General features: G+C 65.2%; 112 protein-coding genes, 2 pseudogenes and 1 riboswitch. Of the genes and pseudogenes, 57 read left to right on the plus strand and 57 right to left on the minus strand.

What is annotated here, in order from left to right; all coding sequences use genetic code 11:
- The 4 genes from BST47_RS22080 to BST47_RS22095 form a co-directional block, all read right to left on the minus strand.
- Positions 1 to 528 (minus strand): transglycosylase family protein (locus BST47_RS22080; protein ID WP_165799837.1); only part of this gene is annotated, 528 nt, incomplete at its 3' end.
- 10 nt (positions 529 to 538) lie between these two features.
- Positions 539 to 722: riboswitch (cyclic di-AMP (ydaO/yuaA leader) on the minus strand.
- Between the two features lie 250 nt (positions 723 to 972).
- The gene (locus tag BST47_RS22085; protein ID WP_083127923.1) at positions 973 to 1,221 is read right to left on the minus strand and encodes a MoaD/ThiS family protein; all 249 of its coding nucleotides are present in this window, start codon (positions 1,219 to 1,221) and stop codon (positions 973 to 975) included.
- A 38-nt stretch (positions 1,222 to 1,259) separates the two neighbouring features.
- Positions 1,260 to 2,309, minus strand: coding sequence for a GTP 3',8-cyclase MoaA (gene moaA / locus BST47_RS22090; RefSeq protein WP_083127804.1), 1,050 nt, complete (start codon positions 2,307 to 2,309; stop codon positions 1,260 to 1,262).
- A complete protein-coding gene (locus BST47_RS22095) occupies positions 2,306 to 2,710 on the minus strand; it encodes a YccF domain-containing protein (protein WP_083127805.1) in 405 nt (134 codons plus the stop codon). The genes moaA and BST47_RS22095 overlap by 4 nt, the downstream gene beginning before the upstream one ends.
- Positions 2,711 to 2,855: 145 nt before the next feature.
- Between BST47_RS22095 and BST47_RS22100 the strand changes: the two genes are divergently transcribed.
- Positions 2,856 to 3,266, plus strand: a complete 411-nt coding sequence (locus BST47_RS22100) for a cold-shock protein (protein ID WP_083127806.1) — start codon at positions 2,856 to 2,858, stop codon at positions 3,264 to 3,266.
- 29 nt (positions 3,267 to 3,295) lie between these two features.
- Positions 3,296 to 4,300, plus strand: coding sequence for a glutathione S-transferase family protein (locus tag BST47_RS22105; protein ID WP_083127807.1), 1,005 nt, complete (start codon positions 3,296 to 3,298; stop codon positions 4,298 to 4,300).
- Here the strand turns inward: BST47_RS22105 and BST47_RS22110 are convergent.
- Positions 4,285 to 4,779: a DUF2771 domain-containing protein gene (locus BST47_RS22110; protein ID WP_083127808.1), complete on the minus strand. Its 495-nt coding sequence runs from the start codon at positions 4,777 to 4,779 to the stop codon at positions 4,285 to 4,287. The two genes, BST47_RS22105 and BST47_RS22110, sit on opposite strands and share 16 nt — an antisense overlap.
- A complete protein-coding gene (locus tag BST47_RS22115) occupies positions 4,776 to 6,491 on the minus strand; it encodes an MFS transporter (protein ID WP_083127809.1) in 1,716 nt (571 codons plus the stop codon). The genes BST47_RS22110 and BST47_RS22115 overlap by 4 nt, the downstream gene beginning before the upstream one ends.
- 88 nt (positions 6,492 to 6,579) lie before the next feature.
- Here BST47_RS22115 and BST47_RS22120 point away from each other — a divergent pair, with 88 nt between their 5' ends.
- Positions 6,580 to 7,377 (plus strand): DUF3027 domain-containing protein, encoded by a 798-nt coding sequence (locus BST47_RS22120; RefSeq protein WP_083127810.1) that lies wholly within the window; start codon positions 6,580 to 6,582, stop codon positions 7,375 to 7,377.
- On the opposite strand, the gene BST47_RS22125 is transcribed toward BST47_RS22120, so the two are convergent.
- Positions 7,374 to 7,829: an SRPBCC family protein gene (locus tag BST47_RS22125; RefSeq protein ID WP_083127924.1), complete on the minus strand. Its 456-nt coding sequence runs from the start codon at positions 7,827 to 7,829 to the stop codon at positions 7,374 to 7,376. The genes BST47_RS22120 and BST47_RS22125 overlap by 4 nt on opposite strands.
- Before the next feature lie 27 nt (positions 7,830 to 7,856).
- On the minus strand, positions 7,857 to 8,096 hold the full coding sequence (locus tag BST47_RS22130) for a DUF2530 domain-containing protein (protein ID WP_083127811.1): 240 nt from the start codon (positions 8,094 to 8,096) through the stop codon (positions 7,857 to 7,859).
- Between the two features lie 60 nt (positions 8,097 to 8,156).
- Here BST47_RS22130 and BST47_RS22135 point away from each other — a divergent pair, with 60 nt between their 5' ends.
- The 3 genes from BST47_RS22135 to BST47_RS22145 are packed head-to-tail and all read left to right on the plus strand — an operon-like array spanning position 8,157 to position 9,709.
- Positions 8,157 to 8,588 carry an Rv0880 family HTH-type transcriptional regulator gene (locus tag BST47_RS22135; RefSeq protein WP_083127812.1) on the plus strand — a complete coding sequence of 144 codons (432 nt, stop codon included), beginning with the start codon at positions 8,157 to 8,159 and terminating at the stop codon, positions 8,586 to 8,588.
- A gap of 36 nt (positions 8,589 to 8,624) precedes the next feature.
- Positions 8,625 to 9,440, plus strand: coding sequence for a TrmH family RNA methyltransferase (locus BST47_RS22140; RefSeq protein WP_083127813.1), 816 nt, complete (start codon positions 8,625 to 8,627; stop codon positions 9,438 to 9,440).
- Positions 9,437 to 9,709 (plus strand): DUF2537 domain-containing protein, encoded by a 273-nt coding sequence (locus tag BST47_RS22145; protein ID WP_083127814.1) that lies wholly within the window; start codon positions 9,437 to 9,439, stop codon positions 9,707 to 9,709. The genes BST47_RS22140 and BST47_RS22145 overlap by 4 nt, the downstream gene beginning before the upstream one ends.
- 26 nt (positions 9,710 to 9,735) lie before the next feature.
- Here BST47_RS22145 and BST47_RS22150 read toward each other — a convergent pair whose 3' ends face one another.
- The 3 genes from BST47_RS22150 to serC form a co-directional block, all read right to left on the minus strand.
- Positions 9,736 to 10,548 carry a TIGR03620 family F420-dependent LLM class oxidoreductase gene (locus tag BST47_RS22150; RefSeq protein WP_083127925.1) on the minus strand — a complete coding sequence of 271 codons (813 nt, stop codon included), beginning with the start codon at positions 10,546 to 10,548 and terminating at the stop codon, positions 9,736 to 9,738.
- A gap of 40 nt (positions 10,549 to 10,588) precedes the next feature.
- On the minus strand, positions 10,589 to 11,380 hold the full coding sequence (sepH, locus tag BST47_RS22155; RefSeq protein WP_083127815.1) for a septation protein SepH: 792 nt from the start codon (positions 11,378 to 11,380) through the stop codon (positions 10,589 to 10,591).
- Between the two features lie 85 nt (positions 11,381 to 11,465).
- Positions 11,466 to 12,578, minus strand: a complete 1,113-nt coding sequence (gene serC / locus BST47_RS22160) for a phosphoserine transaminase (RefSeq protein ID WP_083127816.1) — start codon at positions 12,576 to 12,578, stop codon at positions 11,466 to 11,468.
- Between the two features lie 174 nt (positions 12,579 to 12,752).
- Here serC and BST47_RS22165 point away from each other — a divergent pair, with 174 nt between their 5' ends.
- The 3 genes from BST47_RS22165 to BST47_RS22175 all read left to right on the plus strand — a co-directional run bounded on the left by BST47_RS22165 (position 12,753) and on the right by BST47_RS22175 (position 16,195).
- Complete coding sequence (locus tag BST47_RS22165) at positions 12,753 to 13,214, plus strand: CAP domain-containing protein (protein ID WP_083127817.1); 462 nt, start codon at positions 12,753 to 12,755, stop codon at positions 13,212 to 13,214.
- Positions 13,215 to 13,467: 253 nt separating this feature from the next.
- Entirely contained in the window at positions 13,468 to 14,496 is a 1,029-nt protein-coding gene (locus BST47_RS22170) for an AurF N-oxygenase family protein (RefSeq protein ID WP_083127818.1), read from the plus strand.
- A 7-nt stretch (positions 14,497 to 14,503) separates the two neighbouring features.
- Positions 14,504 to 16,195 (plus strand): FAD-dependent oxidoreductase, encoded by a 1,692-nt coding sequence (locus tag BST47_RS22175; RefSeq protein ID WP_083127819.1) that lies wholly within the window; start codon positions 14,504 to 14,506, stop codon positions 16,193 to 16,195.
- 153 nt (positions 16,196 to 16,348) lie between these two features.
- Here the strand turns inward: BST47_RS22175 and BST47_RS22180 are convergent, their stop codons facing one another.
- Positions 16,349 to 16,804, minus strand: coding sequence for a VOC family protein (locus BST47_RS22180; protein WP_083127820.1), 456 nt, complete (start codon positions 16,802 to 16,804; stop codon positions 16,349 to 16,351).
- Between the two features lie 224 nt (positions 16,805 to 17,028).
- On the opposite strand from BST47_RS22180, the gene BST47_RS22185 reads away from it, so the two are divergent.
- Positions 17,029 to 18,525, plus strand: coding sequence for a glycosyltransferase family 39 protein (locus BST47_RS22185; RefSeq protein WP_083127821.1), 1,497 nt, complete (start codon positions 17,029 to 17,031; stop codon positions 18,523 to 18,525).
- A 1-nt stretch (position 18,526) separates the two neighbouring features.
- On the opposite strand, the gene BST47_RS22190 is transcribed toward BST47_RS22185, so the two are convergent.
- From BST47_RS22190 to BST47_RS22200, 3 genes are all read right to left on the minus strand, one after another.
- The gene (locus BST47_RS22190) at positions 18,527 to 19,372 is read right to left on the minus strand and encodes a glycoside hydrolase family 16 protein (protein ID WP_083127926.1); all 846 of its coding nucleotides are present in this window, start codon (positions 19,370 to 19,372) and stop codon (positions 18,527 to 18,529) included.
- A gap of 85 nt (positions 19,373 to 19,457) precedes the next feature.
- Positions 19,458 to 20,063 carry a maleylpyruvate isomerase N-terminal domain-containing protein gene (locus tag BST47_RS22195; protein WP_420094059.1) on the minus strand — a complete coding sequence of 202 codons (606 nt, stop codon included), beginning with the start codon at positions 20,061 to 20,063 and terminating at the stop codon, positions 19,458 to 19,460.
- Positions 20,064 to 20,065: 2 nt separating this feature from the next.
- Positions 20,066 to 21,184: a citrate synthase 2 gene (locus tag BST47_RS22200; protein ID WP_107529057.1), complete on the minus strand. Its 1,119-nt coding sequence runs from the start codon at positions 21,182 to 21,184 to the stop codon at positions 20,066 to 20,068.
- A 126-nt stretch (positions 21,185 to 21,310) separates the two neighbouring features.
- Between BST47_RS22200 and pdxH the strand changes: the two genes are divergently transcribed.
- The 5 genes from pdxH (at position 21,311) to BST47_RS22225 (ending at position 26,177) form a co-directional block, all read left to right on the plus strand.
- Positions 21,311 to 21,970, plus strand: coding sequence for a pyridoxamine 5'-phosphate oxidase (gene pdxH, locus BST47_RS22205; protein WP_083127927.1), 660 nt, complete (start codon positions 21,311 to 21,313; stop codon positions 21,968 to 21,970).
- Positions 21,971 to 22,104: 134 nt separating this feature from the next.
- Complete coding sequence (locus BST47_RS22210) at positions 22,105 to 22,755, plus strand: TetR family transcriptional regulator (RefSeq protein ID WP_083127824.1); 651 nt, start codon at positions 22,105 to 22,107, stop codon at positions 22,753 to 22,755.
- Between the two features lie 105 nt (positions 22,756 to 22,860).
- Positions 22,861 to 24,156: a citrate synthase gene (locus tag BST47_RS22215; protein WP_083127825.1), complete on the plus strand. Its 1,296-nt coding sequence runs from the start codon at positions 22,861 to 22,863 to the stop codon at positions 24,154 to 24,156.
- Positions 24,157 to 24,298: 142 nt separating this feature from the next.
- Positions 24,299 to 25,759 carry an MFS transporter gene (locus BST47_RS22220; protein WP_083127826.1) on the plus strand — a complete coding sequence of 487 codons (1,461 nt, stop codon included), beginning with the start codon at positions 24,299 to 24,301 and terminating at the stop codon, positions 25,757 to 25,759.
- On the plus strand, positions 25,749 to 26,177 hold the full coding sequence (locus tag BST47_RS22225; protein ID WP_083127827.1) for a MarR family winged helix-turn-helix transcriptional regulator: 429 nt from the start codon (positions 25,749 to 25,751) through the stop codon (positions 26,175 to 26,177). The genes BST47_RS22220 and BST47_RS22225 overlap by 11 nt, the downstream gene beginning before the upstream one ends.
- A gap of 10 nt (positions 26,178 to 26,187) precedes the next feature.
- Here the strand turns inward: BST47_RS22225 and BST47_RS22230 are convergent, their stop codons facing one another.
- Both BST47_RS22230 and BST47_RS22235 read right to left on the minus strand, forming a co-directional pair.
- The gene (locus tag BST47_RS22230) at positions 26,188 to 27,750 is read right to left on the minus strand and encodes a phytoene desaturase family protein (protein WP_083127828.1); all 1,563 of its coding nucleotides are present in this window, start codon (positions 27,748 to 27,750) and stop codon (positions 26,188 to 26,190) included.
- The gene (locus BST47_RS22235; RefSeq protein ID WP_083127829.1) at positions 27,747 to 27,995 is read right to left on the minus strand and encodes a DUF2630 family protein; all 249 of its coding nucleotides are present in this window, start codon (positions 27,993 to 27,995) and stop codon (positions 27,747 to 27,749) included. The genes BST47_RS22230 and BST47_RS22235 overlap by 4 nt, the downstream gene beginning before the upstream one ends.
- 22 nt (positions 27,996 to 28,017) lie before the next feature.
- On the opposite strand from BST47_RS22235, the gene BST47_RS22240 reads away from it, so the two are divergent.
- The gene (locus BST47_RS22240; RefSeq protein WP_207568664.1) at positions 28,018 to 28,401 is read left to right on the plus strand and encodes an FKBP-type peptidyl-prolyl cis-trans isomerase; all 384 of its coding nucleotides are present in this window, start codon (positions 28,018 to 28,020) and stop codon (positions 28,399 to 28,401) included.
- Between the two features lie 49 nt (positions 28,402 to 28,450).
- On the opposite strand, the gene BST47_RS22245 is transcribed toward BST47_RS22240, so the two are convergent.
- The gene (locus tag BST47_RS22245; protein WP_083127831.1) at positions 28,451 to 29,791 is read right to left on the minus strand and encodes a sensor histidine kinase; all 1,341 of its coding nucleotides are present in this window, start codon (positions 29,789 to 29,791) and stop codon (positions 28,451 to 28,453) included.
- Between the two features lie 4 nt (positions 29,792 to 29,795).
- The gene (prrA, locus tag BST47_RS22250; protein ID WP_163737715.1) at positions 29,796 to 30,506 is read right to left on the minus strand and encodes a two-component system response regulator PrrA; all 711 of its coding nucleotides are present in this window, start codon (positions 30,504 to 30,506) and stop codon (positions 29,796 to 29,798) included.
- Positions 30,507 to 30,735: 229 nt separating this feature from the next.
- Here prrA and BST47_RS22255 point away from each other — a divergent pair, with 229 nt between their 5' ends.
- The 3 genes from BST47_RS22255 to BST47_RS22265 all read left to right on the plus strand — a co-directional run bounded on the left by BST47_RS22255 (position 30,736) and on the right by BST47_RS22265 (position 35,650).
- Positions 30,736 to 31,614, plus strand: coding sequence for an ion transporter (locus BST47_RS22255; RefSeq protein ID WP_083127832.1), 879 nt, complete (start codon positions 30,736 to 30,738; stop codon positions 31,612 to 31,614).
- A gap of 260 nt (positions 31,615 to 31,874) precedes the next feature.
- Positions 31,875 to 33,830, plus strand: coding sequence for an ABC transporter ATP-binding protein (locus tag BST47_RS22260; protein ID WP_083127833.1), 1,956 nt, complete (start codon positions 31,875 to 31,877; stop codon positions 33,828 to 33,830).
- Positions 33,827 to 35,650: an ABC transporter ATP-binding protein gene (locus BST47_RS22265; protein WP_083127834.1), complete on the plus strand. Its 1,824-nt coding sequence runs from the start codon at positions 33,827 to 33,829 to the stop codon at positions 35,648 to 35,650. The genes BST47_RS22260 and BST47_RS22265 overlap by 4 nt, the downstream gene beginning before the upstream one ends.
- On the opposite strand, the gene BST47_RS22270 is transcribed toward BST47_RS22265, so the two are convergent.
- Together BST47_RS22270 and BST47_RS22275 are read right to left on the minus strand one after the other, a co-directional pair.
- Positions 35,647 to 37,038 carry an NAD(P)-binding protein gene (locus BST47_RS22270; RefSeq protein WP_083127835.1) on the minus strand — a complete coding sequence of 464 codons (1,392 nt, stop codon included), beginning with the start codon at positions 37,036 to 37,038 and terminating at the stop codon, positions 35,647 to 35,649. The two genes, BST47_RS22265 and BST47_RS22270, sit on opposite strands and share 4 nt — an antisense overlap.
- Positions 37,039 to 37,046: 8 nt before the next feature.
- Positions 37,047 to 38,144 carry an epoxide hydrolase family protein gene (locus BST47_RS22275; protein ID WP_083127836.1) on the minus strand — a complete coding sequence of 366 codons (1,098 nt, stop codon included), beginning with the start codon at positions 38,142 to 38,144 and terminating at the stop codon, positions 37,047 to 37,049.
- 35 nt (positions 38,145 to 38,179) lie between these two features.
- Here BST47_RS22275 and BST47_RS22280 point away from each other — a divergent pair, with 35 nt between their 5' ends.
- Together BST47_RS22280 and BST47_RS22285 are read left to right on the plus strand one after the other, a co-directional pair.
- Positions 38,180 to 39,805 carry an AMP-binding protein gene (locus tag BST47_RS22280; RefSeq protein ID WP_083127837.1) on the plus strand — a complete coding sequence of 542 codons (1,626 nt, stop codon included), beginning with the start codon at positions 38,180 to 38,182 and terminating at the stop codon, positions 39,803 to 39,805.
- A 30-nt stretch (positions 39,806 to 39,835) separates the two neighbouring features.
- Positions 39,836 to 40,237: a hypothetical protein gene (locus BST47_RS22285; protein ID WP_083127838.1), complete on the plus strand. Its 402-nt coding sequence runs from the start codon at positions 39,836 to 39,838 to the stop codon at positions 40,235 to 40,237.
- Here BST47_RS22285 and BST47_RS22290 read toward each other — a convergent pair.
- Entirely contained in the window at positions 40,215 to 41,351 is a 1,137-nt protein-coding gene (locus BST47_RS22290; protein ID WP_083127839.1) for an FAD-dependent oxidoreductase, read from the minus strand. The two genes, BST47_RS22285 and BST47_RS22290, sit on opposite strands and share 23 nt — an antisense overlap.
- A gap of 101 nt (positions 41,352 to 41,452) precedes the next feature.
- Here BST47_RS22290 and BST47_RS22295 point away from each other — a divergent pair, with 101 nt between their 5' ends.
- Both BST47_RS22295 and BST47_RS22300 read left to right on the plus strand, forming a co-directional pair.
- Positions 41,453 to 41,998 carry a TetR/AcrR family transcriptional regulator gene (locus tag BST47_RS22295; protein WP_083127840.1) on the plus strand — a complete coding sequence of 182 codons (546 nt, stop codon included), beginning with the start codon at positions 41,453 to 41,455 and terminating at the stop codon, positions 41,996 to 41,998.
- Between the two features lie 9 nt (positions 41,999 to 42,007).
- Positions 42,008 to 42,454 (plus strand): hypothetical protein, encoded by a 447-nt coding sequence (locus BST47_RS22300; protein ID WP_083127841.1) that lies wholly within the window; start codon positions 42,008 to 42,010, stop codon positions 42,452 to 42,454.
- A 5-nt stretch (positions 42,455 to 42,459) separates the two neighbouring features.
- On the opposite strand, the gene BST47_RS22305 is transcribed toward BST47_RS22300, so the two are convergent.
- Positions 42,460 to 43,152: a hypothetical protein gene (locus tag BST47_RS22305; protein WP_083127842.1), complete on the minus strand. Its 693-nt coding sequence runs from the start codon at positions 43,150 to 43,152 to the stop codon at positions 42,460 to 42,462.
- Positions 43,153 to 43,245: 93 nt separating this feature from the next.
- Here BST47_RS22305 and BST47_RS31235 point away from each other — a divergent pair, with 93 nt between their 5' ends.
- Positions 43,246 to 43,647 carry a hypothetical protein gene (locus tag BST47_RS31235; protein ID WP_420094055.1) on the plus strand — a complete coding sequence of 134 codons (402 nt, stop codon included), beginning with the start codon at positions 43,246 to 43,248 and terminating at the stop codon, positions 43,645 to 43,647.
- 391 nt (positions 43,648 to 44,038) lie between these two features.
- The gene (locus BST47_RS22315) at positions 44,039 to 49,042 is read left to right on the plus strand and encodes a cadherin-like domain-containing protein (protein WP_083127843.1); all 5,004 of its coding nucleotides are present in this window, start codon (positions 44,039 to 44,041) and stop codon (positions 49,040 to 49,042) included.
- Positions 49,043 to 49,054: 12 nt separating this feature from the next.
- Here BST47_RS22315 and BST47_RS22320 read toward each other — a convergent pair whose 3' ends face one another.
- Positions 49,055 to 50,524, minus strand: a complete 1,470-nt coding sequence (locus tag BST47_RS22320; RefSeq protein ID WP_083127844.1) for an acetyl-coenzyme A carboxylase carboxyl transferase subunits beta/alpha — start codon at positions 50,522 to 50,524, stop codon at positions 49,055 to 49,057.
- 26 nt (positions 50,525 to 50,550) lie between these two features.
- On the opposite strand from BST47_RS22320, the gene BST47_RS22325 reads away from it, so the two are divergent.
- From BST47_RS22325 to BST47_RS22355, 7 genes are read left to right on the plus strand one after another with little or no spacing between them, the layout of a single operon-like run.
- Entirely contained in the window at positions 50,551 to 51,285 is a 735-nt protein-coding gene (locus tag BST47_RS22325) for an enoyl-CoA hydratase (RefSeq protein ID WP_083127845.1), read from the plus strand.
- On the plus strand, positions 51,285 to 52,394 hold the full coding sequence (locus BST47_RS22330) for an MBL fold metallo-hydrolase (protein WP_083127846.1): 1,110 nt from the start codon (positions 51,285 to 51,287) through the stop codon (positions 52,392 to 52,394). The genes BST47_RS22325 and BST47_RS22330 overlap by 1 nt, the downstream gene beginning before the upstream one ends.
- 26 nt (positions 52,395 to 52,420) lie before the next feature.
- On the plus strand, positions 52,421 to 54,007 hold the full coding sequence (locus BST47_RS22335) for a serine hydrolase (RefSeq protein WP_083127847.1): 1,587 nt from the start codon (positions 52,421 to 52,423) through the stop codon (positions 54,005 to 54,007).
- A 28-nt stretch (positions 54,008 to 54,035) separates the two neighbouring features.
- Positions 54,036 to 56,423: a cation-translocating P-type ATPase gene (locus tag BST47_RS22340; RefSeq protein ID WP_083127848.1), complete on the plus strand. Its 2,388-nt coding sequence runs from the start codon at positions 54,036 to 54,038 to the stop codon at positions 56,421 to 56,423.
- A 9-nt stretch (positions 56,424 to 56,432) separates the two neighbouring features.
- Positions 56,433 to 56,714, plus strand: a complete 282-nt coding sequence (locus BST47_RS22345) for an antitoxin (RefSeq protein ID WP_083127849.1) — start codon at positions 56,433 to 56,435, stop codon at positions 56,712 to 56,714.
- Between the two features lie 5 nt (positions 56,715 to 56,719).
- The gene (locus BST47_RS22350; protein ID WP_083127850.1) at positions 56,720 to 57,166 is read left to right on the plus strand and encodes a type II toxin-antitoxin system Rv0910 family toxin; all 447 of its coding nucleotides are present in this window, start codon (positions 56,720 to 56,722) and stop codon (positions 57,164 to 57,166) included.
- Between the two features lie 4 nt (positions 57,167 to 57,170).
- Positions 57,171 to 57,536: a glyoxalase superfamily protein gene (locus BST47_RS22355; protein ID WP_083127851.1), complete on the plus strand. Its 366-nt coding sequence runs from the start codon at positions 57,171 to 57,173 to the stop codon at positions 57,534 to 57,536.
- Between the two features lie 72 nt (positions 57,537 to 57,608).
- On the opposite strand, the gene BST47_RS22360 is transcribed toward BST47_RS22355, so the two are convergent.
- The 14 genes from BST47_RS22360 to BST47_RS22420 all read right to left on the minus strand — a co-directional run bounded on the left by BST47_RS22360 (position 57,609) and on the right by BST47_RS22420 (position 68,017).
- Entirely contained in the window at positions 57,609 to 58,175 is a 567-nt protein-coding gene (locus BST47_RS22360) for an isomerase (RefSeq protein ID WP_083127852.1), read from the minus strand.
- A complete protein-coding gene (locus tag BST47_RS22365; RefSeq protein WP_234809816.1) occupies positions 58,175 to 59,380 on the minus strand; it encodes a cytochrome P450 in 1,206 nt (401 codons plus the stop codon). Before BST47_RS22365 ends, BST47_RS22360 begins: the two co-directional genes overlap by 1 nt.
- A complete protein-coding gene (locus BST47_RS22370; protein WP_083127854.1) occupies positions 59,377 to 59,790 on the minus strand; it encodes a hypothetical protein in 414 nt (137 codons plus the stop codon). Before BST47_RS22370 ends, BST47_RS22365 begins: the two co-directional genes overlap by 4 nt.
- Positions 59,787 to 60,845, minus strand: coding sequence for an NAD(P)H-dependent amine dehydrogenase family protein (locus tag BST47_RS22375; RefSeq protein WP_083127855.1), 1,059 nt, complete (start codon positions 60,843 to 60,845; stop codon positions 59,787 to 59,789). The genes BST47_RS22370 and BST47_RS22375 overlap by 4 nt, the downstream gene beginning before the upstream one ends.
- A complete protein-coding gene (locus BST47_RS22380; RefSeq protein WP_083127856.1) occupies positions 60,838 to 61,887 on the minus strand; it encodes an NAD(P)H-dependent amine dehydrogenase family protein in 1,050 nt (349 codons plus the stop codon). The genes BST47_RS22375 and BST47_RS22380 overlap by 8 nt, the downstream gene beginning before the upstream one ends.
- A complete protein-coding gene (locus BST47_RS30920; protein WP_207568665.1) occupies positions 61,884 to 62,198 on the minus strand; it encodes a hypothetical protein in 315 nt (104 codons plus the stop codon). The genes BST47_RS22380 and BST47_RS30920 overlap by 4 nt, the downstream gene beginning before the upstream one ends.
- A complete protein-coding gene (locus BST47_RS22390; protein WP_083127857.1) occupies positions 62,195 to 62,620 on the minus strand; it encodes a hypothetical protein in 426 nt (141 codons plus the stop codon). Before BST47_RS22390 ends, BST47_RS30920 begins: the two co-directional genes overlap by 4 nt.
- A 21-nt stretch (positions 62,621 to 62,641) precedes the next feature.
- Positions 62,642 to 63,370 carry a hypothetical protein gene (locus BST47_RS22395; RefSeq protein WP_083127858.1) on the minus strand — a complete coding sequence of 243 codons (729 nt, stop codon included), beginning with the start codon at positions 63,368 to 63,370 and terminating at the stop codon, positions 62,642 to 62,644.
- Positions 63,367 to 63,495, minus strand: a complete 129-nt coding sequence (locus BST47_RS31475; RefSeq protein WP_272937646.1) for a hypothetical protein — start codon at positions 63,493 to 63,495, stop codon at positions 63,367 to 63,369. The genes BST47_RS22395 and BST47_RS31475 overlap by 4 nt, the downstream gene beginning before the upstream one ends.
- A gap of 16 nt (positions 63,496 to 63,511) precedes the next feature.
- Positions 63,512 to 64,315, minus strand: coding sequence for a CbbQ/NirQ/NorQ/GpvN family protein (locus BST47_RS22400; protein ID WP_083127859.1), 804 nt, complete (start codon positions 64,313 to 64,315; stop codon positions 63,512 to 63,514).
- A 22-nt stretch (positions 64,316 to 64,337) separates the two neighbouring features.
- Positions 64,338 to 65,870, minus strand: a complete 1,533-nt coding sequence (locus tag BST47_RS22405; protein WP_083127860.1) for a nitric oxide reductase activation protein NorD — start codon at positions 65,868 to 65,870, stop codon at positions 64,338 to 64,340.
- A gap of 113 nt (positions 65,871 to 65,983) precedes the next feature.
- Positions 65,984 to 66,589, minus strand: coding sequence for a TetR/AcrR family transcriptional regulator (locus BST47_RS22410; protein ID WP_083127861.1), 606 nt, complete (start codon positions 66,587 to 66,589; stop codon positions 65,984 to 65,986).
- A 56-nt stretch (positions 66,590 to 66,645) separates the two neighbouring features.
- Positions 66,646 to 67,293: a hypothetical protein gene (locus BST47_RS22415; protein ID WP_207568669.1), complete on the minus strand. Its 648-nt coding sequence runs from the start codon at positions 67,291 to 67,293 to the stop codon at positions 66,646 to 66,648.
- 124 nt (positions 67,294 to 67,417) lie between these two features.
- Positions 67,418 to 68,017, minus strand: coding sequence for a TetR family transcriptional regulator (locus BST47_RS22420; protein WP_083127863.1), 600 nt, complete (start codon positions 68,015 to 68,017; stop codon positions 67,418 to 67,420).
- 102 nt (positions 68,018 to 68,119) lie between these two features.
- Between BST47_RS22420 and BST47_RS22425 the strand changes: the two genes are divergently transcribed.
- Together BST47_RS22425 and BST47_RS22430 are read left to right on the plus strand one after the other, a co-directional pair.
- Entirely contained in the window at positions 68,120 to 68,908 is a 789-nt protein-coding gene (locus tag BST47_RS22425) for an SDR family NAD(P)-dependent oxidoreductase (protein WP_083127864.1), read from the plus strand.
- Between the two features lie 14 nt (positions 68,909 to 68,922).
- Positions 68,923 to 69,996 (plus strand): NAD(P)H-dependent amine dehydrogenase family protein, encoded by a 1,074-nt coding sequence (locus BST47_RS22430; RefSeq protein ID WP_083127865.1) that lies wholly within the window; start codon positions 68,923 to 68,925, stop codon positions 69,994 to 69,996.
- 81 nt (positions 69,997 to 70,077) lie between these two features.
- Here BST47_RS22430 and BST47_RS22435 read toward each other — a convergent pair whose 3' ends face one another.
- The 6 genes from BST47_RS22435 to BST47_RS22460 all read right to left on the minus strand — a co-directional run bounded on the left by BST47_RS22435 (position 70,078) and on the right by BST47_RS22460 (position 76,961).
- Positions 70,078 to 70,743: an SDR family oxidoreductase gene (locus tag BST47_RS22435; RefSeq protein WP_083127866.1), complete on the minus strand. Its 666-nt coding sequence runs from the start codon at positions 70,741 to 70,743 to the stop codon at positions 70,078 to 70,080.
- 91 nt (positions 70,744 to 70,834) lie between these two features.
- On the minus strand, positions 70,835 to 72,301 hold the full coding sequence (locus BST47_RS22440; protein ID WP_083127867.1) for an acyl-CoA synthetase: 1,467 nt from the start codon (positions 72,299 to 72,301) through the stop codon (positions 70,835 to 70,837).
- On the minus strand, positions 72,298 to 73,068 hold the full coding sequence (locus BST47_RS22445) for an SDR family NAD(P)-dependent oxidoreductase (RefSeq protein ID WP_083127868.1): 771 nt from the start codon (positions 73,066 to 73,068) through the stop codon (positions 72,298 to 72,300). The genes BST47_RS22440 and BST47_RS22445 overlap by 4 nt, the downstream gene beginning before the upstream one ends.
- A 1-nt stretch (position 73,069) precedes the next feature.
- A complete protein-coding gene (locus BST47_RS22450) occupies positions 73,070 to 74,617 on the minus strand; it encodes an AMP-binding protein (protein ID WP_083127869.1) in 1,548 nt (515 codons plus the stop codon).
- Positions 74,614 to 75,360, minus strand: a complete 747-nt coding sequence (locus BST47_RS22455) for a GntR family transcriptional regulator (protein ID WP_083127870.1) — start codon at positions 75,358 to 75,360, stop codon at positions 74,614 to 74,616. The genes BST47_RS22450 and BST47_RS22455 overlap by 4 nt, the downstream gene beginning before the upstream one ends.
- Positions 75,357 to 76,961, minus strand: coding sequence for an NHL repeat-containing protein (locus BST47_RS22460; RefSeq protein WP_083127871.1), 1,605 nt, complete (start codon positions 76,959 to 76,961; stop codon positions 75,357 to 75,359). The genes BST47_RS22455 and BST47_RS22460 overlap by 4 nt, the downstream gene beginning before the upstream one ends.
- A gap of 137 nt (positions 76,962 to 77,098) precedes the next feature.
- Between BST47_RS22460 and BST47_RS22465 the strand changes: the two genes are divergently transcribed.
- From BST47_RS22465 to BST47_RS22520, 12 genes are all read left to right on the plus strand, one after another.
- Entirely contained in the window at positions 77,099 to 77,944 is an 846-nt protein-coding gene (locus tag BST47_RS22465) for an SDR family NAD(P)-dependent oxidoreductase (RefSeq protein ID WP_083127872.1), read from the plus strand.
- A gap of 12 nt (positions 77,945 to 77,956) precedes the next feature.
- A complete protein-coding gene (locus BST47_RS22470) occupies positions 77,957 to 79,381 on the plus strand; it encodes an aromatic ring-hydroxylating oxygenase subunit alpha (protein ID WP_083127873.1) in 1,425 nt (474 codons plus the stop codon).
- A 67-nt stretch (positions 79,382 to 79,448) separates the two neighbouring features.
- Positions 79,449 to 81,308, plus strand: a complete 1,860-nt coding sequence (locus BST47_RS22475) for a flavin-containing monooxygenase (RefSeq protein ID WP_083127874.1) — start codon at positions 79,449 to 79,451, stop codon at positions 81,306 to 81,308.
- Positions 81,301 to 82,251 carry an SDR family NAD(P)-dependent oxidoreductase gene (locus BST47_RS22480; RefSeq protein WP_083127928.1) on the plus strand — a complete coding sequence of 317 codons (951 nt, stop codon included), beginning with the start codon at positions 81,301 to 81,303 and terminating at the stop codon, positions 82,249 to 82,251. Before BST47_RS22475 ends, BST47_RS22480 begins: the two co-directional genes overlap by 8 nt.
- Positions 82,244 to 83,404, plus strand: coding sequence for a CaiB/BaiF CoA transferase family protein (locus BST47_RS22485; RefSeq protein WP_083127875.1), 1,161 nt, complete (start codon positions 82,244 to 82,246; stop codon positions 83,402 to 83,404). The genes BST47_RS22480 and BST47_RS22485 overlap by 8 nt, the downstream gene beginning before the upstream one ends.
- A gap of 3 nt (positions 83,405 to 83,407) precedes the next feature.
- Positions 83,408 to 84,559 carry an acyl-CoA dehydrogenase family protein gene (locus BST47_RS22490; protein ID WP_083127876.1) on the plus strand — a complete coding sequence of 384 codons (1,152 nt, stop codon included), beginning with the start codon at positions 83,408 to 83,410 and terminating at the stop codon, positions 84,557 to 84,559.
- Positions 84,560 to 84,564: 5 nt separating this feature from the next.
- On the plus strand, positions 84,565 to 85,482 hold the full coding sequence (locus BST47_RS22495; RefSeq protein ID WP_083127929.1) for an acyl-CoA dehydrogenase family protein: 918 nt from the start codon (positions 84,565 to 84,567) through the stop codon (positions 85,480 to 85,482).
- Positions 85,479 to 86,399 carry a Gfo/Idh/MocA family protein gene (locus tag BST47_RS22500; protein WP_083127877.1) on the plus strand — a complete coding sequence of 307 codons (921 nt, stop codon included), beginning with the start codon at positions 85,479 to 85,481 and terminating at the stop codon, positions 86,397 to 86,399. The genes BST47_RS22495 and BST47_RS22500 overlap by 4 nt, the downstream gene beginning before the upstream one ends.
- Complete coding sequence (locus BST47_RS22505) at positions 86,396 to 87,577, plus strand: acyl-CoA dehydrogenase family protein (RefSeq protein WP_083127878.1); 1,182 nt, start codon at positions 86,396 to 86,398, stop codon at positions 87,575 to 87,577. Before BST47_RS22500 ends, BST47_RS22505 begins: the two co-directional genes overlap by 4 nt.
- Complete coding sequence (locus BST47_RS22510) at positions 87,577 to 88,524, plus strand: acyl-CoA dehydrogenase family protein (protein WP_234809817.1); 948 nt, start codon at positions 87,577 to 87,579, stop codon at positions 88,522 to 88,524. Before BST47_RS22505 ends, BST47_RS22510 begins: the two co-directional genes overlap by 1 nt.
- Before the next feature lie 19 nt (positions 88,525 to 88,543).
- Entirely contained in the window at positions 88,544 to 90,256 is a 1,713-nt protein-coding gene (locus BST47_RS22515; protein ID WP_083127880.1) for a thiamine pyrophosphate-binding protein, read from the plus strand.
- 28 nt (positions 90,257 to 90,284) lie between these two features.
- Positions 90,285 to 91,709: an aldehyde dehydrogenase family protein gene (locus BST47_RS22520; protein ID WP_083127881.1), complete on the plus strand. Its 1,425-nt coding sequence runs from the start codon at positions 90,285 to 90,287 to the stop codon at positions 91,707 to 91,709.
- Positions 91,710 to 91,764: 55 nt separating this feature from the next.
- On the opposite strand, the gene BST47_RS22525 is transcribed toward BST47_RS22520, so the two are convergent.
- The gene (locus BST47_RS22525; protein WP_107529054.1) at positions 91,765 to 92,088 is read right to left on the minus strand and encodes a DUF1330 domain-containing protein; all 324 of its coding nucleotides are present in this window, start codon (positions 92,086 to 92,088) and stop codon (positions 91,765 to 91,767) included.
- A gap of 4 nt (positions 92,089 to 92,092) precedes the next feature.
- On the opposite strand from BST47_RS22525, the gene BST47_RS22530 reads away from it, so the two are divergent.
- Entirely contained in the window at positions 92,093 to 92,992 is a 900-nt protein-coding gene (locus BST47_RS22530) for an amidohydrolase family protein (protein ID WP_083127882.1), read from the plus strand.
- Between the two features lie 36 nt (positions 92,993 to 93,028).
- Here BST47_RS22530 and BST47_RS22535 read toward each other — a convergent pair whose 3' ends face one another.
- A complete protein-coding gene (locus BST47_RS22535; protein WP_083127883.1) occupies positions 93,029 to 93,685 on the minus strand; it encodes an SDR family oxidoreductase in 657 nt (218 codons plus the stop codon).
- Positions 93,686 to 94,421: 736 nt separating this feature from the next.
- Between BST47_RS22535 and BST47_RS22540 the strand changes: the two genes are divergently transcribed.
- The 4 genes from BST47_RS22540 (at position 94,422) to BST47_RS22555 (ending at position 99,640) form a co-directional block, all read left to right on the plus strand.
- Positions 94,422 to 95,582: a hypothetical protein gene (locus tag BST47_RS22540; protein ID WP_133056235.1), complete on the plus strand. Its 1,161-nt coding sequence runs from the start codon at positions 94,422 to 94,424 to the stop codon at positions 95,580 to 95,582.
- 184 nt (positions 95,583 to 95,766) lie between these two features.
- Positions 95,767 to 96,441 (plus strand): TnsA-like heteromeric transposase endonuclease subunit, encoded by a 675-nt coding sequence (locus tag BST47_RS22545; RefSeq protein WP_234809829.1) that lies wholly within the window; start codon positions 95,767 to 95,769, stop codon positions 96,439 to 96,441.
- A gap of 17 nt (positions 96,442 to 96,458) precedes the next feature.
- Positions 96,459 to 98,630: a DDE-type integrase/transposase/recombinase gene (locus BST47_RS22550; RefSeq protein ID WP_083127886.1), complete on the plus strand. Its 2,172-nt coding sequence runs from the start codon at positions 96,459 to 96,461 to the stop codon at positions 98,628 to 98,630.
- A 2-nt stretch (positions 98,631 to 98,632) separates the two neighbouring features.
- On the plus strand, positions 98,633 to 99,640 hold the full coding sequence (locus BST47_RS22555) for a TniB family NTP-binding protein (protein WP_083127887.1): 1,008 nt from the start codon (positions 98,633 to 98,635) through the stop codon (positions 99,638 to 99,640).
- Between the two features lie 14 nt (positions 99,641 to 99,654).
- Here BST47_RS22555 and BST47_RS31240 read toward each other — a convergent pair whose 3' ends face one another.
- Positions 99,655 to 100,650, minus strand: coding sequence for a hypothetical protein (locus tag BST47_RS31240; protein ID WP_234809818.1), 996 nt, complete (start codon positions 100,648 to 100,650; stop codon positions 99,655 to 99,657).
- A gap of 12 nt (positions 100,651 to 100,662) precedes the next feature.
- Between BST47_RS31240 and BST47_RS31245 the strand changes: the two genes are divergently transcribed.
- Positions 100,663 to 100,803, plus strand: a complete 141-nt coding sequence (locus tag BST47_RS31245) for a hypothetical protein (protein ID WP_234809819.1) — start codon at positions 100,663 to 100,665, stop codon at positions 100,801 to 100,803.
- An 84-nt stretch (positions 100,804 to 100,887) separates the two neighbouring features.
- Here the strand turns inward: BST47_RS31245 and BST47_RS31680 are convergent.
- Positions 100,888 to 101,346 (minus strand): annotated as a pseudogene (locus BST47_RS31680) (TniQ family protein); the annotation flags it as partial.
- A gap of 204 nt (positions 101,347 to 101,550) precedes the next feature.
- Between BST47_RS31680 and BST47_RS22565 the strand changes: the two are divergent.
- The 4 genes from BST47_RS22565 (at position 101,551) to BST47_RS22585 (ending at position 104,020) form a co-directional block, all read left to right on the plus strand.
- A complete protein-coding gene (locus tag BST47_RS22565; protein ID WP_083127889.1) occupies positions 101,551 to 101,811 on the plus strand; it encodes a helix-turn-helix domain-containing protein in 261 nt (86 codons plus the stop codon).
- A gap of 261 nt (positions 101,812 to 102,072) precedes the next feature.
- Positions 102,073 to 102,249, plus strand: a complete 177-nt coding sequence (locus BST47_RS30775; RefSeq protein WP_014211125.1) for a hypothetical protein — start codon at positions 102,073 to 102,075, stop codon at positions 102,247 to 102,249.
- 879 nt (positions 102,250 to 103,128) lie between these two features.
- Entirely contained in the window at positions 103,129 to 103,359 is a 231-nt protein-coding gene (locus BST47_RS22580; RefSeq protein ID WP_083127891.1) for a hypothetical protein, read from the plus strand.
- Between the two features lie 73 nt (positions 103,360 to 103,432).
- A complete protein-coding gene (locus tag BST47_RS22585; RefSeq protein WP_083127892.1) occupies positions 103,433 to 104,020 on the plus strand; it encodes a hypothetical protein in 588 nt (195 codons plus the stop codon).
- A gap of 196 nt (positions 104,021 to 104,216) precedes the next feature.
- On the opposite strand, the gene BST47_RS22590 is transcribed toward BST47_RS22585, so the two are convergent.
- A complete protein-coding gene (locus BST47_RS22590; protein WP_234809820.1) occupies positions 104,217 to 105,041 on the minus strand; it encodes a hypothetical protein in 825 nt (274 codons plus the stop codon).
- Positions 105,042 to 106,107: 1,066 nt separating this feature from the next.
- Between BST47_RS22590 and BST47_RS22595 the strand changes: the two genes are divergently transcribed.
- Positions 106,108 to 106,365, plus strand: coding sequence for a hypothetical protein (locus tag BST47_RS22595; protein ID WP_133056236.1), 258 nt, complete (start codon positions 106,108 to 106,110; stop codon positions 106,363 to 106,365).
- A gap of 229 nt (positions 106,366 to 106,594) precedes the next feature.
- On the opposite strand, the gene BST47_RS22600 is transcribed toward BST47_RS22595, so the two are convergent.
- From BST47_RS22600 to BST47_RS22635, 8 genes and pseudogenes are all read right to left on the minus strand, one after another.
- On the minus strand, positions 106,595 to 106,894 hold the full coding sequence (locus BST47_RS22600; RefSeq protein ID WP_083127894.1) for a hypothetical protein: 300 nt from the start codon (positions 106,892 to 106,894) through the stop codon (positions 106,595 to 106,597).
- A gap of 137 nt (positions 106,895 to 107,031) precedes the next feature.
- Positions 107,032 to 107,309, minus strand: a pseudogene (locus tag BST47_RS22605) (FAD-dependent oxidoreductase); the annotation flags it as partial.
- 129 nt (positions 107,310 to 107,438) lie between these two features.
- On the minus strand, positions 107,439 to 109,724 hold the full coding sequence (locus BST47_RS22610) for a heavy metal translocating P-type ATPase (RefSeq protein ID WP_083127895.1): 2,286 nt from the start codon (positions 109,722 to 109,724) through the stop codon (positions 107,439 to 107,441).
- Between the two features lie 49 nt (positions 109,725 to 109,773).
- Positions 109,774 to 110,787, minus strand: a complete 1,014-nt coding sequence (locus BST47_RS22615) for a DUF8832 domain-containing protein (protein ID WP_083127896.1) — start codon at positions 110,785 to 110,787, stop codon at positions 109,774 to 109,776.
- The gene (locus tag BST47_RS22620) at positions 110,784 to 110,984 is read right to left on the minus strand and encodes a heavy-metal-associated domain-containing protein (protein WP_083127932.1); all 201 of its coding nucleotides are present in this window, start codon (positions 110,982 to 110,984) and stop codon (positions 110,784 to 110,786) included. Before BST47_RS22620 ends, BST47_RS22615 begins: the two co-directional genes overlap by 4 nt.
- Before the next feature lie 661 nt (positions 110,985 to 111,645).
- Positions 111,646 to 113,016, minus strand: coding sequence for a hypothetical protein (locus BST47_RS22625; protein ID WP_083127897.1), 1,371 nt, complete (start codon positions 113,014 to 113,016; stop codon positions 111,646 to 111,648).
- Positions 113,013 to 113,246, minus strand: coding sequence for a hypothetical protein (locus BST47_RS31250; RefSeq protein ID WP_234809821.1), 234 nt, complete (start codon positions 113,244 to 113,246; stop codon positions 113,013 to 113,015). Before BST47_RS31250 ends, BST47_RS22625 begins: the two co-directional genes overlap by 4 nt.
- A gap of 295 nt (positions 113,247 to 113,541) precedes the next feature.
- Positions 113,542 to 114,258, minus strand: coding sequence for a YcnI family copper-binding membrane protein (locus BST47_RS22635; RefSeq protein WP_083127899.1), 717 nt, complete (start codon positions 114,256 to 114,258; stop codon positions 113,542 to 113,544).
- Positions 114,259 to 115,099 lie beyond the last annotated feature (841 nt).

Consider the following 115,099-nt stretch of genomic DNA (forward strand, 5'->3'; position numbering starts at 1 on the left):
AGGCAGTGGTGCACCCGGGGGTGGCGGCGGCGGAACGGGTGCGGCCAACGCGTCGAACGGCGCGGGTGGCGGCGGAGGCGGCGGGGGAGCGAACGGATTCGGCGGCGGAGGCGGCAGCAGGTTGTTCAGGTTGTCGATCGCGTCGTCGACCACATTGCGCGGTGTGGGGCCAGACAGCGGACCACCACACGACGGCCATGCGCCCTTGCCCTGACCGGCGAGCACACGCTCGGCGACGGCAATCTGCTCTTCCTTGCTGGCCAGGTACGCGGCAGGCGCGAACTCGCCGCCGCCGTGGCCCGACCAGGTGCTCGGGGAGAACTGGAGTCCACCGTGGTATCCGTTGCCGGTGTTGATCGCCCAGTTGCCACCAGATTCACACCTGGCGACCTGATCCCATTCGCCGTCGGTGGCGGCGTTGGCCTGTCCGGCGAGGGCAAGGCCCCCGGTGCCGATGACAGCGCCTGTGAAGGCGATCTTCGCGACGTTTACGGCCGATGCAGTGGGCTTACGATGCCGTCCACTCATAGGTGCGTTGGTGTCCTCTCTTTAAGCGCCCGCGAGGTCAGCTGTCGGGTTCGGGCTGGAGAGGTTGCCCGGCCGGCGGCGTCGAGACGACGCCGGCTTCACCCCAAGGAGCCGAAATCTGCTCCAGGTCCTTCCGTTTCGGTGGACCGGTGGGTCCCCCGCCTCCGTCCAAAGTTGTTCGTCGTTGACTGGGTCCCGACTGGACGGAGCTCGGCGCGATCGGGGCACAGCGGGTCACCCGATTGAGGTCGAGGGACTTGGGAGTTGACGGTAATGCGTATGCCCGTGAGCGTCATCTTTTGCAGATAACGGCGTTTTCGCCTTGGGCAAATCCTAAAGGAGCTCTAAACCCGCAGGAAATTTTGGCGTTCTTGCAGGTGCTTCCGGCGCTCCACCTGTCCGTAGCCAGTCTGTGATCATTTCGTTATGTGATGCAAATCACCATCATCCGCCGGCGAAGGGCGGAAGAACGTCGATCGTAGCGGCGTTCGTCAACGCCACGTCGGCGTCGCGCACGGCCACGCCGTCGCGCAGAAACGAGCAGCGCATCAATACTTTCGCGAGATTCTGGTCGCGCGCGCCGAGTTGCGCGACCAACTCGGTGAGCGTCGTGCGCGGACGAAGCCGGATCGTCTCCACTTCGTTACCCGCGGCGGCCCTCGCGGCGGCGAAGAACCGAACAGTCACCTCGATATCAATGGAACTCGTGGTCCTGGAAGTAGAGGTCACGCCTACCCGCCGATTGCGCTCATCGGACGATCCGGCTGGACGAAGCCAGGGTCATTGATGCCGTGTCCGGCGGCTTTGGCCCACATCGCGGCGCGCCAGGCGGCTGCCAGGCCGTCGTCGTCGGCGCCTGTCCGCATCAGGTGACGCAGATCCGTCTCCTGTTGCGCGAACAGACAGTTGCGAACCTGGCCGTCAGCGGTCAGGCGGGTGCGGTCGCACGCCGAGCAGAACGCGTGCGAGACCGAGGCGATGACGCCCACCAAGCCGCGGTCACCGTCGACCCGCCACAGTTCGGCGGGCGCCGAACCCCGCGGCTCCGTGTTCGGCGTGAGATCGAAATGGCGGCGCAACGCGGCGAGGATGTCATCCGCACTCACCGCCCTACCGCGCTGCCACTGATGGTCCGCGTCGAGCGGCATCTGCTCGATGATGCGCAGCTGGTATCCGTGGTCGATACAGAACCGCAGCAGTTGCACGGCGTCGTCCAGACCCGTCTCCGGGTCGAGAACCGCGTTCACCTTGACCGGGTCGAGCCCGGCGGCTTTGGCGGCCGCGAGGCCTTCGAGCACGTCGCTGAGCCGGTCGCGGCGGGTGATCCGGCTGAACCGCGCGGCGTCCACGGTGTCCAGTGACACGTTGATCCGGTCCAGCCCGGCGTCCTTCAGCTTCGCGGCGCGCCGGGCAAGCCCAATACCGTTGGTGGTCAACGTGATCTCGGGCCGCGGCCGTAGTGCGGCGGTGGCGGCGACGATGTCATCGAGATTCTTGGCGACCAACGGCTCGCCGCCGGTGAAGCGCACGCTGGTGATGCCCAGCCGCGTCACGGCGATGCGTAGCAGGCGGATCAGCTCCGCCGGTGCCAGCAGCTGATCGCCCGGCAGCCAGTCCAGCCCATCGGCGGGCATGCAGTAGGTGCAGCGCAGGTTGCACCGGTCGGTCAGCGACACGCGCAGGTCGGTGGCGATCCGCCCGAAGGTGTCGACGAGTGGACCATCGGTAGGCGCGGGATCGGCCGGGCCCAGCGAGGGCACACCCAGGTCGACGACCGTCATGCGGCGGCTCCGATCGGCGGGTTCACTTGGTCGACCGGGACGATCTCCTTGCCCAGCGGCAGCAACGAGACCGGGATCATCTTGAGGTTGGCCAGCGCCAGCGGAATGCCGACGATGGTGATCGCCATGGCGGCCGCACTGACGAGATGGCCGATGGCCAGCCAGATGCCGAACAGGATGACCCAGATGATGTTCCCGATCAGCGCACCCGGACGCGTCCCCGGCATGTCGACGACGGTTCGGCCGAACGGCCACAGCGCATAGGACGCAATGCGCAATGACGCGAAGCCGAACGGGATCGTGATGATGAGGATGAAGCAGATCAACGCTGCCAGCAGATAGCCCAACGCCAGCCAGAGACCGCCGAAGACCAACCATATGACGTTCAGGATCAGGCGCATCTTTTCCCTCCAGCGGTCGTTCCAGCCTACCGAGTAAAGGGGGTGAGGGCGGTTCGAGGTCCGAGTAGGATCACCCGAGACGCGTCCCTGCGCACGGGACGCTTTCCTTTTGTTGGGCTCTTCGGAAGACAAGCAGGTGAGACCAGTGCCGACCGGCCGGGTTAAGTGGTACGACGCCGAAAAGGGCTTCGGCTTTCTGTCGCAGGAGGAGGGCGAGGACGTCTACGTCCGCTCGTCCGCGCTGCCGTCCGGCGTCGAGGGGCTCAAGGCGGGACAAAAGGTCGAGTTCGGGATGGCCGCCGGCCGTCGCGGCCCGCAGGCGCTGAGCGTGAAGATCATTGACTCGCCGCCGAGCCTGACGCGCACCCGTCGTGAGGCGGCCGCCGCCGAGCACAAGCACACCCCGGACGAGCTGCACGGCATGGTCGAGGACATGATCACGCTGCTCGAGGGCGCGGTTCAGCCCGAGCTGCGCAAGGGTCGCTACCCCGATCGCAAGGTCGCGCGGCGGGTGTCCGAAGTGGTGCGCGCGGTCGCAAGCGAGCTCGACGCCTGAAACCTCGCGCTCGGGGGCATGCTGGAGACATGAGCTATGTCGCCAGCGGTGGCGATTTCAACCGCGACACGAACTACATCACCACGCGAATCACCGCCGACGGTCGCGACGGGTATCCCGTCGAGGCCGGCCGGTACCGATTGGTCGTCGCGCGGGCCTGCCCGTGGGCCAACCGCACGATCATCGTGCGGCGGCTGCTGGGGCTCGAAGACAGTCTCTCCATTGGCTTTTGCGGTCCCACCCACGACGAGGACAGCTGGACGTTCGACCTGGACCCCGGCGGCGTCGACCCGGTGCTGAAGATTCCGCGCCTCAAGGACGCCTTCCTCAAGCGGTTCCCCGACTACGAGAAGGGCATCACGGTGCCCTCGATCGTCGACGTGCCGACGGGGGAGGTGGTGACCAACGACTTCGCGCAGATAACGCTGGACTTCTCGACCGAGTGGACGAAGTTCCACCGCGAGGGCGCGCCGCAGTTGTATCCGGAACATCTGCGCGACGAGATCGACGAGGTCGCCAAGCGCGTCTACACCGAGGTGAACAACGGCGTGTACCGGTGCGGATTCGCCGGCTCCCAGGACGCGTACGACAAGGCCTACGACCGGCTGTTCACCGCGCTGGACTGGCTTTCCGAGCGGCTAGAGAATCAGCGATATCTGGTCGGCGACACCATCACTGAGGCCGATGTCCGGCTCTTCACGACGCTGGCCCGCTTCGACCCCGTCTATCACGGCCACTTCAAGTGCAACCGCAACAAGCTCTCCGAGTTGCCGGTGTTGTGGGCCTACGCCCGCGACCTTTTCCAGACCCCCGGCTTCGGCGACACCACCGATTTCGTGCAGATCAAGCAGCACTATTACATCGTGCACAAAGACATCAATCCCACGCAGGTCGTGCCGAAAGGCCCGGATCTGTCCAACTGGTTGACCCCACATGGACGGGAAGCGTTGGGCGGCAGTCCGTTTGGCGACGGCACTCCGCCGGGACCGACGCGCGACGGCGAACGTGTGCCCGCCGGTCATTCAGCGGGCTGAGGCCAGACGGTTCGCACCGACCACTCCGCATGCCATGCCGGCAACTCGTTACCGTCCTGGTCGACGACGATCGTGGGCAGCTGCACGACGAAGCCGGTGAGCTTTCCACGATGCGGGTCGACGGTCGGGATGGTGACCGCCAGCGTGCTGCCAGGCGTGAACTCCTCGAGCACGTCGGAGCCCTCGTACGTGCGGCCGAGCAGCCAGGGTGCGTCAGAGATCGCCGGCGGCACCGACAGTTGCACCGGGTGCCGCCCGTCGACAGCGAGTTCGCCTATCGTTTGCGCGTTTTCGCAGTCGTTGAGGTTCACGACGTCGCAATAGCTGTACGGCCCGATCCGTACGAGCTGTCCATCGGTGTAGGCGCTGATCTCCGGGTGCTCGGGCGGCGGATGCTGGGCCAGCCGCCAGATCAACACACCCGTGGCCGCGGACGCGATGACGACCACGACCGCCAGTATGGCGAGAACGCGTTTCACTCCGGTGCCACCGCCGCATTGTCCGGGCGCCGTCCGCCCTCCTGTTCGGCCAGGACGGGACGGTTACCGCCGAGGCCGGGGATCAGCGAGTCACCGCGATAGCTCACCACCGTCTGCGCGAGACCCAGGATCAGGACCGCGCTGACACCGGTGAAGCCAACCCACAACTGGGTGTAGATCAGTACGCCGATCGCGCCGCCGGCGACCCAGGCCAACTGCAACAACGACTCTGAACGACCGAAGGCCGACGCGCGGGACCGTTCGGGCAGGTCATCCTGCAACGACGCGTCGAGCGACGCCTTCGCGATCGCGCTCGCGCCCGAAGTGATCAGCGTGCCGATCGCAGCCACCAGCAGATTGCCTGCAATGGCGGTCGCCAGCGCGCTCGCGGTGACCGCGATGGTGCAGCGCACGACCATCTGTGCCGGGTGGCCGAGCTTCATCCGCGCGCTGGCCAGGTTGCCGATGAAGTTTCCGATAGCCGCTGCCGCACCGATCATGCCGAGGATGCGCAGCTGTTCCCAACCGCTGGCGTCATGCGATTTCGCGTAAAAGGCCGGGTAGAGGAAGAGGAAGCCCACCATCACCTTGATGGTGCAGTTACCCCACAGCGCGGTGATCGTGTTGCGGCCCAACGGTTGTCGTGCCGGGGCCGAGTTGTACGGTTCTGGCTCGCGGCGCAGCTCTCCGGTGCGACCGTGATAGCTCAGCGTCGCAGGCACCTCCCCCTCGGTCACCTCGACCCACTTCGGGATCCGCATCGACAGTGCCGCGCCCGCCACCGAGACGGCGACGACGACGTACAGCGCGCCGGGCAATTCCAGTACGCGGAAGAGATACTGGGCCGCCGCGGCAACCGCGCCGCCGACCATCGTTCCACCAAGCAAGCCGAACATCGTCAGCCGAGAGTTCACCCGGACCAGGTCGATGGTCGGCGGTAGCACCCGCGGAGTCACCGCGCTGCGCAACACGCTGAATGACTTGGACAGCACCATCATTCCCAATGCACACGGGTAGAGCACCCACGGCGGGAAGCTGCCGGTGGCACCGTCGAAGTTGGCGATCAACACCACCACAAGCCCGGTGCGCAGGATGAACGACGTCGCGAGTGCGAGCCGGCGGCCGTGCTGCAGCCGATCCAGGGCGGGTCCGATCAGGGGAGCGATGACGGCGAACGGCGCGATCGTGATGAGCAGGTACAGCGCCACCTTGCCCTTGCTCTCGCCGGAGGCCGCCGCGAAGAACAGCGTGTCGGCCAGTGCGACGGCCATCGCGGCGTCGACGGCGAAGTTGGCGACCACCGGCCACGTCAGCGCGGTCAGCCCGGACTTGTCGGCGCCGTCGGCCGTAGCAGCGCGGTGCACCAGGCCGTACATCTTGGAGCCCATTTCGCGGCTGCGCTGGGCGGCCGCTCTGGTCACCGTGATCCGTTCGCCGGCCCCGGCGCCGACGGAGCCGTGCGGGGGTCCGGATGCGCGTGACCGTGCCGAATCATCGAGCGGTGGCAGCCACCGGTTGGCGCTCGGCGTGGGATTCGGCCGCGCCCGGCGGTGGCCGCCGGCGCCGGGATTACTGGGGTAGTTGGCCATCCCCGGGTGTTCCTGGCCGCCGGCGGGCGGGCGCGGCGGGTAATAGCCGGGCGGGTTGGGCGGGAGACCGCCGGACTCACGCGAACCCGCCCGATCCCTGTCGTCACGACGCGGTCCGGTCACAGAAAAGATTGTCCCCCATCGAGGCCACAGCGCACGTGCAGGCGACCGGTGTGGCTACTTGCCGGCGGCTACGGCAAAATCAATACCGATGGACAGCGTGACGGAATTCGCCGAGAACGGCGTGGCCTCCCCTGGCGGGGATGCCGTGCCCCGGCCTGACCTGGAGACGGTGCTGCTGGGCTCCGTCGACGACGCGCGTGCCGCGATCGTCGAGTTCAGCGGTGAGGACACCGTCGGGGAGTATCTCGGCGCCGGTTTCGACGATCCGACCGCGGCCACCCACAGGTTCCTCGCCGACATGCCTGGTTATCGCGGCTGGCAGTGGGCCGTCGTCGTGGCCGCGTGCCCGGGCGCCGATCACGCCACCATCAGTGAGGTCGTGCTGGTGCCCGGTCCGACAGCGCTGCTCGCGCCGAAGTGGGTGCCCTGGAACGAGCGCGTCAAGCCCGGCGACCTCAGCCCCGGCGATCTGCTCTCTCCGCCCGCCGACGACCCCCGGCTCGTACCAGGCTTCATGTCCAGCGGGGATCCCGAGGTCGACGAGGTAGCCGCGGAAGTGGGCTTCGGCCGTAGGCAGGTGCTCGGCCCGTGGGGACGCGCCGACGCCGCGCAGCGCTGGCACGACGGCGAGTACGGCCCCGGTTCCGCGATGGCACGGTCGACGCGCCGCGTCTGCCGCGACTGTGGTTTCTATCTCCCGGTGTCAGGATCGCTCGGGTTGATGTTCGGAGTGTGCGCCAACGAGATGTCCGCCGACGGCCACGTGGTCGACGCTGAGTACGGCTGCGGTGCTCATTCGGATACGCCCCAGCCGCCGGGCAGCGGTTCACCGCTGTTCGATCCCTACGACGACGGAGTACTCGACCTGACCGAACCGGCCGATTAGCTTTCGGCGGCGGCCTTGATCCGCGACAACGATTCGTTCATCCCGTCGACGAGTTCGCGCTCGAAACTGGGCACTCCGCCCATCAGTGCATTGACCGACATGTTGGAGAACGCCGTCACCCCGTTCTCGGCATGTCGGCTTTCGGTCAACCGGGTGCCGGTCGCGGTCGGTTCGAGCTCGTAGCTCCAGACCGTCCCGTTCTCGTTGACGCGGAATGCGAGCTTCTGCTCCGGGATGAATTCAGTGATGCGGCTGGTGGTGGGCCACACCAGGTATTTGCGCCGGTTGAGGTTGATCGTTCGGCTTCCCTGGCGTACCGGGCCGCCGAGTGTCTTCATCAGCCGGCACTGCGGGCTCCACTGGGGCATCTTGCTCAGATCGGAAACCAGCGACCAGACCTTCGTCACCGGCGCGTTGATGTCGATTTGAGCTTGCAACAGCGGCTCTGCCATCGCTACCTCCTTGCGTGTCATGAGAATTCAGTCGAGTCCGCTCTGCGCGCCGCGCGACCCGCGGCGCACCGCCCGACGCTGCCACAGAAAGATCGATGTGCCAAGCACGCCGACGCCCAGCCCGGCGATCGCGAATGGCCGACAGCCGTGCAGTGCGGGCACCGTGAAGGCGAACAACGTGGCGATCAGCCAGCCCGTCGTGATCACAGCGATCACCGGCCACGGCTTCAGCAGGGCAGGCGGCAGGGCGGGTGGTTGCGGGGTCATCGATTGAAACCTAACCCATAACCCTCCTTTTCTTCAGCACTGCTATGTACTCTTTGCCTCGTGAAAGAACCCGACGGTCGCTTGGCGAGCGATCTGTCGCTCGCGGTCATCCGCCTGGCCCGCCAATTGCGCTTCCGACGACCGGATTCGCATGTATCGCTCTCTCAGCTGTCGGCGCTGTCGACCCTCGCCAAGGAGGGTCCGATGACGCCGGGCGTGTTAGCCGAGAAGGAACGCGTGCGTCCACCTTCGATGACTCGGGTGATCGGATCGCTGTGCGAACTAGGTCTCGTCGCGCGGATGGCGCATCCCGACGACCGGCGCCAGGTGCTGGTGTCGGTGTCACCGGCGGGTGTCGAGCTGATCGAGGCCGAGCGCCGCGCGAGCCAGGAGTGGCTGTCGCAACGGCTGGCCAAACTCGATCCCGAACAACGTGAGGCGCTCCTGACCGCCGCAGACCTGATGTCGGCGATAGTGGACGAAAGCGCGTGAGCGGTATCCGGCGGGCACGAGCGTAGCGAGCGGGGATTGTCAGAAGTAATCGACGTCGCCGACCCCGCAGATCCGCGGCTGGACGACTTTCGCGATCTCAACAGCGTGGACCGCAGACCTGACCTGCCGACCGGCAAGGGCCTGGTCATCGCCGAGGGTGTGCTGGTCGCGCAGCGCATGCTCGTATCACGGTTCACGCCGCGGGCCCTGCTCGGCACCGACCGGCGGCTGGCAGAACTGGCCGCCGACCTGGACGGAGTCGCGGCGCCGTACTACCGCGTGAGCGCCGACGTGATGGCCGACGTGGTGGGTTTTCATCTCAATCGCGGAGTGTTGGCATCGGCGTCGCGCCCACCCGAGCTGACGGTGTCGCAGGTGATCGAGACCGCCAGGACGATCGCCGTTCTCGAGGGCGTAAACGATCACGAGAACCTCGGATCGATCTTCCGCAATGCCGCCGGCCTCGACGTCGACGCCATCGTGTTTGGCATGGGATGCGCGGATCCTCTGTACCGGCGTGCCGTCCGCGTGTCGATGGGACACGCCCTGCTGGTGCCCTACGCATGGGCGGTTGATTGGCCGGGCGATCTGGAGATGTTGCGGGACAGCGGCTTTCGCCTGCTGGCGATGACACCCGACCCATCGGCGCGCACACTGTCTGAGGCGATGACCAGTATGGCCGATCATCGCGTAGCGGTGCTTGTCGGCGCGGAGGGACCGGGGTTGTCCGAACGTGCGATGCGGGCCAGTGACGTGCGGGTGCGCATCGCGATGTCGCGCGGCACCGACTCGCTCAACGTCGCCACCGCCGCAGCGCTGGCCTTCTATGAACGGGTTAGATTGAACCGGTGACCGACGATTCGACTCCGTGGGCGATGGGCCTGACGGTGTCCGCGTTCGTCGCCGCGGTCGTCGGTGCCGCCATCGTCGTACTGAGCGTGGGACTGATGAGGGTGCACCCGATGTTGGCCGTCGGCCTCAATCTGGTCGCCGTCGGCGGGCTGACGCCGACCGTGTGGGAATGGCGCAAGCGACCTGTCTGGCGCTGGTTCGTTCTGGGCGCCGCCGTCGGGGTGGCCTGCGCATGGGTCGCCGCCATCGCTATCGCCCTTGCGGGATAACGGGATTCACCTATTTGACTGCCGGCTCAGCCGGCGTGTATCAGCGCCTCAGCCAATCGCACCCGCCATGCCGCCAAATCGTCGACTCCGAGGATGCGTAGCACGACCTGATCGGCACCTTCCTCGCGATACTGGGCGACGCGCGACGCGATCGACTCGACGTCACCCCAGGCGGTGATGTTGTCCAACAGCTGATCGCTCACCTCGTCGATATCGGTCTCGGAGAACCCCAGCCGCAGCAGATTTCGTCGATAACCGCCGACCTTGGTCAGAAATCGCAGTGGCTCGGCGGCCGCGCTCCGCGCCTGCTCCCGGTCCGTGACCGGGATGACCATCAACAGCACGGCAAGGTGCCGGGCGTCACCCAGCATCTGGCGGGCGGCGGCGACGTACGACGGAGTCACGAGGAACGGGTATGCGCCTCCGGCGCGGTCGCGGGACAGCGCAAGCATTCGTGGTCCCAGCGCGGCGAGGATGCGTGAATCCGCGGGTATCCCCGCGCCGTCCAACTGATCGAGGTAGGCGCTCAGCGTCGCCAGGGGATGCGCATTGCGTGCGCCGCCGAGCCCGACGATGAAGCGCCCGGAATGATCCTCAGCCAGGGCGGTGTAGGTGGCGATGACATCGGCCGCGGGAACGACGGAGACCGGAATGATGCCCGTCGCAACAAGAATCGCGTCGGTTGCACGCACCGCGGCATCGACCATTGTCAGGTTTCCCGACCGCCACAAGGTGGAGAAGCCGAGACTTTCGGCGTGCCGCGCCTCGTCGGCCACCACGGTCGAATCGTCGGTATAGGGATAGCCGCTGGCAAGGCCGATGGGTCCGAGCGTGGTCATGGTCACACGCTAGGACCTCAACGAAAGTTCAGGTCAAGCGTCAGCGCTGGCCGCTGGACCGCACGCCGAGCAGCACGTCCTCCCACGCGGGCACTGCCGGCTTGCCCTTGCGTGCGCGTGGCTTGGGTGCGGCAGGCGGTGCCGGTTCGGGCTCGACCACAGGCTCAGGGAGCGGCTCCGGCTCGTCCTCCAGCGCGAAATGCGGGACCGCGGCAACCGGGCGCAGGGGGCGCGCGAAGTTCGGGTCGATGAGCTCGGACGCCGAGTCGTCGAGTGCCGTCACGGTGCCGCCATGAGCGCCGGGGGTGAACCGGAAGTGTGCGATGTTGTCCGACAGGCCCGCCTTCCACGCCATCTGGACGGTCCAGCGTCCGTCTTCGTTGCGCCAGGCGTCCCAGTTGGTGTCCTCGGCGCCCAGTCCGCGGGCGATCAGCGACGTCGTCACCGTCTCCAGGAGCGTCAGGATCGAGGGGCCGTCGGCCAATATGGGATGCGCCGCAGTTGCCAGCTCGGCCGCCCTCGAGCGTTCAAGCAGGACCGGATGAGCAAATCTCTCGACCCGTGCCAAGTCGACTCCCGAGGCCGCCGCAACCTGCTCGACGGATGCGCCCGCGCGGATTTTTGCCTGAATCTCTTTGGGACGCAGCACGTTTGGAACCTCGTCGTTGGTTTGAGATGCACTTCGCGAAGGAGTAGAACCGGTCTTGTCACCGCGCACTGCGGCCCGCAAGCGGTCGTCGGGGAACAGGATGAACTTCTCGCCGGAGCCGTCGGCCTCGCAGATAATTCGGTTGCCATCGATGTCCAGTCCGACGACTCTGAGTTCCCGCATCACGACCTCCTCCGGGCTGACACCAGGCCCGATTAGAGGACCCTACTGTGTTATCTGCCTGTTACCGGGTAGACACGCGGGCAGGTCAGAGGCGTTCTACGACCCAGTCGATGCAGGCGGTCAGGGCACTGACGTCATCGGGATCGACGGCGGGGAACATGCCGACGCGCAGCTGGTTGCGACCGAGTTTGCGATAGGGCTCGGTGTCGACGATTCCATTGGCTCGAAGTGCCTTGGCGATCGCCGCAGCATCTACGGAATCGGTGAAATCGACGGTGCCGACCACCTGCGACCGTAGCTCGGGGTCGGCGACGAAGGGCGTGGCCACCTTCGACGCCTCGGCCCAGCTGTACAGCCGCTGCGACGAGTCGGCGGTGCGCTTGACCGCCCAGTCCAGTCCGCCGTTGCCCAGCATCCATTCGAGCTGATCGGCGAACATGATCAACGTGCCGATCGCCGGGGTGTTGTAGGTCTGGTTTTTGAGGCTGTTCTCGATCGCGATCGGGAGCGACAGGAACTCGGGCACCCAGCGGTCCGACGCCGCGATGGCCTCCACGCGGGCGAGCGCGGCGGGGGAAAGGATCGCGATCCACAGGCCGCCGTCGCTGGCGAAGTTCTTCTGCGGTGCGAAGTAGTAGGCGTCGGCGTCGGCGATATCGACGGGCAGGCCACCGGCCGCCGAGGTGGCGTCGATGGCGATCAATGCGCCATCTGAGCCTTCTGGTCGCTGCACGGGAACCGCTACGCCCGTTGACGTTTCGTTGTGCGCCCACCCGATGAGGTCCACCGACGGATCCGATTGTGGTTTGGGTGCGCTGCCTGGATCGGCCTTGACGACGACCGGGTCCCCGACGAACGGATTCTTGGCCACCGCCGACGCGAACTTGGCGCTGAATTCGCCGTAGGTCAGGTGCAGTGAGCGCTTGTCGATCAATCCGAACGCGGCCGCGTCCCAGAACGCGGTGGTGCCGCCGTTGCCGAGGATGACCTCGTAGCCGTCGGGCACCGAGAAGAGTTGACGCAGCCCGTCACGCACTCGGCCGACGAGGTTCTTGACCGGCGCCTGCCGGTGCGACGTCCCGAATAGGTCGCCCGCGGCGGCGAGGGCCTGAAGTTGTTCGGGGCGCACCTTCGACGGTCCGCAGCCGAAACGGCCGTCGCGAGGTTTGAGGTCGGCGGGAATCGTCAGGTCGGCCATGGGGACAAGAGTAGTGACCCCGGCTGCGGGCCTTCCGCGGGGAGGGCATGCAGAAAATGGTGAAAAAGTGGGTAAAGAACACACAGTGGAACCATTTTGTATCCATAATGTGATCTGTCGGGGACTGAGCCCATTGGGGGGCACGTGATCAGTCATGGGAAAGTTTCGACCCTCATGCCGGTGTGTGCAGCGGCGATGGTGGTGTTCGGTTCGATAGCCGCTGCGGCGCCCACGCAGGCTTCCGGAGACGAGGGCGGCGCGGTGCTCAGCGAGATCAACGCGACGCGCGCGGCAAGTGGATGCGGTCCGGTGGCACCCAATCCGCAGCTGACTGCGTCGGCGGCACGGCACGCCAACGACATGCTCAGGAGCGGGGTCCAGGCGCACACCGGTTCGGACGGCTCCTCTGTTGTCCAGCGCGTCACCGACGCCGGCTATACGTCATTCGAGGATCTCGGCGAAATCGTGTTTTGGGCCAATGGCCCCGGCGGTTCGCCTGCTGCCGCGGTGAATTGGTGGATGAACAGTCCGGGCCACCGCGCGGTCATCACCGACTGTGGCATGACCGATGCGGGATTCTCGGCCGTCAGAAGCGGCAGCATGTTGACCGTTGCTGGCGACTTCGCGAAGAGGTAGACGCCCGGCCATTCTCAGTTGGTCAGGATGCGAGCCCCGTCGGGGGTGACCGCCACGGTGTGCGCGCTGTGCGCGGCGCGGCCATCGAATCGATCTCGTCTCGCGTTTCAGCTCGACCATGTGTGGTCTCCATCACAAAACGCGGCGTTCGGCCTGGTGTGCCACATGCCAGAAAGGGGTATTCACGGTATGCGATACCTGCGGTACCGTGTTTGACAATCAAGGCTCGTAGACCTCACCGAGGAGGTGTCGAATGGCAGTCAAGGAAGCCCGGACACGCATGGTCCGGCGCTGGCGGCGCAATATGGATGTCACCGATGACACTGCATACGTCGACATGCTCACCACATTGTCCGAGGGGTCGGTGCGACGCAACTTCAATCCGTACACCGACATCGACTGGGACTCCCCGGAGTTCAAGGTGGTTGAGAACGACGAGCGCTGGATCCTGCCCGCGACCGACCCGATCGGGAAGCACTCCTGGTATCAGTCGCAGTCGAGAGAGCGCCAGATCGAGATCGGCATGTGGCGCCAGGCCAATGTCGCGAAGGTCGGTCTGCACTTCGAGTCGATCCTGATCCGCGGGCTCATGGAGTACGCCTTCTGGACGCCCAACGGATCACCGGAGTACCGGTACTGCCTGCACGAGGCGGTAGAAGAGTGCAACCACACGATGATGTTCCAGGAGATGGTCAACCGCATCGGTGCCGATGTGCCCGGTATGCCGCGCATGCTGAAGTGGATTCAGCCAGCCATCCCGCTGGTCGCGGGGCCGCTGCCGATCCCGTTCTGGTTCGGCATTCTGGCCGGCGAGGAGCCCATCGATCACACCCAGAAAAACGTATTGCGCGAGGGCAAGACGCTGCATCCGATCATGGAGCGCGTGATGGCCATCCACGTGGCCGAAGAGGCGCGGCACATCTCGTTCGCGCACGAATACCTGCGTAAGCGGGTTCCTGACCTGCCGCGGCGGAAGCGGTTCTGGTTGTCGCTCTATGTTCCGGTCGTGATGCGCGTGCTGTGCTCGGCGATCATCGTGCCGCCGCGGGCGTTCTGGAAGGAATTCGATATCCCGCGGTCGGTCCGCAAGGAGATCTTCTTCAAGTCACCCGAGTCGCGGCAGATGTTGCGCGACATGTTCGGCGACGTCCGGATGCTCGCCCACGACACCGGTCTGATGAACCCGCTCGCGAAACTGATCTGGCGGATGTGTCGGATCAGCGGCCGGCCCAGCCGGTACCGCAGCGAGCCTGCCCGCCAGCATCTGGTGTCGGCCGCGTAGGGCGCCCATGCCTCACGTGATCACCCAGTCGTGTTGCAGCGACGGGTCCTGTGTCTACGCCTGTCCGGTGAACTGCATCCACCCGTCACCGGACGAGCCGGGCTTCGCCACCGCGGAGATGCTCCACATCGACCCGGTCGCGTGCGTCGACTGCGGCGCGTGTGTCTCGGCGTGCCCGGTCGGGGCCATCGCGCCCGATACCCGGCTCGAGCCCGCGCAGCTGCCGTTCATCGAGTTGAACGCGTCCTTTTATCCCAAACCCGAGGGCAAGCTGCCGCCGACGTCCAAGCTGGCGCCGGTGCTCGAGGCGCCGTTGGTCCGGCCACGCTCCGGTGGGCCGTTGACCGTCGCGATCGTCGGCTCCGGGCCGGCGGCCATGTACGCCGCCGACGAACTGCTGACGCAGCGCGGTGTGCGGGTCAACGTCTTCGAGCGGCTGCCGACCCCGTACGGTCTCGTGCGCGCCGGGGTGGCACCCGACCATCAGAGCACCAAGCGGGTGACAGCGCTGTTCGACAAGGTGACGAAGCTGCCGGGCTTCACGTTCTATCTGAACGTCGACGTGGGATCGGATGTCACGCACGCCGACCTGCTGGACCACCACCACGCGGTGCTCTACGCCGTCGGTGCGCCCAACGACCGCCGGCTCGACATCGCCGGGATCGGTCTGCCCGGCACGGGAACCGCCACCGAGATGGTCGCGTGGTTCAACGGCCACCCTGAATTCACCGATCTTCCAGTCGATTTGAGCCACGAGCGGGTGCTTGTCGTCGGCAACGGCAACGTGGCGTTCGATGTGGCCCGCATTCTGACCACCGACCCCGATGTGCTGGCGCGCACGGACATCTCCGACCACGCGCTGGCCGCGTTGCGCGGCTCGAAGGTCAACGAGGTCGTCGTCGCCGCCCGCCGGGGTCCGGTGCACTCGGCCTTCACACTTCCGGAACTGATCGGGCTGACCTCGGTGTGTGATGTGGTGCTGGACGGCGCCGACCATGATCGGGTCATCAGTGACCTCGCGACGGCCACAGATCCCTTGACGCGCAACAAGCTCGAGATCCTGTCGAAGCTCGGCGATGCTGGACCGTGCGGGCGGCCGCCCGCGCACAGGCCCCGCATCCGGTTGGCTTTTCAGTTGACGCCGGTACGCATCCTCGGTGAGCAGCGTGCGACGGGTGTCGAGTTCGCGGTGACCGGCACCGACGATGTTCACCGCATCGACGCCGGCCTTGTGCTGACCTCGATCGGCTACCGCGGCAAGGCGATTCGCGACCTTCCGTTCGATGACGAGGCTGCGGTGGTGCCCAATGACGGCGGCCGGGTCATCGATCCGGCGTCGGGTGAGGCCGTGCGCGGCAGCTACGTGGCGGGCTGGATCAAGCGTGGCCCCACCGGCTTCATCGGTACCAACAAATCGTGCGCCGGCGAGACGGTGCACAACCTGGTCGCCGATTACAACGCGGGGATGCTCGCGGATCCGGCCGGCAAGCCGGCCGCACTGGACAAGCTCGTGCGAAGCAGGCGGCCCGACGTGATCGACGTTGCGGGGTGGAAGGCCATCGACGACGCGGAGATCGCACGCGGCGGCGAGCATAGGCCCCGCGACAAGTTCACGACGATTGCCGACATGCTTGCCGCGGCGGCCGACGCACCCGCGCCGTCGATGCGCGAGCGCGTGCTCGCCGGCCTGCGTCGCTAGGTTCGCTAGCGACTTTGTCGCTGAAGTGTTGCGGCCCAGGGCTTGTCGGACCGGGCGCCACTTGCTGGCGCTACGCCGTGCGGCAGCCCGGCCGGGCGGCATACTCCCGCCTTCCGGGGGCCGCAGGTGCTGCCGGCGTTTTCTTCCGAGCCGTTACTGGTGCTGTTTGATGGCTTCGTCGATCTCGTCCTGACTGACCTCGCGTATCGGCTGGCCCATTGACCACAGATGACCGAACGGGTCACGCAGTTCGCCGTAGCGGTCACCCCAGAACATGTCGTCGAGTGGCATCACCACGGTCGCGCCGGCGTCGATCGCCTGCTGGAACTTGGCATCGACATCCGTGACGGTGAGATGAACGGTGACTGGTGATCCGCCCAGCGCCTCCGGCGTGACCGACTTGCCGTCGTTCATTTCGGGAAAGTCATCGTTGAGCATCACCAAGGCTCCGTTGATCCGCAGAGCGGCATGAAACAGCCTCTTGCCGTCGGGCCCTGGTACCCGGCCCAGTTCCTCGGCGTTGAACGCCTTGACGTAAAAATCGATGGCTGCCGCACCGTCACTGACGGTGAGCATTGGGGAAACTGCTGGTTGGACGTCGATTGCCATGAGCGAGCTCCTCGATTAGTGGTTTTCCCTCGCGGGCTACCAGTACGACTCGTCGGACGGGCCGAACTCATCGCACCGACTCGATGCAATCACCGGCCACCGACAACCCCATGCGATTTCGGCGCGTGTGGTCACTCAGGGTGACTGAGCACGCCGAAATCGCGAGCTGCGTCTGGCAACATAGCGGCGTGCTTGGGCGGGGAGTCCTGACGAGACCGAAGACCATGGTGTTCGATTCCCTCGTCGTCGGGGTGTTCGCCGCCGCGCTCAGCATCGTCGGCGCGGGCCGGCCGTCCTTCTGGTACGACGAGGCGGCGACGATCTCGGCGTCGTACAGTCGCTCGCTGGGTCAGCTGTGGCACATGATGGGCAACGTCGACGCCGTCCACGGCCTCTATTACGTGCTCATGCACGGCTGGTTCACGATCTTCGGACCGACGGAGTTCTGGTCGCGCGTCCCCAGCGCGCTGGCCGTCGGCGGTGCTGCGGCGGGCGTCGTGGTGCTGGGCAGACAGTTCTCGACGCGCACTGTCGCACTGAGCGCCGGTGTCCTGTGCGCGATCCTGCCGCGCGCGACGTGGGCCGGAATCGAGGCGCGGCCGTACGCGCTGACGATGCTGGCCGCCGTGTGGTCGACTGTTCTGCTGGTACACGGTGTGCGCCGCAACAACGACTGGATCTGGCTCTGCTACGCGGCGGCCATGACGGCGTCGATCCTGCTCGACGTGTACCTCGCGCTGATGTTCCTGGTACACGCCGTCTTCCTGTGCTTTCATCGTCCGCCCCGGACCGTCGTCGTACGGTTCGCCGTCGCCATGGTGTGCACATGTCTGGCGGTGGCGCCGTTCGTGCGGCTGGCCGTCGGTCAAGCGCACCAGATCATCTGGATCTCACCGGTGGGCCGCCGGACCGTCGAAGACGTGGCCGTTCAGCAGTACTTCGAGAGAAGCCCGTTGTTCCTGATCGTCTCCTGCTGTGTCGCCGTCGCAGCGATCATCTTGTGGCGCTTCACATCTGCGGAACTTTCCGGGCCGGATCGCCAGTTGTTGGCCGTGGCCATCGCGTGGCTGGTGGTCCCCACCGCGTTGATCCTCGGCTGGTCGGCCCTGGTGCATCCGATCTACACACCGCGGTATCTGTGCTTCACCGCACCGGCGATGGCACTCGCACTGGGGGTGTGCGTTGGCGCCTTGGCGGTCCGGCCGTGGGCAGTCGCCGTCGTGCTGGCCGTCTTCACTGCTGCGGCAGCGCCCAATTATCTTCTGGTGCAACGCAGTCCGTATGCGAAATACGGAATGGACTACAGCCAGGTCGCCGACCTCATCGAAGCGAAGTCCAAGGGCGAGCCGGGTGAGTGCCTGCTGGTGAATGACACCGTGACCTTCATGCCCGCGCCGATGCGCCCCCTGCTCGCGGCCCGGCCCGATGCCTACGACAAAGTCGTCGACATCAGCCTGTGGCAGACGGCGGTCGAGCGCGACGACGTCTTCGACACCAACCTGATACCGGAAGCGTCGGTAGGTCCTCTGAACGTCTGTCGCGTCCTGTGGATCATCACGCAGGCCGACCCGACACGGCCTGCCCACGAACAGAATCCGGCGATGGAGCCGGGCCCGCTATTCGGCGGCACCCCGGCCTTCGCCGTAACGCGTGAAACCGGCTACCGGCTGTTGGAGCGCTGGCAGTTCAACCTGGTTCAGGTCATCAAAGCGGAGCGATGAGTTACCAGACGCGGAGGTAGTCGACGAGCATGGACGCCGGGAACACGCCCGCAGCCGGGTTGCCGCCACCGGGCCCACCGACGGCGAGGGTGAACATCGGCTGCATCCAATAGCCGGGAATGCTGAAGGGCCACCGGAGATCACCGGGCCGGCCCGACACGGGGATCGGGTTGGGCGGCACATGGAAGTACGGTTCGGCACCATCGACGTAATCCCGCCAGAACGTGAAACCGTCCTCGCCCCAGTGCATTCGCCAGGTGTGCCAGGCGGTGTCGACCATGCCTGGAATCGACTTGCCCTCCCAGGTCTTACCGTTGGACGCGGCGTGCACCGTGGTGCCGGGTGGCCACTGGTTGTTGCCGTACCACTCGAAGACGTCGACCTCACCGTCGGGCAGCGGATCCTCGTTTACGGCCCAGAACGCCGGCCAGCAGCCGGGGGTAAGGCAGTCGAGCTTGATCCGCGCTTCCCACGTCTGGTTGATCATGCCGCGCCAGATGCCGCGCAGCTTGGCGCCGTAGTAGGTGCCCATCTCGTTGGTGGCCATCATCACCAGGTTGGAGTTGCCGTCCTGGAAGATGTTGCGGCGATCGTTACGGTAGATGCCCTGAACCGGCGGGTAGACCTCGTCCTGCCAGGTCTGGATCAGCCACTTGGCCGGGTCGGGCGCCGATCCGGCCGGGCCGTCGAACTCATCGTGGAATATGTAGGTTCCCGGGTCGGCAGTCGGCGGCTGCGTCGGCAGCGGCGCGCGCTTCATCGGGCTTGCCTGGGCTTGGGCGACGGGGATCGTGGCTGCCAACACGCCAAGACCCGCCATCATCGTCATCATGTTGCGGCGATCCATCTGGTGCACCCGCCCACCCTAAAAGGAAGTTCACAGGTTTGGGTTCATTTCCGGGTCGCCCGTGTTGTATCTAACCTTTGCCGGCTCACACCACGGAGAACGACGGCGGCAACGCGGAGCGACCCGTCAGTGCCAGTAGCAGCGACTCTCCTCGGCCGGTCGCAATGGCCGTGCGCGTCGCGATGTCGAGGGCCTCTGCGAGTACGTCTTCGGAGACCTGGAACCAAATGTCGACCGCCCTGGCGATGTCCATCCCGTGTACGGCCAGTTCGAAGACCCGGGTAGGTAAGTACGCGCCCAGTCGAATTCCCAGGCCGCCAATGACCTTGATCAACGGATCGCCGTGGACCGCTGTGAGCGCGCCAAGCACGTCTGAGACCAACGCGTCGACGGCGGCCGTCGGATCTGAGCCGAGATCCCTGCCCGCCTGTCTGCCGCGCTCGGCGACATCGGCGGGATCGATGCCCAGCGCCGACGGCGTCACCCGCACGTAGTACTCCTGCGGAGTCGCGATGTCCTCCCGGTCCGCGGTGGTCTGCAGGTAGCTGAGCACGGTGGTCAGCGAGCGCGACGTGTGGCCCACGAGCGCGCGGACGTCCCAGTCGCCCAGTCCGGGCTGGCCCCACGCGCCGGCCGGAATCTCGCGCACCAGCGCGGCGAAACTCGTCGCCGCCGCACGGTACGTTTCGATCGTCACGACCGGGCGACTTGGTCCCAACCCTCGACCGACTCCGGGCTGCGGGGGCCCGGGCCGACGTAGATCGCGGCCGGGCGCACCAGCTTGCCGAGCCGCATCTGCTCGAGGATGTGCGCACACCAGCCGGCGGTGCGACCGCAGGTGAACATCGCGGGCATCATCTGGGTCGGTACCTGAGCGAAGTCCAGGATCACCGCCGCCCAGAATTCGACGTTGGTCTCGATCGCGCGGTCGGGACGGCGTTCGCGTAGCTCGGCGAGCGCGGCCTGCTCCAGCGCGGACGCCACCTCGAAACGGGGCGCCCCCAACCGCTTGGCGGTGGCCCGTAGCACCCGCGCCCGCGGGTCCTCGGCGCGGTAGACGCGGTGGCCGAACCCCATCAGCTTTTCCTTGCGGTCGAGGATGCCCTTGACGACCGCCCGCGCATCGTCGGTCTTCTCGACCTCCTCGATCATCGGCAGCACGCGGGCCGGCGCACCGCCGTGCAGCGGTCCGCTCATCGCGCCGATGGCTCCGGACAGCGCCGCCGCGACGTCGGCACCGGTCGAGGCGATCACGCGGGCGGTGAACGTGGACGCGTTCATGCCGTGCTCGGCAGCCGACACCCAGTAGGCGTCGATCGCCTCGACGTGCTTGGGATCGGGCTCACCCTGCCAGCGGGTCATGAATCGCGCTGTCACGGTGGAACATTCGTCGACGACCCGCTGCGGAACCGCGGGTCGATAGATGCCGCGTGCGGACTGCGCGACGTAGGACAGTGCCATCACTGACGCGCGGGCCAACTGGTCGCGCGCAGTCTGTTCGTCGATGTCCAGCAGCGGCGCATACCCCCAGATCGGGGCGAGCATCGCCAGGCCGGCCTGGACGTCGACGCGGACATCGCCGCTGTGAATCGGCAGCGGGAACGGTTCGGCGGGCGGCAGGCCGCGGCCGAACTTGCCGTCGACCAGCAGCGCCCACACGTCGCCGAAGGTGACGTGCTGGCTGACCAGATCGTCGATGTCGACGCCGCGATAGCGCAGCGCGCCGCCATCCTTGTCGGGTTCGGCGATCTCGGTGGTGAAGGCGACCACGCCCTCGAGTCCGGGTACGAAATCCTCAGGAACCGTCGACACCGTAGTCATGGGCAAAATTCTCGCACCCGCCGCCGCGCCATTTACTACCGGTCGGTAATGGGTCGGCGAACCGCGCAGGCGTAGCGTGAGCGCGTGGCACCTCGCGACGACGACCATCTGGCGAGAATGCGGGTCGAGTACGGCTCGGTGGAGAAGGACGGCAGCGGCGACCTCGACGCGGACTGGCTCGCCGACGGCTGGGTTGCGCTGCTGCACAAGTGGTTAGCCGACGCCGAACGCGCAGGGGTGGCCGAGCCCAACGCGATGGTGGTGGGCACCGTCGACGCGCGCGGACGCCCGTCCACCCGCTCAGTGCTCTGCAAGAGTGTCGACGCCGACGGCATCACCTTCTTCACCAACTATGACTCCGCCAAAGGCGAAGAGCTGGCCCGGACGCCGTACGCATCGGCGACGTTTCCCTGGTACCTGCTCGGCCGCCAGGTCCACGTCCGGGGACCGGTCACGAAGGTTTCCGCCGAACAGACCGCGGACTACTGGTCCAAGCGCCCGCGGGGTTCGCAGCTGGGCGCCTGGGCGTCGCACCAGTCCGCGCCGATCGCCTCGCGTGCCGCGTTACTCGAGCAGCTGGCCGAGGTGACCCAGCGGTTCGCTGATCTCGACGAGGTGCCGGTGCCGCCGAATTGGGGCGGATACCTCATCTCTGCCGAGGTGGTGGAGTTCTGGCAGGGCCGGGAGAACAGGGTGCACAACAGGATTCGTGTCGTCACCGATGCCGAGCTGCCGATCACCATGCACAACAGCCGCATCGAGCGGTTACAGCCGTAAGTGCTCCGGCCGGATTCCCCGCCGGCGGTGGCCGGCGATCCCAGCGACGACAAAGTGTGACCTAGGGGGCCAATTGTCGGAGGGTGCCACTTTTCTCAGCGGCCTCTTACGTTGGCTGGCTAGCATCCGAGTTCGTGTCTGATCTCAGCGGGGAGGCAACCCTCGGGCTGCGGGAACGCAAAAAGCAACGCACCCGTGCCACCCTCATCGACGCTGCGGTCGACCTTTGCGAACGCCAGGGGTTCGATCGCACCACCGTCGACCAGATCGCCGCCGTGGCCGACGTCTCGCCGCGCACCTTCAGCCGGTACTTCGCCACCAAGGACGCCATTGCGCTGGCCCTCATCGACGAGGTGCTGGAACAGACAGCCGTCGAACTGGCCCGCCAGCCGCTCGACGTCAACCATTTCGAGGCGCTGCTGAACGCCTATCTCGCGATGGCCAATGCGGCGAAGATCGCGCCGGCCGGCGAGCTGTCGGCGGACCGGGTGATGTGCATCGTGCGGATCATCTTGTCGTCGTCGGCCTTGCGGCAGTCTGCACTGGAGTACCGCGGAAACGCCATCGACGCGGAACTCGCCAGGCGGATGGGACTGGGCATCGGCGATCGCGCGCCACGGCTGGTCTCCGCGGTGTGGGGTTCGATGCTCATGACCGCGCTGACCGGTCTGGCCGCAAGCGGCCAGGACGGTACCCAGCTGACGATCGACGACGTGGCCGCCCATCTGGAAGACACATTCGCCGAGTTCACCAGGCTCATGACGGGCAATCGGCAGCCGGTCTGAACGTCTGGCGGCCCCCCCTCGGGCGGGATCGTTGGAATGGGACTACCTTTTGAGGGACAGACACGACATGTTCTCGATATTCCTTGCAACGTAGAAGGGATCCCCGTGGCCGAAAAAGACGAGCATGCCACGCTCAACTACCCCGGTGGCGAGCTTGAATTGGACGTCGTCAAGGCCACCGAGGGCTCCGACGGCATAGCCCTGGGTTCGCTGCTGGCCAAGACCGGCTACACCACGTACGACGACGGCTTCGTCAACACCGCGTCGACGAAGAGCGCCATCACCTATATCGACGGCGACGCCGGCATCCTGCGCTACCGCGGCTATCCCATCGAGCAGCTCGCGGAGAAGTCGAACTTCATCGAAGTCAGCTACCTACTGATCTACGGCGAGCTACCGACCCCGGATCAGCTCGAGGCGTTCACCACCCAGATTCAGCGGCACACCCTGCTGCACGAGGACCTCAAGCGGTTCTTCGACGGCTTCCCGCGCAACGCGCACCCGATGCCGGTGCTGTCCAGCGCGGCGAATGCACTGAGCGCCTACTACCAGGACTCGCTGGATCCATTCGACGACGAGCAGGTCGAACTGTCGACGATCCGGTTACTGGCCAAGATGCCGACGATCGCGGCGTACGCATACAAGAAGTCGGTCGGCCAGCCGTTCCTCTACCCGGACAACTCGATGAGCCTCGTCGAGAACTTCCTGCGAATGACGTTCGGTCTGCCGGCCGAGCCCTACGAGGTCGACCCGGAACTGGTCCGCGCCCTCGACATGCTCTTCATCCTGCACGCCGACCACGAGCAGAACTGCTCGACGTCGACGGTGCGCCTGGTCGGCAGCTCGCAGGCCAACCTGTTCACCTCGATCTCCGGCGGCATCAACGCGCTCTGGGGTCCGCTGCACGGCGGTGCCAACCAGGCGGTGCTCGAGATGTTGGAGAAGATCCGCGTCGGCGAAAACGACGTGCAGACCTTCGTCAAGAAGGTCAAGAACAAGGAAGACGGCGTCAAGCTGATGGGCTTCGGCCACCGGGTCTACAAGAACTACGACCCGCGGGCGCGCATCGTCAAGGAGCAGGCCGACAAGATCCTCGGCAAGCTCGGCGGCGACGACGAGCTGCTGGACATCGCCAAGGAGCTCGAAGAGGTCGCACTCACCGACGACTTCTTCATCGAGCGCAAGCTGTACCCGAATGTCGACTTCTACACCGGCGTGATCTACCGGGCGATGGGCTTCCCGACCCGGATGTTCACCGTGCTGTTCGCCCTGGGCCGGCTGCCCGGGTGGATCGCGCACTGGCGGGAGATGCACGACGAGGGTGGCGGCAAGATCGGCCGTCCGCGCCAGATCTACACCGGGTACACCGAGCGCGACTACGTCGACACGGGCTCACGGTAGGCACACCCCGCATCCGCCGAACGTGGGTTACCCGCACGCTTCGGGCGGCCGGAGCGTGTCATAACTCCACACTCGGCGTCGTAACGCATTTCACTCGCGGTGGGGCTTGCCATCGCAACAGTTGTAGTTTCACAATAGTTGTGTGAATGAAAGTGTCGTCCGCTCACTGAGCCCCAGGCGCAAGGCCATCATCTTGGTGTCCTGCTGCCTGAGCCTGCTGATCGTGTCGATGGATGCAACGATCGTCAACGTCGCCATTCCGAGCATCCGCAAGGATCTCGGCGCCACGGCCTCGCAGCTGCAGTGGGTCATCGACATCTACACGCTGGTGCTGGCGTCGCTGCTGCTGCTGGCGGGCGCGGCGGCGGACCGGTTCGGCCGTCGGCGCACCTTCCAGATCGGGCTGACGGTGTTCGCGATCGGCTCCCTGCTGTGCAGCCTCGCGCCCAACATCGAGATGCTGATCGCCGCGCGATTCGCACAAGCCGTCGGCGGTTCGATGATGAACCCGGTCGCCATGTCTATCATCACCCAGGTGTTCACCGGCCGCGTCGAGCGCGCCCGCGCGATCGGTGTGTGGGGTGGTGTCGTCGGCATCTCGATGGCGTTGGGCCCGATCGTGGGCGGGGCGCTCATCGAGTTCGCGAACTGGCGTTCGGTGTTCTGGATCAACCTGCCGATCTGCGCGCTCGCGATCCTGCTCACCGCGATCTTCGTCCCCGAATCCAAGTCGGTCACAATGCGCGACGTCGACCCGATCGGTCAGGGCCTCGGCATGGCCTTCCTGTTCGGGATCGTCTTCGTCCTCATCGAAGGCCCGAACTTCGGCTGGGGTGACGCCCGCACCATCGTCGTCGCCGTCGTCGCGGCGATCGCCCTGGTCGCCTTCCTCCTTTTCGAGTCCCGACGCCACGACCCGTTCATCGATCTCCGCTTCTTCCGCAGCATCCCGTTCGCGTCCGCGACCGTGATCGCGGTGTGCGCGTTCGCCGCGTGGGGCGCCTTCCTGTTCATGATGTCGCTGTACCTGCAGGAAGATCGCGGCTTCTCGGCCATGGAGACCGGGTTGATCTATCTGCCGGTAGCCATTGGCGCGCTGGTGTTCTCACCGCTGTCGGGCCGGATGGTCGGACGATGGGGGAGCCGGCCGTCGATCGTCATCGCGGGTGTGCTGATCACCGCGTCGACGGTGCTGCTCACCTCCCTGAGCGCGACGACGCCGGTGTGGCAGCTACTGATGATCTTCGCAGTGTTCGGCATCGGCTTCTCGATGGTCAACGCCCCGATCACGAATGCTGCCGTCAGCGGTATGCCGACCGACCGGGCCGGCGCAGCATCGGCCGTAGCGAGCACCAGCCGACAGGTCGGCGTCAGTCTTGGTGTGGCGGTGTGCGGTTCGATCGCAGGGGCGGCGCTGGCGACCGCGGGCGCGGACTTCGCCGTGGCGGCGCGACCGCTTTGGGTCATCTGCGCGCTGCTCGGGGTGACGATCGTCGTGCTCGGCGTGTACTCGACCTCGCCGCGCGCACTGCGTTCGGCCGAGCGACTCGCACCGCTGATCGCGGGAACTGACGCACGACTGGAGGTCGCCAATGTCCGATAACCAACTGGCCGACGAGGTATGGCGCACCATGGCCGCGGTGGTGATCGACAACCGCGATTCGTGGAAGCGGGCGGTGGTGGAACGATCAGGCTTGCCGTTCAGCAGGATTCGCATTCTCAAGCGGCTGAGCCGTCGATCGATGTCGGTCAAGGAGTTGGCGCATGCGGCAACCATCGACGCGCCTGCGGCGACCGTGGCGGTCAACGACCTCGAGGGTCGCGGGCTGGTGGTGCGCGAGATCGATCCGGCGAACCGACGCTGCAAGATCGTGTCGCTCACCGAAGACGGCCAGGCGATGCTTCGCATGATCGACGCGACCGAGGACCCGGCACCCGAGGCGCTGACGTCCCTCGACGACGCCGACCTCAAGCGGCTTCAATCGATTTTGGTGCGCATACAATCGCTCAGCGAGCGTTAGCGCACCGAAATCACATTTCCAGTACGGCCATCGCGGCGTTGTGGCCGCCGATCCCCGACACCGCGCCACCGCGGCGTGATCCCGAGCCGCACAACAGAATCCGGTCATGCGGGGTCGCCACACCCCAGCGCCGCGCCGGGGTGTCCAGCGGCTCGTCGTTCTCGACGAACGGCCACGACAGCGCGCCGTGGAAAATGTTGCCCGCCGTCATGCCGAGCGAGTGCTCCAGGTCGGCTGTCGTCTTCGCTTCGATGCACAGCCGTCCGGCGGAATCCTGCATCAACACATCTTGAATGGGTTCGGCCAGAACGGAGTTCAGCGAGTTGAGCACGGCCGACGTCAAGGTATCCCGCAGCCGGTCGGGATCGCCTGCGGAGACCAGCGTATGTGGGGTGTGCAGGCCGAAGACCGTCAACGTCTGCGCGCCGGAGGCGCGAAGGCTGTCGGACAGAATGGTCGGATCGGTCAGTGAGTGACAGTAGATCTCGCACGGTAACGGGTCGGGTACGACGCCGTGATCCGCACGCGTGTAGGCCGTGTCGAGTTGGCGGTAGGTCTCGTTGATGTGGAATGTCCCGCCGAAAGCCTGTTCCGGCGAGACGGTTTGGTCGTGCAGCCGCGGCAGTCTCTGCAGCATCAGGTTGACCTTCACCTGCGCGCCTGGTGCCTGCGCGGGTGCGGGTTCGCCCAGCAGCGTCGCCAGCACGGTCGGCGTGACGTTCGAAAGGATGTGTCCCGCGTGGACGCGGTGGTCGCGACCGTCCCGACGGTAACGCACCTCCCCGTCGGGGTTGATCGCGTAAACCTCTGCATCGCATATGATTTCGGCGCCGTATCCGGTGGCTGCGGCGGCCAGTGCACCGCTGACCGCGCCCATACCGCCGATCGGGACGTCCCAGTCGCCGGTGCCACCGCCGAGCAGGTGGTACAGGAAGCAGATGTTCTGGGGCAGCGCGGGATCGTTGAGGCGGGCGAACGTGCCGATCAGCGCATCGGTGGCCATCACACCGCGCACGAGGTCGTTCGACACGGCGGCGGTGATGGCGTGCCCGATCGGCTCGTCGACCATCAGGTGCCACGCGACGTCGTCGCCGACGTGCCTGCGCGCTTCGTCGCGGGTGCTCAGCGGTCGCAGCAGCGTGGGCCACATGCGCGACGTCAGTGCGCGGCAGCGTTGGTAGAACGCCTCGAAACCGGCCTCGTCCGACGCCGCGCCCACCGAGTCGAATGTCGACGGCGGCCCGATCAGCAGCCCGATCCGGCCGCCCGCTTCCGGATCAGGTGTGTACGAGGAATAGCGGCGGCGCACCAGCCGAACCCGGGCGCCCAGGTCCTCGACGATGCGCCCCGGCAGCAAGCTCACCAGATACGAGTAGCGCGACAGCCGCGCGTCCACACCCTCGAAGGCGTGCGCGGACACCGCCGCGCCGCCGACGTGGTCGAGCCGCTCCAGCACCTGTACCCGTCGACCGGCACGGGCTAGATAGGCCGCAGCCACCAGCCCGTTGTGTCCGCCGCCGATGATGACGACGTCGGATGTCGCCGACCTGGCGGCTCCGGTGTCGGAGTTCAGTTGAGGTAACCCTCGACCTCGCCGGGCGGACGGACGCTCGCCGCCCCCGGATCGCCGCCGGTCTCACGAAGTGCGCGGCGCTGGCGCAGCAGGTCCCAGCACTGGTCCAACTGCACCTCCAGGGCGCGTAGACGTCGATGCTCCTCGGACTCGTCGATCTCGCGGTGCTGCAGCTGCGCGCGCAGCTCTTTCTCCTCGGCAACGAGCTGGTTCACCTGATCGAGAATGTCTTGGTCCTTCGCCATTGCTTCAGTGTGCCCGACTACGGTGAATACGGTGACTTCCAATTCAGGACAGAAGCCCGAGATCGAGTTCATCGACGGCCCCCCTCCAACCGAACTGGTCATCAAGGATCTGGTCGTCGGCGACGGTGCCGAGGCGGTGCCCGGTGGCAACGTCGAGGTGCACTACGTCGGCGTCGAGTTCGACACCGGCGAGGAGTTCGACAGTTCGTGGGCGCGGAACGAGTCGATCGAATTCCCGCTGCGTGGCCTGATCCAGGGCTGGCAAGACGGCATCCCCGGCATGAAGGTCGGCGGCAGGCGCCAGCTCGTCATCCCGCCGGAGCAGGCCTACGGACCCGCGGGCGGCGGGCACCGGCTGTCCGGCAAGACTTTGATCTTTGTTATCGACCTACTGGCAACCCGATAACGCGATCTTCGGGATCGAACCTACTGGCAACCCGGTAGCGGGGGACGCGTCAGCTCGGGCCGGGCAGCCTCAGCAACAGCCGGGCGCCGCCGAGCGGACTCTCCTCCAGAGCGGCTGTGCCGCCGTGCAATTCGGCCTGCTGCGCGACCAGCGCCAGCCCCAGCCCCGACCCTGAGTGTGACGCTGTCGAACCGCGCGAGAACCGGTCGAACACGAGCTTGCGTTCCTCGTCGGGGACGCCGACGCCGTCGTCGTCGATCGCGATCTCCACACCGGCGCGCGAACTGACCGCCGACAGCTGCACCCGGGACGCACCCCCGTGTTTGATGGCGTTGGCGATCGCGTTGTCCACCGCCAGCCGCAGGCCGGCGGGCAGCCCGACGATGATCACGGTCGGCGCGGGCACCAGCGACACGTCCAGCTCCGGGTACACGCGCATCGCGTCGTGGGCGGCGCGGTCCAGCAGCTCGGTGATGTCGACGGGCACGTGGTCGTCGGCCGTCGACAGCTCACCCTGGGCCAGCCTCTCGAGCGCCCCGAGCGTGGCCTCGATGCGTGACTGCGTGCGGATGACGTCGTTGACGACTTCCTTGCGCTGTTCCTCGGGCAGATCCAACGTGGCCAGCACCTCGAGGTTGGTACGCATCGCGGTCAGCGGCGTCCGGAGTTCGTGCGCGGACACCGACGCGAAGTCGCGGGCCGACGTCAGCGCCGCCTTGGTCTTGTCCTGTTCGTTCCACACACGTTCGACCAGTCCCTGCACCGCCTCGGCGATCTCGACGGCCTCGGTGGCACCGGCGACGTCGATGTCGGGATCCTCGTCGCCCGCGTCGATCTGCCGGGTCTGCTGGGCAAGGCGTTTGAAGGGGCGCACGGCGAACGCGGCGAGCACCCACCCGCCCACGGTCGCGGCGCCGATCGCCAGGGTGCAGATGATGATCACCCGGCGATGCAGGTTGTTGATGTCGGCGATGGTCCCTTCGTAGGTCGCCCCGACGGCCACCGACATCGGTTCGGGCAGGCGGATGTCGACGGTGCGGACGCGGTAGCGCACGCCGTCGATGTATGTGTCGGCGTAGCCCGGCTCCATCTCCGGCAGGACGATGTCGGAGTTCGACGTGACCTCACCGTCCTTGCGGACGGTGATGATGGCGTCCTGGTCGTTCGGCGACTTCGGGATCTCGTCGAGCCCGCGGGGAACGAACGGGATCGCGAAGCCGGCCGCCTCGTCGAGCCTGCGGTCCAGCCGCTCGTTCCACGCGTCGGTGATGCCGAACCAGACCACGGTGCCCGCGATGACCACGACGATCGCGCCGGCGATGGCGCTGGTGAACGCCACCCGCTGTCGAAGTGAGGGAGTCCGCCTGAAGACGCGCGTCAGAATGCTCATCGGACTACTGCGTGCGCAGGACGAAGCCCACTCCACGCACGGTGTGCAGCAGCCGGGGTGCGCCGCCTGCCTCGAGCTTGCGGCGCAGATATCCGATGAAGACGTCGACGACGTTGGTGTCGGCGGCGAAGTCGTATCCCCACACCAGCTCGAGCAGTTGAGCCCGCGACAGCACCGCGGTCTTGTGCTCGGCCAGCACGGCGAGCAGATCGAACTCGCGCTTGGTGAGGTCGACGTCGACGCCGTTGACGCGGGCGCGACGGCCGGGGATGTCGACCTCCAGCGGGCCGACCTGGATGGTCTCGGACGAGAACGTCGCTGTGGAACCGCGGCGGCGCAGCAGCGCCTTGACCCGGGCTACCAGCTCCTGGAGCACGAACGGTTTGACGAGATAGTCGTCGGCGCCCGCCTCTAGACCGGCGACCCGGTCGTCGACCGAACTGCGCGCTGACAGGACACACACGGGCACATCGTTGTCCATCGCACGCAGTGCGGTCACCACGCTGACGCCGTCGAGCACGGGCATGTTGATGTCGAGCACGATCGCGTCCGGGCGGGTCTCCGTCGCACTGCGCAGCGCTTCGGCGCCGTCGATCGCGGTGGACACGTCGAAACCGGAGAGCCGCAGTCCGCGCTCGAGTGAGGCGAGCACGTCGGGGTCGTCGTCGACCACGAGCACCCGTGGGGAGGCTGCTCCACTGTCCATGGCCACAATCTTGCCTGATGGCACCCCCGGCATGTGTCAGGCGCGTACGTCCGGCGGTCTCACCGCAGCCACGGTCTTGTCACCGCCGCGTCACGGCCCCCGAAACGATGGACTGATAGCAAAGCGGATCGCCGTCGAGAAGGCGGTGCCATCGGCTACTTCGGAATTGTTTGACGCGGACGACAAAAAGAGTGCGGTTCGTCTATCGGACAGCCGTCCGGACTGCTATCCACATAGGGTGACGCTCACCTCTCCCGACGCGGTCGGGGCTCCACCGCCTGAAGAGGTGCCCGAACCGCAATCGACATCGCGCTCGATCCCGGATCGCTGCCGCGCCCTGATCAACAACCGCACCTTCGAACTCTTCATCGTCGGCGTGATCGTCGTGAACGCGATCGTGCTGGGTTTGGGGACCTACGCGGACATCGCGGCCAGGTACGAACCCCTGTTCAGCACGATTTACAACGTCATCCTCGGCATCTACGTCGTCGAGTTGCTCATCCGGTTGACGGCGTATCGATGGAACCCGCGCGAGTTCGTCAAGGACGGCTGGAACGTCTTCGACTTCATCGTCGTCGTCGCATCGTTCGTGCCGTCGCTGCGCGCGAACGCCATGCTCCTGCGTCTCGTGCGGCTGCTACGCATCGTGCGTCTCGTGCGTTTCCTGCCGGACCTGCGGCTGCTTGTCTCCGCGGCGGGCAGGAGCGTTCCGGGTATCGCGTCGCTGGCGGCGGCGACCTTCGTGCTGATCTTCATCTACGGGATGCTCGGCTGGGTGTTGTTCGGCGGTCATGATCCGGACAACTACGGCAACGTGGGCCAGGCGATGTTGACGATGTTCGTCATGCTCACGCTGGAGAACTTCCCCGACAATGTCGCGATGGGCCAAGCGATTTCGCAGTGGTCGATCGTGTTCTTCATCAGCTACGTGCTGCTGGCCAGCTTCCTGATCTTCAACCTGTTCATCGGGATCGTGCTGAATGCGATGGAGCAGGCCCGGGCCGCCGAGAACAAGGAGCACGAGGCCGACGATCTGCTGTCCCGGTTGCGAGCCGCGCGAGAAGCGTTGGAGGAAGCCGAAGAGGAGCTGCAGAAAACGCATCGCGACGACCGCTAGCCGTCGCGCACCGCGCAGCCCTCTCGCCTCGGCGACCACGTCCGGCTGCCGATCTCCGCGCGACTTTGTCGCGCAAATGCGGCACGCTGTAGCAGTTGATCGACTTTGTCGCTGCGAGGTTGGCACGCAGGGCATATGCCTCCCGGACCTGATCACGACGCCGGGCGGCCTGCTCGGAAGCAATTGACCTCAATGTTTGTTGAGGTTTTACGGTGCATCCAGCACGTTAACAGTTTGCATGTAATGGGAAGATCTACTAAGTGACTGACTCCTCGAACGCGCTTCGCGCGGCGCCGGCTATTGCGCCGCCGCCCAAACGCGTCAGAGCGAGCTCGGATTTGTGGCGCATCCTGCCCTACCTCATGCCCTATCGCGTCCGGTGGATCGCGATGGTCGCGACCGCGCTCCTGTCCCTCGTCGCCACCGTGGCGATCCCGCTGATGACCAAGGCCGTCATCGACGGCCCGGTGCGTCATCAGGATCAGCAGGGGCTGTGGCTGCTCGGTGCCGCGGCGATGGGCGTCGGCATCTCCGAGGCGGTGCTGTGGTTCATCCGGCGGTGGCTGGTCGCGCGCGCCACCATGGGCGTGGAAGCCGACATCCGCAAGGACCTCTACGCCCGCCTGCAGATCCTGCCGATGAGCTTCCACGGCCGTTGGCAATCGGGTCAGCTGCTGTCGCGAATCATGAACGACCTCGGCACGATTCGCCGATTCATGTCGTTCGGCATGGTCTTCCTGCTGCTGTCCACCATCCAGATCACCGCGGTGACCATCATCCTGCTGACGATGTACTGGCCACTGGGTGTGGTCGTGCTGCTGTCGATTGTGCCGATCGCCGCGACCGTGCTGCATTTCCAGCGGGAGTACGTGCGGTTGTCGCGGTTGGCTCAGGATCAGGCAGGCCACGTCGCCACCCATGTCGAGGAATCCGCGTTGGGTCTGCGGGTGGTGAAGTCGTTCGGTCGCGAGGACTACCTCTACGAAAGATTCGACGAACAGGTCACCGATCTCTACGACACCCAGCTCAACAGGGTGCAGGTGTCCGCCAAGTTCTGGACGTTGCTCGAGGTCATCCCCAACCTGACGCTGATCGTGGTGCTCGGCTTCGGTGCGTACGCCGCCGGTCACGGTCTGGTGACCATGGGCACGCTGGTCGCGTTCATCACGATGATGCTGTCGCTGGTCTGGCCGATCGCGTCGCTGGGATTCCTGCTGTCGATGACGCAGGAGTCGTTCACCGCCGCCAACCGCATCGCCGAGATCTTCGATGCACCAGTGGAAATCGTCGACGGGCCCAGTGACGTCGTGCCGTCGGGCGGCAGGCTGGAACTGGTCGACGTCGGATTCCGGTTCCCCGACGCCGGCGATGACCGGCCGGCGGCATCCGGTGAACCGGACAACTGGGTTCTGCGCCACGTCACCGTCACCGTCGAACCGGGGGAGACGCTGGCGCTCGTCGGTTCGACCGGATCGGGCAAGTCCGTGTTGGCGTCGCTGGTGTCGCGGCTCCACGACGTCACCGAGGGCGCGATCCGCATCGACGGCACAGACATCCGCGAGCTGACTCTGTCCACCCTGCGCAAGACGGTGGCCACCGCGTTCGAGGATCCGACGCTGTTCTCCATGTCTGTCGCCGAGAACCTGAGGTTGGGCGCCCCGGATGCGACCAACGAAGAGATGGCCCAGGCGATCGACGTCGCAGCCGCACAGTTCGTTTACGACCTGCCGTTCGGTCTGGACACCCGCATCGGCGAGCAGGGGATGAGCCTGTCCGGCGGTCAGCGGCAACGGCTTTCGCTCGCGCGTGCCATCCTGGCGGCGCCGAAGATCCTCGTCCTCGATGACACATTGTCCGCGCTGGACGTGCACACCGAGGCCGTCGTCGAGGAGGCTCTGCGTCGGGTCTTGCATGCGGTGACCGGCATCGTCGTCGCGCATCGCGCGTCGACGGTATTGCTCGCCGACAAGGTCGCACTGCTGGACGACGGCGTCATCACCCACGTCGGCACCCACGCCGAGTTGCTTGCCGCCGTCCCGCAGTACCGCTATCTGCTGGCCGCCGACGACGAACTCGACGACGGACGCGAGCGTGCCTGCGAGTGGCAGGAGGACGACGACCGTCACCGGCTCGATCACACATACAGCGAGCAGGAAGCACTGGAACGCGAGCGCGTTGGGTCCAGGTTCGTCACCTCGGAGGCCGAGGGCCGATGAGCACCACAGAGTGGCGCGGCAGGTTCGACGAGGACCAGGATGACGACCTGCCGATCGACGAGAGCCTTCCGCGGCGCCGCGAGGCCCGGGCGCTGCTCGGCTCGCTACTGCGGCCGTACAGCAGGACGGTGGCCTTGCTCGCGCTCGTCGTCGTGGTGGAAAATGCTGCCCGCCTTTCTGTTCCGATTCTGGTGCAGCGAGGCATCGACCGAGGCATTCCGCCGATCGTCGACGGGGGTTCGACACACACCCTGATGCTGGTGGTGGCGACCTTGGCCGGAGTGGTGCTGGTGCAGGCCGTCAGCAGAGTCTTCTTCCTGCGGCGGTCGGGCCGTGTCGGGCAGAAGGTCCTGACGGAGTTGCGGCGCAGGGTTTTCCGGCACTTCCAGCGCCTCGACATCAGGTTCCACGACCGCTACACCTCGGGACGGGTGGTGAGTCGGTCGACCAATGACGTCGAGGCCATCCAGGACATGCTGGAGACGGGTTTCGACAGCATGATCACCGCGGCGCTGACCCTGGTCGGCACCTCGATTCTGCTTGTGACGCTGGATGTTCGGCTCGGTCTGATGTGTCTGGTCGCCGTGCCCATCCTGGTCGCGCTGGTGTGGTGGTTCCGCAACGAGTCGGCCAAGGTCTACCGCAAGGTGCGCGAAAGCGCGGCGCTGGTGATCGTGCAGTTCGTCGAGACGATGACTGGAATCAAGGCAGTGCAGGCGTATCGGCGGGAACCTCGCAACCAGGAGATCTTCGAGGACGTTGCCGACGACTACCGCGAGATCAACGAGAAGACCTTCAGATTGCTCGCGATCTTCATGCCCGGTGTGAAACTCGTCGGCAACTTGACCACCAGTGTGGTGCTGCTGTACGGCGGCTACCGCGTGCTGAACGGCGAGATGACCATCGGCACGCTGGCGGCGTTCCTGCTCTACCTGCGGATGTTCTTCGAACCGATGCAGGAGATCTCGCAGTTCTTCAATACGTTCCAGTCCGCATCGTCGGCGCTGGAGAAGCTGGCGGGTGTGCTCGCCGAGCGGCCGAGCATCAGCGATCCGCAGCAGCCCGTCGAACTCGGCACGGTCCGCGGTGACATCGCGTTCAACGATGTGCAGTTCTCGTACGTCGAGGGACGTCCCGTGCTGCCGGATCTCAACCTCGAAGTGCCTGCGGGTCAAACCGTCGCGCTGGTGGGCACCACAGGTGCGGGCAAGACGACCATCGCGAAACTCATTGCGCGCTTCTATGATCCGTCGTCGGGATCGGTCACCTTGGACGGCGTCGACTTACGCGACCTCGCCCAGTCCGAGCTGCGCCGCCACGTCGTCATGGTGACGCAGGAGAACTTCATGTTCGAGGGCAGCGTGGCCGACAACATTCGCTTCGGCAGGCCCGACGCAGGAGACGACGAGGTGGTCGCGGCGGCCAGGGCCGTCGGCGCGGACCGGTTCATCGACGCGCTTCCCGAGGGCTACGCCACCGACGTTGCCAAGCGCGGTGGACGGCTGTCGGCCGGCCAGCGGCAATTGGTGGCCTTCGCCAGAGCCTTTCTGGCCGACCCCGCGGTGCTGATCCTCGACGAGGCGACGTCGTCGCTGGATATCCCCAGCGAGCGGCAGGTGCAACGCGCGCTGGAGACGGTGCTCGCCGACCGGACCGCGCTTGTCATCGCGCATCGGCTGTCCACCGTGCAGGTCGCCGATCGGGTGTTGGTGGTCGAGCACGGGCGCATCGTCGAGGACGGCTCGCCCGACGATCTGATCGGTCGCACCGATGGCCGGTACGCGGCGCTGCACCGCGCATGGGAAGAGTCGCTGGCTTAGCTCTCGGGGTATCCGCCCTGCGCCAGCAGCTTCTCCAGCTTGTCGTTGATGACGGGCATATTGGAGTTCAGCACCGAGATGATCTTCTCCCGGGCACGCTCGCTGACGCCGGCCGACACGTGATGCAGCACGTTGAGCCGAGACGCGTCGACCCAGGCCATCATGTCCGGGTCGGTGAACCACTGCAGCTGGTTCTTGTTGAACGCCAGCATCATTCGCAACCAGTCGATGGGATCGGATGGATAGGGCACGGGGTTGCAGTACGCGTTCTTGGTCTCGTTGTCGGGGTACGTCGCTTCGACATGGCCGATGACGGCGGCGCTGAACGCGGGCTGGCAGGTCCGCACCGCCTGCAGCGCGATGCGCTCATCGGTGAACACCGTTGTCGGCGCGATCCGCGCGAAACCGTCTGCGCTGCAGTCGATGTACAACGCTGAGCCGTCGGTGTCGAGGGTCCCACCCTCGAGCGTGATGCGGCCCGGCTCGATCGACTGGACATGACCCATCCGTACGACATCGGAGATTCGTCGCAACTCCTCGAGTTCTGCCTTCGACAGGATCGCGCACCGGTACATCGTCGGCTCGACGGAGGTGTCGATGCGCTGGAGACAGCCTTTGTCCTCAAGGATCCTGAACAGATCCGGCAGCGATTCGGCCTCCAGCACCGCGTTCAGCTGATTGGAGAAGTCGCGCAACACACCGCGCGCGAACTGCGAGCCGGGCTGGATCGCCGCGCGGTCCAGCAGCCACGAGTCGCGCGGCTTGATCCACGTCAACCGTCCCGGCGCCACGCCGTGGCGCAACAGCCACAAGCATGCATCCATCGCGGTCTTGCCCGCCCCCACGATCACGTACCGCCCACGCGCTTCGCGGAGACGCGGCAACGCGTTGGGCGGCATGCATTCGACGCCGGCGGCGACGTCGTAGGACGGCCCACGCATCGACGGCACGATGATCTCGACGTGTGTGGTGACGACGCGGCGCGCGGTCACTTCGATCTCTTCGCCGCCGAGCGTGCGCACGCGCCCATCGCCGAGGTATTCGCTCATCGGCAGGTATGTCACTCGACCCGTCGGCAGCAGATGCTGGCGCATCACCGCGTCGAAGTAGGCGCAGACCTCCGCGCCGCTGGCCAACTCGTAGTAGCCGGCGTTCAGGCCGCTGTGGTCGATGGTGTCGCTGCCCAGACTCCGCGAGTTCACGCCGTAGTAGGCCGACGGCTGATGCAGGCGCACGAACGGGTACGCCGCCGTCCAGTGGCCTCCCGGCTGGTCGTTGCGATCGACCACCACGACCGTCGCGTCCGTTTCGGCCACCAGCGTGTCGGTGAACGCGAGCCCCATCGCGCCCGCGCCGACGACGAGGTAATCGGCCTCGATCGTTCGCATCGAATCTCCTAGCGCAGCGTGGTGAAGAACTTCTGGACGTCGTCGACGAAAAGCTCCGGCTGTTCGAACGCCGCGAAATGACCCCCGCGCGGCATGTCCGTCCAGTGCGTGATGTTGTACCCGGCCTCGCACCAACTACGCGGCGCCTTGAGGATCTCCCTGGGGAACGCCGCGACGCCGGTCGGCAGCTCGACGCGGTCGAAGCTGCCGAAGGCGTTGAAGCTCTCCCAGTACAGCCGCGCCGACGACGCCCCGGACGCGGTCAGCCAGTACAGCATCACGTTGTCTAGCATCTCGTCGCGGGTCAGCACGTTCTCCGGGTCGCCGTCGCTGTCCGTCCACGACCAGAACTTCTCGACGATCCACGCCAACTGGCCCACGGGGGAGTCCACCAATCCGTAGCCGACGGTCTGCGGGCGCGTCGACTGCTGTTTGGAGTAGCCGGAATCCCACTTTTGGTAGTACTGACCCCGCTTGAGCGCCGCCTTCTCCTCGTCGGTCGGATTGTCGAGTTTGCCGGGCGGGAAGCCGAGCGGCATGTTCAGGTGGATGCCCGCGCAGCGGCCGCCGTTGCGGCCGATCTGCGTGGTCACCGCCGCTCCCCAGTCGCCGCCCTGCGCGCCGAAGCGTTCGTAGCCCAAACGGCCCATCAGGGTGTCCCATGCCGTCGCGATCTTCTCGACACCCCAGCCCGTCGTGGTGGGCTTGGCGGAGAAGCCGTATCCCGGCAGCGACGGGCACACCACGTCGAAGCCGCGTTCGGTCAGCGGCTCGATGACCTTGTGGAACTCGACGATCGAACCGGGCCAACCGTGGGTGATCAGCAGCGGGAACGCATTCTTCTGATCCGATCGCTGATGAATGAAATGAATGTCGAGACCGTCGATTTCCGTCGTGAAGTGGTCGAACCGGTTCAGCGCCGCTTCGCGTGCCCGCCAGTCGTATTCGTTGGCCCAATAGTCGGCCAGCCGCCTGGTGTAGGCCAGCGGGATGCCCTGGCTCCAGTCGCCGACGCATTCGGCCTCGGGCCAGCGGGCGCGGGCCAGCCTGGTCTGCAGGTCGTCGAGATCGGAGTCGGGAATCGCGATGCGGAACGGAGAAACCATGGTCGGATCCTCCCAGAGAGCGCAATATTGAGCTGATGAAGTCGCAAGACGCGGGTCGCACCGACATCCCCATTCTCGAGGAGACCATCGGGCAGAACTTCGAACGCACCGTCGCGGCCAACCCCGACGGCGATGCGTTGGTTGACATGGCAACCAGTCGGCGGTGGACGTACGCCGAACTCAACGACGACGTGGACGTGATCGCCCGCGGCCTGATGGCGCTGGGCATCGAACGCGGTGAGCGCGTCGGCATCTGGGCGCCCAACTGCCCCGAGTGGACGATCGTGCAGTACGCGACCGCGAAGATCGGCGCGATTCTGGTCAACATCAATCCGGCCTACCGCACCCACGAACTGGCGTACGTGCTGAAGCAGTCGGGAATCCGCACGTTGATCTCCGCCACGTCGTTCAAGACGTCGGACTACGTGAGCATGGTCGACGAGGTGAGCGCCGAGGCACCCGAACTGCAGGAGGTGCTGTACCTGGAAAGGGACTGGCGAGCCCTGGTCGACAAAGCGGAGCAGGTATCCGTCGACGAACTCCGGGCGCGAACGGACTCGCTGGACAACACCCAGCCGATCAACATCCAATACACCTCGGGCACAACGGGTTTCCCCAAGGGCGCCACGCTATCGCATCGCAACATCCTCAACAACGGCTACTTCACCACCGAGCTCATCAACTTCGGACCCGACGACCGGCTGTGCATTCCGGTGCCGTTCTACCACTGCTTCGGCATGGTGTTAGGCAATCTGGGGTGCACAAGCCACGGTGCCACCATGGTGATCCCCGCGCCTGCCTTCGATCCGACACTGACCCTGGATGCCATCGAATCCGAAAGGTGCACAGCGGTTTACGGCGTGCCCACGATGTTCATTTCGATGCTCGCCGACCCCGGGCTCGCCAAGCGCGACCTGTCGTCGCTGCGTACCGGCATCATGGCAGGGTCGATTTGTCCCGTCGAGGTGATGAAGCGCGCGATCACCGACATGAACCTGACCGAGTTGTCCATCGCATACGGGATGACCGAGACGTCGCCGGCGTCGTGTCAGACGCTCATCGACGACGACCTCGAACGGCGTACCAGTTCGATCGGCCGGGCCCACCCGCACGTCGAGATCAAGATCGTCGACGCCGAAACCGGTGAGGTTGTCGAACGGGGGCAGACCGGCGAATTCTGCACGCGCGGTTACTCGGTGATGCTCGGCTATTGGGAGGACGAGGCCAAGACGGCCGAGGCGATCGACGATAACGGCTGGATGCACACCGGCGATCTCGCCGTCATGCGCGACGACGGGTACTGCAACGTCGTCGGCCGCATCAAGGACATGGTGATCCGCGGCGGTGAGAACATCTACCCGCGCGAAATCGAGGAGTTTCTCTACACCCATCCCGATATCGACGACGCGCAGGTGATCGGCGTCCCCGACGAGAAGTTCGGCGAGGAAGTCTGCGCGTGGGTGCGGATGAAGCCGGGCAAGGACCCGCTGGACGCCCAGGCTCTGCGGGAATTCGCCGACGGAAAGCTGGCCCACTACAAGATCCCGCGCTATGTGCACGTTGTCGACGAGTTCCCGATGACCGTCACCGGAAAGGTGCGCAAAGTCGATATGCGCGCCGAAACGGTCAAACTCCTCGGTCTCGATTCCACGGAGGGATGAGTTCTGGTCGCCGCCGGAGTCTTCGCCTATGTGACGTCCCCATCGACTCTCGCCCGACGGGCGTGCGCGGTGCTGGCGGCCGTGTCGGCCGGACTGCACGCGGCGCTGCTCGGCCACGCGTCCAGCCTGGTCGCGACGGCGCTGCTCGCGGCGATGATCATCACCTGCCTGTATTGCGCATACGACCTGTGGCGTGACGGCACGGCGCGGGCGTGGGTGGTCGTCGCACTCATGAACCTCGCCATGATCGCGCTGCACCTGCCCGCTCCCGCCCATCACCACGGCGCCCCACACGTCGCGGCGCCGACGCCGTCGACGCTCATGACGGTGGCGACGCTGCTGGCCTTCACCGAGATCGTTGCTGCGACCGCGGCGCTGTATGTCGGCAGCCGCGGCGCCATGGGCGCGCTCAGCGGTACACCAGACCGCTGAGCCTGCGGGCCAGCGCCAGCCGAATCGACGGCACCCGCCCGGCCAGACCAATGACGGCATTGCGGATCGGGCGTACCGCGGGCGGCAGCGTGGCCAACCGGGTGAGCCGATGCGTCATCGCCACAACGTCTTTGGCGATCGGTCGACGAGTATCGCTGTACTCGTCGAGCAGGCTGTCCGGCGCTCCGTCGAGGACGGCGGCGAGCGTTTGGGCCAATGCGACGGCGTCTTGAATGCCCAGGTTCATGCCCTGCCCGCCGGCGGGGCTGTGCACGTGCGCGGCGTCGCCCGCGAGTAGCAGACGGCCCGCGCGGAAGGTGTCGGCGACGCGGTGGTGGACGCGGAACCGCGAAACCCAGACGACGGCGGTGACCTGCAGTCGGTTCGCGCCGACACGGGTGTCGAGAATCTGTTGTACGAACTCCGCGGACGGCGCCTCGGGGGCGTCGGCGACGGGTGCGACGATTCGGTACGTGCCATCCGGCAGGGGAGCCACCACGGTCAGGCCGGCCGTCGCCCAGTACAGGATCACTTGGTCGTGGGGCGCGTCGCCGGTCAGCTTGACGTCGGCGAGCACGAACGACTCGTCGTACACGCTGCCTTCGAAATCGATCCCCGCCTGCTGGCGCACGATGCTGCGAATGCCGTCCGCGCCGACGACATAGCGCGCGCGAACGACGTCACCGTCCTCGAACGTCGCCGTCACCCCGTCGGGATCCTGATCGATCGCGGTGACGCTCCGCGGCCGCTGCACGGATCCGCCGAGCTCTTCGAGGCGTTCGAGCAGCAGCCGCTCGGTCGTCGACTGCGGCACCATCAGCGAGTACGGATACTCGGTCGGCAACCCGCTGAAGTCGATCGGGATCAGCGTGCGGCCCCGGTCGCGAATGGTGAACCGCGGCGCCTCGACGCCTTCCTTGACGAGGCGCCTGGCCAGGTCCAGGTCTTCCAGCACCTCGAGCGTGCGGGCGTTCACCACGGCGGCGCGGGAGGTGTTGGCTCCCGCCGCCTGCTGGTCGACGACCGTGGTAGTGACTCCGCGTGCGACCAGGGAGGCGGCCAGGGCCAAACCCGTCGGACCTGCGCCGATAACCAGAACATCGGTGTCATACATCGCCTTCTCCTTCTCTCGAACTGCCTATGCCAACGCTTGTTGGCATAACTATGGTCCGCGGCGTGACGAATGTCAACAGTTGTTGGCATACACTTGTTGGCATGCGTAGATCGTCGGAGCAGACCAAGGCCGTGATCCTGGCGGCGGCTAGGGAGCAGTTCGCCAAAGCCGGATTCGAGCGGGCGACCATCAGGGCCATCGCCGCGGACGCGAACATCGACCCGTCGATGGTGATGCGGTACTTCGGCAGCAAGGACCAGCTGTTCGCCGCGGCGGCCGACTTCGACCTGGACCTACCCGACCTCTCGGATATCGATCGTGATCGGTTGGGCGCCGCCCTGGTCGACCACTTCATGAAACGGTGGGAACGTGACGAGGTGCTCATCGTGCTGCTGCGGGCGAGTGCCACCAATGCCGAAGCGGCGCGACGCATGCGGGCGATGTTCGCGAGTCAACTGTTGCCGGTGATCGCGAAGATCAACCCCGCCGAACCGGAACGCCGCGCCGCATTGATCGCCACGCAGACGCTCGGCCTGGCCCTGTGCAGGTACGTCCTGCAGTTGCCACCGATCGTCACGATGCCGCACGACGAGGCGGTCGCGTGGCTGGGACCCACCGTTCAGCGCTATCTCGACGCGCCTAGATAATTGGCGGTGATGTGGACACCGACGCTCGTCTTGATCGCCACGACGACCCTTGTCGCCTGCGTTCTGCTCGGCGGCGGCCTCTATGAAACCGTCGTCGTCGACCCCGCCTGGCCGAAGCGACCCGGCATCATCCAGGCGCAGAACGGTGGCATCTCGCGACGCCGATTCTGGATTCCAGCGCACACCCTCTTCGAGGTGCTGCTGATCGTCGCGCTCATCGCCTCATGGAGTAACGCCGATATACGGCTTGCGCTGCTGGTGGCCTTGGTCAGCCACGCCGTGATGCGGGTGTGGTCGCTGATCGACTTCGTACCCAGGGCCGTGGAATTCGAGAAGTCGGATCCCGCTGGCATCGACGAGGCGGCCGCGGTGGCCTGGACCCGACGCAGCCTTTTGCGGCTGCCGCTGGACCTCGTTACCTGTGTGGCGTTGCTCGTCGCACTGGCCGTCGCCTGAAAGGGTCAGGCCTCGATCTCGCCTGCGATCTTGCGCTCGATGGCGGCGCGGGTGACGGCCGGCAGGACGATCAGCCCGTCGAGCTCCTTCTTGGCGCGCGCGTAGGCGGCCTTGCGCTCCTCGTTGGTGGCACCGCCGTCCGATGCCAGCCGCAGTAGATGCTGTGCACGCTCGAGACGCTCTTGGGCTTCGGCGGAGAAGTCGCTGCGCCGTCGGCGGATCGCCTCGGCTTCGGCCACATCGAACGCGGCGACGTATTCGTGCACCGCGTCGCGGTACTCCAGTTGCGCATCGCGGTCGTCGAGGATGTCCTCGATGCTGTCGGGTCGCAGTAGATCGGCACGGCTGCGAGCCTTGTGGAACGCAATGGTCAGTGGGTCGCGCATATCGGTCATCAGCGGAAAGTCCAGCAGCTTGGCGACGTCGATCTCGTATTCGAGCCAGCGGGCGTCGGTGTTGTCGTGGCGGGCCAGCACTTTCGTCATCTCACGACGGTTGGCGGCTTCGTTGGTGCGGGCCCGGCCCGACGCTTCCGCGAGCGCGACCTTGGTCTGCTGTTTGATGCGGTAGCGCTCGAGCCGTCGCTGCGCGCGGCGCTCGTTGGCCGCTTGGACGGCCTTCAATCCACCGCCGATGACCCCACTGAGTGGAAAGATCAGCCACCAGAAGTTTCCGGCGAAATGCAGGAGCGCTTCCATCTTTCCCAGAATGCCACTGCCGATGTGCTGCAATTGCCCGATGTCGGTGCCATACGACGATCAAGCCCTGGAACAGAGCCGCCGACACCAGCGGTGAGCGCGCGGGCGATCCGGATGAAGGGCCCGTGGGGACCGGTCCACGGTCCCATCGATCTGGACATCGACGCGAGTGGCGTCACGGTTTTGCGGTGTCCCGCCGGATCCGGTCTACGTCCGCTGACCGAGTACATCGAGGAACTCACCGAACTCGACGGTCTGCTGCTGCGGATCGTGCCTGCCAACACCCGCGGCCCCGAACTGCTAGTGGTCGGCAACCTCGACCAGGTCGCCAGCGATGACAGCCGCGCGATGCTGTTGGCAGATCGTCCACCGTTCGACCCGATGACTTGCGCGGTCAATGGTTTGCGTCAGCCACCGTCGGCGGCACCGACTCGCGGCTGTGGATCGCGATGGCGGACTGGCCGCGCTGCTCGCGGTTGCGCTGGCCCCCATTGAGTGGTGCGCACGACGAAACCGGCAGTACACGATGTAGCGATTACACCCGCCGATCGAAGTCTGATCCCTGGCAACGACCGACGATTCGGATGAGGTTTGCTCGGTGCGGGTCCGAGTGGGAGGTAGGGACCGTCTCGGCCTGGTAACAGTCCGAGGCTGAGGATTCCAGCAACTTCGGTGACGAGCCCGCGTGGTTGGAATCTCAAGATCGCTGAGCTCCGTGACAGGGTCTCGGGCTCGGTGATCGCCGTAAGCTTGCGGACGCAAGCAATGCGTGTTGAGGGGTGTCCCCGACGAGGGTTGCGCCCGAGATTCTAGGGTTTCACCCGATTCCTTTTGACGCCTGCGGCAGTAATGTCTATTCGGCTAATCATGCGATCAGGGGGACGACATGAGGTATGCGCGCTATGTGGGCCGGGTAGGGGCGTTAGCTGTCGCGCTCGGTGTGGGGACTGCAGTGGGGGCGTCGGCGGGGTTCGCGTGGGCCGAGGAGAGTGACTCACCGGCGGCAGACTCGAGTGTTGACTCTGGTGCCTCGGCCGGTGTGGGTCCAGCAGGGCCGCCGGATCCCGGCGCGGCTGGTGTGGGTTCGCCTGAGCAGTCGGGTCCGGGCGTCAGCGCATCGGGTGGTGTTGATCCGCAGTCCCCCGACGACGAGCAGCCTCGCGATTCTGGATCCGGATCGAACGACAGCCTGGAGATGGGCAACGGGGTTGTCGTCTCGGCCAACGGTGAGGTGCGTGACCCGACCGCGGGTGGGCAGCCAGAAGAGGTCGACGAAGAGATTGCAGAACCGGACGTTGCCGAGGAGCCGGCCACTAGCGGTGGTGGTGAGCTGCGCGAGCAGACGTCGTCCGAGTCAGGGTCGGACGTTTCGGCATCGAAGCAGTCGGTGATGGGTGCGGGGAGTGCACCACAGACATCGGTGTCAGCGACTCAGATTGATCTCTCTGGCGAGCAGGCTGAGTTGTCGGTAACGGCGGGGGCGCCGGTCGAAGGTGCCAATGCGGTTGTCGTCGTGCTGGACTCGAGCGAGACGCCGCAGGAGCCGAAGGCCGAGGAGGTGCCGGCCCCAATTCTGGTGGAGGTCTTGTCCGGCGTTTTGGATCCGTTCGGCGGGTCTGCTCCCGACGCGCCGGTGGATTCGCCGGCGGATTGGGTGTTGCTGGCCGCCGCGCGCCGTGAGCTGGGTGCCGATACGACCCGGGTGTCGACATTGGGTGATACCGGAGAGGTCTCCAACTCGTTGATGCTGACAACGGCGGCGGTTACGGAAAACCATGCTCCAGAGGGCGGAGAGGCGGATATCCCGAATCCGCCGAACACAACGACGGGCGCAGTGACCGGCAAGATCGTCGGTGTCACCGACGCCGACAACGACAAGCTCACGTATTCGGGTTCGACGACTACGGCCAAGGGCAAGGTGACGGTGACCTCGACGGGCGGCTTCACCTACACCCCGACCGCCGCGGCACGCCATGCGGCCGTAGCCAACGGCGCGGATCCAGACTTGAAGAAGGACACCTTCGTCGTCACGGTTCAAGACGGTGCGGGCGGATCGACCACCGTGACAGTGGAAGTCGACATCCTGGGCAAGAACGCGCTGCCCACGGCTAGGGCAACCGTTGGCCGACCCAACCCCAGCACCGGTGCGGTGGCGGTGACCGTCACCGGCTCTGATGCCGACAAGGACCCCTTGTCGTTCAGCGCCCCAACGACCACGGCCAAGGGTGCGATCGTCGGCAACGGCAACGGCAGTTTCACCTACACTCCGACAGCTGATGCACGCTCTGCCGCGGCGGTGACCGGCGCGCCGGCCTCAGCCAAGACCGACACGTTCAACGTGACCATTGATGACGGGTTCGGTGGTCAACGAGTCGTCGTGGTGACTGTGGCGATCGCGCCGGCCAATGACAATGTCGCTCCGACAGGCGGGACTTTCACCCCGAGCGGTCAGCCCAGCCCCGACAAGGGTGTGGTCACCGGCACGGTCTCGGCCAACGATTCCAACGGTGATGCGCTCGTCTACAAAAAGGCCACCAGTCCAGCCAAGGGTTCGGTCACGGTGTCGTCTGTCGGCGTGGTCACCTACACCCCGACCGCTGCAGCGCGCCATGCCGCCTCGGCCAGCGGTGCGACGCCCGCCGATAAGCAGGACACCTTCCAGGTGACGGCTGACGACGGGCGCGGCGGCACAACGACATTCACCGTCACCGTCGATATCAGCCCGAAGAACACCGCACCCACTGGCAAATTCACTGTAGCCAAACCGGATGCGACGACTGGTGTGGTGACCGGCAAGGTGAGCGTCACCGACGCTGACAGGGACACAGTGACTTTAGGCGGTCCGACCACGTCGACCAAGGGTGGTGAGGTGACGGTCAACTCCGACGGCACGTTCACCTACAAGCCGTCGGCGGCGGCCCGCCAGGATGCGCGCGTTGCCGGAGCTCCCGCCGCCGCCAAGCAGGACAACTTCGCCGTCACCATCACAGATGGATACGGCGGCACCACGACCATCAATGTGCAGGTCTCCGTGGCCCCCGCGGTCACAGCCGTCAACCCGGCACCGATCGACGGATCCCCTCTGGGGAGCCCGGTCGTCGGAACCACCGGCCGCGTCTTCCAAACTATATCCACGACGGCACCCAACGGCACCGAGTCCACGTTCGTGCGGGTGTATCAGCCATCCGGGGCAAAGATCGCCGACACAGCCGCATTCTCCGGGACGCCGGCAGCGCCCATTGTGCGAACCGACGGCGGCATCACGATCGTCACGTACGACCCGGCGGCGGGCCTCGCGACGGTGCGGGTGATCAGCGCGACCGGAAGCATGTCGACGACCTCGGTGACAGCGACGTCACCCCAGGTGGTCGGCGAAAACGGCCGGCAGTATCTGCTGGCACCGTATTTCGACAGCGCAACTGGCCGCGGGCGAGCGAAGTTGGTGTCGTTGACAACCGGTGCGACGACGCCATCCGTGATTGACGCTGCGCCAACCTTCGGACCGGACGGCAGCGCTGTGGCGCTTCAGGTGAACGGAACCGCGCAGAACCCCTCAGTCAAAATCGTGGTGATTGGCTCGAACGGGGCGGTTCGGACTCTCACTGTGCCCAGCAGTAAGGCTCCCGGAATCGCCGGTCTCCCGGCCGCCGGACTCAACGGCACCGTCTATCTGCCCACGGTGAAACCGACGGACGCCGGCATGTCGACCGAGATCTTGGTCTTCGGGTCATCCGGGGCGCCCACCACGCGCCTCATCGAAGGCTTCACTCCCACCGGCAACGTGGTCGTCGCTCCGAATGGAACCGCGTACCTGCTGACTCGCAACAACATGACTGGCGAGAGTCGGATCTCGGTCATCACAAGCGGTGTCTCCAACACAGCCGTGTTCGACGGGTTCTTCGACCCCACGGTGTTGGGCGCCGCTGCGGACGGCACCCTCTACGTGCTCAGCCCAGATTCCGAGGCGGACGTGAGTCGGTTGCTCATCGTCAAGCCAAACGCCTCGATGAAAACGGTGCAGATCGGGGACTTCGACTTCGACCTTCCCCACGTGATCGGTCCCGACGGCAGCATCTACCTCAACGCCGAGGCGAATGGCGAAGAGGTGCTCGTCGTTGTCTCGTCCTCAGGGGAATTACGGAAGCTCCCGTTCTACGCCAGCGTGGAACCTTTCATCCCGGGCGACGAGAAGCTGGTCTTCGCCAAGGACGGCACCGCCTATGCCGCGGTCCAGACTGCGAACGGCTACGTCGTCCATGTATCGAGGAACGGCTTCCTCACCTCCGTCGCCAGCAGCCCGATCGACGTCGACGGCGGTCACCTGGAGGTGGGACCGGACGGCACCGCCTACCTGTTGTCCGACTCGGGTGACTCCGTGACCGGGATCGACCGGAACGGCGAGATCACCGCAATCGTCGTCGCCAACGGGGGGACCGTTGTCGGGCCGGTCGCATTCGGAAGCAATGGAACCGCCTACGTGACTGTCCAGACGGGGTCTGGCGCGGGCGCTACCACCACGGTGTGGGCGATTACCAGCCTGGGCGCGACCGAGGTTCGGACCGTCGCCGGCACCCCCGCAGTCGCGGCACCCGGTTCGCCGAGCCAGAATCCGGCCGTGTCCGTCAGCGCCGCCGGCACAGTGATTCTCGCCTCCGTGACTTACGACGCGCAAGGGAACCCCACAACTCACCTCAGCCTGGCGGACGAGGTGTCGGTTCCAGTGCTGCGTTCTTCGGTGACCCAAGAGCGGCCAATCGCCGCCACGGGTGTCGTGACCGGCCGCGTGACGCAGGCCCCGCCGGATTCCGATCCGACGGGCAGCGTTCAGTACTCGGGGTCGACAACCGGACCCCTCGGAACGATCGTGGTCAATCCGGATGGCACCTACACGTACACCCCATCCGCTGAAGCACGCAACTATGTGCAAGCGCTGCAGAAAGTCGGGTACATCGACTTCTTCGTCAAGGCGACGGACAGTGTGGGCGGCGTGGCGTACATACCCGTATCGGCGCCCATACTCCCCGCGAACTATCCCACGGAGCATCCGCTACCGCCGACCTTCATGAGCGACTTGACCAAAATCTCGGGGTATATCGATCCAGCTGATTTGAGCGAAGCCGAAGCCGATATCTTTAGCGTCAGCACTCTGAAAGCGTTTCTGCACAACGGGCGAGACGTCATCGCCAACCCCTGTGAAGATTACGACTGCGGAGAAGGGGACCTCAGCTGGGCATACCAGGTGCAGAACTGGATGCGGGTGGGGGCTCTAGACCTGCGCAAGGATCCAAAAACCAAGATGCCGGTGTCACCGGAAGTCTACATTGTCACGACCCTCAACCCGCCGGCCGGAAGCTCCGGCGGAGAACGACTCGTCCTCGGCTTCAGGAAGATGGCCGTCGGCGAGGACATTACTGTGAAGAACGATTACCCGCAGGCTGAGGGTGCCTATGTGACCGTCGAAGCCATGGCATTCATGCCCGGCACATTCCCGCAAGACCGGTTCTACACGCGCATTCCCGGCGTGGTGGGTGGCTACATCTTCAACAACGAAATGCCCGAAGATGTCGACCTTGCAAACAAATACGAAAACGACAACTTACTAGAGCAAATCGATCGCAGACAAAAGCAATATGACGCTGCTACATCGCTACAGCAAGGTTCGGAACTGTTGCTCTGGGCTATCCAGAATGCGAATCCGAGTGGGGCCGCGGCTAATCAAGTGAAGCGAATCCCGCAGGGTGTCAAGCTCATAGACAATGGTGTGGAGGTCGCGATCGAGGTGCTGAGCAACGAGGAAACGATCACGCAGTACGGTGCTACGGAGACACCAATGCTCTTCCACGAAGGCATCAGCCTGATCCCTACGCGGATCGGAATCCCGGAAGACTGATCTCGGCCGCCTCTACAGTCCGATTCGGCGATAGCGCGCCAACCTCGCGGTCAGCCGCTCGTCGTCGGAAACTGAACGCAGCGAATGCAGTTCGTTGGCGATCGTCGCCGACAACCTCTGGGTGAAGGCCAGCGGTTCATCGGCCGCATCGGGAGACTCGGGCACGATCGCGTCGACGATGCCGCTGCGCAACAGGTCGGCTGAGCGTATGCCTTGTGCCGCAGCAAGTTCCGGAGCGTGGTCGGTGTCGCGGAAAACGATGGCGCTCGCGCCTTCCGGTGGCAGCGGGGCGAGCCAGCCGTGCAGCGCGGCCAGTACCCGGTCCGCGGGCACCATCGCCAGCGCGGGCCCCCCGCTGCCCTGGCCGAGCAGGATCGACACCGTCGGAGTGTCCAGCGTGACGAGATCGGCCAGGCAGCGGGCGATTTCGCCGGCCAAGCCGTCCTGTTCGGCCTCGACCGTGAGCGCCGGTCCCGCCGTGTCGATGACGAGCACCAGCGGCAACTTGAGTCCTGCGGCCAGCGCCATGCCCCGCCGCGCCTCACGCAGCGCCGCCGGGCCGACCATGCCGCCCAGCACCCGCTGCTGGCCGAGCACGACGGCTGGTTGACCGCCGAACCTGGCCAAGGCCAGCAGCGTGGTGGCATCCTCGCCGCGGCCGGTGCCCGACAACAGGACCCGGTCGGACGTGCCGTGCCGCAACAGGTATCCCACGCCGGGGCGGTCCGGCCGACGCGAGGCCACCACCGAATCCCACGCGGGCACGTCGGCTATCGGTACGGGCGCCGGCGGTGGCGGTGGCGGCTCGGGCGCATCGGCGAGAACCTTCAGCGTGCGGTCGAGCGTTGAGCGCACCGCCTCCAGCGGCACCACGCCGTCGATCACGGCGTGGCGCTGCAGGTTCTCCGCGGTCTGCACGCCCGAAGGGAAGGGCTCACCGTAGAGGTGCTCGTACACCCTCGGACCGAGGAAACCGATCAGCGCGCCCGGTTCGGCTGCGGTCACATGGCCAAGCGACCCCCACGAGGCGAACACCCCACCGGTTGTCGGATGGCGCAGGTACACCAGGTACGGCAGATGCGCCCGCTTGTGCAGTTCGACGGCCGCGGCGATCTTGACCATCTGCAGGAACGCGACAGTGCCCTCCTGCATGCGGGTGCCACCTGAACTCGGCGACGCGACCAACGGCAGGCGCTCGGCCGTCGCGCGGGCCACCGCACGGGTGATCCGCTCAGCCGCGGCCACCCCGATCGAACCCGCCAGGAAGTCGAACTCGCAGGCCACCAAAGCCACTCGTCGCCCGAAGACGGTGCCCTCACCCGTCAGCACCGACTCGTCAAGGCCGGTCTTGGCAGCCGCGTCAGCCAGCTCGCGCCGATACTCCTCGCTGCCGCCGACCTCCAGCGGTGGGGTGTCCCAGCTGCGGAACGAATCTGCGTCCAGCACGGCATCGCGCAGTTCAATGGCACCGATCCGGCTCACACTCAGAGGTTATATAGGGTGGCGCCATGATTGGTGTGACCCGCGACGGCGACGTGATGACGCTGGAAATGCAGCGCGCCGACCGCCGAAACGCGCTCAACGGCGCACTCGTAGACGGTTTGCGTGATGCGGTGGAGAAGGCCGCGAGCGAGAATGTCCGCGTCATCGTGCTCACCGGCCAGGGCCATGTGTTCAGCTCCGGGGCGGATCTGACCGACGCTGCGGGCGTTGCCGAGGAGCTCCCCGACAAGGCCAAGGCCCTCAACATCGCGATCGACAGGGCACCCGTGCCGGTCATCGGCGCCATCAACGGGCCCGCGATCGGCGCAGGCGTCATCCTCTCGATGATCTGCGATCTACGGGTCGTCGCACCCGAGGCGTACTTCCAGTTCCCCGTCGCGAAATATGGTCTGGCGCTGGATAATTGGAGCATCCGACGGCTCACCTCGCTGGTCGGAGCCGGCCGCGCGAGGGGCATGCTGCTCGGCGCCGAACGGCTGACCGCCGAGGCCGCCCTGCACACGGGCATGGCCAACCGCATCGGCACGCTGGCGGACGCGCAGGCCTGGGCCGCCGAACTCGCCGGCTACGCGCCGCTGGCCCTGCAGCACGCCAAGCGCGTGCTCAACGACGACGGTGCCTACGAGGACCCGTGGCCCGAGCACACGGATCTGTTCGACCGGGCATGGGCCAGCCAGGACGTCATCGAGGCTCAGGTGGCGCGCATCGAGAAGCGGCCGCCGAGGTTCCAGGGGGCCTGATGATCGGGGCGACGCTGCGCATCGGCTTTGGTACGGCTTCGTTGCTGGCCGGGGGATGGGCATTGCGCGCGCTACATGGCACGCCGTCGGCCCTCGGCGCGTCCCCGGGGGAGATCGACGGTGTCGCCAAGAGGTCCCCGAACTACCAGGACGGCGTCTTCGTCAACCTCGAGGCGGCGAGCCCAGCAAGCCTGACCCGCCAGGAACAGTTCCTGCTGGTCCGTGAGGTCATCGGCGGGAGTTCGAGCCAGCTTCCGCCCTCAGAGGTCCCGTTGGTCACACCCGACCCGAGCTTGGCGGCGGGTGATCTCGCCGTCACCTGGTACGGCCACTCGTCGGCGGTCATCGAGGTCGATGGCTACCGCGTGCTGGCGGACCCCGTCTGGAGCGACCGTTGCTCGCCGTCGAGGACAATCGGCCCGCGGCGGCTGCACCCGGTGCCGGCTCCGCTGGAGGCGCTGCCGGCCATCGACGCGGTCATCATCAGCCATGACCACTACGACCACCTCGACATCGACACCGTGAAACAACTGGCCCGCACCCAGCGGGCCAAGTTCTTCGTCCCGCTTGGCCTCGGCGCCCATCTGCGGTCCTGGCACATCCCGGCCGACCGGATCGTCGAACTCGACTGGAACGAGAGTGCCCGCCTCGGCGACCTGACCCTGGTGTGCACCCCCGCGCGGCATTTCTCTGGCCGATTCCTGACCCGCAATACGACGCTGTGGTCGTCATGGGCGCTGATCGGGCCCAGCCATCGCGCGTTCTTCGGCGGTGACACCGGATATTCGAACAGCTTCGGCGACATCGGCGTAGAGCACGGACCGTTCGACCTGACCCTGATGCCGGTGGGCGCCTATCACCCCGGCTGGCCAGACATCCACATGAACCCCGAGGAAGCGGTTCGCGCGCACCGCGACGTCAGCGACGCGGGGTTGCTGGTCCCTATCCACTGGGCGACGTTCCGGCTCGCGCCGCATCCGTGGTCTGAGCCGGTGCAGCGACTGGTCAAGGCGGCCGAAGCCGACAACGCCCTGGTCGCGGTGCCGAAGCCGGGGCAGCGGGTCCAGCCCGACGCGGCGTTGGCGAACGACCCGTGGTGGCTGCTGTAGCCATTTCGACGGGATACGGTGCACGCATGAATGCACTGGCCAGGCTGGCCGTCGTGGGGCTGATCGCCCTTGCACCGGGCTGTACCGCGGACAAGCCTGCCGAACCGGCGCCGCCGTCCACGCCGACCCAGGCGGACATACCGCCGCCGCTGGTGCCCGCGATGCCGTTGCCCGAGAACGCCGTCGACAAGGCCATCGCCAAACTCGACGGCATCGCCGAGGAACTGATGCGTAAATCCGGGATTCCCGGCATGGCGGTCGCCGTCGTGTACCGGGGGGAAACCGTGTACGCGAAAGGTTTCGGCGTCAAAGACGTCCGAGCCGGCGATGACGAGAAGAACCGCGTCGAACCCGACACGGTGTTTCAACTGGCGTCACTGTCCAAGCCGCTGTCCTCGACGGTGGTCGCCCACCAGGTCGGTGTGAACGCGATCGGCTGGGACACCCCCATCGTGTCGAAGCTGCCGTGGTTCGCCCTGTCCGACCCGGTCGTCACGCAGATGGTCACCGTCGGCGACATGCTCTCGCACCGATCCGGACTGCCCGACCACGCGGGCGACATGCTCGAGGACATCGGCCACGACCGCCGCTACATCATGGACCGGCTGCGCGACCAACCACTCGATCCGTTCCGAATCTCCTACGCCTACACAAACTACGGCTACACCACGGGCGCCGAGGCGGTCGCGACGAGCGCCGGCAAGCCGTGGGACGTACTGGCCGACGACGTGCTGTTCGACCCACTTGGCATGCCGTCGACGAGCTACCGGTTCGCCGACTACGAGTCCCGCGCCGACCGCGCCGTCGGACACATCCACGTCGACGATCGGTACGAGCCGCTCTATGTCCGTGACGCGGACCCCCAGGCGCCAGCCGGCGGTGCGAGCTCGTCCGTCAACGACATGACCCGGTGGCTCGCGATGGTGCTCGCGAACGGAAAGCACGGCGACAAGCAGATCGTCGACGACGACGCCCTGTTGCCCGCGCTCACCCCGCAGATCGTGTCGAGCCCCGCGTCGGAACCCGCGATGCGGTCCGGCTTCTATGGATTCGGCTTCAATGTGGGGACGACGTCGGCATCGCGTACCGAACTGAGCCACTCGGGTGCGTTCGAACTCGGCGCCGGAACGAATTTCGCGATCCTGCCGTCGGCCGACGTGGCGATAGTCGCGCTGACCAATGCCACCCCCTCGGGCGTGCCCGAAACGCTGACAGCTCAATTCGCGGATCTGGTCCAGTTCGGCGAGGTGCGTGAGGACTGGTACGGCCTCTACAGCGCGGTCTTCGCCGAGATGGAGGAGCCCGAGGGGTCGCTCGTCGGCAAGCCGCGGCCCTCGAGTCCGGCACCGGCCGCGCCGCCGGCCACCTACGTCGGCACCTACGCCAACGACTATTGGGGTCCGGCGCGCGTCACCGAGCAGGACGGCCAGCTGATGCTGGCGCTCGGCACGAAGCTGAACGTGCCACTGCAACATTGGGACGGCAACGTCTTCACGTTCACGTTCGTCACCGAAAATGCGCCGCCGGGAACCATTTCCAAGGCGACATTCGACGGCGACAAGCTGATGCTGGAGTACTACGACGAGCTCGGCAAGGGGACGTTCGTACGATGAGCGCTCGCGCGAAGGGAATCGAGTACGGATGACCACCGTTCCCGTCCAAGCCGCCGGCCTCACCGACGCCGAAGTCGCACAGCGTGTTTCCGAAGGCAATACCAACGACGTGCCGACCCGTGCGGCCCGCAGTGTCTCCGAGATCGTGCGAGCCAATGTGTTCACCCGTATCAACGCGATTCTCGGTGTGCTGCTCGTCATCGTGCTCTCCACCGGTTCGGTGATCAACGGCGCGTTCGGGCTGCTCATCATCGCCAATAGCGCGATCGGCATCATCCAGGAACTGCGGGCCAAGCAGACCCTGGACAAACTGGCCATCGTCGGTCAGGCGAAACCCTTGGTGCGCAGGCAATCCAGGACCGAAGCGGTACTTCCCGCCGAGGTCGTGCTCGATGACATCATCGAACTCGGCCCGGGCGACCAGATCGTCGTCGACGGTGAGATCGTCGAGGAGTCCAACCTCGAGGTCGACGAGTCCCTGCTCACCGGTGAGGCCGACCCGATCGCCAAGGATGCCGGCGACAACGTGATGTCGGGCAGCTTCGTGGTCGCGGGCAGCGGCGCATACCGGGCCACCAAGGTCGGGAAGGAAGCCTACGCGGCCAAACTCGCCGAGGAGGCGAGCAAGTTCACGTTGGTGAATTCCGAACTGCGCAGCGGTATCAACAAGATCCTGCAGTTCATCACCTACCTGTTGATCCCCGCCGGCCTGCTGATCATCTACACCCAGCTGTTCACCACCGGTTCGGATTGGCGGGAGTCGGTGTTGCGGATGGTCGGCGCCCTGGTGCCGATGGTGCCCGAGGGTTTGGTGCTGATGACGTCGATCGCGTTCGCCGTCGGCGTCGTCCGACTCGGCCGCAGGCAGTGCCTGGTCAACGAATTGCCCGCCATCGAGGGGCTGGCCCGCGTCGACGTCGTGTGCGCCGACAAGACCGGCACCCTCACCGAAAACGGTATGCGGGTATCGGATCTCAAGAAGCTCGACGAGTGCGCAGTCGCCGACATCCTGGCGCAGCTCGCCGCCGACGACGCGCGACCCAACGCCAGCATGGCGGCCATCGCCGAGGCCTACAAGATGCCGCCCGGGTGGGAAGCAACCGCCACTGCACCGTTCAAATCCGCGACCAAGTGGAGTGGCGCGTCGTACGCCGACCACGGCAACTGGGTGGTCGGCGCGCCTGACGTGCTACTCGCGCCGGGGTCGGAAATCGCCAAGCAGGCAGAGGAGATCGGCGCGCAGGGACTTCGCGTACTGCTGCTCGGTTCGTGCGAGATGCCCGTCGATCACGCCGAGGCGCCCGGCCCCGTCACACCGGCTGCGCTGGTGGTGCTCGAACAACGCGTACGGCCCGATGCCCGTGACACCCTGGATTACTTTGCGGATCAGAAGGTTTCGATCAAGGTCATCTCGGGTGACAACGCGGTGTCGGTCGGAGCGGTCGCCGGCTCGCTCGGCCTCGGCGGCGAGACCATGGACGCCCGCCAGCTACCTGACGAGCCCGAGCAGCTGGCCGACACCTTGGAGAAGTACACGACGTTCGGCCGGGTGCGGCCCGACCAGAAGCGGGCCATGGTGCACGCTCTGCAGTCTCGCGGACACACCGTGGCGATGACCGGCGACGGCGTGAACGACGTGCTGGCCCTCAAGGACGCCGACATCGGTGTCGCGATGGGATCGGGCAGCTCGGCCTCCCGCGCCGTGGCTCAGATCGTGTTGCTGGACAACAAGTTCGCGACGCTGCCGTACGTGGTCGGCGAGGGCCGCCGGGTGATCGGCAACATCGAACGGGTTTCGAACCTGTTTCTGACGAAGACCGTGTACTCGGTGCTGCTGGCGATACTCGTCGGCCTCGGTGGACTGTCATCCGAGCTGTTCGGAACCGATCCGTTGCTGTTTCCGTTCCAGCCGATCCACGTCACGATCGCGGCGTGGTTCACCATCGGCATCCCGGCGTTCGTCCTGTCGCTGGCGCCCAACAACGAACGGGCGCACACGGGATTCGTGCGACGGGTCATGACGGCGGCACTGCCGTCGGGCATGGTGGTGGGTATCGCGACGTTCACGTCGTACCTCGTCGCCTATCAGGGACGTGAAGCCACCGCGGCCGAGCAGATGCAGGCATCGACGGCGGCCCTGATCACCCTGCTGGTGACCGGGGTCTGGGTGCTGGCGGTAGTCGCACGGCCGTACCAGTGGTGGCGAGTGGCGTTGGTTGTGGTGTCGGGTCTGGCGTATGTGGTGATCTTCTCGATACCGCTGGCGCGTAAGGCGTTCATGCTCGACCCGTCGAACGTCAGAACCACGACGACGGCGCTGATCATCGGCCTCGTCGGGGCGGCGGCGATCGAGGTCATCTGGTGGGTTCAGGGCGCCGTCTTGGGGGAACGTCGCAGGTTGTGGCGTTCGGAGTAGGGTGGCCGCATGGCATTCCTCGACAAGCTGAAGACCGTGCTGGCCAAGAACGCCGACAAGGTGGACACCGCTATCGACAAGGCCGGTGACATCGTCGACAAGAAGACGCAGGGCAAATACGCCCAGCACGTCGACAAGGTTCAGGGCGTTGCCAAGAAGGCCGTCCAGGACAACACCAACCAAGCTGGGCAGGTACCTCCCACGCAGCATTCAGGCCAGGCTCCGACACCTGAGCCGCCGCCGGGGACCCCGCCGCAGCACCAGCCGCCGACGGCGCCGCCCACCTCCTAGCACGTATGGCCAAACTTTCCGTCTCCGTCGACGTTCCCCTTCCGCCGGAGAAGGCGTGGGAGTGCGCGTCGGATCTGTCCCGTTACAAGGAGTGGCTCAGCATTCACCGGGTGTGGCGGAGCAAGCTGCCCGAAACCCTGGAGAAGGGCACGGTCATCGAGTCGATCGTGGAAGTCAAGGGCATGCCCAACCGGATCGAGTGGACCATCGTGCACTTCAAACCGCCGGAGGCGATGACGCTCAATGGTGACGGCCGTGGTGGCGTCAAGGTCAAACTCCTCGGCAAGGTGCGGCCCGTCGAGCAGGATCCAGGCAGGTCAACGGTCACGTTCGACGTACACCTCGGCGGTCCCGCTCTGTTCGGTCCGATCGGTATGGTCGTCGCCAATGCGCTCAAGGGTGACATCCGAGAATCGTTGAACCGCTTCAAATCTGTGTTCGCGCCGAGCTGATCGGATGCGATTCGAGCGGGGCGTCCCGGTGCTGCGGATCTTCGACCAGGCGAAGGCCGACGAGTTCTACCTCGACTACCTGGGCTTCGTCACGGACTGGGAGCACCGGTTCGGTCCGGATTTTCCGCGGTATGCCCAGCTCAGCCGCTCCGAGCTGATCATCCATCTCTCCGAGCACCACGGTGACGGAACACCGGGCAGCGTCGTGTTCGTGCCAATGCATGGCATCCGTGAGTTTCACGCCGAGATCACCGCTCGCGATTACCGATTCGCGAAACCCGGGCTGGAAGAGGCGGAGTGGGGATTGACGGTCGACATCACCGATCCCTTCGGCAATCAGCTGCGCTTCTGCGAACGTTCCCGGGACTGACCTCCGCGAGTGTCGGCCTTTGTCACGGCATTTCGTCGCCAACCGTGACATAACCCAACACTCGAGCCCTGGTCAGCGGCGCAGCTGGCGGCGCACCAGCTTGGCGAACTCGACTGTCGAGCGGCGCACCGATTCGAACTCCAGTGACACCAGCAGCGTGTCGACCATCGCGAACGGCAGGGTGGTGGCGACCGCGCCGCGGCCGTACTCGATGTGCCACGAGCCGGGATGGATGGTCATGCCACGGGCCTGACCCCTCGCCATGTGCGCGTGTTCACCGGGTAACAGTGTCGCGGCGGAGATGTTGTCTGATTCCACGTCATACCAGTCGATTTGGCCGGCCATCAGGAACTTGTACACGTCGACATGTTTGTAGCGGCCCGAAAAGCCTTGGGTACCAGTCGGTGAGCCGAAGATGACGATGTACTCACGCGGGCTGAAGTAGAGGAACCGGACCTTGCCGAGGATGCCGCCGGCCTTGCTGCCCACCCAGCGTCCCGGCGTGGGATCGATGAGGTCGGGGTACTCGTCGGCGAGCGCCTCGATGGCCCGGGTGATCAGCTCACCGCTCTCCAGCGGCAGGCCGACGACCTGCTTGGCCACCTTGCCCAGCACGTCGGGATCGATCTTGTAGGACATCAGGCGAACTCTATCTGCAGGCTGGTCGGTCCGCTGAGACCGAGCAGAGGCTTCCACGGCACCGATTCGGTGCGCCGTGGGGCGGGAATGCGCTTGGTGAGTATCTTCAGCGCCTCCACGAGTTCCAACCGCGCCAGGTTGGCGCCCAGGCAGTAGTGGACGCCGCCACCGAAGGTCAGGATCGGTGGCGGTTCGTCGCGGGTGATGTCGAAGCGCGCCGGATCGTCATAGATCGCGCTATCGCGGTTGGCGGCATAGGTATTCACGATGATGAAGGTGTCCGCCGGAAAGGTGTAGTCGCCGATGGTGACGTGCTCGGCGACGCTGCGCACCGTGCTGCACATCGACGGTGAATGACGCATCGTCTCCTCGACGGCCCGCATCGCCAGCTCCGGCTGCTTTCTCAGCAGCGACCACTGCTCGGGGTGATCGCAGAGCACCTGCATCGACGCGGCGAGCTGGCTGCGGGTGGTGTCGGTGCCGGCCACGAGAATGCTGAACGCCAGCATGCGCAACTCCCCGGTGTCCAACCGGTCACCCGCATCTTCGATGCGGATGAGGTCGGACAGCAGATCGTCGATCAAGTTCTGCCGCCTGTCGGCGATCATGTCGTCGATGTAGTCGTCGAACTCGCCCCACGCCTTGAGGACGACGGGTTCCTCCTCGAGTAGGTTGCAGTCGAAGCTGACGATCTTGAAGATGTCGTCGGCCCATCGCGAGAACTGCCGCCAATCCTCCCGCGGAGCGCCCAGCAGCGCGCAGATGACCGGAATGGGGTAGGGCCGTGCGATATCCGCGACGAACTCGCAGCTGCCCGAGTCGGCAACCTGGTCGATGAGCTCGTTGACGACGGCGTGAATGGTGTCGTGCATTCGGGCCGTCGCCCTTGGCGTGAATGCCCGCGACACCAGGCTCCGCAGTCGGCGGTGTTCGTCGCCCTCCATGTTCAGGATGCTGCGGGTCACCCTGTCCCACAACGGTCCTGACGTGATGCCGTGGGCGGACAGGTGGATGCCCTTCGGGACGACGAACCGCGGATCGCGGAGCACGGTTCGGGCCAGCTCATACGAGAGCACCTCGGGACCGATCGGCCCTAGCGCGATTGGCGCGACCTGCTGTGCGGCCCGAAACTGCGGGTAGATCTCCTGCGGCGTGTCGGTGACGTCGTAGGACAGGGTCGGGAGGCCGGCGTCGAAAATATTCACGGAATGTTGGTGTCCAGCAATGTCAACGGAAGGCCGAACACCGACAGGTCGATCTCCTCGAGGTGCGTGCCGTCGCCCTCCAGTTTCTGACGAAAGCGGATCGTCGCGCCGTAGCGTTCCGCGACGGCCTCGGCCTCCGAGGCGCCGGGGACCTGCAGCACGACGGTATAGATGCCGTCGCCGTTGCTGTCGAGAAACGCCTGGACCGACACCGCCACATCCGCCGTCGCTCCTGCAGTGGGGCTGATGAGTTCCACCCCTCGATCCCAGTCCAGGCTGACGGTGACCCCGAGTTCGGCGAGTTCGGCCGATTGCAGACGGAAGCCGAGGTTGGTGAACATCTGCGCGACGGTCTCGTGGCGCTCCGGCGCGACGGCGAAGACGACGTGATGGAGCCGCGGTGCGGTCATTTGCGGACCAGGCCTCGCGGCCGGATCAGGCCCAGGTCGAAATGGTGCACCCACCCGGGCTGCGCATCGCAGACGTCTGGAATCGCGTTGATGGCGCCCATCGCGGTCCAGTCGTAGCCCGGATGGTGCATCGTGCCGTCCGGTTGGTCGACGCCCTGGAGGATGAGTTCGGTCGGGGGGTCGCCCTGGATCTCGATGCGGTAGCGCGTTTTCCCGAACTCCCACGCAGGCTTGAGCTTGTCCGGAGTGGTTGTGGTGTAGAGGGCCTCGAAGACGATGAGCGGACTGCCGCCCACCCAGGCTGTCCACTCGTGGCGTTGGGCCGCGACGGTGTCCCGCGGTATCGCACCCAACGGGTGGGGGATGTCCTCGGTGGCCACAGCGGCCGCCACATCCGCGGCGGTCACCTTCTCGATAGACACACCGAGACCGTCGGCGATCATGTACATCGACTGCGCGAAGAACGGAAGACCAAGACCGAGAATCGTTGGCTCAGAGAGGAATTTGTCCCTGTCCTTGCCGAACCCCATCCAGTCGATGTGGTCGAGTGGCGCATCGGTGAGAACATTGACCACCTCCTCGACGCGGATCTGGTCGATTCTGTTCATCACCCGGGCCAGCGTTACCGGCAGTATGTCGCCCGCGTATCCGGGGTGTATTCCGCCGCCGTGAAACGACGTTCCGCCGTCGGCACAGGCAGCACGGATCTTCTCGCCGTCCGCGGCGAAATCGGGTGACGAGTAAAAGAAGCCGCTAGTGGTGACGACGTTCTTGCCGGAACGCAGGAGCCTGCACACGGTGTCGGTGTCCATGATGATCGGTGTGTAAAAGACACAATCGGCATCCAGGGTGATGACCGCCTCGACGTCATCGGTCGCGATGACACCTGTCGGCGGGATGCCTGCGATCTCACCCGCGTCCTTGCCGACCTTTTCCTTGTCGTGGACGAGTACGGCGACGAGGTCGAACGTGGGGTTGTCGGAGAAGTGCCGGACCCCGACTTGCCCGACATCGCCCGTCATCCATTGAATGACTCGATAGGTCTTCTCAGACATTCACGACTCCTCGCGGTAGGAGCAGCGGCAGATCGTTGTAGGTCGCGATGCCGGGGGCCGCCGCGACGACGGCGGGGATCGCGGTGATCACCGGGACGGCGGTGATGGTGAGTCCGAGCAGGATGTATTCCTCGATGGTCTCGGCCACGAAGTCGGGCGGCGGCTCGAAGGCAAGGGTGGTCTTGATCGTCGGCCGTCCCTCAACCGTGATCTTGTAGCCGAATCCCATCTCCCACACTGGATCCAGTGCTTGACCTTTGGTCCACACCGCCCGTGCCTCGACGACGTCCCGGTCACCGACGTAGCCCTTCCAACTCACGTCTATTCCCGCCACGCAGCCCTTGGCGATGACCCAGTCGCCGGGAAGGCTGACGTCCTCCGTGGCCTGCGCGTACTTGGCCGCGCAACGGATGTCGTCGAGTTCGACCCCCAGGGCGTCGGCGACGAGCATGACCGCTTCACGGAATATCGAAGACCCTTCCTCGGTCACCGCATGCAGATCCGGGTAGTCGATCGGGTATCCGAATCCCATGATCTTCTCGGTCTCCGGAGAGTTGTAGATCGTGGTGTCGAAGGATTCCTCGATGTACACCCGATCGATCCGATCGGAAAGCCCTGCCGAAACGATCGCGAAGAGTTGGATGAAGCCGGGGTTCAGTCCGCTGCCGAAGATCGTCGACTTGCCGACCTCGCACGCCTTCGCAACACGATCGCGCCCGTCGCCGAGCCGATGTCCCGTGATGAACTCGGATGTGGTCACCACGTTGATCCCCGCTTCGAGAATGCGGACGAGGTGGTCGACGTCGGCGAACATCTGGTTGTAGACGACGCAATCCGGCTTCAGTGCGATCAACGCGTCGACGTCGTCGGTGGCCAACACGCCGAGCGCTTCGATACCGCATAGTTCGCCGACGTCCTTGCCGACCTTGTCCGGTGACCATGCGTAGCACCCGACCAACTCGAGTTGCGAGTTCTCGACGATTGCGTGTACCGACTTCACTCCGATGTTGCCGGTCGTCCACTGGACGATTCGGAACGTCATATCGACTTCTCGCCGGGCGTGAAAATCACTGGAATCGTCAGGAATCCCCTCGTCAGGGAATTGCCGTGGACCGCCGCTTCGGCGCCGGGCGCGAGAACGTAGTCAGGCAAGCTCGACAAGACCTGTCCCAGACCGATGCGGAACTCGACGCGCGCGAGGTTTGAGCCCAGGCAACGGGAAGGCGTATCTGTGTATGCGAACGGCGCAGCCTGGCGGATGACGGAGTAGACGTCGTAGAGGAAATCCTTGTCCTTGAAATCCTCGTGGCGAAGATCCCAGTTCTGCGCGTGCTCCTCTAGCGAATTGGTCACGGAGCGGCGGCACCTTGTTCCGCAGCCTGCCTGGCCACCCTCTCGTCGTGTATGCGCACCAGTTCGCGCCAACCGATCCGGTTGTACTTGGGCACGGGCTGGATGCCCCATTCGTCCTGGGCGGTGTCCTTGCCTTCAGCGCCCTCCGGCGGTCCCAGCGGCGGGTACGGCACCTTGCATTCCAGTGCGTCGTCGGAATAGCGCACCTTGAGCAGTTCACTGCAGATCTGGGTGAGGCTCAGAGTCGGGTAGCCGTAGTACACCGCCATGAACGGCAGTGTGAACGCGCCTTCGATGACCAGAGCCACCAGACATACCAAGACCGCGCGTTTGATGTACTTGTGCATCCGCGCGTAGTACGGCGTGGTTCCAGCGGGAAGATCCTCGGCCGTTTCCTCGGTGGCCTCAGGTGTGGTGGTCACGATATGTCTCCTTAAACCTGTTCAGTCAGTGAAGATTTCGCGGTTGACCGTGTGCAGATACGGGATCGCGAGGAAGGGGGTGATGTAGAAGATGTCGTAGAGCCACCAGCCGATGACGGGGAACACGACTCCGGCAAAGCGCACGTCGGCGTACATGGTCATGTTGAACACGTAGACACACCAGATCAGTACGCCCATCCAGCAGGTGATGATCATCCACTGGTGGCCCCAACGCTTCATCTGCAGGAATCCGATCGCCGCGGCGCAGCGCATTGCGAAGACCGTGAGAATCATCCCGAACACCATGGATTTCTCACCCGGTCCTGCGGCGCCGCCGATCCAGAATTCGTTGTAGTGCCAGAAATAGCCGCCGTCGAACATCGCGCCCCAGCCGACCATCAACACCCGGTTGATCAGCGTGTGATTGGCGATGAGGTCCAGGGCCCAGCCGAGCGTGTTGAGCATTCCGTCGATCAGCACCAGGTAGCCGATCAAAGTGACGATCATCGGCCGGACCGACAGCCCGGCACGTAACGCTTGTCGCTGCAGCCAGACGCCGCGCATGAAGATGGGGAATCCGATCAAGCCGGGGACCCACATCCCCATCAGCGCGGCACCGGCGATCATCCACTTGTCGGCACGACGCTGAGCAAGCCGGGATTCGTCGTGGTGGTCCTCGAGGCTGATGTTCCCGTCCGGCGCGGGGGCCGACTTGCTGCGCGAAATGCGGTTCAGCAGTGGAAGGTTCACAATTCCCACCACCCTCGTGCGAACGACATGTAGAGCTGGATGCCGAACATCACTGCCAGGTAACCATAGACGACGATCTGCAGGATGATGAGCGCCTTCTTGCGCTGTCTCTCCTTCTGGTCCATATCGGGTAACTCCTTCCTAGTGAGGCGTGCTCGAGCGGTCAGCGTCGGCCAGGCTGGCCACCGCGACTTCACGAAGTCCGTCGGTGATCGCACCGTCGGTGGACAATGGTGCGAGGATGCAGGCCTCGGCGGCTTCCAGTTCGGTGGCACCGGCTGCAATCAGTTGCGCGGCGGTGACCAGGACACGGGTGGAGGGTGGCTCGAAGTGGAAGGCGTCGTCCGCGGTCCGGATGGCAGTGGCGCAGGCGACAAGGCGTTGTGCCGACGTCAGCGCGACAGTGGCCTCGGCGACAATGACCTCGGCTTCGCGGTCGGCCGGTAGGTACCTCATGGGAAGGGTGACGAACCGTTGGCGGAAGGATGGTTTGAGCTCTTTGAGAGAACTGCGATACGCCGGGTTGTATGAGCAGACGAGCATGAATGTCTCGGGCGCCTCAACGACTTCGCCCGCTCTATCCAGATAGAGGGACCGGCGATGGTCGGTCAGTGAGTGAAGGATGGCCAACGAATCGTGGCGCGCTTCGACCACCTCGTCCAGGTAGCAGATGGAGCCTGACTTGACCGCGCGAGTGAGGGGGCCGTCCGTCCACACCACGTCACCGCCGGTCACCATGAACCGGCCGACGAGATCCGAACTGGTCAGGTCGTCGTGGCAGCTGATGGTGACCACGGGTCTGCCGAGTAAAAGACCCATGTGTTCCACCAAACGCGTCTTTCCGCATCCGGTCGGGCCGGTGAGCATGACGGGTAGGCGTTGGTGATAGGCCTGTTCGAACAACTTGACTTCGTTGCCGCTGGAGTAATAGGTGTCGTCGGTCATCGCTTCCTCAGGTGTGATTCGGTCATGCGGAGACAAGTTCGCGGTGGACGTGGGCCAGCACCCGGGGGAGGTCCTCCACCCGCCGGATGCGTTGGGAGCGGCGGGGTCCGAAGACCTCGGGCAGCGGGTCGACTCGCGTCGGTCCGACACCGACGTAGTAGATGGAGACGCCGGCGTCGTTGGCCTCCTCGACCGCATGTGCAGCATCGCCCCATGCGTATCGCCCTTCGTACCCTTCGTCGGAGATCAGGCCATCGCCGATCACGATGAGCAGACGACGCTCGGACGGTTGAGCCAGCAGCCGACTCGTCAAGTGGCGCAAAGGTGCTCCGAGTCTGGTGTATCCGCCGGTGGCCAGGCCTAGTCGGCCCGGCGGCACGAACCGCCGTTCCTCGAAGTCTTTGAGGCAGCTGACCTCGACGCGGTGTCGGGTGTTGCCGGTGAACACGAAGATGCCGTGGCGTTCGCGAGCCAGCGACATCGCCCTCGACAGGGCATCGGCACAGGCAAGCTCCAGTTTGAAGATCCGCCCGCCGTGCACCCCCAGCGATGAACTGCCGTCCAACAGCAGTGCCGTGGTGACGTCGCGACTGCTGGGTAGCAGTTCGCGGAAGATTCGCGGTTCGATGGCTTCGCCGGTGGTGAGGTCGATGTAATGGCGCACGTACTGCTCGACGTCGAGGTCGGAGCCGTCCTCGAGGCGACCTTGCACCGCGCGATGCGTGTGTTCGGAGAACCACTTCCGGAGTTCGGCGGACGCCGGCTCAGTCTGACGGGTGCGGCTGACGTGTGAGCGTTCGAGGACGGCAACGTGATCGGGCATGAAACTGTTTGTCCAGGAGTTCCATTCGGGATAGGGAATGCCGGGACGGTGCTCGGGAGTGATGTCGAGGTCGTTTTCGTGCGGCCTGCTCGGCGGCGGCAGATTTGGGTTACGCACTCCGCCGTCGCCGCCGACCGGGACCGAGTGCGCCCGCGGCAGGCGCTTCTGCGTCGTGGTCCAGGGCAACCTGCCGAAGCTGCGGCGCATCTTGTCAGTCAAACCCTGGGGCGCTGTGTAGGCCAGTGGCAACCTGCCCAGCAGTGGATGAAAACCCAGTGGCTGCCTGACACGCGCCAACGAGACTGCACGGTCGAGCATCTCTTCGCCGTTCATGTCGGGCGATGACACCGGCAGGTCGGGCAGCGCCCGGCGCGCCGCGCCGAGAAGGCCGGGCCATTGCAACGCGATCCAGCCCAGGGCGACACCCCCTTCGACGAGAGTCAGGGCGCGGAGTTCGCGCGCAGACAACTCGTTGAGCCGGAACGCAACGAGCCTGTCTTTGGACGGCGAACATTGAAGCGCGATTCCGCAAGTCAGTGTTCGGCGCGTCCAATCGCGCTGTATCGGCGGGTACGGGACGTGCACGAAGTCAAGCGTCGAACTCAGGCTGAACTCCCGATGCTGACCGGTCACCAGGCGCACACCCTCGCGCCGCTGGTCGCTGAGGGCGACAGCGGTCACTGCGCAACTGCGTTCGACCGCCATTGCGTGTGCGTCGGAGAGATCGGTCATCGATGCCTAGAACGTGCCGAGGCTCGAGAACATCCAGTACCAGAACCAGATGACGAGTCCGGTCCCGCCCCACGCTGCGACATAGCGAAGGATCTCCCAGATCCAGTCCATTTTCAGACCTCCTTGATGATGCCGCGGACGGCGGTGTGGACGAGTTTCGTGAGCATGGCGTCGCGCTTGTCGGCGCTGTCCGTGGTGGTCAGTACGCCGTACACGCCGAGCAAAAAAAATATTGCGCTGTAGAACGCGTCCACCTCGGGATGCACCGAGCCGTCGCCACGGACCCGCTCGATCTCGCGGACCAGAAGCACGATCACGGGATGATCGGTCCAATCGTCCGCATGCGGCCGTGTCGGCGAAAAGTGCAGCGCCAGCAGTTCTTTGAAAAGGACCGAACCTACACTCTGCTCGAGCCCTTTGATGATGCCGGCTATCTCGGTCAATGCCGCAGGCAGATCGTGAGCGCCTTGAAGGAAGCGCTCGAAGTCGGCGGCCATGCGGGCTTCTTCGCGCTGTTCCAACTCGTAAAGCACATGTTCCTTGCTGGGGAAGTGGAAGAAGAACGTGCCGTGGGCCACTCCCGCTGCGGCGGATATCGCGTTCACATCCGCGCCGGACATTCCCGAGCGCTTGAACTCGGCGAGGGCAGCGCCGAGTACGCGTTCCCGCGTCTGAAGACGGCGCGCCTCGCGCGTCGTCGCCTTGGCCTGTGACGTCATCGTCTGTCTTTGTATCGAACCTACTGACCAAAGTCAATGAGTCGAGTCATTGAAGATCAGTCGGAAAAGATCTCACGGTTCACCGAATGCAGGTAGGGGATCGCGAGAAACGGGGTGATGTAGAAGATGTCGTAGAGCCACCAGCCGACGACGGGGAACACGACCCCGGCGTGGCGCACGTCGGCGTACATGGTCATGTTGAACACGTAGAGGCACCAGATGAGGACGCCCATCCAGCAGGTGACGATCATCCACTGGTGTCCCCACCGCTTCATCTGCAGGAACCCGATCGCCGCCGCGATGCGCATGGTGAAGACGGTCAGGATCATCCCGACTTCCATGGCCTTCTCGCCGGGACCGGCCGCACCTCCCAGCCAGAGTTCGTTGTAGTGCCAGAAGTAACCGGCGTCGAACATTGCGCCCCAGCCGTTCAACAGGATTCGCGCCAGGATGGTGTGGTTGGCGACCAGGTCCAAGGCCCATCCGACTGTGTTGATCGCCGCGTCGATGATCACCAGATAGCCGAGCAGCGTCACCAGCATGGGGCGCACCGTCAGACCTTCGCGTTGCGCCTTGCGAAGGAGCCATACCCCTCGCAGAAACAGCGGAAGACCGAAGACGCCGAGCGCGGCAGTGCCGATCAGCAGGCTGCCGGAGATGAGCCACTTGTCGGCCTGCCGCTGTGCCGCCTGTGATGCCGCCATGTGGTCGTCAAGGCCACTGCCGACGGGCTTGGTGCTGGTCTTGGCATCACGTTTCCGGCCCAGGTTCAGCGTGGGCAGATTCATGTCGACTGACTATAGTCAACCAAGGACAGTAGTCAATCGGCTACTTTGCTTCGATGCTGCGCAGCGTCCTCGTCACGTAGTCGTCGATCATCGCGGCCTGGCCGGGCCAGGCGTGGGTCGTCGTCAACAGCGCATACAGCCCGAGCAGGAAGAACACGGCGCTGTTCATCGGGTTCACATCAGGGTCTACTTCGCCCCGCTTCTGCGCGTGTTCGATCACCTGTGCGACCTCAACGATCACGGGGTGCTGACGGCTCTCGTCGTTGGGTCTTGTCTGTGAAAAGTGGAGCGCAAGAAAGTCTTTGAACAGCACTACGCCGAGTCGGCGTTCCAGCCCCATCACCAGCCGCACCGCCTCGCCTAACGTCGATACGAGGTCGTGCTCGGAACCCGTGGCCCGCGCGAGTTGTTTGGCGATGCGTTCTTCTTCACGCTGCTCGAGTTCGAGCAGTACGTGTTCCTTCGTCGGAAAATGAAAGAAGAACGTGCCGTGAGCGACGCCCGCCGCCGCGACGATCGCGCCGACGTCGGCCTCGGCCATGCCCGCTCGCTTGAACTCGGCGATCGCCGCACCCATCAAACGCTCACGGGTCTGCAGACGCTTGGCCTCTCGCGCTGAGGGCCTGTCCACCAATGCCATACGCCGACTCTACCGTCTTACCGGTCGCCCACGAACGACACTTCTGTTGACTTCAGTCAATGAACGTCGTTAGATGAACAGCACTCAAAGGAGAGGACGCGGATGGCGCTGGAGCAGTTCGACCTCGCCGGGCAGGTGGCCATCGTCACGGGCGCCGGCAAGGGGGTCGGTCAAGGGATTGCGAGGGTGCTTGCCGAGGCCGGCGCGACCGTCGTCGGAACAGCACGTACGGAATCCGACATCGTCGGAACGATCAAGGGCATCGAGGCGGACGGCGGCAAGGGGCTGGCGATCGTCGCAGACGCGATGAGCCGCCCCGACGGGGAGCGTGTCGTGTCGACGGCCATGGAGCAGTTCGGCCGCATCGACATCCTCATCAACAATGTCGGCGGTTCGACCTACGCTCGGTTTCTCGACATCACCGACGAGGACTTCCGCCATACCTTCGACTGGTGTGTGACATCGGCCTTCATCATGAGCCAGCTGTGTGCCCGCCACATGATCGAGGCCGGCCACGGCAATATCGTCAATATCTCCTCGGGCTCAGCGCGTTTCGGAATCCGCGCGCTCACGGCATACTGCGTCGCCAAGGGTGGCATGGAGGCACTTACCCGAGCGATGGCGCAGGAGCTCGCGCCCAAGATCAGAGTCAACGCGATCGCCCTCGGGTCCTTCGCCACCGACGGTCTGCAGGGAAGCCTCGACATGATGCCCGGGTCGCGCGAGAAGATGGAGGAGTCGACACCGCTGCATCGGCTGGGTGACGTGGCCGATCTCGGGCGGCTGTGCGTTTATCTGTCCACCCGCGACTGCTACGCGACGAACGCTATCTTCCACGTGGACGGCGGCATCGACTCGAACAACTCGCCGCTGCCGATTCCCGACTACTGAGCGAGGAACCTCAGATGCGACGAGTTGTGCAGTTCTCCACCGGCAACGTCGGCCAGCATTCACTCAAGGCGATCATCGGTCGGCCGGATCTGGAGCTGGTTGGTGTGCACGCGGCCAGTCCGAACAAGGTCGGGCGTGACGCCGCCGAACTGTGCGGCTTGACCGAGCCGACGGGCGTCATCGCGACGGACGACATCGATGCGCTGATCGCGCTCGAACCCGACTGCGTCGTCTATACGGCACAAGCAGAAACCCGTCCGATGGAAGCCGTGGAGCAATTGGCGAAGCTCCTTGCCGCCGGCATCAACGTCGTCGGCTCGTCGATGGTGTGGCTGGTGACGCCGCGTCAGGCCGACGACTGGCTGACCGGACCGCTCGAGAAGGCGTGCGAGGAGGGCAACTCGTCGCTGTACGTGAACGGCATCGACCCCGGGTTCTCCGGCGACACCGAGGTGCACAGCGCGCTCAGCCTGGTCACCCGCGCGACGTCCGTGCTCGTCCAGGAAATCTTCGACTACGCAAACTATGACGACTACGAGTTCACCGGTAAATCAATGGGTTTCGGGCTGAAGGCGGACGATGAGCAGCCGATGTTCTTTCTGCCCGGTGTGCTGACGACCATGTGGGGAGGCCCCATCCGCAACCTCGCCGACCAGCTGGGCATCGAACTCGACGAGGTTCGGCAACGGATCGAACCCTGGTACACGGACCAGAGGATCGAGTGCAAGCTGTGCACCGTCGAACCCGGTGGCATGGCCGCGGTCAAGTTCGCGGTCGAGGGGGTGCGTGACGGGGCTCCGGTGATCACGATGGAGCACATCACCCGGCTGACCGAGGTGTCCGCGCCGGAGTGGGAGTTCCCGCCTGTCGGCAAGCCCGGTGTGCACCGCGTGGTGGTCGAGGGTGAGCCGCGGGTCGAGCTGAACACGCACGTCTCGGATCCGCTGCTCGATGTCACCGAGGCCGGATGCGTCTCCACCGCGGCCCGGGTGGTCAACGTGATCGATTGGGTGTGCGACGCCCCCAAAGGACTGATCGCGGTCGAGGACATTCCGCAAGCAGCGGTAATCCGCGGGCTGTTCTGGTAACCGCCATCGCGATGTCAGCCTGACAGCGGCACCGTGGACATATAGCCTCGGCGGCGCTCTCAGCGCAACATTGCGTCAGCGCTATCCGAGGGCTCTTCTAGTAACCGCCTCGACGATTGGGGTCTCGCCGCCGATCACCTCGAACGTGTGCCCGGCGGTCTCGGGAGTGTCGAGCACCGCGAGCAGAACCCTGGCGACGTCCTCGCGGGGGATGTCACCATGCCCGGTCTGGTCGGATATCTCGACCCGACCGGTGCCCTTGTCGTTCGTGAGATGCCCGGGACGTATGACGGTGACCTCGAGTGCCGTGCGCGCGCGGATCACGTCGTCCGCATGGCCTTTCGCGCGTAGATACGCGACGAACACCGGATCGCCGATGTCATCGGCTGCCTCGACATCGGCACCCATCGCCGACACCATCACGTAGCGCCGCACTCCCGCGGCCTCGGCCGCGTCGGCGAGCAGAATGGCCGCATCACAGTCGACGGTCTGCTTGCGTGCCGCGCCGCTGCCAGGGCCTGCCCCCGCCGCGAACACGACGGCGTCGGCGCCCTGCAGGTGCGTTGCGACGTCGGCGGCGGTGACCGCTTCGAGGTCGGTGACGACTGCCTGGGCGCCTGTCGCTTGTACGTCGGCGACGTGGTCGGGGTTCCTGATCAGGCCGACCGCCGTGTCACCGCGCTCGGAGAGCAGTCGTTCGAGGATCAGGGCGATCTTGCCGTGCCCACCGGCGATGACGACGCGCATGTCACCCAGCCTACGGTCTCAACTTCTCCGCCGAACGTGGGTTACCCGCACATGTATTCGCCCATTGACGTAGCACAACCCCACACTCGCGCTAGGGAAGCAGCCGTTCGCGCAAATCCCGCTTGAGCACCTTGCCGTAGCTGTTCTTCGGCAGCTCGTCGATGTACTCGTACCGCTTGGGCCGTTTGAAGCGCGCGATGCGCTCGAGCAGATGAGCGTCCAGCTCCGCGGGCGACGCCGAACCGACGATGAACGCGACGACGACCTCGCCCCACTCCTCGTCGGGCGTCCCCACGACGCCGGCTTCGTCGACGCCAGGATGCTCGAGCAGGATCTCCTCGACTTCGCGGGGATAGATGTTGCTTCCGCCGCTGATCACCACATCCTTGGAGCGGTCCCGCAACGTGAGGAAACCGCGCTCGTCGAACGACCCCATGTCGCCGGTGCGCAGCCACCCAGCCTGCAGGGTCTTCGCGGTGGCCTCGGGATTGTTCCAGTAGCCGGCCATGACAACGTCTCCGCGACAGACGATCTCACCGATCTCACCCGCCGACGCCGGTGTGTCGTCGGCGCGCAGCACCGCGACGTCCACGCCTGACCGGGCGTACCCAACGGAACCCAGAACCGCGTCGTCGGCGTCGATGTGGTCGGCCCTGCGCAGCCCGGTGATGGTCATCGGTGCCTCGCCTTGACCGTAGAGCTGGACGAAGATCGGGCCGAACGCCGCCATCGCCTTCTTCAGGCTGTCGACGTACATCGGGCCGCCGCCGTACACGATCGTGCGCAGGCTCTGTGGGCGTGCGCGTCCGGTCTGGACGAGGCGCTGAACCATGGTCGGCGCGAGGAATGCGCTGCAGCCCGGGTGACGCTCGCAGAGGTCGAGGAACTCCGCTGGCTCGAACGCCGCGGAGGCCGGAATCACCTGCCGCGCAGCGCGTAACACGTACGGCGGGATGTACAGCCCTGAGCCGTGCGACATCGGCGCACCGTGCACCAGGCTGCAGTGCTGGTCCGGCGAGTCGAAATCCGCCAGATGGGACACCGTCATCGCCATCAGGTTGCGGTGCGTGAGCATCGCCCCCTTCGAGCGGCCGGTGGTTCCGCTGGTGTAGAAGAGCCACGCCAGGTCCGCCGGATCAGTGGTGCGCGGCCGATCCGCCGGCGTGCTGGCAGTGCGTGCCGAATACGCCTGCGAGTCAACCGTTTCGACGGGAACGTGGGTGACCGACGTCAGCTCCGCGCCGATCTTGGGCGACGCGAACACCCGCGAAACCCCTGCGTCGTCGATGATCTGGACCATTTCGCGCGGATGAAGCTTGTAGTTGATCGGGACGACGACACACTCGGCGGCCCATGTCGCGAACATCAGCTCGACGATCTCGGGGCGGTTCTCGCTGGCGATGGCGATACGGGTGCCGGGCGCCCCAAGGGTGGACGCGATGCGCTGGGCCCGCTCACGCAATTGCGACCATGTGTGCAACTGGCGCTCACCGCAGAACACCGCGCCGCGATCGCCGAACCGCTCCGCGGCCTGGTCCAGAAGGCCGAACAGGTTCAACGCCGCTCCACCCAATCGGCGTTCAACGCGAAGTCCGAGAGGTACTTGGTCGCCGTCCAGCCGCCGTCGACGGCGATCTCCTGCCCGTTGATGAAGGCTGCTCCGTCGCTACACAGGAACGCGACGGTGCTCGCGATGTCCTCGACCTCACCGAGGCGTGGGTACGGCGTCATCTCGGTGTTGATCTTGCGGAATCGTGGGTCTTCGAGGCGGCTCGCCACCATCGGCGTCAGGGTCACCCCTGGAGCGACGGCGTTGCACCGAATGCCCTGTGGCCCGTACTGGCACGCGATGTGCCTCGTCAGGGATGTCAGGCCGCCCTTGGCCGCCGAGTACGCGCCGCCCCGCAGACCGCCCACGATGGCGAACGTCGAGGTGATGTTGATGATCGCCGAACCGGGCTGCATGTGTACGACCGCCTCCCGGGCCAACCGGAACGGCGCGCGCAGCATCAAACCCAGGAAATAGTCCAGTGATTCGTCGTCCGTCTCGTGCAGTGGCTTCGGGCTGCCCACTCCGGCGTTGTTGATCAGGAAGTCGACGCGGCCCCACCGTTCGATGGCGGTATCCACGATCCGGCGCGGACCGTCGTCCGCGGTGAGATCCACGGCGATTGTCTCGATGTGCTCCGGGTCATGGCCCTTGAGTTCCGCGAGCCTGGCGTCGTCGCGGCCGGTGCCCAGCACCGCCATTCCCTGGGAGGCGAGTTTCGTCGCGCATCCGAACCCGATGCCGCTGCTCGCTCCCGTCACGATCGCCACCTGCATGTCAGTCCACCTTCATCAAAGTTGCCCGGATCTGATGCTTCAAGACCTTGCCCGCGTCGTTCTTCGGCAGCGCCTCCCAAATGACGATCTGCTCAGGGATTTTGAACTTGGCCAGCCCTTCACCGATCAACAGTGCCCGCATGTCGTCGATGTCGGGTACGCGTTCTCCGGTGGCGACGACCACCGCGCACGCCCGTTCTCCCGTCCGCTTGTCGGGTACGCCGACGATCGCGATCTCGGCGATCGCCGGGTGCGCGATGAGCAGGTCCTCTACTTCCTTGGGCGAAATGTTCTCGCCGTTGCGAATGATGATGTCCTTGGCCCGGCCAGTGACCACCAGATAGTCCTCATCGACCCAGCGGGCGAGATCTCCGGTGCGGAAATAGCCGTCGCTGTCGAAGGATTCCGTCTCGTCGTCGGAGTGCAGATAGCCGACGAGCATCTGCGGACCGCGCGCACAGATCTCACCGTCGGCCAGTTTGACATCCGCGATACCCGCGCGACCGTCGGTGTCGGCCGCATGGTCGACGTCATCGAGAGATCCCACGGTTGTCACCGGCACCTCGGTCGATCCGTACACCCGGGACACCGCGGCTTTTTCGAAATAGTCTGTCGCCCTGCGGATCAGCGACGGCGGAACCGAAGCGCCGCCGCAGATGAACACCTTCAGGTCTGGCAGCCGGCTGTCCGCTCGCTCAGCGGCCGCCAGGAGACCGTCGAGAAACGGTGTGGCACCCGCCATGTGAGTACAGTGTTCCGCCGACATCAGCGACACCGCGGCATCCGGATCCCAGCGCTCCATCAGGACCGCGGTGGTGCCGAGCAGCAGTGGGCACTCGAACGCATAGATCGATCCGCCGATGTGTGCGATCGGCGACGGGACGAGGAACCGGTCGCCGTCGGCCACCAGCCAGTGCTCGCCGATCTGTCGGATCAGCGCGTGGATCGAATTGTGCGTGTGCAGAACACCCTTGGGCCGTCCGGTCGTACCGGAGGTGTAGAGGATCATGCGCACAGTGTCGGCATTCAGAACCGGCAACACCGCGGTCGTCTCGGTCTCGAACATCGAGGCGTACGGCGTATGGCTGTCACCGCGGACGACCACGACCCGGGGCGGTGAGGACATCGATGCGGTCACCCGATCCAGCATCGCGACGTAGTCATGGCCGCCGAAGGTCGACGGTATGAAGATCACCCGGCTGTCGGCGTCGGACAGGATGAACGCGAGTTCGCGATCGCGAAGCGAGGGCAGAATGGGATTCACCACCATGCCGGCGAGCGTCGCGCCCAGATATATGACGGCGGCCTCATGCCAATTCGGCAGCATGAACGACACCACGCTGCCCGCGGGCATCAACCCCATCAGGGTTTGAGCCAGCGCGGTGGCCTCGTCGTGTAAACCCCGGCAGTCGAGCCGAATTTCGCCGTCGACCAACACCGTGCGCTCGGGCGTAGCCCTGGCCGCGTCGCGCAGCGAGTCGGCGAGCGTCTCGCTCACCCACAGCCCACGCCGGTAGGCGTCGGCCGCGCGCTGCTCGTCGACCCTCACTGGCCGGCCTGCCCCTTGACCCGGCGCATCGTCATCGAATGCCGGTAGCGTGACGAGGGATGGGTGTTGACGGTGACCTGCGCGACCTCACCGTCGGACGTCTTGTAGGTGCGCTGCATCTCCAACGCCGCGCTGCCCACCTCGACCCGGAGCACCTCGGCCAGCTCGGACGTGACGGGCACCGCGGCGATCTCCTGTCGCACCTCGACGATGCTGACCCCGAACAGATCCTCGATCAGCGGGAAGATGGGACCCGAATGCCGTTGCAGCAGGCGGCCGACCGCCGCGAATGCCCGGTTGATGTAGTACTCCGTCGCGCATACCGGAGCTGAGGTGCCGTCGGCGCGGTAGCCGCGAACGGCCAGCCATTCCGTTCCCACACTCAGGCCGGTCCGCTCGCCCAGATGCTGGTCGATGACCACCATCGCATTGCTTTCGATCGTGAGCTGTGCACCAGAGGCGAACGCCAGCAGGTCGTTGATCGACATCACGTCCTGGGCATAGCTGTTCGTCTCCGGCCGCGGTACCACCAGCGTGCCGGCTCGAGGACGGGACGCGACGAGATTGTCGTCGCGCAGCCGTCGCAGCGCCTCGCGCACGGTGTAGCGGCTGACCTCGAAACGTTCGCACAGCTGTTGTTCGGTAGGCAGTTGAGACCCGACGGGATACACCCCGTCCACGATCTCCTTCCGGAGAGTGCGCGCCACCTGGAGGTACCGGTGGTCGGCCGGCGTAACCGTCATGTGCGCCGCAACGCCAGAACGCTGCCGTCGCCGTCAGCCGAGAAATACAGGGAGCCATCAGGTCCCGAGGTGATGCCGGCGAACGGTCCTTGTGGCCCGGAGAACGGCGGCATTCCCTTGAGCGGCTTGGGATCAACCCCCGGCGGCGGCCCGACGGGCAGGCCCGAGGCGATGGTCCCCCGTTCACCGCTCGCGAGATCGACCGCGACGACCTCCTTGGCTCCCGCGTCGACGATGTACAGCTTGCCGTCACTGACGTGGATGCCCTGCGGTCGTTGTAATCCGTCGACCACCGTCTCGGTCGAGCCCGCAATCCGTACGACTCGGCCGGCACCCGACTCTGCGACCATTGGCACACCGTCGGGCCCGAAGGTCACACCGACCGGGTCCTGTAGGCCGGAGGCGAGCAACTCGACGTGGCCCGACCGCAGCGCATGCACGCTGCCGGTACCGAGTTCGGCGAACACGATGGCCTCGCCGGGTCCGATGGCAACACCGTATAGCTGATCGAATCCGTCTGCGAGGTAGTCGGTTTCGCCTTCGCCGGGTCGGTAGCGCGCGATCTGCCCACCCGATGTCGCGACCACGAATGCGCCGGCATCCGCGGGGGCCAGCCCGCGAAGAAAGCCTGGATAGCCCGGGGTGAACAGCATCCCGACGGTTTCCAGTACGCCGTCGGTGCCGACTGCGTAGAGGTAGGTGCCGTCGGCGACGTAGATCCGGCCGTCATCGCCGACGACCAGGTCCAGGGGCCAATTCAGCCCGCCGGGCAGCGCGGTGCGGGTCTCGCCTCCGGTGAGGACCTCGGTGATCTCGCCGGTGAAGTTGGAGACGAACAGCCGGTCGCCGACAAAGGTCAGGTTGTCCAGGCCCGGGTTCAGTTGCGCCAGCAGCGTCTTGTCGCCGCTGCGGGGGTCGATGCGCAGCACCTGCCCGCTGGCCACCTGCGTGGACACCAGGAAGCCCTGCGAATCGAACTTGACCGCGTCGGGCACGCCGAGATCACCGGTGACCCGTTGCGGCTCACCGCCATCGGGATGAACGCGCCAGATTTCGTTGGCCGTCATCAGCGGGTAGTACAGCATCCCGTCGGGGCCGACCTCCATCGCGTTCGGCGACGGCAGGTCCTCGAGCAGGATTCGCGATGTGCCGGTGGCCCTGTCCAGCTCCATCAGCCGGCCGCCGTCTCGACATTCGTTGATGAACAAGCGGTCCTGATACACGGTGATGCCGTTCGCGCACGGAAGATCGTCGCGCAGCACGCGTGCCGCACCACCGGCGTCGCGCACGCTCACCCGGCCGTCCATCACCTCGGTCGCGTAGAGGTTGCCGCTCGAATCGAAGGCGACATCATCGGGCGCGATGATGTCGCCTCCCTTGGGGCTGATCGCCTCGACGTCGCCGTCAAGATCAAGGGCGCTGATCTGGCTGCCGGTCACCTGCGCGACATAGACCCGTCCGTCGGGACCGGTGCGCAGGCCATTCGCCCCGAACAGCCGGCTCGGTGTCGTCAGCCTCTTGAGCCGCCAGCCGTCGGCCGTCCTCGGGTCGGTCGCGATGTACCGGGAGGGCGGGCGCGAGGCCGTCGCGGGAACAGTCATGAACCCGGACGCTACCAAGCCCTGCTAGTCCAGACAATAGCCCGAACCGCAGGTGGCTCGCCCTTGACGGGGTCATTATCGCTGCGGAATAGTGTTCTGCAATATGCAGAGCATCATATGTTGTCCGGACAAATATCATGACTGACCTGCTCGGGCTGGCTGGCCGCATGGTCGTGGTGTCCGGCGCGGGCGGTGGCGGCATCGGCACCACGGTCACGCGCATGGCCGCGGAGGCGGGCGCCACCGTAATCGCAGTGAGCCGGTCGAAAGAGAACCTCGACGAACACGTCGCACCCCTGGCCGAGCAGGGTTTGTCGGTGGTGCCGGTCTCCGCAGACGCGTCCACCGACGCGGGGATCGCCACGGTGATGGATCACGTGCGGCGCACCGATGGCGCGCTGTACGGGTTGGTGAACATCGCGGGCGGTGCGGCGCCGTCGACGTGGATGCCTGCCACGCGGGTCACGCGTGAGGACTGGCGGGCGCTGTTCGCCGCGAATCTGGAGACCGCGTTCTTCATGAGCCAAGCGGTCGCCGCCGAGATCCGGGCACAGCAGAAGCCGGGATCGATCGTCTCAGTGTCCTCGATCAGCGGGATGAACACCGCGCCGTTCCACATCGCCTACGGCACCGCGAAGGCGGCGATCGTGGCGATGACCCGCACGATGGCCGCCGAACTGGCACTTGACAACATTCGCGTCAACGCTGTCGCCCCAGGAGTGACGGCGACAGCCGCGTCGCGCACCTACGTCGACGACGACCCGGATCGCGACCGCACCGCCATCGCGATGGGCCGTCGCGGCACCCCCGAGGAGCAGGCGGGTGCAATCCTTTTTCTGCTGTCGGACATGTCGAGCTACATCACCGGCCAAACCCTGCTCGTCGACGGCGGCCTCAACCTCAAATGGACGCATCTCGGCGCCGACAACACGTCGCTTTTCCTCGCCGACGATTCCTTCCGCGAAGCCATCAGTCGGCCCTGAAAGGACGATGAAGTGACCCACACCGAAACCGATCTGGACGCCGCGATCGAGGTCGATGGAGACCCGGACGACTCGACGGGAGAGATCGCCGAAGACCTGTCGTCGCCGATGACCATCGGCGTCGACGCCTACGTCTCGCCGGAGTATGCCCGCAACGAGCGGGATCGGCTGTGGCGCAAGGTATGGCAGCAGGTCGGCCGGGTGGAGGAGATACCTGAGGTCGGCAGTTACCTGACCTACGACATCCTCGACGACTCGATCATCATCGTACGAACCGGACCCGGGAACTTGGCCGCCGATTTCGCTGCGCATCACAACGTGTGCATGCACCGCGGCCGCAAACTGGTCGACAATCCCGAAGGCGCCAAGAACGCTGTCGGGCGGGCCCGCAAGTCCTTCGTATGCGGATTCCACGGCTGGACATACGGTTTGGACGGAGCCTGCACCCACATCCGCGAACAGGATGACTGGAAGGGTGCGCTGACGGCGGACAACACCCACCTCGTACCCGTTCAGGTCGACACCTGGGGCGGCTGGCTGTTCATCAACATGGACCCGGATTGCGAACCGCTGGTCGACTACCTGTTTCCCGCGGCGAAGATCCTCGACCCGTTCGGTCTGGAGAACATGCGCTACAAATGGCGCAAGTGGCTGTACTTCGACTGCAACTGGAAGGTCGCGATGGAGGCCTTCAACGAGACCTACCACGTGTTCACCACCCACCCGGAGTTCAACAGGTTCGGCGAATTCAAGGGCTGGGCCAAGGCGCAGGGCAAGCACAGCAACATCGGGTATGACGCACCCAAAGGGATGGACGAAACCAAGTCCAAAATCCGCCTGGGAACCGGCGATCCGCGTATCTCGACCGCTGAGATGCAGGTCTACACCATGGAAGAGACCAACGCGACCACCACCAACACACTGGTGAACGCCGCCAAGCGATTGGTCGACGAACTGCCCGAGGGCACTCCCGCCGACCAGGTGCTCCAGCACTGGCTCGCGTCGGCCCGCCGTGACGACGAAGCGCGGGGGGTGATCTGGCCGACGATCCCGCCCGACATTCTCGGGCAGAGCGGCACCGCCTGGCAGATCTTCCCGAACTTCCAGGTGGGTCAGGGGCTGACGAGCGCGCTGTGCTACTCGGCGCGACCCGATCCGAGCTACGACCCCAACAAGTGCATTTTCGAGGTCGCGGTGTTCGAGCTCTATCCCAAAGGTGAAGAGCCGCAGACGGAATGGCAGTACACACCGAAGGACTCGCCGAATTGGCTGTCGGTGCTGCCGCAGGACTTCTCGAACATGGCCGCAGTACAGCAGGGCATGAAATCGGCCGGCTTCCCCGGTACGAAGCCCAACCCGTACCGCGAGCGCAGCACCGTCAACCTGCATTACCAGCTGTCCAGGTACATGGGCACCGGCGAACCCCAAGACCTTTAGCGAATTCGGCGCGCTGACGCACCGCCAGGGTCGTTTCGCGCGCCGGATTCGCAGGAAGAGGAGATACATGACGACCACCGAGAACACGTGCGGGCCGACCCCGACCCCCGATGACATCGACATCCCCGCGATGCGGGAGAGGTACGCCGCTGAACGGGCCAAACGTCTGCGGCCCGAGGGTGGTTCGCAGTACTTGGAACTCGAAGGGGAGTTCGCGGAGTTCTCCGAGGTCGACCCCTATACGACGAAGGTCGAGCGCGACCCGGTCGTCGAGGACGTCGACGTCGTCATTCTCGGCGGAGGCTTCTCCGGACTGCTGGCCGGCGCCTACCTCAAGAAGGCCGGCGTCGACGGTATCCGCGTCATCGAGATGGCGGGTGACTTCGGCGGGGTGTGGTACTGGAACCGGTTCCCAGGCATCCAATGCGACAACGATGCTTACTGCTACATCCCGCTGCTCGAAGCGTTGGACTTCATGCCGTCGAAGAAGTTCGCCGACGGCGCCGAGATCTTCCAGCACTGCCGCAACATCGGCAAGCACTTCGGCCTGTACGACGGCGCGCTGTTCTCCACCCAGGTCCGCGAATTGATCTGGGACGACGCCACCGAGCGCTGGCGTATCAGCACCGACCGCGGAGACGACATCCGCGCTCGCTTCGTCGTGATGGCTCAGGGCTCGTACAACCGCCCGAAACTTCCCGGAATCCCCGGCATCAAGGAGTACCAGGCTGCCGGTGGGCACGTGTTCCACTCCGCGCGTTGGGACTACGACTACACCGGCGGAGACGCCGACGGTGGCCTGACCAAGCTGGCGGACAAGCGCGTCGCACTCGTCGGCACCGGTGCCACGGGTATCCAATTGGTACCGCACCTCGGTCGCCACGCCAAGCAACTGTTCGTGTTCCAGCGGACGCCGTCGTCGGTCGATACACGTACCAACCCCGCCACCGACCCCGACTGGGCTGCCTCGCTGCAACCGGGTTGGCAGGAGGAGCGCAAGCGCAACTTCCACAACTGGTCGCCGTTTGTGGGTGTCGTGTTCGGTGAGCCGGATCTGGTGTGCGACTTCTGGACTGAGCTCGGCCGCAACCTGACCGCCCGCATTGCGGGTAGCGATGACCCGGCGTCGGTGACCATCGAGCAGATCATGGCCTTCCGGGAAGAGGAAGACTACAAGATCATGGAGCGGCTACGTCGCCTCGTCGACGAGATCGTCGACGATCCGGACACCGCCGAGGCGCTCAAGCCCTACTACCGGTTCATGTGCAAGCGGCCGACCTCCAGCGAGCAGTATCTCGCCACCTTCAACCGACCCAACGTGACGCTGGTCGACGTGTCCGCGACCAAGGGTGTGGAACGGCTGACCCACAAGGGAATCGTCGCCGACGGTGTCGAATACGAGGTCGACTGCGTCGTGTTCGCCAGTGGCTTCGAGATCTCGACAGAGATCAGCCGCCGCTACGCCATCGATCGAATCGTCGGCCGCGACGGGCTCTCGCTTTTCGACTATTGGCAAGACGACTACAAGACCCTGCACGGGATGACGAGCCGCGGTTTCCCCAACCAGTTCTTCATGGGCTTCATCCAGGGCGGTGTTTCGGCCAACACCACGGCGATGTTCGAGCAGCAGGCCAATCACATCGCCTACCTCATCGCCGAGGCGCAGAACCGCGGTGCCACGACCGTCGAGCCCACTCAGGAGGGCCAGGACGCCTGGGTGCAGACCGTCCGTGAACTCGCGATCGACAACTCCGCATTCGAACTGTCATGCACACCCGGCTATTACAACAACGAAGGCCAGGGCGCCGCCGTGAAGAACGGCGCATTCCTCGGTGACTTCTATTCGCCCGGCTTCTACGCCTTCGACGAGTTGATCGCGCAGTGGCGAGCCAAAGGTGACCTCGACGGGCTGGAACTTCGTGGATGACATGAGGTTCGACGGCCGGGTCGCGGTCATCACCGGCGGCGGCAGGGGACTGGGCCGCTCGTACGCCCTGTTGCTGGCGTCGAGGGGCGCGAAGGTCGTGGTGAACGACGCCGGCGGAACTCTGGCCGGGGACGACAGTGCCGCCTCCGGGCCCGACGACTCCAGTCCGGCCGATGACGTGGTGCGCGAGATCATCGCTGCGGGAGGGGAAGCCGTCGCCAACACCGATTCGGTCGCGACTCCTGAAGGCGGTCAGGCGATCATCGGGACGGCGCTGGACCGGTACGGTCGCATCGACATCCTCGTCCACAACGCTGGAAACGTCCGGCGGTCTCCGCTGCGCGAGATGTCGTACGAGGACTTCGAGGCCGTCGTCGACGTACACCTGCGCGGAGCGTTCCACGTCGTGCGGCCGGCTTTTCCGGTGATGTGTGACGCGGACTATGGCCGCATTGTGCTGACGTCTTCGATCGGCGGGCTGTACGGCAACCACGGCGTCGCGAACTATGCGGTCGCGAAGGCGGGCGTGATCGGGCTGTCCAACGTCGCCGCGATGGAAGGCGTCGACTACGGCATCAGGAGCAACGTGATCGTGCCCGCCGCTGTCACACGCATGGCCGAGGGGATCGACACCTCGGCGTATCCTCCGATGGGACCAGAGCTTGTGGCGCCCGTCGTCGGATGGCTGGCGCACGAAACGTGTTCGATCACAGGGGAAATACTCGTCGCGCTCGCGGGTCGGGTGGCGACGGCCAAGGTAGCGGAGACGCCGGGTGTGTACCGGCCGTCGTGGACGATCGCCGACGTCGGGGAGAACATGACGGCGATCCGCGACGACACCGAACCGCTGGTGTTCCCCGTGGTGCCCGACGGCCACGGCGACCACATCCGGTACAGCTTCGCGATGGCAGCGCGCCAGTCAGATGAACTTAATCATGCCTAGCGGGCCGCTGGCGGGTGTCCGTGTCGTGGACCTCACCGCGATGGTGATGGGGCCGTACTGCACGCAGATCATGGCGGACATGGGCGCCGAGGTCATCAAAGTCGAACCACCGCAGGGTGATAACACGCGATTCATCTCCGTCGGCCCGGAGTCGGGGATGAGCGGCGTCTTCGTCAACGTGAACCGCGGTAAGCGCAGCATCGTGCTGGATCTGCAGACCGAAGCGGGCAAGGCCGCGTTACGTGCACTCGTCGAACGCGCCGATGTGTTCGTCCACTCGATGCGATCGAAGGCGATCACCAAGCTGGGGTTCGGCTACGACGACGTCGCCGCGATCAATCCGCGCATCGTCTACACGAACTGCTACGGCTACGGCCACCGCGGACCCGATCGCGACCGCCCCGCCTACGACGACACCATCCAGGCCGAATGCGGAATTCCCGCGGTACAGCAGCAACTGACGGGGCAGGCGGACTACGTCGGCACCATCATGGCGGACAAAGTCGCCGGGCTGACCGCGCTGTACGCGACGACGATGGCCCTGTTCCATCGTGAGCGCACGGGGGAGGGGCAGGAGGTCGAGGTCGCGATGTTCGAGACCATGGCATCCTTCATGCTGGTCGAACATGCCAACGGCGCCATGTTCGACCCTCCCTTGGGGCCGGCGATCTATCCGCGCACCGTCGCGCCGAACCGCAGACCGTACCGCACCAGCGACGGCTACATCGCGGCGCTGATCTACAACGACAAGCACTGGGACGCGTTCATCAACGCGGTGCAGCCGGCGTGGAACGACGACAAATACGCAACCCTCGAGCTGCGCGCCAGCGATATCGACGCTGTCTACGGGCTGTTGGCCGAAACCCTGAAGGAGCGCACCACCGAGGAGTGGCTGGCTTTGTTCGGTCAGCTCGAGATTCCCGCGGCACCGCTCAACACCCCGGATGCCTTGTTCGACAACCCTCATCTGAATGCCGTCGGTCTGTTCGAGACGGTGGAGACCGTGCACGGACCGGTGCGGTTTCCCGGTGTACCGACATGGTTTTCGAAGACCCCCGGCCGAGTCGCCGGTCCGGCGCCGCGGTTGGGCGAAGACACCGACGACGTGCTCAACGAGCTGGGACTCACCGACCTCACGACGGGACGGGGCTAGGTCATGGATTTCCAGATGGGGCAGAAGGCCGATGCGCTGAGGTCAGAGCTGCGCGAGTTGGTGAACAGCAATGTGCCCGAACATTTTCTGGGTGCCTTCACCGACGATCCCGCCGACCTGGAGACCGCCCAGGCGTTCTGCAGGCTGCTGGCCGAGCGCAACCTGCTGTGCCTGTCGTGGCCCGAGGAGTTCGGCGGAGGCGCCGCATCGGTATGGGAGCAGACGGTGGTGCGCGAGGAAATGTGGGCGCACCATGAACCGCGCGGAGCCCAGTACATGGGAGTGAACTGGGTCGGGCCGATAATCATGCGGCACGGCACCCCCGAACAACAGCAGACACATCTGCCGCCCATCGCGCGCGGCGAGGTCATCTGGTGCCAGGGATTCTCCGAACCCGAAGCGGGCTCGGATCTCGCGTCACTGCGCACCACTGCCCGACGCGACGGCGACGGTTGGCTGGTCAGCGGTCAGAAGATCTGGACCTCCTACGCGACCATGGCCCAATGGTGCTTCCTGCTGGCGAGGACGTCGAAGGGTGAGAAAAAACAACAGGGCCTGACGATCTTCCTGGTGCCGATGGACGATCCGGCGATCCAGGTGCGACCGATCCGCGCCATGTTGGGCCCGCACCACCTCAACGAGGTGTTCTTCGACGACCTGCGGGTCACCGAGGCCGACGTGCTCGGCACCGTCGACGCGGGCTGGTCGATCGTGCAGGACGTGATGTCCTTCGAACGGGTCGGCATCGCTCGGTATGCCCGCTGCGAACGTCTACTGGCCGCCGCCCCAACGGTTCTCGGGGACCGCTGGGAAGATCTGTCCACCGAACTGCGCGGACGCTGGGTCCGGATGCTGACACACTGCCGCCGCGCGCGCCTGATGGCGTACCGCGTGGTCTCGCTCCAAAGCAGCGGACGTGTCCAGCCCGGCGACGCGGCGGCCTACCGGATCGCCGTCACCAAGTTGGACCAGGACAGCGCCGAGGTGCTGATGGACATCGCCGCCGAGGTGTCGCACGACGATCCGCGCGCGGCATGGTTTCTCGGCGAGGTCGAGGACCATTGGAAGTACTCGCAGGCCTCCACCGTGTCATCCGGCAGCATCGAAATGCAGCGCATCCTGCTGTCGCGCAGCCTGCTGGCGGCCGCCAGATGAGCGACATGATCCTCGACCTCTCCGACGACGCCATTGAGTATGGCCGTCAGGCTCTTCGCGCGTTCGAGGCGGCGGGCGGCGACCAACTCGTACAGCAGGCCGAGGCCAAACCCGCCATCCGTGAGTCGCTGGCGGGTCCGGTGCTCGCCGGACTCGGCGCTTGGGAACTCGATCCCCGCGATGACACCGACGGCCTCGAAGCCGCCGCCGCACTGTGCCGCAGCGCCGGTTACTGGGCGGTGCCCTACCCGGTCGCCGAACGGCTCGCGGCGCCGACCGACCTCGACGCCGACGGTCTGATCGTGGTCGCGGGCACACGTCCGTCCGGTGTGCTCGCCGGTATCGAATCACGTTGGGCCGCTGTAACGCTGGACGGAGCCCGATCGACGGTGTCAGGCATCGACGGCGCAGGCCCGGGATTCGTCACCGAGGTGACACTGTCTGCTATCGACGATGGCGGTGCTGCCGATGTGGCGCTCGGACTCGTACTGCCGTGCTGGACGCTGCTCGGCATGCTCGACCGTGCGATCGAACTGACCGTCTCGCACGTCAGCCTGCGCAAGCAGTTCGGGCAGACGCTGTCGTCGTTCCAGGGTGTGCAGTTCCAATTGACCGACGCCGAGGTCGAGCGCAGCGGGTTGGACATTCTCGCCAAGTACGCGCTGTGGAGTATCGGCAGCGGCCAGCCGGACACGCTCAACGACGCGTTGGCGCTGCGGATGTCGGCGATCGAGGCGGCGGAGATCGTCTTCCGGGTGTGCCACCAGTTGCACGGTGCGGTCGGGTTCTGCGACGAGACCACGCTGTCGTGGCTGTCGCGTTACAGCCAGCCGCTGCGCCGGTTGCCGCTCGGCCTTTCCGCCACGCGCGACGAGTTGACCCGCCGCGTCGGCGGATCCGGATTGACGGGCCTGTTCGCATGAAGGTCGTCGTGATCGGAACCGGCTTCGGTAAGCACGCGGCCGCCCCCGTGTACGAAAGTCTAGGGCTGGACGTCGAGGTCATCAGCCCGCGCGACGAGGCGGCGGTGAAGACCGCAATCGCCTCCGACGTCGCCCTCATCTCGGTGCACTCTCCGCCCTTCATGCACGTCGAGCATGTGAACGCCGCACTCGACCACGGACACGCGGTGCTGTGTGACAAGCCGTTCGGCCGCAACGCCGCAGAGGCGGAGTCGATGCGCGAACGCGCCCGCGCCACCGGCGTATTGAACTTCCTGAACTTCGAGTTCCGCTACAACGAGTCTTGGGCGAAGATCAAAAAGCTGGCTGACGATGGAATCATCGGCAGACCAATCCACTTGAGCTGGGCGTTCTACGGCAGCGGATTGCGCGGTCGCAAGTACGGCTGGATCAATGACCGTGAGCTCGGCGGTGGATGGGTCGGCGCCTATGGCTCCCACCTGATCGACTACACGCGCTGGCTGTTCGACAGCGAGGTCACCGGCTGTGGAGGCGTGACCCGCATCGATGGATCGCCACCCGAGGCGACCGCCGAGGATGCGTATTCGGCATGGTTCACGATGGCGAACGGCTGCACCGCCGCGCATGACACCGGCTTCGCCGGGGCGGTCTCCCTCGCTCCACGTGCGACGCTGCTGGGCAGCGACGGCTCGCTCGAGCTGACCGGGGACACGACACTGGTAGTGCGTCGGCCCGGTGCGGAACCCCAGACGTTCGAATTCCCTCCGGCGCCAAGGAGATCGCCGCCCCCGGCGCTGACGGCGTTCCTGAGTGACGTCGTCGCGGCGGTACGAACCGGCACACAGATCACCCCGTCGTTCGACGACGGTGTGGCGGTCGCCCATGCGATGGATCAGCTCCGGGTGAACGCATCATGAGCCTGGACGACTTCCGCGACACCGTGCACGCGTGGTGCGTCGAGCACATCCCGCCGGATTGGCGTCAGACCCAAACCGGCGCCACCGCCGAGGAATTCGTCGCCTTCCAGAAGTCGTGGTTCGCGACGCTGCACAGCGCCGGCTACGCCGTCCCGCACTGGCCGCGCGAATGGGGCGGCGGGATGTCGGTGCCCGAACAGGTCGTGCTGTACCAGGAACTGGCCGCCCACGACGCGCCGCGGCTGGTGCTCGCGTTCGTCGGAATCCACCACGCCGCGTCGACCCTGCTCGTTGCGGGCACCGACGAACAGCGCCGTCGACACCTACCCGCGATCCTCGACGGTGAGATCTGGGTGCAGGGCTTCTCCGAACCCGAGGCCGGGTCCGACCTGGCGAGCCTGCGCACCACAGCACGACGCGATGGCGACACCTTCGTCGTCAGCGGCCAGAAGTTGTGGGCCAGCGGCGGTATGCACGCCGACTGGTGCCTGCTGTTGGCTCGCACCGATCCTGATGCCCCCAAGCGCCCAGGTGCCCGAAAGAGCGCTGGCATCTCGTACTTCCTGCTGGACATGGCGACGCCCGGAGTCGAAGTGCGGCCGATCCGCAACGCGATCGGGGATTCGCACTTCTGCGAGGTCTTCCTCAACGATGTGCGAATTCCGGCCGCCAACCTCGTCGGCGACGAGAACCATGGCTGGCAGGTCGCCCAGGCGACGCTGGGTGCCGAGCGGGGCATGACGATGCTCGAGCTCGCCGAACGTCTCGGCAACGCGGGCTTCCGCTGGCTGCTGGAAAGCTGCCCGGTCGACGATCCCATCGTGGCCGACCGGCTGGCGCAGTTCGAAATCGAGATCGCCGGACTGCGCGGTATGTGCCGAAAAGTGGTCGAGTCCGCCGACAATCCAGGCACGGCGGGCCCCGCCGACGCATCCATCGTCAAGCTGTTCTACAGCGAGCTGCTGCAGCGGATGACGGATTTCGGCGCCGAGGTCGGGGGACTGGCCGCGCACACCGAGTTGACGAAGCCCATGTCGAGCGGCTGGGAGTCCGGTGCCTGGATGCTCGACTTCATCGGGTCATGGGAGTGGACGATCCCCGGTGGAGCGAGCGAGATCCAGCGCACCATCATCGGCGACCGCGGGCTCGGGCTGCCGCGAGAACCGAGTGCCCTCTGATGGCCGACTATTCGGAGTTCCACGACGAGATGCGCTCGGTCGCAGGCGACCTGCTGGCCAAGGATCGCGCAGTGGACTGGCCGGTGCTCGTCGACGCGGGGTGGGTCGGGCTGGAGGTGCCCGAGGAGTTCGGCGGAGCGGGCGCGACGTTCGCTGAAACCGCGGTGGTGTGCCGAGAGATCGGCCGTGCGGCCAGCGCCAACAACTACTTGGGTAGCGCGGTCCTATCCGTCGGTGCCCTGAACGCATTGCAGCCCAGCGAGACTCGGGACCAACTGCTGACCGACATGGCATCAGGCCTGATACGGGTGGCCGTCGCAGTCGAATCGGACTTCGTGCCCGACGCCGTGGGCGCCGACCGCATCCTCGTGGTCACCGACGACGGCGTCGCTGTCACCGCGCCGACCGTCACCGCGCGGCCGGTGCTCGATGAGACGCGCAGGCTGGGCACTATCACGAGTGCCGGCACCGCCGAGGTGCTGCGGTTCGACGGGGACCACGCTGCTGCGGTGCGCGGGCTACGCGATCGCGCCGCGGTCGCCGTCGCCTGCGACAGCCTGGGCATCTCGGAAGCGATGCTGGACGCGACCGTGGGCTATGCGAAGGTCCGCGAGCAGTTCGGCAGGCCCATCGGCTCGTTCCAGGCCGTCAAGCACGCCTGCGCCGACATGCTCGTCACCATCTCGGTCTCGCGCCAGCTCGTCGGCGCCGCGGTGCAAGCCGTTGTCGACGACCGACCGGACGCCGATGTGGCCGCCGCGATGGCCAAGTCGTACGCCTGCGGATCGGCCGTCGACATCGCGGGCAAGGCCATGCAGCTGCACGGCGGCATCGGTTACACGTGGGAGAGCGGAATCCACGTGTACCTCAAACGGGCCGCTCTCAACCGTTCACTATTCGGCTCGCCGGCAGCGCATCGAAAATACTTAGCGCAACGCTATCTATAACGGAATCAAGGAGTTTCACATGGGTGTACCCGTCTACAAACGCATTCTCGATCTGCTCGAGGCCGAGGGCGTCAACACACTGTTCGGCATCCCGGATCCCAACTTCGTGCACATGTTCTCCGAGGCCGACGCACGCGGATGGTCGGTCGTCGCGCCTCACCACGAGTTGAGCGCCGGCTTCATGGCGGAGGCGGCGTCGCGGATGACCGGCAAGCCCGGCCTCTGTATCGGCACGCTCGGTCCGGGTATGGCGAACATCGCGGGCGCCATCCAGTGCGCCTTGGTGGAGAACTCGCCGGTGATCTTCCTTGGTGGCCAGCGCGCCCGCGTCACCGAACGTCGCGTGCGCCGCGGCCGTATCCAATTCGTCCAGCAGGAACCGCTTTTCGCGAACTCCGTCAAGTACAGCAGCTCGATCGAGTACGCCGACCAGACCGACGAGATCATCCGCGAGGCCATCCGTCGCTCGATGTCCGGAACGCCCGGTCCGTCGTACATCGAGTTCCCTTCGCACGTCATACTCGAAGAGCTCGACGTCCCGGAACCCCTGCCGCCCAACCGGTATCGCCTCGTCAACCAGGGGGCGGGCGCACCTGAGATCGCAGCGGCTGCCAAGCTGATCCGCGAGGCGAAAAGCCCGGTCCTGTTGGTGGGCCACGGCGTGCACACGTCGCGCACCCAGCAGGAGGTCAAAGAGCTGGCGGAGCTGATGAACTGTCCCGTCATCCAGACCTCCGGTGGCACGTCGTACATCCCGGGACTGCAGGACCGAACCTTCCCCTACTTGTTCTCTCCGGCCGCCAACGAGGCCGTCGAGGAATCCGACCTATGCGTCGCGCTGGGGACCGAACTCGGTGAGCCCATGCACTACGGCCGGACCCAGCACTGGGCCGGCAACGACGCCAATCGCAAATGGGTTTACGTCGAACAGGATCCGGCAGCCATCGGCGTCAATCGTCAGTTCGACGTGCCGCTGGTCGGCGATCTGCGCGGTATCGTGCCGCAGCTCGTCGAGGCGCTGAAGGACACCCCGCGTGCCCCGTCGGCGAACCTCGACAAGCTCGTCAAAGCCGATGCCGAGGAACTCGCGCAGCTGGCCGAGAGCGCACCATCGGGACGCTCGCCGATTCACCCGGCGCGCTACGTCGTCGAGGCCACCAAGGCGTTCAACGAACTCGAAGACGGCATCATGGTCCGCGATGGCGGCGCGACGGTGATCTTCCAGTGGACGTACTCGCAGTCCAAGCCGCGCGACGTGATCTGGAATCAGAACTTCGGCCATCTCGGCACTGGACTGCCATACGCGGTGGGGGCTTCGGTGGCCGAGGGACGCAAGCGTCCGGTGATGCTGCTGACAAGCGATTCCGCGTTCCTCTTCCACATCGCCGAACTCGAGACCGCCGCGCGAGAGGGTCTTCCCCTGGTCTGCGTCGTGGGCGTCGATCATCAGTGGGGCCTGGAGGTCGGCGTGTACAAGCGCACGTTCTCCCAGCCGTCTCCGCAGCCCGGTGTGCACTGGAGTAAGGACGTCCGGATGGACAAGATCGCCGAGGGTTTCGGCTGTCACGGCGAGTACGTGGAGAAGGAGGACGAGATCGGTCCGGCCATCGCCCGCGCCTACGCCAGCGGCAAAGTCGGTGTGGTGCACGTGTGTATCGATCCGAAGGCCAACTCCGAGGAGATGCCGAAGTACGACCGATTCCGGACCTGGTATGCAGAAGGCACCCAGTAACAGCCTGCGTTAGGGAAGAGTGCAAGACATGCGCGAATATCTGAAGTTCTACATCGACGGCAAGTGGGTCGACCCGGTCGAGCCGAAGACGCTGGACGTCGACAACCCGACCACCGAGCAGGTGTCGGGCAAGATCGCGATCGGCGGGGCCGCCGACGTCGACAATGCGGTGAAAGCCGCGAGAAAAGCGTTCGCCACCTGGTCGGTGAGCAGTCGCGAAGAGCGCCTCGATCTGTTGCAGGCGATCCTGGCCGAGTATCAGAAGCGTTCCGCGGATCTCGGTGAGGCGGTGTCCGAGGAGATGGGCGCGCCGCCGTCGCTGGGCTCGGGCACGCAGGTCTACCTCGGTCTCGGACACCTCAACGGTGCCATCGACGCGCTGAAGAATTTCGAGTTCGAAGTCCCACGCGGTGCGGCGATGATCTTCAAGGAGCCGATCGGGGTGTGCGGTCTGATCACCCCGTGGAACTGGCCCATCAACCAGATCGCCTGCAAGGTGTTCCCGGCGCTGGCCACCGGCTGCACGATGGTGCTCAAGCCGTCGGAGGTCGCACCGTACTCCGGGCAGATCTTCACCGAGATCATGGACGCCGCCGGCACGCCCGCCGGTGTGTACAACATGGTCTTCGGCGAAGGCGCAGGAGTCGGTGCCGCTCTGTCCAGCCACCCGGATATCGACATGGTGTCCTTCACCGGCTCGACGCGGGCCGGCATCGACGTCGCCCGCAACGCCGCGGCGACGGTGAAGCGGGTGACCCAGGAACTCGGCGGCAAGAGCCCGAACATCGTGCTCGACGACGACAACCTGGCGCAGAACGTCGCGGCCGGTGTGGCTGCGATGATGCCGAACTCGGGTCAGAGCTGTAACGCGCCGTCGCGCATGTTGGTGCCGAAGTCCCGCAAGGACGAAGTCATCGCGGCGGCGAAGGCGGCCGCCGAGCAGGTCAAGGTCGGTGACCTAGAGGACAAGTCGGCGATCGGGCCCGTGGCGTCCAAAGCCCAGTTCGACAAGATCCAGGGCCTGATCCAGAAGGGCATCGAGGAGGGCGCGACGGTCGTCGCCGGTGGCCCCGGTCGGCCTGAGGGCCTGGACACCGGCTATTACGTCCGGCCGACGGTGTTCGCCGACGTCACCAACGACATGACGATCGCGCGCGAGGAGATCTTCGGGCCGGTGTTGTGCATCCTCGAATACGACGACATCGATCAGGCGATCGAGATCGCCAACGACACCGAGTACGGGTTGGCGGGTTACGTCTCGGCTGCGGACATCGAGGCGGCGCGTGCGGTGGCACGCCGGATCCGGGCCGGGCAGGTCGCGATCAACCACGCGTTCGACCTGAACACGCCGTTCGGTGGCTACAAGCGCAGCGGCAACGGTCGTGAATGGAGCGAGTTCGGCTTCGACGAGTACCTCGAGATCAAGGGCGCTCTGGGCTATTCACCGGCCTAGGGTTTGCGGATTCGGCGCGCTGACCGCCCCATCGGGTGCTGTGAGCGCGCCGAATTCACTCGATTTTGAGCAACGGCCGCAGATCGTCCAGGCGGTCGAAGAGGTGCCAGATGTAGGACGACGACCCGTTCTCCCGGTGTGCGTGCAGATCGGCGAGCTCAGGGTCGTCGCAGTAACTGTCGAACGCGGAACGTGAGTCCCACTCGACGAGGATCAGCACCTTGCGCGGTTCGATGTCGCCGAGGATCGCGTCGTTGAACTGCCCGAGCGCGACGACGCGGCCGCCGTGCTTGGCGACCTCTTGGGGAGAGCGTTTCGAGTACGCGAGGTACTCATCGCGGTCTGCGATATCGAAGAGGTTCAGCGCGTATATCGTCACGAGGGTGACCGTACAGGGCGAAAAGTACGAATATGCGATCGATTTCGACAAGGTCGCGGCCATCGATATTCACACCCACGTCGAGGTCGACGCGCACGGCCACAAGGCGTACGACGACGCGCTGGTCCACGCGGTCGGCAAGTACTTCAAACGTGGACCCGGCGCGCTGTCGAGCGTCGATGCGCTGGCCGACGAGTACCGGCGGCACAACACCGCGGCGGTCGTCTTCACCATCGACGCGCGCACCGGAATGCGACATACGCCGAACTCGATCGAAGACCTCATCGCGGGCGCGGTGCGCAACAACGACGTGCTGATCCCGTTCGGCAGCGTCGACCCGTGGCATGAGCGCCGCGCGGTGCATCGCGTCCACGAACTCGTCCGCGACTACGGGGTGAAGGGCTTCAAATTCCACCCGAGCATGCAGGCCTTCGAGCCGAACAACCGCAAGTTCTACCCGATCTACGAGGCGATCGCCGAGGCCGGCGTGCCCGCGCTGTTTCACACCGGGCAGACGGGAATGGGCGCGGGACTGCCCGGCGGGCACCGCATCAAACTGCGGTACTCGGATCCGATGCTGCTGGACGACGTCGCCGCCGATTTCCCGGAGATGACGATCGTGATGGCGCACCCTGCGGTGCCCTGGGTCGACTCGCAGATCGCGATCGCCACGCACAAGACCAATGTCTACATCGATCTGTCGGGCTGGTCGCCGAAGTACTTTCCGCCGCAACTGGTACGCGCCGCGAGCCGGCAACTGCGGACGAAGGTGCTGTTCGGAACGGACTATCCGTACATCCAGTTGGACCGCTGGCGTAGGGATTTCGAGGAGCTCGATGTCGATCCGGCGGTGGTGTCGCTGATCTACAAAGAAAACGCACTACGAGTGCTGGGCATTCGATGAGTTTCTGACGGGGCGGACTTCAACCTCTCGTGCTGACTAGGCGATCTTCAGCGAATCAGCGCCGCCGACGTACACGATTCCGGATGGGTTCGGGGTGCTGGCGGCGTTTGCGATCGCAGCGGCGAACGCCGCGTCGGCGCTGTCACCGGAAACCACCGTGAAATGCACTCCGGCGCGGCGGAATTCCGAACGCAACGCATACAACGCGGTTTCGCCGGCCCACTTGCTCGCGGCAACGGCGGTCTGCCCCTTGGGCACCGCCCGATGGGGGAAGAAGTGGGCCGCGTGGCTCGTGACGAACACGATGCGTCCACCGGCCGGCATCAGCGGCACGGTCTTCAGCGCGATGCGGCGCTGTGCATCGCGGTTGAGACGTTTCGCGTTTCCGAGATCATCGCCCGCCTCGGGACCGACGGATGCGTTGAGGATGGCGGCGTCCAGACGACCGAAGCGATGCGAGATGGTGTCGATCATCGCCGCGCACTCGGCCTCGTCTGAGATGTCGGCACGTAGCGTCGATGCGTGGCCACCCGCGTCACGGATGGCTTGGGCGATGGATTCGGCTCGCTCGGCTCGCCTGCGGAAGTTCACCACGACATGGGTGTCGGGGCTGGCGAGTTGTCGGGCGATCTCCGCGCCGATACCCCGCGATCCGCCGGTGACCAGGACGATCCGTGCAGGTGCGTGTTGCATGTCGGCTTCCTTCCATGGCTGCGTGTGCCCGAACGCCCACGGTACACCAATTCTTAAGAAAAATAAGGCTTCCATAAGGTCACAATAAGGCTGCAGTCGCGCTGCTTTCTCGTAATACGATGTCGAGATGCAGGAAAGATTGACAAGCGACTCCTAATGTTTGACTACACCCTCTAGTTTCACGGAGGGAAAACGTCTGAGGGCCTTGTCTTTGCAGATCAACGTGGTGATGCTAGTCCTATGGCCCTGGGCGGTGCCGAGTAGTAAGTGCGTGTTCGTCCCATGTTTGTCACCGCCGCCGCCCTACTAGTGGTGTCTTCGCGGCGTGTTTGCCGGAAAGATTGACAGAGCGCGTCAGACGAATCCGCAATAATTGGGCCAATAGGCCTATTAATCGAAACCCTCGTCGATCTCGATCAACAGGATCTCGGCCGTGAGGGGCGCGGGGCAACCAACCAGCGGTGGCGACGGCGACCGCGCTACAGCGCCAGAGGACGACGATGGCTGGCTGCCGAGCAGGGTCAGACTGGTTAACGGTGAGTCCTTCGACTCGTTGTGTCGCCGCCTTGCCACCGCGAACGATTTGTCGGCGGCACAACTCCTGCGGGTGAGCGTGTCGGGGCGAAGCAGTCGATCGGATGCCGGTGGGTCAACAGTCGCCGTCGCCCGATGTTTGGGAGTTGACGAGAGGACGCTGCGAGCGGCGGCCTTCTTAGATTTCCCGACACTTGGGGCCGTGTGGCGGCTGCGAACGGCGGTGTGGGTGTGTCGGGGTTGTCAGTCGCGTGGTGTCGAGGAGGCGCTGCACGGGCTGATGGTGCAGTTCTCGTGCCTACGGTGCGGGACGTACCTGGTGCGACAGCACGACGAGTTCGGTGCGGCGCCTTGGCCCGTCGCTCCGGCCGATCAGGCGATTCAGCGAGAGATCCTTGGCGCGCTCACGGTCGGTGGTGGTCCCCGGTTGGACAACGCCATCCATCTCGGATTCGTTACGACTGACCGCCTCGTGTGGGGTGGGGGAGGGGTGCCCGAGACTCGGGCCCTGCTGTCGGTGTCGAAAGCAGCCGTGCTCGACTGTGTGCGCCAGCGCTCGGCGCTGCCCGAGCACCCTCGAATCGTTGCCTTCATCCTGCGCCGCACATGGATTTTCGCCGCGTCGGAGGGCGTGACGAACATCGCCCAAGCGGCACTGGGCAGGGCGATGCCGCGTTCGGACGACGTGCCCGGATATTTCGACCATCTGTCTGCGGATGAAGTAGCGCCAATGATGCGTGGAGCGCGATTCGCATCCACTCGAGATCTTTTGGATGCTGGCCTGCGTATCGGCGCGGTGGTGAGCGCGGGCGGGTTGCGTTCTGTCGATGTGCCATGGGACGTGCGGTATGCAGTCGACGACCTTGTCATCGACGATGCCGCATATCGGTGGCGCCTGTATGTCTGCCTGCAACTGCGGTACTGGCTCAAATCGCTGGAACTCGACGGACGCGCCGACCAGTTCGACGACCGCGTGATTGATCCGTTGGTGCTGCGATCATCGCGCATCGTCGGGCGGCGAGCCGACACCGCCGCGATCTTCTTGGCCCATCTGGTGCAGCTTGTCGAAGACCTCACGACGCAATCCGCAGCACGCCACACGTCGGCGATCGTGCCTGACCTCGACGTGTCGACTTTGCGCGATTTGGCGCCGACGTTCGTGATCCGCACCCGCCGCCGAGCCGTGCGGATAGCGCGCTACTGGATCTGGCTCGACTTAGTGGCCGGCCAGGACGCGTATGGCCATCTACCGACGTGCTCACCTCGGGAAGTGCGGCTGTTCGAGGAGTTGGTGGGGGAGCGTGAGCGTGCAGCTCTCAGACGCCGCTGCCGCAGGGCATTGGGGCCGGCCTCAGACCGCTAGCTGTGGATGCTGAAACGGTCTAGCGTGACGTAGGTCACATTCGTATCCGGGGCGTCTGCAGCCTTGCTTTCGGCGTCGACCCCCGGAGGGCATCACGGAGCGGCGAATCATGCCCAAACGCCGTCGATCCGACGTCAGGAGTACGGAGTCCGTCTTCGGGGCGGCAAACGCGGGCCCACGACTGATGTGGACGGTCAAGCTGCGAGGCCGAGACGAAACTGAGTGGGATTGGCAGCAGAGGCACCCACCGCCCCTGCGCCTGCTCGTCCCAGTCCGACGACCGCACTCGTCACGGAACAACCGCCACATTCCCGCCACTGCGTACTCGATGATCAATGGCGGCGTGGTCGAGCTCGAGTCGGGGTTGGAGCACGACCTGGTGCGCAGCATCGACCGCGATCGGCGAATCCAGCTGATCATCGCTCAACCATTCACCTTGTTCTGGACGCGATCCCGCCACACCCCTGACCTGTTGACCGTCACCGAAGGCGGTGCCGTCACGGTGTGGGACGTTCGCGCCATCGAGCGCCAAGACGACGACTTCAGGACCAAGAGTGAGATCACGCGACAAGAGTGCCGGGCGGTCGGCTGGGCCTACCGAGTGTTTGAGGGACTTGACCGCATCGAGCGATTGAACCTGCTGTGGCTGCACTGCTGTCGGCAGCGTCCTGCATGGGCAGACGCACACGAAGAGCGCATCCGCGCACTGGTGGGCGCTGGCGTCACGCTGGGTCACCTGTTCGCCCACGACGACGGTTCGGGCGAGCTGAAATCGACTGTCTGGCATCTGTTGTGGCGCGGGGACCTCGACATCGACATGTACTCGCCCTGGGACCTCACAACCCAGGTCACTGTGTAACGAGGAAATGAGGACGCATGAAGGCCATCGAGATGAATGACGGGCGCACAACACTTGCCGAAGGCGAACGCGTGATGACCAAAAAACATGGCGTCGTGCTCATCGTCGCGATCGACAACGACGGCGTCGAGGTAGTGGATGCGATCGGATCGCTCGACCGGATGGCGTGGGACGAGATATCCACGGCGTGCGAAGTAGTCACCGGCGAGCCCGCCGCGACGGCGGAGGCGCTGCAACCCATGTGGGATGCACTCGACGAGAACACCAGGGAGGCAACCATCAATAAGCTGGAGATCGTCTTGGAGATCAAAACCGGTTTCCGCGAGGGACATCCGACTCTAAGGCGTGACGGCGAGCCGCGATTCCCCTACGGCCCGACATTCGGAATGTCGATCAACCAACGATGTACCCGCATGGCCCAGGAACTGACCGAGGCGTGCTGCTCGGATCCCACCCTGCAACGGCGCGTCGAAGACGGAGAGCTTCAGTCGAGTTCAATCAGCGCGACGACGGTGCGCGGGTGGGTGCGGGCCTACCACCGCGGGGGACTGTGCGCGCTAATTGATGGTCGCAAAGTTCGGCCGAGTCGGCGCTGGGAGGTGATCGATCCGCGCTACCGCGACGTGGCGACCAAGATGTTCGACGCACTCGATGGGGATCGATCGACGGTGGCCAATCGCGAGATCCACCGCCGAACCCTGTTGGAACTCAAACAAACCGGGGCGCAGAACGTTGTCGTCCCTCAACGGGCCACCAGCCAGTTTCTGGCCTCGTTGAAGCGCGAACGCGGCAAGACCACGAGGTCGCAACTGAGTCGCAAATTGCGTAGCGTCTCCGGGACACAGAGCTACCCGGCGATCCGCCCTGGACAAATCGTGGCGATCGATGCAACCCGCGCCGACAATCTCGTCTACGACCCGCTCAGCGGACGCGCTTACAGCGTCGAGGTCCTCACCGCCATCGACATCGCCACGCGCGTCGTGCTCGCACTGCGCGTCGTTCCGCGCAGCGCCAACGGAATCGAAGCAGGGCTACTGCTCTACGACGTCCTGCGACCCTTCTCCATGGCCATCAACGGGACATCGATAAGCCCTTGGAGGTGGGCGGGTGTCCCAGGCCAACTGGACCTGAGCAACCTGATCGTGCGCGCCGACCGGCGGCTCATCGTCCCGGACTTCAGCACGCTGGACGGCGACCATCTCATTCCGTCGCTGCGCCCCGAAGCCATCCGTTGCGACTGGGGATCGATCTTCGTGTCACGTCTGTTTCGTGAGCTGCTTCAAAGCTTGGGTATCGACCTGCTGCTTAACCGCGGTGGGAAGGCCAACGACAACGCGTTCGTCGAGCGCTGGTTCGAGACCATCCAGCGTGGGCTGCAACAAATCCCTGGCTACAAGGGACGCAGCGTCGCCGAACGCGGACGTTTGGTGGCCGAGGAGCCTCTGCTGACCGCCCGTGAACTGCAAGATCACCTACGTCACTACATCGGCACCGATTACCACCGCGCCCCGCACACCGGGCTGCTGCTGTCCGCGAACGACACCGAACGACGAGCACGGCTGTGCCCGCTGGAGATGTTCGACTCCATGCTCGAGTTCACCGGACGCATCGACGTGCCCCAGAGCCCCGATCTGATCTATCAGTTCCTGCCGATCCGGTGGGGCACCATCGGCCATGACGGCGTCCGGTTCTTCAACATGACCTACAGCAGCCCCGCGGTGCTGGGCCCATACCGCAACGTGCCGGTCGGATTCTTCCGACCGCAGGACCGGGCAGCACCCTTCCATGTCGACCCCCAAGACCTGTCGCGCATCTGGTTTCGAGATCGCGAGTCGGGTCGCGTTGAAGAGCTGAAATGGCGCGGCGCCGATCGCACCGACGCGCCGATGAGCATGGCCATCGTCGGGCACGCCTGCGCGCTGATACGAAACCGAGGAGGCAACCACGTACTCAAGCGCGATTCGGCGACCCAGTTGATCCTCGACCAACTCGGCGAAATCACCAGCGCTCCAAAGCGTCCAGCGATCCGCCGCAAGCTCGCGGCCGCCGCCATGCGGGTAGACCAGGCGACCATCGACCACGGCGAAGCCCAACGAGCGCAGGACGTCATCACACCCAGATCTAAGAGCCGTCCCCAGCACTCGCAGAGTCTGCGCCAACCGTGGCCCAATTACCTCGATGAGGACTGATCGTGAATGCCGCGGAGTTCCATCGACTCAGCACGCAGGCTTCGCCACCAGAGCCCGCCCACCTCAGCGTCCGACAATGGGAGGCACTGTCCGTCGAGCACCGCACAGCGCACCTCGCTGCCCTCGAGAAATGGCTGGGTCACCTCTGGATCGACATTGGCGACCTGCAGCAGGTGTGCGACGTGATGACCGCGATCGTGCGAAAGAACGCGACTTCACGGCCGGGCGCCAAACGCATCCTCGGATTGTCGGGCCCGTTCGCCATCGGAAAGACCACCCTGATTCAGCGGTGGGCAGGCGAAAGATACAACGCCTGGACCGCCGATTGCGCTCACGATCGGCGCGGCCGCCCCGTCTACTACACCACCGACTGCGAGCACGATCTGAATCCAGTCGTGTGGGCCGGTCTTGCCTCCAAAGCGAAGGCCACCGACGTCAACGCCGAGATCCTGCACTACCACGGCCTGCCAGGCAAGGACTCACACAAGGCGTTCGACGCCATGAAACGTCACCGAACCCGCGTGCTCGTGCTCGACGACGTCCACTTTCTCGCGACGACCGCTGCCTGGGGCCGTGAGGTCCTCGATCACCTCAAGCGACTGAACTCCGAACTGGGCTACCTCAACGCCACCCTGCTCGTGGTCGGCGCCAACCTCGAGGATGGATCGCTGGCCCACGACCCGCAGATCAGGGCACGGCTGAAGCTGCAGCACTACCCGACCTATCCGAAACCCGACGACCGCCCGGAGCAACAGCGGTGGCAGCGAGTCGTGCGAGAACTCGAAAACACGGTGCTGCCACATCTGCCGAACGGCAAACGGGGCATGCTGTTCATGCAGCTGGCCGGTGAATTGCATTACCGGACACAGGGTTTCCTCGGCGATCTCACCGAACTCGTCGCCGAGGCGACGCTGGCCGCCGTCGCTGACGGAAGTTTCGCCGTCGCGCTGCGCCACCTCGATGGCGTCGTTCTCGCCGAACGCGCCAAGGACAACATCTTTTCGGCGTAAGTCTTCTAGAGGCGTCATCGTGTGGCGCCCGGATTCATGACGAGATCGCGCAACGTCGCTTGCGCAACGGATCCAAGGGTCTGGCCGAAACGCCGGTAGGCGACCTGCTGTGCCGACGTTGGTGGGGCGATCCAGCCGGGGCTCGTCTGCAGCGGCGCCTGCGCGATCTCACACCACATCCATGCGATGGCGTAGGGCGTCGTCGCGGGCCATCGGTCCGGCGGCATCGACGCGCGCCACCGCGGTAACCACCGATGCTGGTCCAGCACGAGCGCACGCACGCGGTCCTCTCGTCGGCGGAAGTCCCGATCGTGCGACAACATCGACGATGCGTCGTGCACCGCCCCGGCAAACACGGCTGGCGTGACGCGCATGCCGGCGAGGGCCCGCCGAGCCGCGTCGTTTGCGATCGCAGGGTCCAACCCGATTCGGGCGGCGGCCTGCGGCCAGCTGTTGGCGGATAACGACACCCTCACCACACACAGCGAAACGTAGACGCGACCCGTCCAGGCGGCGACGGCCAGCATGCCGTCGAATATCCGGTCATAGATCTCGGTATCGATCAATTGCGGGATCGCGGCCGCGGAACGCCGCGCCGACGTCGAACCGAACGCGCTTCGATGACGGCGACCGGCGGTCGCGGCGTCAATCACCAGATCCACTGCCGGTGTCCGCGTCGTTCGGCTCATCAACCATCCCCGCGGTCCGTCGGGAAGCCCGGCGATTGCACCGAGCCAGGGACGAAGACGTGCCGCTGCAGCGTCGGCGGTGTCTTCGCCGAGGATGCCCAGTGCTGCGGCCAACAAGCCAGCGCGGATTTTCGCATGCTGCAGCGGGTAGGGCAGCATCGACCGGCCCCATGAGGCGCGAGATGGCGGCCGAGTCCAACAGCAAAGGTCGGCGTCGGGCCAGTCGACGAACCCCGGCCGACCGCGCCGGGACAACAGCTCCACCAGCAGTGTCAGCAGGTTGCACACTTCGCCCAATAGCACCGAGGGTGCGGTGCGCACACCCAACACCGGATGAGAACGGCCCTCCACCGCGTTGAGCACAACACGAGTGGCATCGACCTGCATCTCGCCGGTGCCCTCGACGGCATGGTCGACCGCCAGGTGTGGACACGGCCTGGACCGACCGATCAGATTCCCGCAGGCATGTACTGACCCGGACGCCAATCCCAACGGCGCGTTCGAGTGGGAGCGAAATCGCTGCAAGCACCCGCGGCAATGCGTGACCAACACGGTGGCGTGTTCGACGCAGACCGCCGCGATGGGCAGTCGCCACTGCACACGCCAGATGGCGTCCTCGGCCAGACACCGAGGACAGACTTGCGACCCGAACCCCGGCGCCGTCCTTTGACCGGGCGTCGGCCGACAGTACGGAGCTTGAGCCGCACATGGCCAAACTGCGGCCGGGAACGCGGCGAACCGAGCCAAGGTGGCGTCGAGGACCGAATCAACCTGCAGTCCACTGATTTCGCAGATCCGCCGAACCGCCGACGGATCCGGTGACGTCATCAGCGAATACGCCGCTTGAGCAGTCGCGGCGATCCGATGACCGCTCAGCAAATCTAGCAACTGGCCGCGGCGAAGATGGTTCGCATCGGCCAACCGCTCCAAGTAGCCATCCAGAGCCTCGCCCGCATGCAGGACCGGGCGACTCGGCAGACGCCCCGCCGTGTCGACCGCGGCGAGGGCCGCCGTCATCGCCGATCTCGCCGACCGGTGTGAATCACCATCGTCGCAAGCTCGCGGAACATCGAGTAGCGACGTGAACACACCACCGCCATCTACCCCGGGGCCGTTCCCACCCTTGCGCTACTCGACAGAGGCTCGAACGCCGCAACACGAAACCAGAATGCCCTACTAGTAGGGCTGACTTCTAGTCTTCCAGCGGGAGTACTGGATGGCGTGCCGACGCGCCCCAGTCAGAACGACCCCAAGCGCGTGGTCGCTTGGCAACGGCGGCGACGGCAAGTGGGGACGCGTATTCAAGCCCTACGTATCGACCGCGACCTAACACAGGAGCAGCTGGCGCAGCTGTCGGGGGTGTCGCGCAACGTGTTGATGGACGTGGAGCACGGCCGCCGCGGGATCCTGCACGAGCGGCTCTTCGACATCGCCAAGGCGCTTGGGGTTTCTGCAGCCGACCTCCTTGAGGGCATACGGTAGGACGAATCAATACCTAGATGGCTACTTTGGCGACTGCTGCGTTCTGGGCCCGCAGGGCAACGATCTGCAGGGTCCTGCAGGGACCTGCGGGACGCATGTTCGGTGAATCGAGTCGTCCCAACCTCGTGCGGCAAGCCGATCGTTGCCGTCGGAGCCGGGCTCAACACGACAAGGCCCGTGCAAAATGATGGCCGCGACCGCTTGCCCTACTAGTAGTACTATCCGGATAGCTAAAGCAGGCTATGGCGTAGGAGTGTCAAGGTGGAGAAGCGTAGAAGCGGGACCGAGACGCGACAACGCACCGAGAAGCTGAACCTGCGGCTATTGCCGTCTGAGCAGCGAGCATTGCGAATGCTGGCGGCCCAAGCGGGACACCGCAGTGTTCAGGCCTGGATCCTGGAGGCCATCGGGCCGCATCTGGAGAGTGTTCGCAACTAGCGCGGAGCGCGTGATCGCCAAAGCGGGGAGCGTCAGAGTGAACAAGGCCAGTCGCAAGCAGAGGGGTACTCGACGCCGAGCTGTCGAGTCGCGTCAACGGACTCGGCGCACTCCTCCCAAGGTCGATGATCATGGCGGCGTTGCCGTCGCAGACGTTGAACTCAACCAGCTGCTGACCGATCGAGGATGGGTTGAGTTCGATCGGACGGACAAACTCACCGTGTATGACTGGCCACCGTCAGCTCCCGGCGAGGAACACGAATTCACCTACCTGATTGTCGATTTGCGTGGCGAGCCCTGCGCCGGGCCTCTCTACCGGTGTCGGTCGTCAACGGTGATCGATTGATGTACGAGGCCGAATCGGCGTTAGTAGCCGACCTAAACACGATCGAAGCCAGTCGGTGTGCCGGCTGCACGCATCGCCCGCTCGAAGCGGCGCGGTAGCGACCCAATCTTTCCTCCTGGAGGTGTCCTGTGAAACGAAAGACGGTAACGGTCTCGCCCGCCGCCATCCACGCCGCGGCCAGGAAGAACACCAAGGCATCGGCACGGCTCGAAGGCCGCGAGGTGCCGGCTGACTTTGTCCGATCGCCAGCCGTCGAGCGGTACATCGCCGAAAGCGGATCGAAAACGGCTGACGATCTTGTACCGCGTTGCGAGTCCAACCGGATGACCCGGTCCGGCATCGGCGAAGCGGCAGACGATCTGCTCTCCTTTCTCAAAACTGAGATATGGCCGCTACTCGAGGAATCCTTCACCGATCACCAAAGCCGATCGCGAACAGACGCTCGACCGCCCGACAAAAGATTGAGACGGCGGTCGTCGAGTCAACCTGCTGAGGCAGCCGGCCCAGCGCGACCGGTGAAAGGGAAACCGACAGTGAGTCACTGGAACTACCGTGTCGTGCAGTCGTTCGGCCAGACCGAGTACTTCATCGCTGAGGTGTACTGCGACGGCACCCATGGGTGGGTGGACAGAGGCCATGACCTCCTGCGCTGGGATGACTACGACGACCTCAAGGGCACCGTCGAACTAATCCAGAAGGCGTTCGACAAGCCCCTGCTGAGGGTGGTCGAAGGTGACCGTCTAGTCGAGGTCTCTGCAACCTGACGAGAGCGGCCGCTATCGCGCCTGCGAACCGGAAGGGATGTACGCCTGCGAACCGGAAGGGATGTATCGGTAGATGAGCGAACACCACGACATTCCCGAGCTCACCCCTGCGGAGCGGATTCGGGTGCGGGCCATGGTGTCCGACATGACAGAAATGGCTGCCGGGCTACGCGCCGGAACCGCCGCCCCAGAGGACGTCGAGGGCGCGGTGGCTCGGATTATGTCCGACCGCGACACCATGCTCAACGCCCTGCAAGTCCCAACCGACGCCGGCCCGTTCGCTGCGGCATTGGAGACAATCCTGCGCCGGATCCCCGATGGCTGGGGACGCTGGATCGGACACGACGCCGGCTGGTACCCGATCGTGGTCGCCCTCGATCGACGCCTGTCCGCGATCGACCCCGAATACGTCGTGCACCAAATCAAGGAGAAATACGGCACCCTGCGCTACTACTGCGCACCCAGCGCAGAAGAACCCAGCCCCGCGGTGTTGGATGCATTCCGCGCGATCATCGGCGAGGCCGAACGTGCCTCGGCGATCACTTGCGAACGCTGCGGCGAACCCGGCGTGTTGCACGAAACCCGCTACCTGGTCAAAACAGTCTGTGCGTCCTGCGCCCACAGCCTCGGCTACACGCCTGTGCAGCAAGACACGACGTAGCGTCGAAAGATCAGATCGGAGCAAACCGTGACCAAGGATGAGATTGACCCCCAAACTGGCGGGCTCCATCCCGCCGAATTGTGTGGGGACGGCTGCGCCGGATGCTGCGACGAGTGGGAATGGAAGTAACGCAGCGCTATCGGTAGGACCGCGACGTTTGAATGCGCCTGAGCGCCATCGCACCGCGGTCGCTTGGTTACCGCGCGTGCAGGCGGGTCCCGCAGACGGGACACCAGCGGACCTCTGTACCGAGGATGGCTTCGATCGATGACAGATCGTCGCCGCGGTGCGTGCATGCCTGGCGCGTCAGGTGGGTGCGGATCGTGTCGACGATGAACTGTGCCCGTACGACTGGCGTAGTCCCGTAACCCTCGCTGTCGGTTGTGCCGGAGGCGATGACGTCGCCTTCGTCCAACCCACGTTCCTGGTAACTAACGGTGCCATCGTTGGCGGTGCCGGCGACTGTCCGGACGAATCGGCCGCTAGGCCGCAGATCGAGCTCGATCCACCACACATCGTGGCGCTCGCGGAAGTAGAAACTGTGACCGTCGACCGTCCCGCGCCACTGTTCGGGCGCGAGCCCGCCATGATCGTGCACAATGACCCCGGTCTGCTCAGCGAGCCACATCTGAAGGCCGGCGTCCGCGTCCTGCTCGGCCGCGGTGATCTGCTGGCCCTCTGGTGATCGCCAGAACGCCTCAATGCCGTTGCGCCACTCGTTGAATGCGCGTCGGCGATCCTCGGGTGTGCGTGCGCACACGCAGTCGAATCCGTAGTCGTGCACATCGCTTTCGGGCAGCCGGGGATGACACGAACACCTGCAGCGCTCGCCGCTGTCGATGTATCGCCACACCGTGAGCGCATCGAGGGCCACACCGGCGAGCTCGCTAGACTCTGCAACACCGAGCCGCTCGAACGCCGCTGCCAGATGGTCGCGGTAGCGCAAGCGCGCCTCACCGCGGGCGCGCTCGACGCGCTCTCGGTAATCGGCCGCGCGGGGAAGCTCCGGTCCTCGGCCCACAATCGTCGAGGATGACATGAGGTTGCGGTCATGTCGCGCGAATTTCGGGGGCCAGCCGCCGGTGCCGGTCGCCAACGTTCTATCAGCGGCCGGAGCCCGAAGCACTGACGTCGCTGTACCGCAGTTGAATCGCATCGGCAGCCAAACTAGTTGACCACCTTCCGGCCGGGTGCGATCTTGCTGTGCTGCCCTGGCCCCCGGAAAGACCCTGAGGCGATGACCTAATCGACGACGAATACACCGAACCGACCACAGACGCCGACGACCGCCATAGTTGGGTGTTATCGGCGTCGCCGCACTGCTGCGAGTGGGCGCAGGTCAGGTTCGGCCGGAGCCGACGGAGGACGTACTTATCTAACGGGACCTGCAGCTACGCGACGCGCGGCAGCGGCCGCTCGTCAAGAGAGATACAGGGTGACCCGACAATCATTCGCTCAGTGACGCTCCACCGCACCCTTCGATATCGTGCAGACGCTGCTCATATTGTGACATTGGCATGGTCCATCCTCTCCGCGACGCGTAGCGGCGTAAAGCCGCGGCCTGCTCGGCGGGGATAGATCCACGGGCCGAAGATCAAGTTCGCCCCTCGTGAGCGGGCTGTCGGAAATCATGATGTGGCTACTCGTCGAGCGCGGCGTCGTCCAGCTGGAAGGTAAGGGCTCTGTCTCAATGCAGGACCGTCGCGGCCCATCCGTCGCTCGTCGGCGCGGTGCCGCTCCGCAGCGGCAGCTACATCATCAGCGATGAGTGGGTCGCTGAGGAGTTCGACTCTATGGGCGTTCGCCTCGCGAAAGAATGCCACCGCCAAAACAGTACAAGGCCGTGCAGCCTTCGATGCCGACGCTGCGACGACACCCACCACTACTGCTCTAAGACAGGCACGAATGAGTATTAAGGACGCTTGGCTGCGCGCGGACATGGCGGTGTTGCTGTGCGGAGGTAATCCTGAGACGGTGCGAGAGCGCGCGACTGCTTGTGCGATGTCGCCCGAACACGTACTGGAAGCTTGTCGCCGAGCAGTCGAGATCACCGCTCGATCGGATGGCGACCTGGCACCCTTCTGGCAGTGGGAGGCCACCCCGCCGCGATGTCTGGACGTGCGCGTGTTCGACCAAGCCAGTACTGGGTTGATGCGTTGCGCGTCGCGCACCGCATCAACGACCCCCAAGACATGACCGATGCCTACCTGTACGCATTGATCGAGTTCCTCAGCAACCACGCCGAACACATGCTGTCGGGCTATCGGCGCATGCAGCCGACCGCGGCCCTGGAACCACGGGAATGGCTCGAATCCACCAGTCTGATGCGCGGCTTGAGGAAATAGAAACTGCGCCGGCGAACGCAGGCCGGTAGCCGCGACCAGCCCCGCTAAGAACCCCGCAGTGCATCGCGACTCCCTCAAACGCGGCGAGACAAAGACTTCGTCGCGGCGGCGCATTCGAACACAGAGTTTTCGTTACGCCGTACTGCGAAGGCTACCAATGTCAGAAATTGTCACACCGCCGGATTCCTAGGAGCTCAGTTGGAAACCGTTGCAGCCCAGTAGCTGTCCCTTACCTCGCAGCCCATTCTGCAATTTCGGCAAGCTTGAGGACCTGGGAGATGTCACCTCCGCTGTACTCAAGCCACTCAAGGGGTGTTGCCGGGCGGCCGTCGATGGCGATATCGGGATGCGGTGAGCGCAAGAAACCCGCGATCGAAACCGGATGCCAGTCCGCCGGCAATGATTCAAGGAGGCGGTCCAACCCGGGCGCCTGGGCGTCATCCCGCGCCGCGGGCTGCATATTTTGTGGTCGAGGCTTGCCGCCGCGTTCGTCGGAACCCTCCGCAGTGAAGCCGGCCGCATCGAGCACACGGACTTCAGGCGGCGTAAGGCGAGACCGTCGACCACACATACGCCCATCATCCACGGGCATCCAGAGCGCTGTCCAGGAAACTCGACACCCGCGCACGATGAACATGCCGCTCAGATCTGGCCGCTTAGCGCCGACCCGTCGAGCCACACTGCGTCGACGTCTTCCATCCGCAGGTCGGCGCCGAACCGCAGCGCCTGCTCGCGCATCTCGTCCATTAGTTCCGGCCCGGTGATGCCGTCGCGGAAACCGGGATAGTTCTCCACTTCGGTGGTGTTCATCAACGCACCACCGAACTGTGTGCCCTCGAACACCAGCGGCTTGAGCTCGGCACGGCGGCGTAGATCGCCGCCGTGTAGCCGGCCGGCCCGGAGCCGATGATGATCACGTCATGGATATCTGCTGTGGTGGGCATGGAGAACCCTTCTGCTCCGAATGGTTAAGGGGCCCGTTCTGTCGATGTCTGCGAAACCGGCAGGCCCTGTCAGAGGTCAAACGAATGGTGTTGTGGCTGCGCGGCATTGCCCAGCCACAATCCATTCCGCTACCCGGCCGCGGTGGGCTGTCCGAATCGTGAACGGAACCGTCGAAGTCGCAGGCTATTGCTGACCACGAACACTGAACTGAATGCCATTGCAGCTCCGGCGAGCATCGGGTTGAGCAAACCTGCAGCTGCCAAAGGCAAGGCGGCCACGTTGTAGGCGAACGCCCAAAACAGGTTGCTCTTGATGGTGCGCAGGGTCCGCCGCGACAGTCGGATCGCATCCGCGGCGGCACGCAAGTCTCCGCGCACCAAGGTGATGTCGGAGGCTTCGATGGCCACGTCGGTTCCGGTTCCCATGGCCAGGCCCAGATCGGCCTGAGCAAGCGCGGCAGCGTCATTGACACCGTCGCCGACCATCGCCACCGTCTTGCCCTCCTTCTGCAGCCGGGCAATGACGTCAACCTTGTCCTTGGGCATCACCTCGGCGATCACCTCATCGATGCCCACCTGATCGGCGACCGACCGAGCGACGGTGGCGTTGTCACCGGTCAGCAGAATCGGCGTCAAACCCAGTCCCCGCAGCTGGCTGATCGCCTCGGCGGACGTGGGCTTGACGGCATCGGCGACGACGAGAATTCCACGGGCCGCGCCGTCCCAGCCGACGGCAATCGCTGTCTCGCCGGCAGATTCCGCTGCATGCATTGCCTCGGTCAGCTCGGCCGGCAGGTGCTGGGCCCAGTCGGCGAGCAAACTCGGACGCCCCATGACGACGGCGCGGCCATCCACAACACCCTGAACGCCGAGCCCTTCGACGTTCGTGAACCCTTCCACCGTTGGCAGCTCACCGAATTCGGCGCCTGCTGCTTTGGCGACCGCTTGCGCGATCGGGTGCTCCGACGCGTTCTCCAACGGCCCGGCCAGCCGCAGCAGTTCATTGCGATCTTGCCCGTGGGCCGCGATCACCTCCATCAGCGTCATCTGCCCGGTAGTCACGGTGCCGGTTTTGTCCAGCACGACGGTGTCGATCCTGCGGGTGTTCTCCAGGACTTCGGGGCCCTTGATCAGAATCCCGAGCTGAGCGCCACGGCCGGTACCGACCATCAGAGCCGTGGGAGTGGCCAGGCCCAGCGCGCAGGGGCAGGCGATGATCAGCACGGCCACGGCGGCGGTGAACGCCGCCGCCAGCCCGTTGCCGGTCCCGATCCAATAGCCAAGGGTGGCGGCCGCCAGAATGATGACGATCGGCACAAAGATTCCCGAGATGCGGTCGGCGAGGCGCTGCGCTTGGGCTTTGCCGTTCTGCGCGTCTTCGACCATCCGGGCCATCTGCGCCAATTGGGTGTCGGAGCCGACGCGGGTGGCGCGCACCAGCAGGCGACCGCCGGCGTTCACGGTTGCGCCGACGACGGTGTCACCGGCGCCGACCTCGACCGGCATGGATTCACCGGTCAACATCGACGCGTCCACCGCGGAGCTGCCCGACACGACGACTCCGTCGGTGGCGATCTTTTCGCCCGGACGCACCACGAATTCGTCACCGACGGCGAGCTGATCGATCGGAATCCGTTGTTCGCGACCGTCTTTGACGACGGTGACGTCCTTGGCGCCGAGCTCGAGCAGGGCCCGCAGCGCTGCGCCGGCCTTACGCTTCGACCGGGCCTCGAAATACCGGCCGGCGAGAATGAAGGTGGTGACCCCGGCAGCGGCTTCCAGATAGATGTTGCCCGCGCCGTCGCTTCGTGTGATGACAAGCTCGAACGGGTGGGTCATCCCCGCGACTCCGGCGGTGCCGAAGAACAGGGCATACAGTGACCATCCCAGTGCCGCAAGGGTTCCCATGGAGATCAGGGTGTCCATCGTGGACGTGGCGTGGCGCAGGTTGGTCCAGGCGGCCTGGTGGAACGGCCATGCGCCCCACACCACCACGGGTGCCGCCAAGGTCAGCGACAGCCACTGCCAGTTGGTGAACTGCAGTGCCGGCACCATCGCCATCGCGATGACCGGCACCGACAGCACCAGCGAGACGATCAACCGCTGCCGCAGCGCCCGAGTGGGGTCGTCCGTGTCGGAGTCCGCGTCGGTCACCGGTGCATCGGCGGCGCGGAGCAGCTCGGCGGTGTAGCCGGCTTCCTCGACCGCGGCCACCAATGCTTGGGTGTCGACCGTGTCGTCGTAGCTGACCTTGGCCTTCTCGGTGGCGTAATTGACTGTGGCGCTGACACCGTCGAGCTTGTTGAGCTTGCGCTCGATCCGGTTGGCGCAGGAGGCGCAGGTCATTCCGCTGATCGACAGCTCGATCTGGCGGTCGCTGGCCGTGACCCTGGTGTCTTCGTCGATCGATGTCATTGCAGTCTCCTTAGAACGAATCGCTGGTGATGACGGCGCGCGCCATAGCTCAGTGGTGGCCGCCGGGCTCGGTGCCGGCGGGTGCTGGCGGCGGTGTCGCTTCGGCCGGGCCCTGACTGAAATCCGCAGCGGTTGCGGTGAATTCCGCGGTGCGCACGACACCGTCGTGCTGGAAGTCCAGGAACATCCGGTAGGGGCCCGTCGACGGTGTCGTCGCGTAGAAGGTGACATCGGGGCCCGGCTCGGTGACTCCGTCACCCGGTGTCCCTTCCGGGTGCACGTGCAGGTAGGCCAGGTCGTCGGACCGCAGCACCACCAGGTGGCCGTAGGCGGCAAGATACGGCTGCAGGTCGGTGACCGGCGCGCCCCCGCGCGACACCGACAACGTCAGCTTCGATGAGCTGCCCGCCGACAAATCACCGGTCAGGGTGACGGTGTAGTCGTCGACCGTCGTGGTCATCGACGACGGCGCCAGTGGCTGCCGATGGTAGTCGCCGGTCACCGACACATCGGTGCCCAGCGTGAGATCGTCCGCGCCGGCAGGTTTGAAGTCGGCGAACAACCGCCACGGCCCCGGCAACAAGTCCAGATGGGTGTGCCAAACGCCGGACGCCTCGAGGGTGGGGTGGACGTGCTGGAACCCGGTCATGTCCCGACGGACGGCGATCAAATGCAGGTCTTTGTCGTGTGTCATCTCATACTTGGTGACCGGCCGGCCGTCTGGTCCCATGATCCGGAACGTCACGCCAACGTTCTTGCCGGACGGCAACGACGTTGCTTCAGGGAGGAAGGTGTAGCCGCCGTCGGTGGCCCTCAGGCCGGTTGGACTGGTATCGGCCAGCGTCGCCGCAGGCTCGCTACCGCCGGACACCACGGGGTCGTCTGCCGCACCGGACACTGCCGGCGGACCGACGGGTGTGGTTGACGTTGCGCCATGAACATCGTGCTCGACGCTCTCAGTGCGGGGCACCCACGAGCCGGTGGCGTTGCCGACCGCGACCGCGCCGCCGAACACGGCGGCAAGTACCACGGCGAAACCGCCGAGCTTCATCGAAGTGTTCATGAAGCGTAGCCGGCCGACTCGACAGCAGCGCGAAATGCGGACTCATCCATGGGTGCGTCGCTGGTCACCGCGACCTGACCGCTGGCCAGATCGACCGCAACGTCGCGAACGCCGTCGATTCCGCTGAGTTCCCCGCTGACCCTGCGGACGCAGCCTCCGCAGCTCATCCCTACGACGGTGAAAGTCGTTTTGCTCATCACGATCTCCTTATTGAATCCATTGACCGCCGCGGCTGTACCGATCTCGCGGATACGACGCCACAAGCCATAGATACCATACCCCCCTAGGGTATACAAAGCCTGATCGTCAGGTCGGTGCTCATTTCGCCCTCGAAGCGGGCGACGCCACTGAGTCCGCCGTCCTTGAGCTGGGGGAGACAACGTCGACTCAGTGCGCGGCCTGGTATGGGACCGCCGCGCTCGCAATGGCTGTCGTGTTATCGATCGTGCCGATCCGTCCCGTCGCCCGTCTCGATCCGCCCAGATCTTCCGGGTCTGAAGGGAGCAGGCAGTTCACCCGCGTTGTCACCTGACGCGTCTCGCCGAGCGACTACCCGACCGCTGAACTACCGTCAGTACAATCGCCAGTCTTTGAGCATCGGCGGTACACCGACCGGCAGACTCTGGTTGTGGAGGGGCGGTTGGCCGGTAAATGGAGACATTGCGTAGCGACAATGCGCGGTCGCGTCACCTATTCAAACTCCGGGTCTAGCTTCGGCTCCGACCTACGAAGCACGATAGGAGTCGAGAAGCCGCGTCGGCTTCACGAAACGGCGGAGCTTGACAGAGTGCGGTTCGACTCGGTGCATCTCGTGACCAAGACGCCGATGCCGCGTCGCGATAGGCTCGCGGGCTGAAGTCAAGCTCCGAACAGTAGGTACAGGCCGGCAAAGGTGTAGCCGACCATTGTCAGCATCATCGCCAGCTGGCCGGTCAACTGGTGACCTACTGGCAGCACACGCAGCGCCTTGTCGTGCGCGGCGATCACCGCCAACATGTGTCCGATGACCACGGAGGCGACCTTGATGGTCCACAGCAATGTCGGATTCAGAGACAGGAAGTACTGCACGTCGCCGGCGTCCAAGCCGAGCAGGTGCCAGCCCCTGCCCAGCGGGTCGGCGAGCCGCACGATGGTCTCCTGGCCTCGCTCGACGAGGTAGGAGAGGTAATGCGCGAAAATGTAACCCACGACTATGGGGATGAGGCTGTGAGCGAGGAGACCCGGCAACTCACGCCGTCGCTCGCGGCTCACACCGGCGGCCGCACGCGCCGCAGCGGAAAAGGTCACGCCGACGGCAAGCACGAAGAGTAATAGCCCAAGGGATCGGAGCACGACGCCACCCGCCTGAGCATCGACCAGGGGGATGCCGGCGGCGTTGCGATTGACGAAGTTGCTGAAGGTTGCTGACTGGGAGAAGCTGTCGAAAGCGGTGGATCCGAGGAGCACCGCCATTACCGCTAGTGTGCCGGGCCGCACCGGCATGGTTGGCAGATGATCAAGCGGGTTCCCGAGGACGACGCGGCCTGTCGCGCGATTTCTCCTGAAGGGTGCCAGCCGCGAAACGGTCACGCTGTACACCTCGAAGGGGTCGGCTCGGGCGAACCACGTCGTTCCGAAAAGCGCTGCGCCAAAAAGCATTGCAACGAGATAGATGAGAATCCAGATCTTGATCGATGTCAGCGAGCCTGGATCGGAACTTGCCAATTCAAGCCACACGAAGGCAAACAGCCCTACCACGCCGGGCCAGTATCCCCAACCCTGCCGGTACTGCACACGCGCCACCGAGGGTTTCGCACCATGCCGCCTGATGTGCGCGAGTTTGGCTATGGTGCGTACTGGCGAGATCACCCGCCAAATCGGCCCGACGACAACCGAAACGGCGACCAGGCCCACCCACAGGAGCACGTAAAACACGCCCGGTAGGGCGTTGTCACTGTCCTGGGTTCCCCAGATCGCCGCCACGGCAACCCATATGGAGAAAATCACGGCGGCAGCGGCGAAGAACCATCTGACCACCGGCGAATCGACGACAGCAGTCACCCATGTCGGTAACTCCCTTCCGGGCTTCGCCGGATCGAAGCGCGGCGTCCTCCATGCCACTGCTACCACGGCGAACGTTGCAGCCAATGCCCACGCAGCCCCAATCAGCGCATACGACAGGGGCACTGGGAGGTCGGTCGATCCACCTACGCCGTGTGCGAGGACCGTCTCAGCGACTTCGCGCGTCAAGGCCGGACTTCGATGGTGACGACTGTGACATGCAAGTCGTGTAACTCCACCGCGACGCGACCGGGGACGTCGACGGTGAACTCGAAGCGCTGATCGGGGGCTGCCGCCACGTCGAAGACGTGTTCAGGGACAGAGTGCACGTGCAGGCTGTCCACGGCGTCGCTGGTGACCTGGAGCGCAATCGGCTGCCCGAGCACAGCTTGAGCCTCCGCGTTCGTAGGCGTTGCCACGCCCTTGTCGATAGTGATCTCGATGACCGTCGGAGCATCCGCGCTCGCCGAAGTTGTCGCCGCAGGCGTCTGCGCCGACGGCGACTGCGCAGCAGAGGATGGGTTCGAAGGTGACTGTGCCGATCCGCACGCCGCCACGACAGCGACGGTTGCCCCAATTGCGCTCGCTGCTAACCAAATACGGCTTCTACCCATGAATAGGTCCGTCCCAGGTGATGGTCATTGTGAGTACACGATTCGTGGAGGATGACACAGCGCGTCCGGCAATAGACCGGGCGCACTCATTGGGCAGTCGCTACTCCGTGACCGCGGAGCGCTCGGGAGCGGTGCCAGTGTCCTGCAAGTCGGCGGGATGAGTGGATCGTCGGGCCCGGTCTATGGAGAAAATGCCCAGCGCGACGGCGATCACCGCAAAACCCAAAGCGGTCCAGGCAATCACCGAAGTCATACCGCTCCCGCCGCCGGATGCAGCCTCCGAACTCGCCTTGAGATTCACTGACGGCACCGGGAACTTCGGGTCGCTGCCTTCGGGCACCGGTTCCGTCCAGGCGTCGGTGGTCCCATCGACGAAAGTCTGAAATGTGGGCAGGGTCAACGTCTCGACATCTGGCAGCGGTCCGGCTTCCAGAACGAAATCGTCGAATTCGCCTCGCTGGATTCCCGGACCCGTCGCCGTCCACGTCACCGAGCTGACCACCTCGTCGACGGGCGTGCCGTCGTCTCTGTACATCGGCGGATTGGGCTTCTTCTTCTTGATATCGAGTCGCCATCCCGGAACCGGCTGAGCCAGCACGGTGCGGATCTGAACGTCATCGGGAATCCGCACTTCTACCTTGGTGGTGGCGGGCTTATTCCGTTCACCGGGAACGCGCAATGTGATCAGGCCAGTCTCCCCTGGCCCGCCCCCGTCGAGGATCGCGTCGACGTGAGCGGTCGCTGATGGGCTCCCAAGCAGGGCCGCCACAGCGCTGAGTATGAATATTGCGACGATGCGCATAAGAATCTTCAACACCGACCACCTCCGTTTGTGAATTGCTGTCTTCGAATCGCTTTCGAAAGCGCCTGCCTCAGTTCGGAACTGCCGTTGCGAGGCGGACGGTCGCTCTCACGTTCCCACCATCTCCCCAAATGCGATCGCTTAAGGCTTAGCTGTGCGTGTCCGAGGCTCTTCCTGACCGAGGGCACAGTCTACGGGGTAAGACGGTAGATGGCGGAGATGGGGTGCGGCGGGTCGCGCATCCCGACGTGGAGCGTCTCTGACCTGCGACACGTCACCGAACCAGAATTGGCTTGGGGTAGGGGCCTACCGACGTCGCACCATCTTTGGTCGCCATGTCCTGCGGTGTTCGGTGCGACGTTTATGAAGTCTTCATCAAACAGCGAGAAGACGCATATTCCGGCGGCGGACCGCAGATGGCACGGACGGCATGCGCTACGTCGCGCCGGCGCCCGCTCGGAACACAACGAGGAGAAGTCGAAGGGGGCAAAACAAGCAGATTGCGGTCGCGATCGCCGCTGCCGCAGTACTGGTCACCTTTGCACGTGCAGCAATTCAGAGTCGAGTACTTAGTCGTCGGCGAGCCCGGGCGCGACACCAGCACCATCGACAACGGACGCAGTCCCGGCCGACGCGCAGGCGCACAACGACGCCGATGTGACGTTCGCGCAGGGCATGATCCCTCATCAACAACGAGTGGTCGAGATGAGTGACATGTTGTGGCCAAGCAAGGCATAGACCAGCGGGTCGTTTCACTGGCCGAAGAGATCAAGGCGGCCCAGGCCCCGAGATCGAGATGATGCGAGACTCGCTGAACAACTGGGGCGTCGTAGCGATGCCACCGATGAGCAGCGGG

The organism is Mycolicibacterium tusciae (genome assembly GCF_002086795.1).
GTDB lineage: Bacteria > Actinomycetota > Actinomycetes > Mycobacteriales > Mycobacteriaceae > Mycobacterium > Mycobacterium tusciae.

Bases quoted from the DNA above. Each gene is read 5' to 3' on its own strand.
- moaA (WP_083127804.1), bottom strand. From the start codon at position 2,309: ATGACGGTCGTCGACCTGGGTGTGCCCTCGCTGGGCCCGGCCGATCCC.
- BST47_RS22095 (WP_083127805.1), bottom strand. From the start codon at position 2,710: ATGCGCCTGATCCTGAACGTCATATGGTTGGTCTTCGGCGGTCTCTGG.
- BST47_RS22105 (WP_083127807.1), top strand. From the start codon at position 3,296: ATGAGCTATGTCGCCAGCGGTGGCGATTTCAACCGCGACACGAACTAC.
- BST47_RS22120 (WP_083127810.1), top strand. From the start codon at position 6,580: ATGGACAGCGTGACGGAATTCGCCGAGAACGGCGTGGCCTCCCCTGGC.
- BST47_RS22125 (WP_083127924.1), bottom strand. From the start codon at position 7,829: ATGGCAGAGCCGCTGTTGCAAGCTCAAATCGACATCAACGCGCCGGTG.
- BST47_RS22130 (WP_083127811.1), bottom strand. From the start codon at position 8,096: ATGACCCCGCAACCACCCGCCCTGCCGCCTGCCCTGCTGAAGCCGTGG.
- BST47_RS22150 (WP_083127925.1), bottom strand. From the start codon at position 10,548: ATGACCACGCTCGGACCCATCGGCCTTGCCAGCGGCTATCCCTATACC.
- sepH (WP_083127815.1), bottom strand. From the start codon at position 11,380: ATGCGGGAACTCAGAGTCGTCGGACTGGACATCGATGGCAACCGAATT.
- serC (WP_083127816.1), bottom strand. From the start codon at position 12,578: ATGGCCGACCTGACGATTCCCGCCGACCTCAAACCTCGCGACGGCCGT.
- BST47_RS22165 (WP_083127817.1), top strand. From the start codon at position 12,753: ATGCCGGTGTGTGCAGCGGCGATGGTGGTGTTCGGTTCGATAGCCGCT.
- BST47_RS22170 (WP_083127818.1), top strand. From the start codon at position 13,468: ATGGCAGTCAAGGAAGCCCGGACACGCATGGTCCGGCGCTGGCGGCGC.
- BST47_RS22175 (WP_083127819.1), top strand. From the start codon at position 14,504: ATGCCTCACGTGATCACCCAGTCGTGTTGCAGCGACGGGTCCTGTGTC.
- BST47_RS22180 (WP_083127820.1), bottom strand. From the start codon at position 16,804: ATGGCAATCGACGTCCAACCAGCAGTTTCCCCAATGCTCACCGTCAGT.
- BST47_RS22185 (WP_083127821.1), top strand. From the start codon at position 17,029: ATGGTGTTCGATTCCCTCGTCGTCGGGGTGTTCGCCGCCGCGCTCAGC.
- BST47_RS22190 (WP_083127926.1), bottom strand. From the start codon at position 19,372: ATGGATCGCCGCAACATGATGACGATGATGGCGGGTCTTGGCGTGTTG.
- pdxH (WP_083127927.1), top strand. From the start codon at position 21,311: ATGCGGGTCGAGTACGGCTCGGTGGAGAAGGACGGCAGCGGCGACCTC.
- BST47_RS22225 (WP_083127827.1), top strand. From the start codon at position 25,749: ATGTCCGATAACCAACTGGCCGACGAGGTATGGCGCACCATGGCCGCG.
- BST47_RS22235 (WP_083127829.1), bottom strand. From the start codon at position 27,995: ATGGCGAAGGACCAAGACATTCTCGATCAGGTGAACCAGCTCGTTGCC.
- BST47_RS22245 (WP_083127831.1), bottom strand. From the start codon at position 29,791: ATGAGCATTCTGACGCGCGTCTTCAGGCGGACTCCCTCACTTCGACAG.
- BST47_RS22265 (WP_083127834.1), top strand. From the start codon at position 33,827: ATGAGCACCACAGAGTGGCGCGGCAGGTTCGACGAGGACCAGGATGAC.
- BST47_RS22270 (WP_083127835.1), bottom strand. From the start codon at position 37,038: ATGCGAACGATCGAGGCCGATTACCTCGTCGTCGGCGCGGGCGCGATG.
- BST47_RS22275 (WP_083127836.1), bottom strand. From the start codon at position 38,144: ATGGTTTCTCCGTTCCGCATCGCGATTCCCGACTCCGATCTCGACGAC.
- BST47_RS22280 (WP_083127837.1), top strand. From the start codon at position 38,180: ATGAAGTCGCAAGACGCGGGTCGCACCGACATCCCCATTCTCGAGGAG.
- BST47_RS22290 (WP_083127839.1), bottom strand. From the start codon at position 41,351: ATGTATGACACCGATGTTCTGGTTATCGGCGCAGGTCCGACGGGTTTG.
- BST47_RS22295 (WP_083127840.1), top strand. From the start codon at position 41,453: ATGCGTAGATCGTCGGAGCAGACCAAGGCCGTGATCCTGGCGGCGGCT.
- BST47_RS22300 (WP_083127841.1), top strand. From the start codon at position 42,008: ATGTGGACACCGACGCTCGTCTTGATCGCCACGACGACCCTTGTCGCC.
- BST47_RS22305 (WP_083127842.1), bottom strand. From the start codon at position 43,152: ATGGAAGCGCTCCTGCATTTCGCCGGAAACTTCTGGTGGCTGATCTTT.
- BST47_RS22315 (WP_083127843.1), top strand. From the start codon at position 44,039: ATGAGGTATGCGCGCTATGTGGGCCGGGTAGGGGCGTTAGCTGTCGCG.
- BST47_RS22325 (WP_083127845.1), top strand. From the start codon at position 50,551: ATGATTGGTGTGACCCGCGACGGCGACGTGATGACGCTGGAAATGCAG.
- BST47_RS22330 (WP_083127846.1), top strand. From the start codon at position 51,285: ATGATCGGGGCGACGCTGCGCATCGGCTTTGGTACGGCTTCGTTGCTG.
- BST47_RS22335 (WP_083127847.1), top strand. From the start codon at position 52,421: ATGAATGCACTGGCCAGGCTGGCCGTCGTGGGGCTGATCGCCCTTGCA.
- BST47_RS22340 (WP_083127848.1), top strand. From the start codon at position 54,036: ATGACCACCGTTCCCGTCCAAGCCGCCGGCCTCACCGACGCCGAAGTC.
- BST47_RS22345 (WP_083127849.1), top strand. From the start codon at position 56,433: ATGGCATTCCTCGACAAGCTGAAGACCGTGCTGGCCAAGAACGCCGAC.
- BST47_RS22350 (WP_083127850.1), top strand. From the start codon at position 56,720: ATGGCCAAACTTTCCGTCTCCGTCGACGTTCCCCTTCCGCCGGAGAAG.
- BST47_RS22355 (WP_083127851.1), top strand. From the start codon at position 57,171: ATGCGATTCGAGCGGGGCGTCCCGGTGCTGCGGATCTTCGACCAGGCG.
- BST47_RS22360 (WP_083127852.1), bottom strand. From the start codon at position 58,175: ATGTCCTACAAGATCGATCCCGACGTGCTGGGCAAGGTGGCCAAGCAG.
- BST47_RS22370 (WP_083127854.1), bottom strand. From the start codon at position 59,790: ATGACCGCACCGCGGCTCCATCACGTCGTCTTCGCCGTCGCGCCGGAG.
- BST47_RS22375 (WP_083127855.1), bottom strand. From the start codon at position 60,845: ATGTCTGAGAAGACCTATCGAGTCATTCAATGGATGACGGGCGATGTC.
- BST47_RS22380 (WP_083127856.1), bottom strand. From the start codon at position 61,887: ATGACGTTCCGAATCGTCCAGTGGACGACCGGCAACATCGGAGTGAAG.
- BST47_RS31475 (WP_272937646.1), bottom strand. From the start codon at position 63,495: ATGGACCAGAAGGAGAGACAGCGCAAGAAGGCGCTCATCATCCTGCAG.
- BST47_RS22400 (WP_083127859.1), bottom strand. From the start codon at position 64,315: ATGACCGACGACACCTATTACTCCAGCGGCAACGAAGTCAAGTTGTTC.
- BST47_RS22405 (WP_083127860.1), bottom strand. From the start codon at position 65,870: ATGACCGATCTCTCCGACGCACACGCAATGGCGGTCGAACGCAGTTGC.
- BST47_RS22410 (WP_083127861.1), bottom strand. From the start codon at position 66,589: ATGACGTCACAGGCCAAGGCGACGACGCGCGAGGCGCGCCGTCTTCAG.
- BST47_RS22415 (WP_207568669.1), bottom strand. From the start codon at position 67,293: ATGGCGGCATCACAGGCGGCACAGCGGCAGGCCGACAAGTGGCTCATC.
- BST47_RS22420 (WP_083127863.1), bottom strand. From the start codon at position 68,017: ATGGCATTGGTGGACAGGCCCTCAGCGCGAGAGGCCAAGCGTCTGCAG.
- BST47_RS22425 (WP_083127864.1), top strand. From the start codon at position 68,120: ATGGCGCTGGAGCAGTTCGACCTCGCCGGGCAGGTGGCCATCGTCACG.
- BST47_RS22430 (WP_083127865.1), top strand. From the start codon at position 68,923: ATGCGACGAGTTGTGCAGTTCTCCACCGGCAACGTCGGCCAGCATTCA.
- BST47_RS22435 (WP_083127866.1), bottom strand. From the start codon at position 70,743: ATGCGCGTCGTCATCGCCGGTGGGCACGGCAAGATCGCCCTGATCCTC.
- BST47_RS22445 (WP_083127868.1), bottom strand. From the start codon at position 73,068: ATGCAGGTGGCGATCGTGACGGGAGCGAGCAGCGGCATCGGGTTCGGA.
- BST47_RS22455 (WP_083127870.1), bottom strand. From the start codon at position 75,360: ATGACGGTTACGCCGGCCGACCACCGGTACCTCCAGGTGGCGCGCACT.
- BST47_RS22460 (WP_083127871.1), bottom strand. From the start codon at position 76,961: ATGACTGTTCCCGCGACGGCCTCGCGCCCGCCCTCCCGGTACATCGCG.
- BST47_RS22465 (WP_083127872.1), top strand. From the start codon at position 77,099: ATGACTGACCTGCTCGGGCTGGCTGGCCGCATGGTCGTGGTGTCCGGC.
- BST47_RS22475 (WP_083127874.1), top strand. From the start codon at position 79,449: ATGACGACCACCGAGAACACGTGCGGGCCGACCCCGACCCCCGATGAC.
- BST47_RS22485 (WP_083127875.1), top strand. From the start codon at position 82,244: ATGCCTAGCGGGCCGCTGGCGGGTGTCCGTGTCGTGGACCTCACCGCG.
- BST47_RS22490 (WP_083127876.1), top strand. From the start codon at position 83,408: ATGGATTTCCAGATGGGGCAGAAGGCCGATGCGCTGAGGTCAGAGCTG.
- BST47_RS22495 (WP_083127929.1), top strand. From the start codon at position 84,565: ATGATCCTCGACCTCTCCGACGACGCCATTGAGTATGGCCGTCAGGCT.
- BST47_RS22500 (WP_083127877.1), top strand. From the start codon at position 85,479: ATGAAGGTCGTCGTGATCGGAACCGGCTTCGGTAAGCACGCGGCCGCC.
- BST47_RS22505 (WP_083127878.1), top strand. From the start codon at position 86,396: ATGAGCCTGGACGACTTCCGCGACACCGTGCACGCGTGGTGCGTCGAG.
- BST47_RS22510 (WP_234809817.1), top strand. From the start codon at position 87,577: ATGGCCGACTATTCGGAGTTCCACGACGAGATGCGCTCGGTCGCAGGC.
- BST47_RS22515 (WP_083127880.1), top strand. From the start codon at position 88,544: ATGGGTGTACCCGTCTACAAACGCATTCTCGATCTGCTCGAGGCCGAG.
- BST47_RS22520 (WP_083127881.1), top strand. From the start codon at position 90,285: ATGCGCGAATATCTGAAGTTCTACATCGACGGCAAGTGGGTCGACCCG.
- BST47_RS22535 (WP_083127883.1), bottom strand. From the start codon at position 93,685: ATGCAACACGCACCTGCACGGATCGTCCTGGTCACCGGCGGATCGCGG.
- BST47_RS22545 (WP_234809829.1), top strand. From the start codon at position 95,767: ATGTGGACGGTCAAGCTGCGAGGCCGAGACGAAACTGAGTGGGATTGG.
- BST47_RS22550 (WP_083127886.1), top strand. From the start codon at position 96,459: ATGAAGGCCATCGAGATGAATGACGGGCGCACAACACTTGCCGAAGGC.
- BST47_RS31245 (WP_234809819.1), top strand. From the start codon at position 100,663: ATGAGAACGGCCCTCCACCGCGTTGAGCACAACACGAGTGGCATCGAC.
- BST47_RS22585 (WP_083127892.1), top strand. From the start codon at position 103,433: ATGAGCGAACACCACGACATTCCCGAGCTCACCCCTGCGGAGCGGATT.
- BST47_RS22610 (WP_083127895.1), bottom strand. From the start codon at position 109,724: ATGACATCGATCGACGAAGACACCAGGGTCACGGCCAGCGACCGCCAG.
- BST47_RS22615 (WP_083127896.1), bottom strand. From the start codon at position 110,787: ATGAACACTTCGATGAAGCTCGGCGGTTTCGCCGTGGTACTTGCCGCC.
- BST47_RS22620 (WP_083127932.1), bottom strand. From the start codon at position 110,984: ATGAGCAAAACGACTTTCACCGTCGTAGGGATGAGCTGCGGAGGCTGC.